Below are 112,421 nucleotides of genomic sequence, written 5' to 3'. Positions count from 1 at the left end.
CGTGTGGCTGGTTTTCGACGGTGTCCGGAAACGGAGGATGGTGCCAAAGGGGTGGAAGGGTCAAGAGTTCTTCACAGGTCTTTACCAGTGACACACCGTCAACGGTCGAGTTGGCGCAGCACCGCCCGCGGCCGGTTGGTGATGATGGCGTCGACGCCCAGCTCGACGCAGAGGTCGACGTCCTCCGGCTCGTTCACGGTCCACACGTGCACCTGGTGGCCGGCCCGCTTGAGCCGCTCGATGTACGCCGGCTGGTTGCGGACGATACGGATGGAGGGCCCGGCGATCCGGACACCCGCCGGGAGCCGTCCGTCGCGCAGCCGCGGCGAGACGAACTGCAGCAGATAGACCGTCGGCAGGGTCGGCGACGCGGCACGCACGCGATGCAGCGATCGCGCCGAGAAACTCATCACGCGCACCGGGGAGTCGTCGGCCGACGCGGGGGCGTCCAGGCCGAACCGCTTGAGGAGCATCAGCAGCCGCTCCTCCACCTGTCCGGCCCAGCGCGTCGGATGCTTGGTCTCGATGGCCAGCTCCACGCGCCGCCCCGCGTCCGCGACCAGCTCCAGCAGCCGCTCCAGGGTGAGCACGGAAGTGTGCTCGGGGCCCTCGGGGAGGTACTCCCAGTCGGGCTCCTCGTCGCGGGTGCGGAAGAACTCGCGCGTCCTGCGGGAGCCGAAGTCCAGGGTGGCGAGCTCGGCGAGCTCCAGCGCCGAGACCGCGCCGCGGCCGTTGGAGGTGCGGTTGACGCGGCGGTCGTGGACACAGACGAGATGCCCGTCGGCCGTCAGGCGCACATCGCATTCGAGGGCGTCCGCACCGTCCTCGATCGCCTTCTTGTACGCGGCCAGGGTGTGTTCCGGGGCCTCCTCGGAGGCTCCGCGGTGGGCGACGACCTTGATCGTGTGCTGCCGTGCGTGGGTCACCGCGTCATGGTGCCACCGCAAGGGGGTAGTCGTGCGTTCGGAGGAGCAGAGATTGCGTCCCTTTTGCGCGTCATGACCTATATAAAGAATGGCCGCGGACCCACAGGCACCGCTTATGGTGCCCTGACGGCTCATGGGAAAAGCTGACGGCATACAAAAGGACATGCACAGCTGCAGCGCGCGGACCGTCGACAACGAGAACGGGCGTGACCGAGTGCGACCGAGAAGAACAGCCGTGGATCGAGGAGAGAAGCTGTGAGCACCGAGAACGAGGGCACCGCGGTACCCCCGGCCCCGTCTGCACCCCCCGTGCCGGTGGACGCTCCCGCTCCCTCGGCACCTGCCACCCCCGAGGGGAGCGAGCGTACGGCCCCGCTCCCGCCGGTGCCCCCGAGCGCCCCCGGCGCTCCGGGACAGCACCCGGTGCACGCGGGCCACGCCCCCGCGTACGCCTCGGCGGAGTCCGGCGGTGCCCAGCAGGGCTCCGGGGGATCGGCTCCGGACAGCTCCTGGCCGCCCCCGCCGCCCGCGACTCCGTCGTACTCGGGCTGGGGCTCCACGTACGAGCCGCAGCCCTCGCCGAAGCGCAAGTCCGGCCGCGGCGGGCTCGTCGCCGCGATCCTGGTGGCCGCGCTGGTCGCCGGCGGCCTGGGCGGCGGCCTCGGCTACACGCTGGCCAAGAACAACGACGACACCTCCGGCTCCACCACCGTCTCCGCCTCCACCAGCGGCGGCGCGGTCAAGCGGGACGCCGGCACGGTCGCGGGCGTGGCCGCCCGGGCGCTGCCCAGCACGGTCACCATCGAGGCCGAGTCCAACAGCGGCGAGGGCGGCACCGGAACCGGCTTCGTCTTCGACACGCAGGGCCACATCGTCACCAACAATCACGTCGTCGCGGACGCCCTCGACGGCGGCAAGCTGACGGCGACCTTCCCGAACGGCAAGAAGTACAACGCCGAGGTGGTCGGCCACGCGCAGGGCTACGACGTGGCGGTCATCAAGCTCAAGAACCCCCCGTCGGACCTCAAGCCCCTGACGCTGGGCGACTCCGACAAGGTGGCCGTCGGCGACTCCACGATCGCCATCGGCGCGCCCTTCGGCCTGTCCAACACGGTGACCACCGGCATCATCAGCGCCAAGAACCGTCCCGTCGCCTCCAGTGACGGCACCGGCTCCAACGCCTCCTACATGAGCGCCCTGCAGACGGACGCCTCGATCAACCCGGGCAACTCCGGCGGACCGCTCCTGGACGCCCAGGGCAACGTCATCGGCATCAACTCGGCCATCCAGTCCACCGGCAGCGGGGGCCTCGGCGGCTCCAGCCAGTCCGGCTCGATCGGCCTCGGCTTCGCCATCCCGATCAACCAGGCCAAGTACGTCGCCCAGCAGCTGATCAAGACCGGCAAGCCGGTGTACGCCAAGATCGGTGCCTCCGTCTCCCTGGAGGACTCCACCAACGGCGCGAAGATCACCGAGTCGGGCACCGGCGGCTCCTCCTCGGTTGAGTCCGGCGGCCCCGCAGCCAAGGCCGGCCTCAAGCCGGGCGACGTCATCACCAAGCTGGACGACCGGGTGATCGACTCCGGCCCCACCCTGATCGGCGAGATCTGGACCCACAAGCCCGGCGACACGGTCACGGTCACCTACGAGCGGGGCGGCAAGTCCCACACGGTCCAGCTCACCCTGGGCGCCCGCACGGGCGACAGCTGACCCACCGACCCACGCGCGCGTACCTCCCCGGGTTCGCGACGTCTGCCCCACGCGCGCGCGTGCCAACCCGTTACTCTTGTCCCCGCGCCGCCGATCACGAGCGGCGCGGGGAGGCGTGCCCGAGCGGCCGAAGGGAACGGTCTTGAAAACCGTCGTGGCAGCGATGTCACCGTGGGTTCAAATCCCACCGCCTCCGCGCAGGTCATAGATGTTGCAGGTCAGAAGGGGTGCCGCTCTCCGGAGCGACACCCCTTCTGGGACACCCACGACTACCGCGGCTACACGAACCAGGGCGCCTACCTCGAGTTCCGCACGCCCGGCGTCAGCTACTACGAGTCTCTGGGTTACGTCACCACGAACTCCACCGGGGTCGCCACCGCGAAGGTCACCGCAACCGCCGACCGCTACTGGCGCTATGAGTTCAGAGGAACCATGACAACCAGTGCCGTCAAGGCGACGGGTGACTTCGTGGACGTTCGTTAAGCGTGTCAAGCGGGACACCGTCCCTCAGATGAGAACGGCACCCCGTGCAAGCCTTGCCTCAGCTGCCCCTCGATGCGAACGGGTGGTCAGCACCGGTCGGTGGGGTTGCTGTACTTCGCTGCTGTCGCGAGCGGGTTCTGCTGTCCAGCGTCCGGCCGCCGTTTTCCCTAGGCGGCGAGCAGGGCAGCGAAAAGCAAAGCCGTCATCGCAGAGAAGACCCGAGGCTTCCTCCAACCAGGCCCGAAGCCTGGCGGTTGAGCTCCCAGGCGCACACGAGACCGCCACCTGGGCCAAGCGCGCTTCTCAGCAGGAAGACGGCAGCCTGCATGGGAAGCCCCCAGGAGCGTTCCAAGCGTTCGGGAAGGCTATCCATGGCAACGGTTCCGCGAGTGGCCTGCCCCAGTCATCCCGCGATGCCGCACGACCAACTCGGTCGGCGGAGTCTCAGGTGCTCCTGACGAACTGCTCCAACGGATAAGCCTGCTGGGCGGATCCGCATTGGCCCGGCTACAGGTACTGAGGTCATCAGGCAGGGAGCCTGTGCTGCTCGTGTGACGCATGCGCACGCAACGCCGCTGTACTACTGAGCAGTCGTACAGGACAGCCTCGCTGCCGTGGAGTCCATGGCAGCCCTGGAAGGGATATCAAGAGTGGCACCTCAGGCAGCACGTCACCGGCGTTCGGCAAAGAGCCGCCTCATTGGCGCAGCCGCCGTGGCGACCGTGGCCGGAATCGCGCTCACGGCGACGCTCGTACTGAACGCCGACGCCGCGTGGACGTCCGCGTGGAATGTCACCGCGTCCGGCTGGTCCGGTCAGGACGACCCCCAGGTCTCCATCGACCGCTCCGGCGATGCGCTCCTCGCCTGGGCGGCCATGGACAATGCCAACAGCTCCTACTTCCGCGTACAGACCCGGGTGAAGTACGCAAACGGCACTCTGGGCGCGACCCGCACCCTGTCCCCGGACGGCCGCGCCGTCAGCTGGGTGCAGGCCGACTCCGATGACACCGGCGACTCGGCGGTGGTGTGGCAGCAGGACAGCACCGTCGTCGGCCGCCGGGTCGCGTCCTCCGGCAGCCTCGTCGGCTCGCTGCAGATGCTCTCCACCCCCGGGTCGCCCGCAACCACGCCCTCGGTCGCCGTGACGCCCGGCGGCAGCTCGATGGTGGCGTGGACGGAGATCCGCGACGGCAGCTGGTACGCGGTGGCCCGTCGGCTGAAGCTCGACGGCACGCTCGGCGCGGTGCACACACTCGGCTCGGGCTCGGCGGAGCCGCCGGCCATCGGCGTGGACCGCAATGGTCAGTTCGTGGTCGCCTGGGTACGCGGCTCCGAGGTCGTGGCCAAGCGGATGACCGCGACCTCGATCTCCGCGGCGAAGGTGCTCACCACGCCGATCGCGGCATACGGCGGCTTCGGCATGGTTCGGGTCGGCGTGGACCGGGACGGCGACGCGGTGATCAGCTACCACTCCGGCGGCGGCGACCGCTCGCAGGTCTGGGCCTCGCGCTGGAGCCACACCGGCACGCTGTCGAACCCGCTGCGTATCTCGACATCCACGGAGAACGTGGACTTCCACCACACCCTCGGGACGGACCTGGACGGCGACTCGATGATCGTGTGGGTACGTAACAACGCCGGCAAGCGCGAGCTGTACGGCCGCAAACTCTCTGCCGGCGGCACCCTCGGCGCCATCACGTCGCTGGGCGCCGGCGACCGCCCCGACCTCGCCCTGGACGACGACGGCGACGGCATGCTGGTGTCGCAGACCACCACGGCCATCTCAACTCCGCCGTACAGCGTCACGAAGGCCACCGCCCGGCTGATCAGCCGCTCCGGCACCTTCGGCAGCGCGAAGACGCTCACGACGGACGGCCGCGTGCCACAGGTCGCAGCGCGTCCGACGGCCGTGTTCACGACCACGTGGCAGCAAGAGTCGTACCCGTACACGATCAAGGCGATCACTGGTCCTTGACCTGTCTTGGTCGACGGTGCCGACGGCGGAGTCCGAACCATCCTTGTGCGCCCTGCCGCTGACCCTGCGTCCCCTGCCGACCGGCAGCCCTTCACCGAGAAGGGCTCGATGCTCAAATCCCACCGCCTCCGCAGGTGAACGGCCTCTGACCAGGTAAGGCGGTCAGAGGCCGTTGTGCTGCGCGTTGCCGCCCGCGCCCGCGACTCCCCGCGGTTTCCCGCACGATCGGGCACGGGTGGGGCACGGACCTCTTCGTCTCGAGGCAACTCAGGCGGTGTGAGCTCGTGACAAGATCGCAGGATGCTGCGACTCACCGATTTCATTATCGACTGCCCGGACACGATGAAGCTGGCAGCTTTCTACTCCGAGGTGACGAGCCGTCCGATCAAGGAAGGCAGCTCCGAGGACTGGGCCGGCATCCAGTTCGGCGAGATCGAGCTGGCATTCATCCGGGTGGACGACTACCGCGCTCCGCAGTGGCCCGACAGCGAGCACCCCAAGCAGTTCCACCTCGACTTCGAAGTGGACGAGATCGAGTCCGAGCAGCGCCGCGTCCTCGACCTCGGCGCGACGCTGAGGCAGGACTTCGTCGGCCCGAACGGCTACGGCTGGCAGGTCTACACCGACCCGATCGGCCACCCCTTCTGCCTGTGCCGCAACAAGGGCGTCATTTGGACTGATCAGGGCCCGATCTGGCCCAAGCGGGACTAATTAGCTGACGCCACGGAATGGCAGGCGAGTTGTTCGTCTCCGTTGCCCGCCCGCCGCGGAACGCGGCACACGCGGAGCTCCTGGCTCTGGAGCATGTGTTGTCGACCGCCGACAACATCGTCGATGATCCGCCGATGCCCTTCCCCGAGTACGCGGAGAGCTTGCCGCTGCGGACGCACTGGTCGTTGTGGTGGGCCTGACCCGCCGACGCCAAGTCAGCAGTGACAACGGCCCCCGACCGGAGTTTCCGATCGGGGGCCGTTTTTGTGTCCGGCTAGGGTCGATCGTGGTCGCGCAAGGTCGGCACGGTACGGTCCACCGCACCCGCGTTGTAGGTCACTCGGTCGTTGTGCGCCTGTTCCCGCCGCGCCTGCTCGATGAGGAGCCCGTCGACGTTCTGCGTTCCGCTGTTCCCTCGTCTCAAGAGCACGAAGATCAACGCCGCTGCCCCGGCCACGAGAAGGCCGAACAAGACGCCAAGCTCGATCATGCGGATTCCCCCGGTCTGTGCGCCGACGCTGGTGGACGTCCAGGCTAGTGATCGAACTGACGGCGGCACAGATCACGCCCTTGAACCTCGGCGAACGCCGGTGGCTCAGCTGTCGGGGTCGTGCATGATCTCGCGTACCTCCTGTGCGCACCGGCACGCCTCGGCGATCTTCGCGGCCCACCTCAGCGCGTCCTCGCGCGTCGGGACCTCGATGATCGAGCAGCCGCCGACGACCGCCTTGGTCTCGGGGAACGGCCCGTCCGTGACCGTGCCGTCGGTGGCCACGATGCTCGCCCGCTGACGCTCGATTCCGGCACCGAAGATCCGGACGCCTGCCTCCTTGGCCTCCTTGACCACCCGGTGGGACGCCTCGGCGACCGCCGGGAAGTCCTCCTCGGGGAAGTCCATCGATCCGTCGTCGAACGAGATCAGATACCGCGCCATCGTGGTCCCTCCTTGTACGGCGACCCCCTGGCCGCCTCGTCGCTGCTCTCGGTAAGACGGATTCCACGCCGGCCTCTCATCGGTGGGGTCAGGGGGTTGGCGGCGTGGTGGTATTGATTTGGGCATGACTGACGAACGGGCGACGGCCGGGCGAGCGGGATCGCCGTGGGCGCGTCGCGGGATGCGGTTCGGGCTGGGGCTGGTCCCCCTGGGCGGGGCCGCCGCGGGGTCACATCTCTGGCTGGACGAGTCATGGGCCAAGGCCGCTGCGCTCGCCGTGTCCCTGGCCTGCTTCGGAGTGGCCGCACAGGAGATCGCCGAACGCAGGCGGGCGAGGAGTCGGCCGATGCCGTGAGCGAGCGGCGGGAACGGTTCCGCCGTCCCCGCTGTCTTGCAGGGCATGACAACCGAGCATCCGCGTCTCGCCGTTCTGACCTGCGCCCTCGCGCTCGTACCGGCTCTGCTCGTGACAGCGTGCAGTTCGGGTGCCGCTCCTGAGGGCTCCGGGTCCGCGCCCGGGCGTTCGAAGTCCACGGCCGCCCAGGGGGAGCAGCGGTTCGCGGCGGCGGCCCGGGCGGGCCTCGCCGGGATCTCGGGTGGCGCCCCGCTGGTGTCCGGGCTGGACCGAGCGTCGGAGGGGGCACAGGACGAGCTCGGCCTGCCCAAGGGCAACGGTTATCGCGTCACCGTGGCGTGCGCGGGCCGGGGCACCGTCGAGGTCGGCTTCGTGCCGGCCCGCACGGCGCCCGTCGCGCGGGTTTCCTGCGACGGCGTCCCGGTCTCCGTGCGCTTCGCGCTGAAGGCCGCCGGGACCAGGATCGACGTACGGGGTGGCCGAGGCGCCACCGGGATGATCGCCTGGCGCGTCGACAAGGTGCGTCTGAGCTCGTAGTCCCGGGCCTGTTTCGCCTCGGCCTCGGCCTCGCGTTCGCGCGGGTGCGTCAGAGCTCGTAGTCCCGGGCCAGCCCCGCCCAGTCCAGTTCTCGCAGTTCCGTCGCCGCCTCGCACTCGTACGGGACCTGGGTCGTCGGCTGGAACCAGACGACCGTGAGTCCCGAGCGGTACAGGACCGGGTCGTGCGCGGGGTCGAGGGGGCCGGAGCGGAAGTACCCGACGCAGGCCACCGGCGGCAGGATCTCCACCGGGCCGAAGGCGCCCGCGTACTGGTCGGGGTACTCGCGCGGAGGCGTGACGAAGTGCATCGGGCCGTTGGGGAAGGCACGTTCGGCGGTGTGCAGCAGTCCCTTGATGCGGATGTCGTTGACCGGCTTGCAGGGGTAGCCCTCGAGCAGGCCGCCGTACGTCGACGACATCCGCAGCTCGGTGAGGTCGACGGAGTGGCCGGAAGCGAGGATCACGCGGGTCAGCGACATGGTCCGCACTGTAGGGCGGTGGTGCATCGAGGTCCTTGTGTTTTTCGTGCCGCCCAGAAGTCCGGACGAGGTGTTTCCCTGCCGTCCGAGAGGTCCGGACGAGGTGTTTCCGGGCTGCCCGGAGAAGCGGACGAGGTGTTTCCGGGCCGGCCCAGAGGTGCGGACGAGCCGTCGTGTCAGGCCCGATGCCCCGTCATCCGGGCCGCCGACGCGATCGTCGCGCGGGCCTCGCGTTCGGACAGGCCGGTGTCGAGCGCCGCGTCGACCAGGGGGGCGACGAGGGCGGGGCCGATGCCGTTCTCGTAGGCGCGGCAGGCGGCCCAGAACAGGCGGGTGTTGCGCTGGCCCTCGTGGGCGGCGAGGACGAACTGCACCAGGCCCTGCCCGTGGTCGCCGGCCGAGGGGTGGGTGGAGGGATGGGTGGGGCGCGGAGGCGGCAGGAGCAGCCGTAGCAGGGCCGGCGGGCAGGCGGCCGGGGCGAGGTGGGCGGTGCCGGGAGCGGCCGTGTAGAGGCCGTGGTCGGTGCGCGAGCCGGGGCCGACGAGGTAGCCACCGGCGCCTCGGATGTCGATGCCGGGGGCCAGGCGGCCGGCGGAGTTGGGGACGGCGGTGTCGGGCGGTCCGGTCAGCCAGAGGTGGCGGCCACCGCTGGGGGTGAGCACGACGACGGTGTCGGGGATCGTGAAGAGGTGGCGCAGGGCCAGTTCGCGCAGGGCCGCCGAGGAATCGGTGCCGCATTTGGTGTCGAGGTCGATGCCGATCAGGTGGTGGGGCGGCAGGCCGCAGGCGATGCCGTAGCCCGTCGCCCAGGGGGCCGCGGCGAACAGTTCGCGGATGCGCGCCGGGTCGGCCGAGGCGTCGTACACGCCGTGGCCGAGGCGGCCGCACTCGCCGTGGCAGGGCGTGGGGGCGGGGTCGTCGCGGTGGGGGGAGCGCAGGGCCGGAAGTTTCGTGCGGGACAGGGGGATGACGGCCAGTCCGCGCTCGGCGGCTGACAGGGCGTGTGCGAGGGCCAGCGTCGTGGCCTGCCGGTCGGTGGTGGCCATGCCTCCATGTTCGTACGTACGTTCGAAAAAGGGAAGGGAGTCGGGCTCGACGCGCCGAAGGCCGGCGGATTGGCCGGAAAACTGCCGTAACGCTTCATCCCTTATGTGCCATGGGTCGGAAGTGCCCGTACTACGCCGACCTGCGCCTTCGAAGTGGCGAAAGGGGTTTATCGACTTGTTGTAGCACTTGAGTGGGAATCGGTGCTTCCGGGGTGGTTCGTCGGGGATTCGGTGGGCAAGTCTGGTCTCGCGACGTCGTGCACAACCGCCGGGGCGGTCGGCCAACTCCCCTGGCAGTAGCCGTACTTGACGTACCTGACGTACTTCCGGCAAGGAAGCCGGGTTCTGGAGGAAGAAATGGCAAGCATCCGTACCGCCCGCGTCATCGCCGCCGTCTCCGCCCTGCCGCTGGCAGCCGCTCTGTTCGCGGGCGTCGCGGCGGCGGACAACGGCGCCTTCGCGGACGACGGATCGAACGCGGGCGTGGCGAGCGCCGTCGGCAGTGGCGTCGGCCACGACAACAACGGCAACTCGTCCACCACGCAGCAGAACGCGGTCGGCTCCGGAGCCTCGAACCAGAGCAACACCGCGCAGGTCAACGGCTCCGCGTTCACGGGCATTGAGCAGGGGAACGAGGACGTCGCCATCCGCTTCGGCCATTTGTGGTGAGCCTCCGGCTCTGACCGGGGGAGGGTCCGGGGAGGGTCCGGGGAGGGATCGGGCTGGGCTGGGGAGGGGCTGGGGACCGCCCGGGGAGGGGAAGGGGAGGGTCCAGGGAAGGGAAGGGGAGGGTCCGGGGGAAGGCCCCGGGAGGGGTCGGGGGAAGGTCCGGTGGTGTGCTCTGTGGGAGGGGGTGACATGTCTGCGCGGCGGTGCTTCGGCGCCGCCGCGCAGGCGTTCCGTATGCGGGGAAGCGACCTTGACACCGCATCAGATCTGACGGACAGTCAGAAACCTCTCTGGCAGCGAGGGGGCGACAGTGGGCGAGGACGAGCTGGGCGCACGGCTGAAGGCCTACGAGGGACGGGCCGCCACCGTCGCCGGTAAGGGCAAGGACCCCGTCAACCTGCCCATGATCCGGCACTGGTGCGAGGCGATGGGCGACACGAACCCCGCGTACACGGGTCCGGACGCCGTGGCACCGCCCACCATGCTCCAGGCCTGGATCATGGGCGGCCTCTCCGGTCACGGCGGCCACTCCCAGGCGTACGACGAGCTCAGCGCGCTGCTCGACGAGGCCGGCTGCACCTCGATCGTCGCCACCGACTGCGAGCAGGAGTACCTGCGGCCGCTGCGCCCCGGCGACGAGGTCACCTTCGACTCGGTGATCGAGTCGGTGTCGGACCGGAAGACGACCAAGCTGGGCACGGGGTACTTCGTCACGACGCGCACGAACGTCCGCGTGGGCCGCGACCTCGTCGGCACCCACCGCTTCCGGGTCCTGAAGTACGCCCCCGCGCCGCGCCCCCGCAAGCCGCCGCCCCGCCCCCGCCCGGTCGTCAACCGCGACAACGCCGGCTTCTGGGAAGGAGTCGCCGAACACCGCCTGCTCATCCAGCGCTGCACCGGCTGCGGCACGCTCCGCTTCCCCTGGCTGCCCGGCTGCAACCACTGCGGCTGCCCGGACTGGGACACGGTCGAGGCGAGCGGCGAGGGGACGGTCTACTCCTACGTGGTCATGCACCACCCGTCCTTCCCGGCCTTCGATCCCCCATACGCCGTCGCCCTCGTCGAACTCGCCGAAGGCGTCCGCATGATCAGCAACGTCGTCGGACCGCCCTGCGACAAGGTGCGCACGGGCCTGCCGGTCCGGCTCGAATTCCACTCCTACGACGAGGAATTGACACTGCCCGTCTTCCGCGCCCTGGAGGAGACCGTATGAGGCAGGAGACCGTATGAGGCAGGAGACCGCCCTGCGGGCCGGTGAGAAGCTCCCGCCGCTGGCAATCCCCATCACCCGCACCCTGATCGTGGCCGGCGCCATCGCCTCCCGCGACTACCAGGACGTGCACCACGACGCCGAACTGGCCCGGCGCAAGGGCTCCCCCGACATCTTCATGAACATCCTGACCACCAACGGCCTGGTCGGCCGCTACATCACCGACCACTTCGGCCCGAGGGCCGTGCTCCGCCGGGTCGCCATCCGGCTCGGCGCGCCCAACCACCCCGGCGACACCATGGTGCTGACGGGGACGGTCGAACACGTCGACGGCGACACGGTGACGGTCCGGGTGGTCGGCGCGAACGGCATCGGCGACCATGTCACGGGCACGGTGATGGTGACCGTGCCGCCCGGGGCGCCCTCCGGAGGTGCCGGATGAGCGCGCGCACCCGCGACACCCTCGGCGGCCGCGCGGCGATCGTCGGCATCGGCGCCACGGAGTTCTCCAAGGACTCGGGCCGCAGTGAGCTGCGGCTGGCCGTGGAGGCCGTGCGGGCCGCGCTCGACGACGCCGGGCTGAGCCCCGCCGACGTCGACGGCATGGTCACCTTCACGATGGACACCAACCCGGAGATCACCGTCGCCCAGGCGGCCGGGATCGGCGAGCTGTCCTTCTTCTCCCGCGTCCACTACGGCGGCGGGGCGGCCTGCGCGACGGTCCAGCAGGCGGCGCTCGCCGTCGCCGCCGGCGTGGCCGAGGTGGTCGTCTGCTACCGGGCGTTCAATGAGCGCTCGGGCCGCAGGTTCGGCTCTGGAGTCCAGCACCGCGAACCCTCTGCGGAGGGCGTGGCGCTCGGCTGGGCGCTGCCGTTCGGGCTGCTCACCCCGGCGTCCTGGGTGGCGATGGCGGCCCAGCGCTATCTGCACGTGCACGGGCTGACGCCGGAGGCGTTCGGGCAGGTGGCCGTGGTCGACCGGAAGTACGCGGCGACGAACCCGGCGGCGTACTTCCACGGCCGTCCGATCACCCTCGCCGACCACGCCGCCTCGCGCTGGATCGTCGAGCCGCTCAGACTCCTGGACTGCTGTCAGGAGACCGACGGCGGTCAGGCGGTCGTCGTCACGTCCGTGGAGCGCGCCCGCGACCTGCCGAACCGGCCCGCGGTCATCGCGGCGGCCGCCCAGGGCGCGGGGCGCGGCCAGGAGCAGATGACGAGCTTCTACCGCGACGACCTGACCGGCCTGCCGGAGATGGGCGTGGTCGCGCGGCAGCTGTGGCGCACCTCCGGGCTGACGCCGGCCGATGTGGACGTGGCGATCCTGTACGACCACTTCACGCCGTTCGTCCTGATGCAGCTGGAGGAGTTCGGGTTCTGCGGGAGGGGTGAGGCGGCCGATTTCGTCGCCCGGGAGGTGTTGCCGATCAACACGCACGGGGGACAGCTCGGGGAGGCCTACCTCCACGGGATGAACGGCATAGCGGAGGGCGTACGGCAGCTGCGCGGGACGGCCGTGAACCGGGTGCCGGACGCGGGAAGGGTGCTGGTCACCGCGGGTACCGGCGTTCCGACGTCCGGCCTGGTCCTGACCGCGGACGGCTGAGTTCCGCACCGCTCCCGCGGCCAACCCGCAGGGGTCATCCCGCAGTGGCCCTCATCCGCTCGTCCACCTTCAGGAGGTGCAGCCGGCCCCACCCCTACAACCTGAGGCGGACCCGGCTTCGGGACCTGCGGCCGATGAGCGCACGGTGCACCCGCTCATAGCGTGGAGCCATGACCACACCCGTCTGCACCAGCGCTTCGACCGCCGCCGGCCCGGCGACGCAGACTCTGCCGTACCCGTCGTTCTCGTCGTACGTCAGGGCCCGGCAGCCGGTGCTGCTGCGCACCGCCCGGTCGCTCACCGCGAACCCGAGCGACGCGGAGGACCTGCTGCAGACCGCGCTCACCAAGACGTACGTCGCCTGGGAGCGGATCGAGGACCACCGGGCGCTGGACGGCTACGTGCGCCGGGCCCTGGTGAACACGCGCACCTCGCAGTGGCGCAAGCGCAAGGTCGACGAGTTCGTGTGCGAGGAGCTGCCCGAGCCGGAGCCGGTGCCCGGCGGCGACGACCCGGCCGAGCAGCAGGCGCTGCACGACGCGATGTGGCGGGCGATCATGAGGCTTCCCGACCGGCAGCGGGCGATGGTCGTCCTCAGGTACTACGAGGACCTCAGCGAGGTCCAGACGGCCGAGGTGCTCGGGGTGTCCGTGGGGACCGTGAAGTCGGCGGTCTCGCGCGCGCTCGGCAAGCTCCGCGAGGATCCCGAGCTGGGCCTGGTGCGGTAGCGCGGTTCCCGCGATCGGGTCGGTTTCCGCCACCGTGACCTGATCGATCACCGGCAGCTAGTGACATACCGCTCGGTATGTGCGCAGAATCAGCGCGAGCCCCTACTACCGCGTAGGCAATGTCGCCCCGGGAGGACGCCGTGCTGAGCACCATGCAGGACGTACCGCTGCTGATCTCGAGGATCCTGACCCACGGGTCACGGGTCCACGGCACCTCACAGGTGATCACCTGGACCGGGGAGGGCGAACCGCACCGCCGCTCCTTCGCCGAAATCGGAGAGCGCGCGGCGCAGCTGGCGCACGCCCTGCGCGACGAGCTCGGAGTGGCGGGCGACGACCGTGTGGCGACCCTCATGTGGAACAACGCAGAGCACGTCGAGGCGTACTTCGCGATCCCCTCCATGGGCGCGGTCCTGCACACTCTGAACCTCCGGCTGCCGCCCGAGCAGCTGGTCTGGATCGTCAACCACGCGGCCGACAAGGTCGTCGTCGTCAACGGTTCGCTGCTGCCGCTGCTCGCGCCGCTGCTGGACAAGCTGCCGACGCTCGAGCACATCGTGGTCTCCGGTCCCGGCGACCGGTCCGTGCTCGCCGGTGCGCACGCCCGGGTGCACGAGTACGAGGAGCTTCTCGCGGACCGGCCGCGGACCTACGACTGGCCGGAGCTCGACGAACGCACGGCCGCCTCCATGTGCTACACCTCCGGCACCACGGGCGACCCCAAGGGCGTGGTCTACAGCCACCGGTCCATCTACCTGCACTCGATGCAGGTCAACATGACCCAATCCATGGGGCTGACCGACCAGGACACCTCATTGGTCGTGGTCCCGCAGTTCCACGTCAACGCCTGGGGTCTGCCGCACGCGACGTTCATGACCGGCGTCAACATGCTGATGCCGGACCGCTTCCTGCAGCCCGCGCCCCTCGCCGAGATGATCGAGGGCGAGAAGCCGACCCACGCGGCCGCCGTCCCCACCATCTGGCAGGGGCTGCTCGCCGAACTGACCGCCAAGCCGCGGGACGTGTCCTCCCTCGTCCAGGTCACCATCGGTGGCTCGGCCTGCCCGCCTTCCCTCATGAAGGCCTTCGACGAGCTGGGCATGCGGGTCTGCCACGCCTGGGGCATGACGGAGACCTCCCCGCTGGGCACGGTCGCCCGCCCGCCGGCCCACGCGGTCGGCACCGAGGGGGAGTTCGCCTACCGCCTCACCCAGGGCCGCTTCCCCGCCTCCGTCGAGGCCCGCCTCACCGGCCCCGGCGGCGAACGCCTTCCCTGGGACGGCGAGTCGGCCGGTGAGCTGGAGGTGCGCGGCCCCTGGATCGCCGGCGCCTACTACAACGGCCTGGACGCCGAAGCCCTGCGCCCCGCCGACAAGTTCAGCGAGGACGGCTGGCTGAAGACCGGCGACGTCGGCACCATCTCCGCCGACGGCTTCCTCACCCTCACCGACCGCGCCAAGGACGTCATCAAGTCCGGCGGCGAGTGGATCTCCTCGGTCGAGCTGGAGAACGCGCTGATGTCCCACCCGGACGTCACCGAGGCCGCCGTGGTCGCCGTACCGGACGAGAAGTGGGGCGAACGCCCGCTCGCCACAGTCGTGTTGAAGGAGGGCTCCACCGCCGACTTCGAGACCCTGCGCGCCTTCCTCGCGTCCGACGCCTGCAAGATCGCCAAGTGGCAGCTCCCGGAGCGCTGGTCGATCGTCGAGGCGGTGCCGAAGACGAGCGTGGGCAAGTTCGACAAGAAGGTGCTGCGCAGGCGGTACGCCGAGGGAGACCTGGACGTCACCCGGCTCTGACGCACGGACGCGCCGGGCGGGCTCCCGAGGAGCCCCGCCCGGCGCGCACCGGCGGTGCCGGTCGCCGTCGACCGACCGCCGCGACCGCCGCCGTCATCGTCGTACGGCCGTCGTGGTCACCGTCGTACGGCCGTCGTGCTCCAGCCCAGCAGCAGCCACACCCCCGCCACCGCGCACACCCCGCCCCAGCCCCAGTGGCTGAAGGCGAGGCCCGCGAGGGCCGAGGCGCTGGCGCCGCCCGCGAAGCCCGCGACCACGTAGGCGCTGTTGGCGGTGGCCGGGGTCGAGGTCGTCGTCAGGGCCAGGGTCTGGTTGGCGACGTGGGAGGCGACCAGGGCCGCGTGGATGGCGATCGCCGCCGCGAACAGGGCCACGAGCACCTGCCCGCCCAGCCAGAAGAGGGGGACGGAGACGGCCGCGAGGAGATACGCGGACCGTACGACCCTGGCGGCGCCGAAACGGTCCACCAGTCCGCCCGCCAGGGGCGCCACCACGCTGGCCGCGAGTCCGAAGAGGCCGAACAGGCCGGCGGTGGCGGTGGAGTAGCCGTAGGAACCGCCCGTCAGCAGCAGGGCGAGCGAGGTCCACAGCGCGCTCCAGGCGCCGTACATCCCCGCCTGCCGCACGCAGGCGCGCCACAGGTCGGGCGAGCGGCGGACCACCGAGGGCATGGCCAGCAGTCCGGCGAACAGCGAGCCCTGACGGTTGCGGTTCTCCGTGGGCAGGACGGCCGCGGTGGCCAGGCCCAGCACGGCCGTCAGCACCGCCGCGCCGACGAACACCGTCCGCCAGCCGAAGGTCTGCCCGACAAGCCCGCCGAGCACCCGGGCCGCGACGATTCCGGTGAACAGGCCCGCGATGACGGCCGCGACATGGCGGGCGCGCCGGTCGGCGGGAGCGCGCTGAGCGACGAGCGGGACCAGGAGCTGCGGGACCACGGTGGCCGCGGAGGCGACCAGGACGGCCGCGGCGAGCGCGGTGGTTCCCGCGGCCGTGGCGCCGGCGATCAGGGCCGCCGTGGTGACGACCGACAGGACGGCCACCAGGCGGCGCCGGCTGACGCTGTCGCCGAGCGGCGCGAAGAAGAGCAGGCCGGCCGCGTAGCCGAACTGCGCGACCGAGGCGATCCAGGCCACCGCGGACGGGGTCGAGCCGAAGTCGCGGGCGATGAGCGGGAGCAGCGGGGCCGCGAGGTAGATGTTGGCGGCCGTGACGGCGGTGCACAGCGCGATGAGGGGGAGCAGCAGGCGGCCGGCCAGGCCGTCGGCGGGGCGGCGAGGGGCTGTGGCGCGGGCTCGGGTGGCGGTTGTTGTGGACGACATGGGCGGAGGGACTCCTTCGAGCCAGCTCTAGCAACTAACTGGTTGGTTGGAATGGAGAACAGTCTGGGACGCCGTTCGATTCCCTGTCAACCAAACGGTTGGTTACTTGCCCGCTACCCTGTCCTCATGGCAGCAGTGAGGGACCCCGAGGCCACCAGGGCCCGGATCTTCGAGGCGGCGGTCGCCGAGTTCGCCCGGCACGGCATCGCGGGCGCCCGCATCGACCGCATCGCGGCCGAGGCCAAGGCCAACAAGCAGTTGATCTACGCCTACTTCGGCAACAAGGCCGAGCTGTTCACACAAGTGCTGGGCAAGGTCATGCTCGACCTGGCCGTCGCCGTCCCCGTCGACCCGGACGACGTCGAGGCCTGGATCGACCGCCTGATGGACTACCACGAGGAGCACCCCGAGGTGCTGCGCCTGCTCTTCTGGGAGGGCCTGGAGTACGGCGCCACCGCCGAGCTCCCCGACGAGGCCGAACGCCAGGAGCACTACCGCCGCAAGGTCGCCGTCCTGGAGGACGGCCAGGCGCGCGGTGTCGTCACCGACGCCATCCCGCCCCGCGACCTGCTGTTCCTGCTGATCGCCGTGGCCAACTGGGCCGCGGTCGTCCCGCAGATGAGGCGCATCCTCGTCGGCGCCGAGGCGACCGACCGCGACCGCCTGCGCGCCTCCGTGCGGGAGGCGGCACGACGGCTGGTGGCGAAGTGACCGCCGCCAGGCGCTAGTTGGTGCCGATTCGGGCCAGCAGGTCCACGATCCTGGCCTGCACCTCGTCACTGGTCGACCGCTCGGCGAGGAAGAGGACGGTCTCCCCCGACGCCAGCCTGGGCAGGTCGGCCTGGTCGACGGCGGCGGTGTAGACGACGAGCGGGGTGCGGTTGAGCTGGCCGTTCGCGCGCAGCCAGTCGATGATCCCGGCCTGTCGGCGGTGCACCTGCATCAGGTCCATCACGACCAGGTTGGGCCTGAGCTGCCCCGCCAGCGTCACCGCGTCCGCGTCACTCGCGGCCCGCGCCACCTGCATCCCGCGCCGCTCCAGCGTCGCGGTCAGGGCGAGCGCGATCTCGGCGTGCTCCTCGATGAGCAGCACCCGCGGCGGATGCTGCTCGCTGTCCCGGGGCGCGAGCGCCTTCAGCAGTACGGCGGGGTCGGCGCCGTAGGCCGCCTCGCGCGTCGCCTGCCCGAGCCCCGCGGTCACCATGACCGGCACCTCGGCGGCGACGGCCGCCTGCCGCAGCGACTGCAGCGCCGTCCGCGTGATCGGCCCGGTCAGCGGGTCCACGAACAGCGCGGCCGGGAAGGCGGCGATCTGCGCGTCGACCTCCTCGCGCGAGTGCACGATGACGGGCCGGTAGCCGCGGTCGCTGAGCGCCTGCTGGGTCGTCACGTCCGGCGCGGGCCACACCAGCAGCCGGCGCGGGTTGTCCAGCGGCTCCGGCGGCAGCTCGTCGTCCAGCGGCTGCGGCCGCGGCGGGTCGGCGACCTCGACGGCCCCGCCCGGCCCGTCCAGCGGCTCAGGTCCTTCGGCGGCGTTCTCGTCCGGCGCCCCTATGGCGTACGACCGTCCGGTGCCCTCGGTCGCCTGCGCGAGCCGGGACTGCCCGGCCAGGGAGGGCTGCGGCTGGGGCGCGGACTGTGGCTGCGCGGCGGCCTGCTCGCCCGCTGCGGCGTCGGGCCGCGTCCCCAGCTTGCGGCGCCGGCCGGAACCCCCGGGGCTGTGCGGCGCGGGAGTCGCCGTCGGCTGCTGGACCTGCGCGGCCTGCCGCGTGAACGGCACCCCTTGCCCCAGGGTCCGCACGCTGATCGCCCGCCCCTGCGTCGAGTTGGGGTCGACGGGGACGGCCGCGTCGGCGGACAGCGGCTGAGCGACACCGCGCCCTCCGGGCGCCGCCTGTCCCGCGCCGGTCGCCGTGGTTGTGGGCTCGGTGGGGGGCTGGAGGCCGGGGGGTGGAGTGGGCGTCGCGGGCTGCCCGGGCTGTGGGGGTACGGGGGTGGCGGCGCCGTGGGGTGGCACGGGCGCGGCGGGGGCGGCGCCGGGGGGTGCCTCGGCCGGCAGGGGCTGGCCGGGGATCGGGGTGCCGGGGGGCGTGGAGACGTTGGGGGGCAGGGGGGTGCCCGGAGGCACGGGTGTGGCCTGGGTGCCCGGTGCCGGGTGGGGCGGGGCGACGGCCTGGGCGGGCGCGGGCCGGCCCGGCTGCCCGGGCGCGAGCGGGGTCGCCGCGTTCGCCGCGTTCGCCGCAGGGTTCGGGATGGGGGCGCCCGGCGTCTGAGCGGCGTTCGCCGCCGGGACGGGAGCCGGCTGGCCGGGGAGCGCCTGGGCGGGCTGCCCGGGGTGTGCCTGCGCCGGCTGTCCGGGAAGGGCCTGGGCGGCGTCGGGCTGGCCGGGGGCCACCGGTACGCCGTGTGCGGGTACTGGCCGGCCGGGAACACCCTGCACCGGGATCGGCTGGCCCGGCGCCATCTGCACGCCGCCCGGCAGAGCGCCCTGCGCGGGCACGGCCACGGGCTGCTGGGCCACGGCCTGCTGGACCTGCGGCTGCTGCCCGGGCACAACGGCTTGTCCCGAAGGCACGGGCTGTCCCGGCGGAACCGGCTGCATCGGCTGACCCGGCATCGGCACGCCGGCCGCCGGGCCGCCTTGCTCGGCGGCGGCCTCCTGCGCCGGCACTCCCTGCGCGGGCTGTGCCACGGCACGGCGACGGCGGCCCGTCGGAGCGTTTGTGGGGTGCGGCTGGGGCGGGGTGTGGTCGCCGGACTGGTCGTGCGGTACGGCGTCGTGCCGGCCGTCGTCGATCAGGGCGTCACCCGCGACGTCCGGACCGCCCTGACCGCCCTGACCGCTCTGGCCGGGAAGCTGCGGCTGCGGACCGGGAACCTGAGGCTGGGCCTGTCCGGGTACCTGGGTCTGTCCGGGGATCTGGGGCTGGGCCTGTCCGGGTACCTGGGTCTGTCCGGGGATCTGGGGCTGCCCCGGCGCCGGCGCGGCAGCCACCGCACCGTCGGGCGTCCGGTCCGCCTCCGCCGGGGGCAGGGCGAACACCGTGCGGGGGCCGGCCTCCTGCGCGGCGGCACGCTCGTTCGCGGCGGCCAGGGCACGTCGGCGGCGCCCGGTCGGCTGGGCGTTCTCGGCGGCAACGGGCTCGCCGGACTGGTCACCCGGAACCGGTTCACCAGTCGGCGCGGGAGCCGCGGGCAGCGCCGCGGGCAGCGCCGCGGGCAGCGCCTGTTGTGCCCCGCCGCCGTGTCGTGCGCGGCGCCCGCCCGGCGCGGGCACGCCCTGCGGCGGAACGGTGCCGCCCAGGCCCGTACCGACGGCGGCGGTTCCCGCGGCGTGCTCGGCGGCCATGACGACGGCACCCTCGCTGACGCCGTCACCGGCGGTCTCGGCCGGCCGCCCGCGCCGCCGCCCGGTGCCGCCGGACACCTCGAGGGCACCCGAGGCCGCGGCGGCGGCCGACTCCTCGACAGCCCGCCGCCTGCGCCGCCCGGTGGGCACACCGGCCTCCGCGTCGGCGGTGGCGGCCTCCCCGCTCTCGCCCGTGACCTCGCTGTCCAGGAAGGCGTCGACGGAGGAGCGCCGGGCCCGCCGCCGTCCGCCGCCGGAGGTGTCGTCCGCGACGGGCGCCTCGACGGGGGCCTCGGCCACCACGGCCCCGGCCCCACCCCCGATGGGCACCTCCAGCACGAAGGCGCTGCCGCTCATCCCCGGCACTTCGTGGGTCTGCAGCACACCGCCGTGGGCGCGCACGATCCCCCGCACGATCGGCTCGTGCACCGGGTCTCCCCCGGCGTACGGCCCGCGCACCTCGATCCGTACGACCTCGCCGCGCTGAGCCGCGGCGACGACGACGGTGTTGTCCATGTAGCCGCCCGCGGAGACGGGCGCGTTGCCGGTCGCGTCGACTCCGGCGACGTCGGCGACGAGGTGCGCGAGGGCGCCCGCGAGCCGCTGCGGGTCGACCTCGGCCTCGATGGGCGGCGCGTGCACGGCGAACTGCACGCGTCCGGGCCCGATCAGCTCGACGGCACCGTCGACACCGGCCGCGACGACGGCGTCGAGCATGACCTTCGTACGGGTGATCTGCTCACTGCCGGCGTCGAGGCGCTGGTATCCGAGGACGCTGTCGATCAGCGTCGTGATCCGTGAGTACCCGGCGGACAGGTGGTGCAGCACCTGGTTGGCCTCGGGCCACAGCTGCCCGGCGTCGTCGGCGGCGAGCGCGGCCAGCTCCCGCCGCAGCTCGTCCAGGGGCCCCCGCAGCGAGCGCCCCAGCAGCGTCAGCAGCTGCTCGTGCCGCCCGGCGAGAGCCTCGTACCGGTCCTTCTCCCGCTCGCCGAGCGAGGCGTACCGCTCCTCGCCGGCTGCGAGCTCCTCCTCGTGCTGCTCCTGCAGGTCCTCGAGTTCGTCGAGGTGCTTCTGCCGCAGGGCGGTGAGCTCCGAGGCGTGCTCCTCCTCGATCCGCTCCAGTTCCTCGGCGTGCCGCTTCTCCAGCGCGGCCTTCTCGTCCGCGAGGGCGTCGTAGGGCCGCCGGTCGGTGAAGGTCATCACGGCGCCGACGAGCTGGTCGCCGTCGCGCACGGGCGCGGTGGTGAGGTCGACGGCGACGGGGTCCCCGTTCTTGGCGAACAGCACCTGCCCGCGCACCCGGTGCTTGCGCCCGGAGCGCAGGGTGTCGGCGAGCGGGGACTCGTCGTACGGGAAGGGGGACCCGTCGGCACGCGAGTGCAGGACGAGGGTGTGCAGCTCCTTGCCGCCGAGATCGCTCGCCCGGTAACCCAGTATCTGGGCGGCGGCCGGGTTGACGAGCACGATCCGCCCGTCGGTGTCCGTGCCCACGACCCCCTCGGCCGCGGCCCGCAGGATCATCTCGGTCTGCCGCTGCGACCGGGCCAGCTCGGCCTCGGTGTCCACGGTGCCGGTCAGGTCGCGCACGACGAGCATCAGCAGCTCGTCGCCGCTGTAGCCGTAACCGTCGTACGCCTGCTGTCCGTTCTCCAGGTTGGCGCTGGTCACCTCGACGGGGAACTCGCTGCCGTCGGTCCGCCGGGCGATCATCCGGGTCGGCTTGGTCCGCCCGCGCGGGTCCATGTGATCGGGCCGTCGCATGGACCCGGGGATGAGCTTGGAGTCGAACTGCGGCAGCAGGTCCAGCAGCCCCCGGCCCACCAGAGCCGTCCCCGGCGCCTCGAAGGCCTCCAGGGCGATGGTGTTGGCGTTGACGACGGTCCCGTTGGCGTTGACCAGCACCAACGCATCGGGAAGCGCGTCGAGTATGGCTGCGAGGCGAGCAGCGCCTCGGGATGGCCTGCTGCTCACGAGACGCTTCCTCCCTGTTACCGCACCTTGCCGACCGCTCGGGCCATCTTGCCAACCGGCCCGCGGCGTGTCACGCGGGGGAGTCTACGGGCACCGGTTGCGCCCGCGGCGCCGGATGAGAGGGAGGTCGCACGAGGAAGTGAAGCAGAACATGTGACCGTATCTTCCGGTCCCCGGCGTGGCCTGGGCGACTTTACGGAGCCGTGGTTTCCGCCAAGCGACGAACGCCGCGGCCGCCGCGGCCGGCGGAGAAACGTCCCCTTACGGACGGCCTTGTGGCCGCAGGTCCGGCAGCAGCGGCACCATCCGGTCCCAGCGGGCGATCTCGCACCCGTCGTCGCGGCTGTACGTCGCGTTGACGGGCCGCCCCGCCCAGACGCCGGTGACGTGCGCGGTCGCGGGGCCGCCGTACTGCATGGTGCAGATGCTGCCCTGGGGTACGGGGGCGAAGGTCTCCCTGCCCCACCGGCTGCCGCGATCGAGGGCCGCACAGGCGCCCGCCGCGTCGGGGTGGTCCCCGGCGTCGGGGTGGCAGTACAGCTGGAAGGTCCCGTCCCTGCCGCCGCCCGCGTGCCGCACCGTGACGGTGAGGTGGTCGGCGTCGGCGTGGGCGACGGCTGGGGTGAGGGAGGAGGCGGCGCCGAGTGCGCCGAGGGCGAGCACGAGCCGGGCGAGGGGCCGGCGGCGGGTACGGACGATGACCTGGGACATGACCTGACTAACGCGGTTCGGCGCACGACGTTGCGCTCCCCGCCGCCCGCGCCGCCGCGCGCCGGGCAACCCCTTTGCCCTGCGACCCGACTGCCTAGTACCGTGGAGGCCGATTGGTGACAGCACGCTCGACTGTGTCATCATCTGCACGCACCACTCGCGCTCGCGCGGGCGGCTGTGCTGGAGGCGTCGCCTAGTCCGGTCTATGGCGCCGCACTGCTAATGCGGTTTGGGCCTTAAAGCCCATCGAGGGTTCAAATCCCTCCGCCTCCGCCCTGATCACCAGTGATCACCGAAGCCCCGGTCCGACGGACCGGGGCTTCGTCGTTCCCGGCCCCGCCCCAGACCCCCACTTGGGCCTGTTTCCGCAGCTCACAAGGGGTACGGCAAACGGATTTCACATGGCGGCGGCAGTCATGTAATGTTCTTCCTGTCGCCGCGAGCGGGCCGAAAGGACCGGGACCGGCGAAAAAACAAAACAAGCACTCGTAGCTTAACGGATAGAGCATCTGACTACGGATCAGAAGGTTGCAGGTTCGAATCCTGCCGAGTGCACACAGGTGAGAGGCCCCGCAGAGATGCGGGGCCTCTTGCGTTTCTGCGCAGTCACGAAGCCCGCCGTTCAGTCCGGCGTATGTCGTGGTGCGCCAGGGGCCACACAACCCGCAGTACCCAGTACCGAGTTCGAGTCCCCCTGAGTGCATGCAGGTCGCAGCCCCTTCGGGATCATCCCGGAGAGGCATTCGTCGTTTCGTCGGCCAGCCATGTTCGCCAGACGTGGCGGGTGTTGGGGGTTTCGGGGTGGTCGAGGAGCCAGAGGACATAACCGGCGTGCAGTCGTGCCCACGGGTTGTCCGAGTGGTGGGCCCTGGCGAGTCTGTCGCGCAGGTCGTCTCCGTCCACGGCCCGGGCCACCCGCACGTACTCACGGTCCTTGCATCGGTAGGCGCGCTGGACGGCGAGATCGGGACGAGGTCGACGAGTCTGGTGCCGACCGCTTCGTCGTGGTCGTCGGCCGCCAGGTCCCGTATGAGGCCCTCCTTCGTCCCCCATGCCTTGGCGTGCTGTGTCCACTCCTGTGGATACCGGGCCTCCCACTCCAGGAAATGCAGCGCGAAGGGCAGCCCCACCCATGTGCTGATCCCCTCGAAGAACGGCCTTTTCCACAGTGCTTCCGGCAGGCAACGACTCAAGGCATCGTCGTGGGCCGCGCGTGCGGTCAGGAGCGCCGGCTCCCGATCCTGCTCCTCGTGTCCCAGACCCGCGGTCAGACGCCGGGTCTCGTTGAGGTGGACACGTGTCCTTCGGACCGTGGCGCGGGCGTCGTCCAGCCGGACGAGAGCGGCGGCACGGTCGACGGCATCGGGTGCCGTCAGGCCGTAGGCCCATCCCAGACGCTCGGCCCACGCGTGGCCGTCGTCGGCGTCCTGGCCCGCCACCTTCGTCATGTGCGGGATCATCCCCTGATCGGTGGCCCGAGTCGATCTCAATACCGTTGGCCGGTCGGCGGTCGGTTCTGTAGTTTGCGGCCATGACCGACAACCGAAGGGGCGATGCCGCGTAGGCGCCCGTCCGCCCTGCGGGGCGACCTGCCCGTCCGCCGTCAGCGGCCGCGCCGGTACCCGTCCATCGACCGTCTTTCGGGATCCTGCGTGGCCGACCTGCGCCGGCTGGAGCGGACCCGCTTCTGGCCCGAGGCCACCGAAGAGGCCTTCTGGCACTGGAACGCCCTCGCCCATGGCCCGCTGAGGCAGCTCGTGGACCCGCTCGCCGGTCCCGACTGCGGCATCCCCGAGTGCGGGTGCCACGGCGCAGGCTTCCGCGCACAACTCGAAGCCGTGCTGCACGCACTGCCCAAGAAGAGCGCACGTGAGTTGCGCGTCCTCGTGCGGGCCCTCGACGAGGGGATCCTCTCGAGGGCCACGGTCATTCCGGCCGACAGCCTGGACGTGCCCTGGTGGCTGGGCCTGCCCTAGGACCAGTGCCGCTCGGCCGGCGTGCCGTCCGGGGCGTGCGCATCCCGTACGCGGAAGCCGTGCAGCCTGATGCGGCTCGCGTCGACGTCGTCGGGCTCGGGCTTGCCTTCCATGACGAACCCGCACAGTGCGCGCAGCGCGTCCTCGCCGAGTTCCAGTGGATGGAAGGGGAGCGGGTACGGCTCCTCGTCCTCGTCGGGCCAGGGGACGACGTCGGCGGGACACTCCCCGGCCCAGTACGGCCGCTCGAAGGGGAGCGGTTCGCCGATGTTCTCGATGATCCCGCTGTCCGGGGACACGCTCAGCGAGCGCAGCAGCCGGCCGTCCTCCCACACGGCGAACGCCAGCCAGTCGACGACACTGTGCATCGCGTGCAGACGAGCCGACGGCCGGCGCTCGCCGCTACCAGGTGCTCCGGGAACCGGGACGGGAGTCGATCATCACTCGCTGGTCGCCGACGACATCGACGCCCGGCCAGCAGGCGGCATACGCCGTGCCCTTGGGCGGATACACGCCGTCCCCGAGTTCCGCGTCCCCGCGCGGTTCGAAGTCGCAGCCGGGATACAGGCGCCGCATCAGACCGGACGTCCGTGCCGGGTCCGCCGCTCCCACCCGTCGCAGCAGGCCCGGCACGTCTCCGTCGGCGCACACGAGCAACCCCGTCTTGGCTCCCACAGTCTCTCCCCAAAGCCCTGTCCTCGATGGCGGTCGCACGCTAGCGGCCCCCACTGACAAAGGCCGGCCACGTCCGGGACGGTGATACTCGGGGGATGGCTGCCGTGCCCCCCGTCTCCGAGCCGCGACGCCGGCTGCTCGCCGATGTGCGCGATGGCGTCCTCGCCGCGGGCACTCCGTACCGTCTCGCGCTCGCGGGCGATCACGCCCTCCACGCGCACGGCCTGATCCGGTGCCCCGGCCGGGAACTGGAAGTCGCCACGGAGCACGCCGAGGACATGGGGCGGATCGTGACCGTGCTTCGGGCGGGACTGTGGGAGCGGGGTGGCAGGCCCGGGTGTGGGGGACGGGTCCGCTGTCCGCGCGGCTGGTCGTCACCGAACCGGAGAGCGGGGAGGAGTGCGAAGTGGGCGTGGCCAAGGAGGTTCTGTGGCGGGCGCCGGTGCGGACCGGGCACGGCCTCGCCCTGTCCCTTGAGGATGCCGTCGGCATCAAGGTCCGGGCGCTGGCCGAGCGTGGCCTGGTCGGGGATCTGGTCGGCGTCCGGGCCGCCGCGCACTGGTGGAGCCTTCCCGAGCTCGAGGAACTCGGGCGCCGTCACGCCCGTGACACCTTCGACCTCACCGACCTCCACATGCGCCTCACCGGCACGGACTGGGTCGACGACACCGACTTCGCCGTCCACGGCCTCGACACGGCCGCGATCGAAGAGCTGCGCCGGTGGGCCCAGGGGTGGGCGGACGAGATCGGAGAGCAGTTGTGCGAGGCGGGAGCGCCGGAAGAGGAGTGACGCCCTGGTGGCGGGTCGGGGCCGCTCAAGCCTTGGTGTCCGCCAGGCGGTGGAAGGCACGCGTGGTGCGCGGGTGGGCGAGCTCGTCCAGGACGTGGCGCCACTCGGGGTCCTGGGCGTCGGGGTGGGCCTGGTCCCAGGCGATGAGAAGCGGGATGAGCTCGCTCTCGGGCACCTCCTGGGCCGTACGGACCTCGTGGGGTACCGGCTCGCCGTGCTGCTGCGGCTTCATGAAGGGTCTCCGTCCTCGAAGGTTTCCGTCCTCGTTCTACGATGCCGCCGACCGTCGGCCCCCACCATGGGGTCCCCTACCGGAGCGGGGGTGCGGCCAGCCGCACCCCTGTGCGGGCCGTTCCCCCCCATGGTGCCTCAGCGGAAGGAGGAGGAAGCCGGTGAGTAGGAGGCGTTACGTCGCCAGAGGGGTGCCCGGTGGCTACCGGATCTGGGACAACCGCGGACGCCGCTGGTGGGGCGACCTCTACGAACTCTGCCCCGACGACCTGCTCGCCGAGCTCAACGGCGAGGCGAACAGCGAGCGCATCACGGCCCTGCTGAAGCGGTACCGGGCCCTGAAGCGCTGAGCGCGGGCGGTACGCGCGGGCCGCGCGTGCTCGTCGGTTCGGGTCGCGTTGTCAGTGGGGGCTTCTACTCTCGTGAGTGATGGCACAGGCGTGGAAGTGCACGGGGCTGCGGTGGTCGGCGGGCGGTCCTGTGCTGGTGTGGGACGGCGGGCGGCGCAGTGCGCTGACCTGGGGGAAACGGGTGGCCTTCGGGGTTGCGGACGGGGGTGTGCGGACGTGTGTGGGAGCGCGGGGGCATGGGTGTCCGGTGCGGGCGGTCGTGCCCGGGCGGAGTACGGGGGCGCGGTGCGAGGAGTGTGCGCGGCTGGACCGGGCGCACTCCGTGGCCGCCGACACGATCGCGGACGACCCGCGGCCGTACCGCGTATATCTGGCCTGGTTCGGTCCCGGCATGGTCAAGGTCGGGATCACCGCCGAGGAGCGGGGCAGCGCGCGGCTGCTTGAGCAGGGGGCGGTCTGCTTCAGCTGGCTGGGGCTCGGTCCGCTGATGGCCGCGCGGCGCAGTGAGGAGTTGCTGCGGGCCGCGCTGCGGGTGCCGGACCGGATTCCGTACGCCGAGAAGCGTGCCGTGCGGTCCCGGCTGCCCGCGTCGGCGGCCGAGCGGGCGGCCGAGGTGGAGGCGTTGCACGCGCGGGCCGTGGGGCTGGCCGGGTGGCCCGAGTCGCTGGAGCGGCAGCCCTGCCGAGTCGTCGACCACGTCGGGGTGTTCGGGCTGGACGGGCTGCCGGGTGCCGTCGGAGAGGTGAGTGAACTGGTCGGCGGCGGGTGGGTGAGCGGGGAGCTGGTCGCCGCCGCCGGGCCGGATCTGCACCTCGACACGGCGCGGGGGGTGGTGGTGCTGGACACCCGGCTGATGACGGGGTGGGAGATCGTGCCGGCCGGGGAGGAGCGCGGGCTGACCGTTCCGGTGAGGGAGTCCAGGGAGGCGGCCGGGGTTCAGGACGGGCTGTTCTGAGGGGCCCTTTTCCGTAGGGAGGTGGACGCGGTCGTGGTGCGAGGGTGATCGTTGGGGGGTTCGCCGTGCGTGGCCGACGGCGGGCGCGGTCACGGTTTCGAGAGGGCGCATGACTGGGACACCGACGCGGACGGACACCGAGCCCGAGCAGGTCCGGCGGTTCTGGCGGCGGCTCGGGCTGCCGGGGATCGTCGACGTCCACACGCACTTCATGCCGGAGCAGGTGCTGCGGAAGGTCTGGGGTTACTTCGACTCGCTCGGGCCGTTGACCGGCGGGCTGGAGTGGCCGATCACGTACCGGAAGGAGGAAGAGGAACGGGTCGCGCTCATCAGGGAGTTCGGGGCACGCGCCTTCACGGCCATGCTCTACCCGCACAAGCCGGGCATGGCGCGCTGGCTCAACAGCTGGGCCGTCGACTTCGCCGGGCGAACACCGGACTGTCTGCACACCTCGACCCTCTTCCCGGAAGCGGGCGTCGAGGAGTACGTCCGCGAGGCGCTCGAAGCCGGGGCGCGGGTGTTCAAAGCGCACGTGCAGGTGGGGGCGTACGACCCGGCGAGCGAACTCCTCGACGGCGCTTGGGGGTTGCTCGCGGAGGCGGGTACGCCCGTGGTGATCCACTGCGGGTCAGGGCCGGCACCCGGCAAGTACACCGGACCCGAGCCGATCGCGCGCGTGCTGGCCCGGCATCCCGGTCTGCGGCTGGTGATCGCGCACATGGGCATGCCGGAGTACGAGGACTTCCTCGGCCTGGCCGAGCGGTACGGGCAGGTGCGGCTGGACACGACGATGGCGTTCACGGACTTCGCCGAGGGGCTGGCGCCGTTCCCGCGGCGGGCACTTCCCCGGTTGGCGGACCTCGGCGACCGCGTCCTGCTCGGGACCGACTTCCCCAACATCCCGTACCCGTACATCGAGCAGCTGCGGGCCCTGGAGCGGCTGGGGTTGGGTGACGGGTGGCTGAGGGCCGTGTGCCATGACAACGGGGCCCGGCTGTTCGGGTTGTGACAGCGCCGGGGGGCGTCCCTCAGGCCGTGCACAGCAAGCCTTTACACGCCGATGACCAGGGTGTGGCCGATGATGGGGCCGCTCCCCCCGTCACTGCGGGGAAAGAGCTTCCCAGGGGTTCCCTGAGAGGTGCCTGTGCGTTTCTTAGGGAAATCACAGGTTGTCGAAAGGGCTCTCTCAGAGGATCCCGACAGTGTGTCCACCATGACCACGACCTCGCCCCAGGGGCGCACCGAACTGCTGAGGCCGGACGGGAGCCCCGTCCGGGTGCTTGTGGTGGACGACGAACTGTCGATCACCGAGCTGCTGTCCATGGCCCTTCGCTACGAGGGATGGCAGATACGGAGTGCGGGGGATGGCACGGGTGCCGTCCAGACCGCGCGGGAGTTCCGGCCCGACGCCGTCGTTCTCGACATGATGCTTCCGGACATGGACGGGCTGACCGTCCTCGGCCGGCTGCGGCGCGAGCTGCCGGATGTGCCGGTGCTGTTCCTGACCGCCAAGGACGCGGTCGAGGACCGTATCGCCGGGCTCACCGCCGGTGGCGACGACTACGTCACCAAGCCGTTCAGCCTGGAGGAGGTCGTCGCCCGGCTGCGCGGGCTCATCCGCCGCTCGGGTGCGGCCGACCGCCGCTCGGACTCCGTGCTGGTCGTCGGTGACCTGACGCTGGACGAGGACAGCCACGAGGTGTCGCGGGCCGGCGACTCCATCCACCTCACCGCGACCGAGTTCGAGCTGCTGCGGTTCCTGATGCGCAATCCCCGGCGGGTGCTCAGCAAGGCGCAGATCCTCGACCGGGTCTGGTCGTACGACTTCGGCGGGCAGGCCAACGTGGTCGAGCTCTACATCTCGTACCTGCGACGGAAGATCGACGCGGGCCGGGAGCCGATGATCCACACCCGGCGTGGGGCCGGTTACCTGATCAAGCCCGCCGCGTCATGAGCGGGCGACGACGACCGCGTGCGCAGAAGCGACGTGCCGGCAAGCCGCGCACCCTGCGGGCGCGGCTCGTCGTCGCGTCCGTCGTGCTGATCGCGGTGGTGTGCGCGGTGATCGGCACGGTGACGACGCTGGCGCTGCGGTCGCATCTGTACGGCCAGCTGGATCAGGAGCTGGTCCAGGTCGCCGGGCGGGCGAAGGGCTTCGGTGGGCCGCTCGGCGGCACGGGCGCCGACAAGAACAGCTCGGCCCCCGACAAGAACGGTGCGTTCCCCGGCACGGGCAGTTCGCCCCTCGGCGGGAAGACTCCGACCACCGGCGACCAGACCCTCGACCTGAGTGATTTCGTCAAGCACGGCCCCCAGCCGGCGGGCACGGTCGTCGCCTCGGTCAAGAAGGGGCACATCACCGACGCCAAGTACGGCAAGCGGTCCAGCACCAGCACCGACCTCAGCGGGATGGTCGCCAACTCCCTGAGTGCTGCGGGCCGCAGCTCGCTGGAAACGGTCTCGAAGGACGGCAAGATCCACACCGTCGAGATCAGCGGGCTGGGCACCTATCGCGTCCAGTACGTCACCGGTGACCGGGGCAGCTACTACGTCGCCGTCCCCACCAAGGTGCCCGACAGCACCATCAACACCCTCATCCTCGTGGAAGTCAGCGTCACCGTCGCCGGCCTCGGCGCTGCCGTCATCGCCGGATACGTGCTCGTCGGTGTCGCCACCCGCCCCCTGCGCCGGGTCGCCGTGACCGCGACGCGGGTGTCCGAACTGCCCCTGCACACCGGCGAGGTGAACCTCAGCGAGCGGGTGCCGGAGTCGGAGACCGACCCGCACACCGAGGTCGGCCAGGTGGGCGCGGCCCTCAACCGGATGCTGGACCACGTCCACGGCGCCCTGCACGCACGCCAGCAGAGCGAGATGCGGGTACGGCAGTTCGTCGCCGACGCCAGCCACGAGCTCAGGACGCCTCTCGCCTCCATCCGGGGATACGCGGAGCTGACCCGGCGCGGCCGGGAGCAGATCGGGCCCGACACCCGGCACTCCCTCGGCCGTATCGAGTCCGAGGCGGGCCGGATGACGCTGCTCGTCGAGGATCTCCTCCTCCTCGCCCGGCTCGACGCGGGCAGACCGCTCCAGTTCGAGCACACCGACCTCATCCCGCTGGTCGTCGACACCGTCAGCGACTCCCGCGCGGCCGGCATGGACCACAACTGGCGCCTGGACCTGCCCGACGAGCCGGCCCTGGTGTCGGCGGACGCGGCACGCATCCAGCAGGTGCTGGTCAACCTGCTCGGCAACGCCCGTAAGCACACCCCCGCGGGGACGACCATCACCGCGCGCGTGCAGCGGCGCGGGCCGTGGATGTGCGTGGACGTCGAGGACAACGGGCAGGGAATCTCCCCCGAGTTGCTGCCGCACGTCTTCGAGAGGTTCGCGCGAGGCGACTCGGCGCGTTCCCGCGCCACGGGTTCCACCGGGCTCGGGCTCGCCATCGTCCAGGCCGTCGCGACCGCGCACGGCGGTGCCGTGACCGTGGACAGTGCTCCCGGACGGACCGTGTTCACCGTGCATTTGCCGGCTCTTGCCCCGGCGGCCCCCCGCCCGGCCCCCGAAACGAACTGGCAATCGCACTCACAGGCGCAGCACAGTGCCGGCACATGGGTGCAACAGGGCACTTGACCACAGTCGTTTCCATGCGAAGCGACTCTTCTCCCGGCACCCTGCCGGCGCGGGAGCACCTCCCGGCCGGCGACGCCGGTACGCCTGTCCTGGACGTAGTGATCCCCGTCTACAACGAGGAGAAGGACCTCCAGCCGTGTGTGCTCAGACTGCACGAGCACCTCAAGCGCACGTTCCCGTACGCCTTCCGCATCACGATCGCGGACAACGCGTCCACGGACACCACCCCGCTGGTGGCGGCGCGGCTGGAGGCGGAGATTCCCGAGGTCCTCAACTTCCGCCTGGAGCAGAAGGGACGGGGCCGGGCCCTGCGGACGGTGTGGTCCGCCTCGGACGCGCCGATCCTCGCCTACATGGACGTGGACCTGTCCACCGACCTCAACGCCCTGCTCCCGCTGGTGGCCCCGCTGATCTCGGGCCACTCCGACCTGGCGATCGGATCGAGGCTCGCCCGCTCCTCCCGGGTGGTACGCGGCCCCAAGCGGGAGTTCATCAGCCGCACGTACAACCTGATCCTGCGCGGCTCGCTGCAGGCCCGCTTCTCGGACGCGCAGTGCGGGTTCAAGGCGATCCGGCGCGATGTCGCGCAGGCGCTGCTGCCGCTGGTGGAGGACACCGGCTGGTTCTTCGACACCGAGATGCTGGTGCTCGCCGAGCGCGCGGGTCTGCGCATCCACGAGGTCCCCGTCGACTGGGTCGACGACCCCGACTCCACCGTGCACATCGTGAAGACGGCGACCGACGACCTCAAGGGCGTGTGGCGGGTGGGCAAGGCCCTGGCCACGGGCGCCCTGCCGCTGGACCGGCTGGCCAGGCCCTTCGGGGACGACCCGCGCGACCGTGACGTCGAGGACGTGCCGAAGGGGCTGGCCCGCCAGCTCGTCGGGTTCTGTGTCATCGGCGGTCTGTCGACCCTCTTCTACCTGCTGCTCTACAGCGGCTTCCGGACCTTCTCCGGCTCTCAGGTCGCCAACGCGCTCGCGCTGCTGGTCTCCGCTGTCGCGAACACGGCGGCCAACCGGCGCCTGACCTTCGGGGTGCGCGGCCGGGGCGGCGCCGTCCGCCACCAGGCGCAGGGGCTCGTCGTCTTCGGTATCGGCCTCGCCCTGACCAGTGGCTCGCTCGCCGCCCTGAACGCGGCGAGCAGCGACCCGGCGCACTCGACCGAACTGGCGGTGCTGATCGCGGCCAACCTCGCCGCAACCGTGCTGCGCTTCCTGCTCTTCCGCGCCTGGGTGTTCTCCGACCGGCGCGAGGACCGCGCGTCCACCGTGGTGGCCTCGCACACGCCGGAGCAGGGCGCGTCCTCACCGACGTACGCGACGGTCCCGTACCCGCAGAGTCGGCGGCAGCCGTACCAGCCGCTGCCGCAGCGTCCGATCGCGCCGCCGAACCCCTACCAGACCACCCGCTTCCGCGCCGGTGAAGTCGCGGACCGCAGATGGGAGGACGCCACCATGCATCTGCAGCCGGTGCGTCCGACCGACACCGATCCGAGGGACTGACGATGACCATCCATGACCACCGGCCGACCCACCGGGAAGGCAACCCCGGTCCCTCCTCCTGGGAGCCGGAAGCGACGACGGCCGTGCAGGAGACGCCGTCGGCCGTGCGGCAGCCCGTGACACCGCCGGCCGTCCCAGCCCCCGGGGCCGGCGAGCCGAAGCAGCCCTTCGTCCGCGGACTGTGGCGGGGCCGCCCCGAGGATCCTCGCTGGGCCCGTCCGGCCTTCTGGGGCCTGCTCCTCGCCACCGGCCTGCTCTACCTCTACAACCTGAGCGCCTCCGGCTGGGCCAACTCCTTCTACTCCGCGGCCGTCCAGGCCGGCAGCAAGTCCTGGAAGGCCTTCTTCTTCGGGTCGCTGGACGCGAGCAACGCCATCACCGTCGACAAGCCCCCGGCCTCCCTGTGGCCCATGGAGCTGTCGGTGCGGATCTTCGGTCTGAACTCCTGGGCGATCCTGGTCCCCGAGGTCCTGATGGGCGTCGGCGCGGTCGCCGTCGTGTACGCGGCCGTACGCCGCCGGTTCAGCCCCGGGGCCGGTCTGATCGCGGGCGCGGTGCTCGCGCTCACTCCCGTCGCGGCGCTGATGTTCCGGTTCAACAACCCGGACGCCATGCTGGCGCTGCTGATGGCGCTCGCCTGCTACTTCGTGGTCCGCGGTGTCGAGGACGGCCGGACGAAGTGGCTGCTGTGGGCCGGTGTCGCGATCGGCTTCGCGTTCCTCGCCAAGACCCTGCAGGCCTTCCTGATCCTGCCGCCGCTGGCGATCGTGTACGCGGTCTGCGCGCCGGTGTCGCTGAAGAAGCGCTTCGGTCAACTGGCCGCCGCCACGGCAGCGTTGGTGGTCTCGGGCGGCTGGTGGGTGGCGATCGTCGAACTGTGGCCGGCGGCCTCCCGCCCGTACATCGGCGGTTCGCAGAACAACAGCTTCCTGGAGCTGACCTTCGGCTACAACGGACTCGGCCGCCTCAGCGGCGACGAGACCGGCAGCGTCGGCGGCGGTGGCGGAGGCGGCGGCACCGGCATGTGGGGCGCCACCGGCTGGAACCGCATGTTCAACTCCGAGGTCGGCGGCCAGATCTCCTGGCTGCTCCCGGCCGCGCTGATCCTGCTGGCCGGCGGTCTGGTGGCGACGCGGAAACTGAAGCGGACCTCCGTGTCCCGGGCCTCGTTCCTGGTCTGGGGCGGTTCGCTGCTGATGACCACGATCGTCTTCAGTTACATGGCGGGCATCTTCCATCAGTACTACACCGTGGCCCTCGCCCCCTACATGGCGGCCGTGATCGGCATGGGCGCCGGGATCCTGTGGGAGAAGCGGAGGGAGATGTGGGCCTCGCTCACCCTCGCGGGCGCGGTCGTGGCGAGCGCGGTCTGGAGCTACGTCCTGCTCAACCGCACCTCCACCTACCTCCCCTGGCTGAAGTACCTGATCCTCGTCGGCGGTCTGACCGCCGCGCTCGGCCTGATCTTCGCGGGCCGCGTCAGCCGCCGACTCGCCCTCGGGGCGGCGGCCGTGGGCCTGGTGGCCTCGCTGGCCGGCCCGACGGCGTACACCCTCAGCACCCTGCAGACGGGCCACACCGGTTCCATCGTGACGGCCGGCCCGGCCGGCGCGAGCATGATGGGCGGCGGCCCCGGCGGCGGTGGCGGCATGCGGGGCGGCTTCGGCGGCGGTGGCATGCCGGGCCAGCAGAACCAGCAGAACCAGCAGGGCCAACAGGGCCAGCAAGGTCAACAGGGTCAGCAGAACGGGAACGGCTTCCCCGGTGGCGGAATGCCGGGCCAGAACCAGCAGAACGGCAACGGCTTCCCGGGCGGCGGCCGGACGGTCGGCGGCGGCGGCATGGGCGGCGGCGGTGGCGTCGGCGGCCTGCTGAACGGCGCGAGCGTCTCCGCGCAGGCCAAGAAGCTGCTGGAGACCGACTCCTCGAAGTACACCTGGGTCGCGGCGGCCATCGGGGCCCAGAACGCGGCGAGTTACCAGCTCTCCACCGGTGACCCGGTAATGGCGATCGGCGGCTTCAACGGCACCGACCCGTCCCCGACGCCGGCCCAGTTCCAGAAGTACGTGAAGGAAGGGAAGATCCACTACTTCATCTCGTCGGGCACCGGCGGCGGCATGGGCGGCAGCAGCAGCGGTACGTCCTCGCAGATCACCTCCTGGGTCGAGAAAACCTTCAAGAAGGTGACGGTGGGTTCGGCCACCTTCTACGACCTGACGCAGAAGGCGAGCAGCTGACCCGAGCGGCTGACCAAAACATCGCTGTACACCGTATAGCTACGGCTATACGGTGTACAGCATGTCCGTTTCCCAGGGTGCCCAGGGCCACCCCCAGCGCTGGCTGATCCTCGGCGTCATCTGTCTCGCGCAGCTGACCGTGCTGCTCGACAACACCGTCCTGAACGTGGCCATCCCCTCCCTGACCCGGGAACTGGGCGCGGAGACCTCCGACATCCAGTGGATGATCAACGCGTACTCGCTCGTCCAGTCCGGCCTGCTGCTCACGGCAGGCAGCGCGGCGGACCGCTACGGCCGCAAGAAGATGCTGATCGTCGGCCTGGTCCTGTTCGGCATCGGCTCGCTGGCCGCCGGCCTGGCGGACGGCACCGGCCCGCTGATCGCGGCGCGGGCGGGCATGGGCGTGGGCGGCGCGCTGCTGCTGACCACCACTCTCGCCGTCGCCATGCAGATCTTCACGCCCGAGGAGCAGCCCAGGGCGATCGGCATCTGGGCGGCGGTCAACGCGCTGGGCTTCGCGGCGGGGCCGCTGCTCGGCGGTTTCCTGCTCGACCACTTCTGGTGGGGAGCGATCTTCCTGGTCAACCTGCCGGTGGTGGCGCTCGGCCTGGTGGCCGTCATGGTCCTGGTACCGGAGTCCAGGAACCCCCGGGGCGACCGCCCCGACCTGGTCGGCGCGCTGCTCTCCACGATCGGCACGGCCTCGCTGGTGTTCGCGATCATCTCCGGTCCCGGGCACGGGTGGACGTCCGGCCGGGTGCTGTCGACGGCGGCCGTCGCGGTCCTGTTCCTGGGCGCGTTCGCGTCCTGGGAGAGCCGGATCCCGCATCCCATGCTCGACCCGCACTTCTTCCGCGACCGCCGGTTCACCGGGGCGGTCACCGGAGCGGTGCTGATCACCTTCGGCATGGGCGGGGCGCTCTTCCTGCTCACCCAGCATCTGCAACTCGTCCTCGGATACGGCCCCCTCGAAGCGGGCCTGCGTACGGCGCCGCTCGCGCTCACCGTCGTCGCGCTCAACTTCTCGGGACTGTCGGCGAAGTGCGCGGGCAGGCTCGGCACGCCGGTGTCCATCGCGTCGGGGATGGTGCTGATGGCGGGCGGCCTGGTCGCCATCGCCGTACTGGACGGCGGGGGTTACGCCGGGACCCTGGCGGGGCTGCTGCTGATCGGTGCGGGCTGCGCGATCGCCAACCCCGCCATGGCGCACGCGATCATGAGCTCGATCCCGCCGGAGAAGGCGGGGGTGGGGGCCGGGATCAACGGGACGCTGGCGGAGTTCGGGAACGGGCTGGGGGTCGCGGTCCTCGGGGCCGTGCTCGGTTCCTCCGCAGGGCTGGCGGAAGGGCTGCGGACCGGGCAGTTGGTGGGGGCCGTGGCCGTACTGCTTGGCGGGTTCGTGGCGGCGGCGTTGCTGCGGCGGGCTCAGCGGGCAGACTCGGAGATGGTTGTCGCCCACTGACGCGGGTGACAGGGCCGTCGTGCGGCTGCCGGTTGTGTGGGGATGATCGCGCAGTTCCCCGCACGCCCGAAGGCCGGCCGCCGCCTAGCATCATGATCAGTGGGGTCGGACAGGGCTAGGAAGGTGCGCCATGGTGAAGGCGGCTGAGCGTGCGGCGCGGACCAGCGTCTGGCTGGAGGGCAAGGTGCGCCGGGGCGGTCGCGGCGGCCAGCCGTCCGGCCTGGACCGCGACCGCATCACCGAGGCCACCGTCCGTCTCCTGGACGCCGAGGGGCTGGCCAAGTTCTCGATGCGCCGGCTGGCCGCGGAGCTGAACGTCACCGCGATGTCCGTCTACTGGTATGTGGACACCAAGGACGACCTCCTCGAACTCGCCCTCGACGCGGCCTTCGGCGAGCTGATCCTGCCCGACCCGGAGGCCGCGGAGGACTGGCGGGACCAACTGCGCACGCTGGCAACGGAGTACCGCGCGCTCCTGGTCCGCCACCCCTGGCTGTCCCCGCTGGCCGGAACGTTCCTGAACATCGGCCCGAACTCCCTCGCCTTCTCGCGGGTCGTCCAGCAGGTGATCCGCAAGACGGGCCTGCCCGTCCCGGGCCTCACGGGCGCGATCTCCGCCGTCTTCCAGTTCGTGTACGGCTTCGGCACCATCGAGGGCCACTTCATCGCCCGCTGCGCCACCGCCGGCATGACCCAGGACGAGTACTTCCGGCACGCGATGAGCGCGGTGACGCGCTCCCCGGAGGCCGCCGAGATCGTCAAGGAGAACGAGGAGATCATGGCGGCCCGCGGCGGTGACACGGTGGAGGAGATGAGGGACCGCGACTTCACCTTCGCCCTGGACCTGCTGGTGGCGGGAATCGAGGCGATGGTGGAACGCGCCGGGTCCTAGAGGAATGTGGCCCTAGGCGTCCGGCGAGGCCAGTCGGGCCGGGAAGCCGCCGGTCGCGACCGGGCCCCACCGCTCCGGGGTGACCCGGATGATCGACTTGCCCTGCTTCAGCATGGCCTCCCGGTACTCGTCCCAGTCCGGGTGCTCGCCGGCGATGTTGCGGTAGTACTCCACCAGGGGCTCCACGGACTCCGGCGCGTCGATGACCTCGGCGGTGCCGTCGACCTGGACCCAAGGCCCGTTCCAGTCGTCGCTCAGCACGACGAGGCTGACCCGCTCGTCCCGCTTGGCGTTGCGCGTCTTGGCCCGCTCGGGGTACGTCGAGACGACGATCCTCCCCGAGTCGTCCACACCACAGGTCAACGGCGAGGCCTGCGGGCTGCCGTCGGCCCGCCGCGTCAGCAGGATCGCGCGATGCCGGGGCCGTACGAAGTCCAGCAACTCGTCGCGGGAGACGGACGTGTTCGTAGCGATGTTCGGTGCCATGCCGCCAGCCTAGGCGTCCGGCTCGCGCTCAGCCTGTCCCCCGCGTGCCTACCCTTGCGGGAGCGACTCCCCCTGTACCGCCTGGACGTCCAGTTCCACCTTCAGTGTCGCACCGATCGCCGCGATCCCCGCCTGGACGACCTGGTTGTAGTTCATGGCGAAGTCCTCGCGCCGCAGCTCGGTCGTGGCGCGGAAGGCGGCCCGCGTGCCGCCCCACGGGTCGGCGCCCGTGCCCAGGTAGGCCAGGTCCAGGTCGACCGGCCGGACGACTCCGTGGAGCGTCAGTTCCCCGTGCACCGTCCACCGGTCCGAACCGGCCGCCATCAGACCCGTGGACCGGTAGGTGATCTCCGGGAACCGCTCCACGTTCAGGAAGTCGGGTGAGCGCAGGTGGTCGTCGCGCATGCCGTTGCCCGTGTCGATGGACGCGGCCCGGATCACGGCCTCCACGCTCGACTTCTCCACCTCGTCCGGGGCGATCTCGAGCCGCGCCGAGAAGTCGGTGAAGCGTCCGCGGACGCTGGAGATGCCCAGGTGCTGGGCGACCGCGGCCACGGACGAGTGCGCCGGGTCCACGGTCCACGGTCCGGGCGGCGGCAGCTCGGTGCCGCCCTGCCGTGCCAGCGTCACCGGGCCCAGCTCGGCCCGGCCGCTCGCGGTGACGATCGCCGTGGAGGCGGTGGGCGCGTACCCGACGGCGGTGACGATCACGACGTACGGCCCGGGGGCCAGCGTCGTCGTGTCCCGCACGGCCCCCTCGGCGTCCGCCTCGGCGCGCAGCACCTGCGTGCCGGTCATGTCGGTCACCGTGACGACCGCGTGCGACACGGCCCATCCGTCCCGTGTCCGGATCCTCGCGCTTAGTCCCATCCCGTTTTCTCCCTGCGGTGCAAAGTGGTCTCAAAGAAACCGGCCCGTGGCACCGGCCGCGCACCTCCGCTCGGAGTACGCACACCGTCAGCCACGGGCCGGGGTTGTCGAACTATTCGGCCGGGTGGGCCAGTTCGATGTCGTGGTCGTCGACGCCACGGCCGTTCACGGTGAGCGCGGTGGCGACCGGCGGGTAGCCCGTCGCGATGACCGTGTACTCGCCGCTGTTCAGGTCGGTGAAGGCGTACGCCCCGTCCGACCCGGTGGTGGCGGTGCCGACCACGTTGCCGGCCGCGTCCACGAGGGTGACCCGTGCGTCGGCCAGCGGTCCGTGCGGCGCCCGGACGACGCCCTGGAGCTGGGCCCCGGAGTCCAGGTCGATCTCGATCCGGGTGACCCCGGTGCCGCCGACCTCGACGGGCAGCGCGCGCGGCCGGAACCCGGCGGCGTTCACCGCGACGGTCACGGCACCAGGCACCAGCTCCGCGAAGGAGAACTCGCCCTGCTCACCGGTGTTGCCGGTGGCCAGCAGATCCCCGCGCACATCGGTCACGATGACCATCGCGTCCTTGACGGGCAGCGCGCCGTCGGCGGCCCGCACCACACCGCTCAGCCCGCTGGTGCCGCTGAGCAGGACGTCGTACGAGACCGGCTCGCCGTTCACCACGACGGTGGAGGCCTGCGGCTGGAACCCGTCGGCGGAGGCGATCAGGACGTAGGAGCCGACGCTCGGCGCATCGACCGCGTAGGAACCGTCGGCCTGCGTCACCGACCGGCCCAGCTGTCGCCCGGCCAGCGAGATCAGGGTGACGGCGGCCTGCGGGACGGGCGCGCTCTCGTTGCCGCGCACGAAGCCGCGCACCGGGATGCCGCCGGAGCCGGCCGGCTCCTCGGGGCGGGCGATGGTCGCCACGGCGGCGAGCCGCCGCGTGCCGTCGTCGGTGGCCTCCGGGTCGGAGGCCACGGCCCAGCTCGGGACGTGCTCGGCGGCAGGGGTCTGGGCGGGAGCCTCGGCGGTGGCCGGGGCGGCCTCCGCGTCGGCCGGGGTCTCCGTCCCGCTCGCCGCCTGCGCCAGGGCGCCCTTGGTCCGCAGCGGGACCTCCTTGATGAACAGGGTGATGAAGAACGCGATGGCCGCGAGGGCGCCGGCGATCATGAAGACGTCGGCGATGCCGTGCCCGTAGGCGCTCTCCATGAGGGTGCGGATGGGCGCCGGCAGCTTGTCCATGTCCGGAATGGTGTCCGTGGACGAGCTGGAGCCGGCCAGCGCGGCCCGGTACTGCGGGTCGAGAGCGGCGACGCCGTCCTTGACGTAGTGGGTGATCCGGTGGGCCATGACCGCGCCGAGGGCGGAGACGCCGACCGCGCCGCCGAGGGAACGGAAGAAGGTGACCGTGGAGCTGGCCGAGCCGAGGTCGCTCGGGTCGACCTGGTTCTGCGTGCACAGCACCAGGTTCTGCATCATCATGCCGATGCCTAGACCCAGCAGTGCCATGAAGATCGACATCTTCCAGTAGGCCGTGTCGTACCGGATGGTGCCGAGCAGGCCCAGTCCGGCGGTCACCAGGACGCCACCGCTGACCAGCCAGGCCTTCCAGCGGCCGGTGCGGGTGATGAACTGCCCGGAGACGGTCGAGGAGACGAACAGTCCGCCGATCATCGGGATGGTCAGCACGCCGGACATCGTCGGGGACTTGTCGCGGGCCAGCTGGAAGTACTGGCTGAAGAACACCGTGCCCGCGAACATCGCGATGCCGACGAACATCGAGGCCAGGGACGCCAGCGTGATGGTGCGGTTGCGGAACAGGCGCAGCGGGATGATCGGCTCGCTCGCCCTGGACTCGATCAGCACGAAGAGCGCGCCGAGCAGGATCGAACCGCCGACCATGCTGTACGTCTGCCACGACAGCCAGTCGTACTTGTCACCGGCGAAGGTGACCCAGACCAGCAGCAGCGAGACGGCGGCGGCGATGGCGGTGGCGCCGCCCCAGTCGACCTTGACCTCCCGCTTGACCACGGGCAGGTGCAGGGTCTTCTGCAGGACGATCAACGCGATGACGGCGAAGGGGACGCCGACGTAGAAGCACCAGCGCCAGCCCAGCCACGAGGTGTCGGTGATGACGCCGCCGAGCAGCGGGCCGCCGACGGTGGCGACGGCGAAGGTGGCGCCGAGGTAGCCGGAGTAACGGCCGCGCTCACGCGGCGAGATCATCGCGGCCATGACGATCTGGGCGAGGGCCGACAGACCGCCGACGCCGATGCCCTGGACGACACGGCAGGCGATCAGCATGCCGGAGTTCTGCGACAGGCCGGCCGCCATGGAGCCCAGGACGTAGATGACCAGGGCTATCTGGACGAGGGCCTTCTTGCTGTAGAGGTCGGCGAGCTTGCCCCACAGGGGAGTGGCCGCGGTCATCGACAGCAGGGCGGCGGTGACGACCCAGGTGTAGGCGGACTGGCCGCCGCCGAGGTCGCTGATGATGTGCGGCAGGGCGTTGGAGACGATCGTCGACGACAGGATCGCCACGAACATGCCGAGCAGCAGACCGGAGAGCGCCTCCATGATCTGCCGGTGCGTCATCGGGCCGTGCTCGGCGGAGCCTCCCCCGTGCTTGGCATGAGCCCGCACACCGGCTGGTGTGGTCGTTGCCATGGGCTTCCTTTTCTTACGTGTTCGCGGGTGTACGGGTGGTCGCTTCTAGTTCGAGTGCGGGCGGCGGCAGCCGGGGCGGCACGGCGACGCGGCTGTCGTCGAAGCTGGCGCGCAGCCGCGCCATGAGCCGCGTGAGCTGGGCGACCTCCTCGTCGCTCCAGTCGCTCAGGCAGTCGGCCAGCAGCTGTGTGGTCCGCTCGGAGAGCAGCTCCAGCTGGGCCCGGCCCTTCGGCGTCAGGTGCACGATCCGGGACCGCTTGTCCGTCGGGTCGGGGGAGCGGTCGATCCAGCCGCGCTCGGCGAGGTGGGCGACATGGCGGCTGGTGACCGACATGTCCACGGCGAGCAGCTCGGCGAGCCTGCTCATGCGCATGTCGCCGAAGCGGCCCAGCAGGGTCAGCACGGCGGCGCTGCCGCTCGGGCAGTCGGACGGCAAGATGCGCCCGAGCTCCCGCTTCACGGCGCCGAACGCGCTGAACTGACGCATCAGCTCCTCGTACTGCGCCCGCTCGGCCATGACACCTCCCGCATTCGTTGCTTAGGGCAACCATAAGAGTTGTTGGTTGCTGAAGGCAAACATATTGGGTGCCGAGCGGCATAAAAACTTGGCAAAGGCAAGTATTACGAACGTAAACGCGCAGGTGGGGCTCGTCCTTCCGGGGCCCGGCCCCCCACTTGGGCCACAACCGCGGATTCGCTAGGGTCTCGGGCTATGGCAAACCCCCAGAACCCCCAGGGCAACTACGACCCCGCCGGCAGCACCCAGATGTTCCGCGCGTTCGTGGACGAGGGGCCGCAGGGCCGACAGCAGCAGGCCGCCGCCCCGGCGGGCCCCCGCATCGGGCTCATCGTCGGCATCGTCGTCGCCGTGGCGGTCGTGGCCGCCGTGGCCTGGCTCGCCCTCATGTAAGCGGTACGACAGCTCACTTCCACCGGACGGTGACGTCCCGCGTCTCGATGTGCATGCCCAGCGGCACGCGCCAGGCGTCGACGCACACCGTCCAGGTCTTCTCCCGGCGTGCCCCGGCCCCGATCGGCGCCGGCAGCGCCACGTCCGAGGTGACGGTCCCCCAGTCGAGGCCGAGCGCGCCGATGACGTGCGTCCCGAAGGTCACCGTGCCCGAACGCACGGCGGTGCCGCCGGAGTTGGCAAAGGTCAGGGTCACGTCCTCGCACCAGCGTTTGTCGGTGGCCGCTCGGCTCGGATCGGACCAGGTCAGCACGGCGGGGCCCGCAGGACGCGAAGTCGCCCCGGGAGAGGGCGGAGCGGCGGTCGTACGGCCCGGGTCGGCCGTGTCCCGCGACGGACTGCCGCCCGCCCCGGACGCCGTGGCCGTGGTCATGGTCGTGGCGCCGGGCGAAGTCGCCTTCGCGGCAGGGGCCTTGCGGTCGGCGGTCGGCGGTGCCCCGCTCTCCCGGCGCGGTCCGTCCAGCGGGACCAGCGTCACACTCCCCGTCGGCGCCATCGCCGTGGCCGAGGGCGTGCCGCCCACCGCTCCGGTCGCGACGTAACCCCCGCTTCCGCCGCCGGCCCCGCACGCGGCCAGTGCCGCGCCGAGGCAGACGACGGCCGCCGACGCGCCGATCAGGGCGCCTCGACGGCCGGATGTCCACGTCGACCCAGGAGTCCCACGAAGCATCGCGCCATGGTGGCTGACGCTCCGTCAAAGAGGAACCCCCGCGGGAGGATCAGTCCGAGATGAGGCCCTCGCGCAGCTGGGCCAGCGTCCGGGTCAGCAGCCGGGAGACGTGCATCTGGGAGATGCCGACCTCCTCGCCGATCTGCGACTGGGTCATGTTCGCGAAGAAACGGAGCATGATGATCTGCCGCTCACGGGGCGGAAGTTTGGCCAGCAGCGGCTTGAGCGACTCGCGGTACTCGACGCCCTCCAGCGCGCTGTCCTCGTAGCCGAGCCGGTCGGCCAGCGAGCCCTCGCCGCCGTCGTCCTCCGGGGCCGGCGAGTCCAGCGAGGACGCGGTGTAGGCGTTGCCCACCGCCAGGCCGTCGACCACGTCCTCCTCGGACACGCCCAGCACGGCGGCCAGTTCGGGCACGGTCGGGGAGCGGTCCAGCTTCTGCGAGAGCTCGTCGCTGGCCTTGGTGAGGGCCAGGCGCAGCTCCTGCAGACGGCGCGGGACGCGCACCGACCACGAGGTGTCGCGGAAGAACCGCTTGATCTCGCCGACGACCGTCGGCATCGCGAAAGTCGGGAACTCCACGCCCCGTTCGCAGTCGAAGCGGTCGATCGCCTTGATCAGGCCGATGGTGCCGACCTGGACGATGTCCTCCATCGGCTCGTTGCGGGAGCGGAAGCGGGCCGCCGCGTACCGCACGAGCGGGAGGTTGAGCTCGATGAGCGTGTCCCGGACGTAGGCGCGCTCGGGGCTGTTCTCGTCCAGGGCGGCGAGCCGCAGGAACAGGGAGCGGGACAGGGTGCGGGTGTCGATGGACTCGGACGAGGCCGGGAGAGCCGGAGCCGGCAGGGCCTCCAGAACCGGGACGTCGTCGAGCACGGCGTCGGGCGCGGACTCGCTCTTCGTGAGCGTGAGCACCTTCGAGCTGCCCTGTTCTGCGGACATGCCACCCCCTCTGGGTCGCGGGACGGTCGCGGCCGACCCCCGCCTCGTGGCGAGGAGTTCAGCCTTCACCTGAATACCGGAGCCGAAGCCACGGCAAACGCTCTGCAGGAAGAATGTCACATGTCGGCAACACGCTGTAGTGACATGTCGACAGAACAGATGCGAATCGGCCCTGGAAAGAGGGGGTCTGAGCGTTTTTCTGCGCAGAACTGTCGGGAAGAGCGCCGATGAGCGATTCGCTCGCGCCGGTTACGGCTCGATCCTGCATGCGAACTGCGATGATCCGCCGTGTTCTCGCGTGTGCTCCCGTGCGCCTCTTATGCCTCGATCCGATTCGCGGAACGCAGCCGCTGGAAACTACGCGCGAGTAGCCGCGAGACGTGCATCTGAGAGACGCCGAGTTCCGCGCTGATCTGTGACTGGGTGAGATTGCTGTAGTAGCGCAGCAGAAGGATTCGCTGTTCGCGTTCCGGGAGCTGGACGAGGAGATGGCGGACCAGGTCGCGGTGCTCCACGCCGTCCAGCGCCGGGTCCTCGTAGCCGAGCCGGTCCAGCAGTCCCGGCAGCCCGTCGCCCTCCTGGGCGGCCTCCAGCGAGGTCGCGTGGTAGGAGCGGCCGGCCTCGATGCAGGACAGCACCTCGTCCTCGGAGATCCGCAGCCGCTCGGCGATCTCCGCGGTGGTCGGGGTGCGCCCGAAGGAGGTCGTCAGGTCCTCGGTGGCGCTGCTGACCTGCACCCACAGCTCGTGCAGCCGGCGCGGTACGTGGACCGTCCGTACGTTGTCCCGGAAGTACCGCTTGATCTCGCCGATGACCGTCGGCATCGCGAAGGTCGGGAACTGCACGCCGCGGTCCGGGTCGAAGCGGTCGATGGCGTTGATGAGCCCGATGGTGCCGACCTGGACCACGTCCTCCATCGGCTCGTTGCGGGAGCGGAAGCGGGCGGCCGCGTAGCGCACGAGCGGGAGGTTGGCCTCGATCAGCGCCCCGCGCACCCGGTTGTGCTCGGGCGTGCCCGGGCTGAGTTCCTTGAGCTCGGCGAAGAGCACCTGGGTGAGGGCCCGGGTGTCGGCGCCGCGGCTGCGCTGCGGAGCGGCCGGCGCTACTTCCGTGACCTCCTGGGGAGGCGCAGTACTGGCCGACACGGTCAACGCCACCTCTTCAAACGGTCTTCATCGGTCAACTCATCCATCAAAAGCGGTCATAGCATCACAAGACATGTGCACTGTGTGCAAGCACCGCATAACTCCGTGTTATCCCGTGTTGACGCGCGGAAGCCCCCCGCCGTACCGGCGGAGGGCTCCGTATGAGGGTGGCTCGCTGGGCCTACCGGCTCAGTACTCGTAGTCGGCGATCACCCAGGTGGCGAACTCCCTCCACAGGGCCGTGCCGGCCTGGTGGTCGGGGTGCTCCACGTAGCGGCGCAGCGCGTCCGGGTCGTCGAAGCCGGAGTTGATGGCGAAGTCGTAGGCGATGGGCCGGTCGCTGAGGTTCCAGCCCAGCTCCCAGAAGCGGATCTCGGGGATCTTCCCCTCCAGCGAGCGGAAGGCCTCGACGCCCGCCACGACGCGCGGGTCGTCGCGCTCGACGCCCTCGTCGAGCTTGAAGAGGACGAGGTGGCGGATCATGTGCGCTCCTGAGTCGTGCCGATCGGTCACTTGGCGCCGTCGGCGAGCCAGGTGAAGAAGTCACCGATGGCCTTGGCGGCGTCCGAGATGCCCTCGAACGCTATCTGGACGTAGTCGGCGGCCTTGGCCGGGTCCGTGATGATCACGTAGAGCGCGAAGACCACGAGCACATAGACGGCGATCTTCTTCGCGTTCACCGCCATCGCGGCCTCCCCTGTGACTGATGTGCTGCTAGGGACCCCTGTTGCCGCCGGTGAGTGTAACTTCACACGGACTTTAAGGACCAACGGCCCGCATGCCCGGGGCCTTTGCCGGATCCGCGCGGCCCCCGCGAGGAGCAGGATGGAATCGAGCCCGAAGGATCTGGCAGGAATCCCGGGCTCGGGACCGAACCCCACTGCGGGGTGCGCACCGCCGCTCTCCCCCGTCGGCGCAGCGCACTTGAGGGTCCGGTCCCCGCCGGGGGAGACGGCTCATCCCTCGAAGCCGTCTCCCCCGTCCTGCGATCGGCCTCCGGACGCACAAAGGGCCCCGTCTTTCGACGGGGCCCTTCTCAAGCGGTAGCGGAGGGATTTGAACCCTCGGTGACTTGCGCCACACTCGCTTTCGAGGCGAGCTCCTTCGGCCGCTCGGACACGCTACCGAGGGAGACCTTACAGCACAGTGGCCCGTGCTTTGAAATCGATATTCGGGGGCTCTCAGCGGGCCCGGAAGAAGTCGGTGAGCAGCCTGGCGCACTCCTCGCCGAGCACGCCCTCGATCACCTCGGGGCGGTGGTTGAGCCGGCGGTCGCGGACGACGTCCCAGACGGAACCGGCCGCGCCGGCCTTCTCGTCACGGGCGCCGTAGACGACCCGGTCCACGCGGGACTGCACGATCGCGCCCGCGCACATCGTGCACGGCTCCAGGGTGACGACGAGCGTGCAGCCGGACAGCCGCCACTGGCCGAGGCCGGCGGCGGCCCGCCGGATCGCCAGGACCTCGGCGTGCGCGGTCGGGTCCGCCGTGGCCTCGCGTTCGTTGTGCCCGCCGCCGATCACCGTCGTGCCGTCCGGGCCCAGCACGACCGCGCCCACGGGGACGTCGGCGCCGGCCCGCCCGGCCTCGTCCAGGGCGAGCCGCATCGCGGCCCGCCAACGGTCACGTACGGGGTCGGTCGCCGTCAGCGGACGGTCTCCAGGACCTCCGAGGCTCCCAGGGCCTCGGCGATGGTGGTCAGGGCGTCCTCGTCCAGGGAGCGCAGCTCCTTGGCGCCGACGCCGAGGTCGTCGAGGATCTCGACGTCGCCGACGGGGCTGTGCGGCACCGCCTCGGCGGACCCGCTCACCTCGTCTGCGTCGTCGTCCTCGTCCTCGCCGTCCTCGGTCCCGTCGAGATCGAGGGCGTCGAGGTCGGGGCCGTCGTCGCCGGGCTCCCTCCCGAGCAGTTCGTCGGTGAGCAGGATCTCGCCGTAACTGCTGCGGGCAGCGGCGGCGGCGTCCGAGACGTAGATACGGGGGTCGTCCTCGCCGTCGATGCGGACGACGCCGAACCAGGCGTCCTCCTGCTCGATCAGCACGAGCACCGTGTCGTCCTCGGCCGCGGCTTCGCGGGCGAGGTCGGCCAGATCCGACAGCGTCTCCACATTGTCGAGGAGTTCTGTGTCGCTCGCTTCCCACCCGTCTTCGGTGCGCGCGAGCAGTGCGGCGAAGTACACCGTGACTCTCCCACTGGTCATAGGTGTGCCGGTTGGGGGTCCCCCCGGCGGAGGTTCGGGCGGGGAGAGCTCGGCTCCGAGCCCCGCCCACTCGGAATCGTGGCAGAAACAAGACGCTCAGGGGACGTCTTCGGCTCCCTGTGTCCGCTCGTTTTGATCGACCACCAGCGGGATCGTACGCGGCAATCGTGAGGCGCATGCACCCGGTTGCCCCACTCGGCTCCGGCGACGGCCCCCGGTCACCAGCGGAACGTCCGCATGCGCATGGCGTGCCGCAAGCGGGCGGCCTTGGCGCGCCGGGGCTGCACCCGGTCCCGGAGCTCGCGGGCCTCGGCGAGCTCGCGCAGGAACCGGGCCCTGCGCCGCCTGCGCTCGGTGTCGGTCTCCTGCTGTGACGTGTCCGCTCGGGACTCAGGCTCAGGCATTGGTTCACCACCCCGTTTACGTCCCTCCCACTTTCCCTCCGATGGGCGGTTTGATGCCAGAGCGAGCGTTCCCCGGGCGCGGTTACTGTTAGGCCATGCGTCTCCACGTCGTCGACCACCCCCTGGTCGCCCACAAGCTCACCACCCTGCGCGACCAGCGCACCGACTCCGCGACCTTCCGCCGTCTCGCCGACGAGCTGGTCACCCTGCTCGCCTACGAGGCCACGCGCGACGTGCGCACCGAGGCGATCGACATCCAGACGCCGGTCGCCCGGACCACCGGCGTCAAGCTCTCCCGTCCGCGTCCGCTGGTCGTCCCCATCCTGCGGGCGGGCCTCGGCATGCTGGACGGCATGGTCCGGCTGCTGCCGACCGCCGAGGTGGGCTTCCTGGGGATGATCCGCAACGAGGAGACCCTGCAGGCCTCGACGTACGCCTCGCGGATGCCGGAAGACCTCTCCGGACGCCAGGTCTACGTCCTCGACCCGATGCTGGCGACGGGCGGGACGCTGGTCGCGGCCATCCAGGAGCTGATCAAGCGCGGTGCCGACGACGTGACCGCGGTCGTGCTGCTGGCGGCCCCCGAGGGCGTCGAGCTCATGGAGCGGGAGCTGGCTGGCACGCCGGTGACGGTGGTGACGGCGGCGATCGACGACCACCTGAACGAGCACGGCTACATCGTGCCGGGCCTGGGCGACGCGGGAGACCGCCTCTATGGCGCCGCCGAATAGCGGCTGCCCGCAACGCAGTCAGGGGTGCGGGGAACTGCGCGACCGGCCACGTCAGGCCGGTGGCCGCCGCACCACCGCACCACCGCACCCCTACGGCGCGTAGGCGTCTCAGCAGTTCTTCTTCGAAGACGTGGGCGCCGGCACCGGCTTGCCCAGCGCGGCCAGCGCCTTGGCCGCGTCCGCCTGCTTCGTGAGCGACGTGAATCCCGTGCCGATGATCAGATCGACGTCGGCTCCCTTGCGGGAGGCGTCCGTGCGGCGCTCGGCGCCGGCCAGCTGGGTCCCCAGCACGGGCAGCGAGGTGTTCAGGGACGACGCCGGGCCCAGCAGTATCCCGGTGCCCTTGACCTTCTTGTCGAACTCCTTGGCCGCGTTGCCCACGTCGCCGATCTTGAAGCCGCGCTTCTTGAGCTCGTCCGCGGTGTCCTTGGCCAGCCCGCCGCGCGGGGTGGCGTTGTAGACGTTCACGGTGATCTGTGCGGGCTTCGGCACCTTCGCGGCGGCCGCGGCGGACGCGCTTGCGCTCACCCGCGTGGAGCAGTCCGCCTTGGGGCCGGCCGCCGAGGCCTTCTTGCCGCCGCCGGTGAAGACGTCGACGAGCTGGAGCGTGCCCCAGCCGAGCACGCCGAGCGTGACGACGGAGGCCGTGGCGGCGAGCACGAGCCTGCCGCGCCTCCGGCGAGGGCGCATCCGGGGGTACTTGTCTCCCTTGATCCGGTACTTACCACCCATGCCGGGGGGAGTCAGCATGCTCATGAGCGCAGCGTAGTGCGCCTGAGCGGCGATGCCTACTAGATGATCATTCGACGCCGCGCAGGTGAACCCGAAAGGGCCAAGCCTTTACCGACCGTCCTCGATCCCGGGCGTGTCAGTCCAGTTCCAGCACGCGCGCGTGCAGCACCTGGCGCTGCTGCAGCGCCGCCCGCACCGCGCGGTGCAGGCCGTCCTCCAGGTAGAGGTCGCCCTGCCACTTGACGACGTGGGCGAACAGGTCGCCGTAGAAGGTCGAGTCCTCGGCCAGGAGCGTTTCCAGGTCGAGCTGTCCCTTGGTCGTCACGAGCTGATCGAGGCGGACCGGGCGCGGCGCGACGTCCGCCCACTGCCGGGTGCTTTCCCGGCCGTGGTCGGGGTACGGCCGGCCGTTTCCGATGCGCTTGAAGATCACACGGAAAGCCTACCGGTCAAGACCTTCCGGGCGCAGCCATGGAGACGGAGTGCGACGCTGGAAAAGATGCCGCAAAACGGGCCGAACCGGGAACAGAGGGTCTGACATGAGCGATCGAGAGACCATGCCACCGGCAACCGCCTCCGAGGCTCCGGGAAGCGCCCGCGCCTTGCCGCGAGAGGCTCTGGAGATCGCCTCCGGGTACGCCTTCACCGGCCCGGCCCTGGATCTGGGCGCCCTGATGTGGGGCGGGGAGTGCCTGCCGGACGCGCAGATCCGCATCCCGCTGACCGTGCTCAACCGCCACGGCCTGGTCGCGGGCGCCACCGGCACCGGAAAGACCAAGACGCTCCAGCTGGTCGCCGAGCAGCTGTCGGCGCAGGGCGTCCCGGTCTTCCTCGCCGACATCAAGGGCGACCTGTCCGGGATCTCGGCCGCCGGGCAGCCGAACGACAAGGTCGGGGCGCGGGCCGCGGAGGTCCACCAGGAGTGGACGCCCACCGGCTTCCCCGCCGAGTTCTACGCCCTGGGCGGGATCGGGCACGGCATCCCGGTCCGGGCCACGGTCACCAGCTTCGGCCCGGTGCTGCTCGCCAAGGTGCTCCAGCTCAACCAGACCCAGGAGCAGTCCCTCGGCCTGATCTTCCACTACGCCGACCACAAGGGCCTGGACCTGGTCGACCTGAAGGACCTGCGCGCGGTCGTCGCCTTCCTCACCTCCGACGAGGGCAGGGCGGAGCTCAAGGGCATCGGCGGACTGTCGGCCGCCACGGCCGGCGTCATCCTGCGTTCGCTGACCGCCTTCGAGGCGCAGGGGATGGCCGACTTCTTCGGGGAGCCGGAGTTCGACACCGGCGAGTTCCTGCGCACCGCGGCCGACGGGCGGGGCATCGTCTCCGTCCTCGAACTGGCCGCCGTACAGGACCGTCCGCAGCTGTTCTCGACCTTCCTGATGTGGCTGCTCGCCGACCTCTTCCACGACCTGCCGGAGGTCGGGGACGTGGAGAAGCCGGGCCTGGTGTTCTTCTTCGACGAGGCGCACCTGCTCTTCGACGACGCCTCCAAGGCGTTCCTCGACGCGATCACGCAGACCGTCCGGCTGATTCGCTCGAAAGGAGTCGGCGTCTTCTTCGTCACCCAGACCCCGAAGGACGTACCGTCCGACGTCCTAGCCCAGCTCGGCAACCGTGTCCAGCACGCCCTGCGGGCGTTCACGCCGGACGACCACAAGGCCCTCAAGGCGACGGTGAAGACCTTCCCGAACAGTGCCTACGACCTGGAGGAGCTGCTCACGGGCCTGGGGACCGGCGAGGCCGTGGTCACCGTGCTCGGCGAGAAGGGCGCCCCGACGCCGGTGGCCGCCACCCGGCTGCGCGCGCCCGAGTCGCTGATGGGACCGGTCGAGGGCCCCGACCTGGACGCCGCGGTGCGTTCCTCGCCGCTGTACGGGCGTTACGCACAGGCTGTGGACAGGGAATCGGCGTACGAGAAGCTGACCTCGGACCGGCCCGCCGGGGCCAAGGGGCCCGACGAGATGAAGGACGCCGCCAGGGCGCCGATGGCGAAGCCGCGGCCGGGCGTGGTCGAACAGGTCGTCGGCAGCGGCATGTTCAAGTCCCTGGCCCGGTCGGTCGGTACGCAGATCGGCCGCGAGATCACCCGCTCGCTCTTCGGCACGGCACGGCGGAGGCGGTAGCCCGCCTCCGCCGACCGGTCAGCGGCCCCGTTCCTCCTGGGGCCGCTTCGGCTGCGGTTTCCGCGCGTCCGGCTTCGGCGCGCTGCGGGCGGCCTCGGCGCGCAGCAGGGCGCGGAGGATCGCGTACGGGTCGTTGGGCATGACTGACTTCCTCGCGTCGTGACTGACCTTGCGTGGGGGCGGGGTCTGTCAGCAGCGCAGGACCACGGTGCGCAGGAGAAGCGGGGCGCGCGCCGGGAGGCTCCCGGAGGGCGCCGCGGGCCCGTCGGGTGCCGGGGGCGACAGCGGCGCCGGCCGCGGGGGCACGGCCGGGCGCTGGACCGAGCGGAGGAGGGGAGGCAGCGCCGCCGCCTCCATGACGTCGTACTCGACGCTCACGGCCTGCGGCTCCGCGGACGGCACCGGGCAGGCCTCCTGGGGGACCAGGAGCGCGAGCAGCAGCACGAGGGCCCGCAGCCAGGAGCGGCAGCGCGGGCGGCTTCGTGCGGTGGTCACGGGGATCCTCTCCCCCCGACCCGCCCGCTGTTCAGCACGCCGGGTGCCGGATACGCCCGTTCGGAGCACAAGGCGCGGCCGGAGCGTGCGCGGCACCTGTCGGGCGCGGCCCGGGATGCGGATACGATCCCGGCGACGAAGGCGAGGGCGCCGAGGAAGATCTGCCGGCCGCTGGCCGGCATCTCGTTGTCGGAGGCCCCGGCCAGGGTCTGGGGATCCCGCGGATGAGCCGGCCGATGCCGATCCACAGGGCGAGCAGCAGGATCGACCGCAGGGCCGGCCCCCGTCGCGTCGACTTCCCTCCCGGATCCCGCTGGGCTCGGCCGCGACGCACCGTCTCCTGCGGCCGACCTGATCCAAGCGGCAGGCCCTACCCCTGCTTCTTGGCCGCCTTCGCCGCCGCCTTCATCTCCTGCTTGTGTGCGCGGACCCTGGCCAGGGAATCCGGGCCGGTGATGTCGGCGACCGAGCGGAAGGACTCCGCCTCGCCGTAGGATCCGGCGGCCTCCTGCCACCCCTCGGGCCGCACGCCCAGCTGCTTGCCGAGCAGCGCCAGGAAGATCTGCGCCTTCTGCCTGCCGAAGCCGGGCAGCTCCTGCAGGCGGCGCAGCAGCTCGCGGCCGTCGGGGACGCCCTTCCAGACGAGCTCGGCGTTGCCGTCGTAGTGCTCGACGAGGTACTGGCACAGCTGCTGGATCCGCTTGGCCATGGAGCCCGGGTAACGGTGCACGGCCGGCTTCTCGGAGAGCAGCGCGACGAACGCCTCCGGGTCCTGCGCGGCGATCTCGTGCGCGTCCAGGTCGTCGGCGCCGAGCCGGTCGGCGATGGTGCGGGGTCCCTTGAACGCCCACTCCATCGGGACCTGCTGGTCCAGCAGCATGCCGACCAGCGCGGCGAGCGGGGAGCGCCCGAGGAGTTCGTCGGCCTCGGGGTCCTGGGCGAGGTGAAGGGTGACGTCCATGACCCCGATCATGCCTCCGTGGCGGTCAGAGCTCCACGTGAGTGCCCGCGAGCGCCGCCCCGAAGTAGCCCTTGACGCCGTGGACGGTGATGCCCGCGCTCTTGCCGCAGATGTTGACCGAACCGCTCAGGACGGGGCCGGCGGAGGAACCGCGGGCGATCCACACGCAGCCGTCGCTGTTCTCGGTGGGCGCTCCCACGACGGTTTCCAGCTTGCCGTCCTTGTTCAGGTCCGTGAGGTGGACGGCCGTGCCGAACCAGTCGCCGGTCTCGGCGGTCCCGGGCACACCGGCCGTGTCCTGGGTGTAGCCGGCCGCCCCGGCGGTGGTCAGGCCGGAGGCGGAACCGCGCAGCAGGACCGCGGTGCCGGCCGCCGCGTGGGTGCCGACGCCCTCGCCGGGGGAGCCGACCAGGACGTCGGCGTACTTGTCGCCGTCGACGTCCCCGATGCTGATCGACTGGCCGAACATGTCGCCGTCCTCGGCGGTGCCGGGCACGCCCGCGGTGTCCTGCTGGAAGACCTTCGGCTTCTGGTCCGCGGTGATGCCCTGCGCGCTGCCGTACAGGACCTGGATCTCGCCGCCGCGGTGCGCCCAGCCGACCGGGCCGCCGGACATGGAGTCGTCGGTGGAGACGCCGGTGACGAGGTCGCCGTAGCCGTCGCCGTTGATGTCGCCGACGACGCCCGCGTGGCCGTCGGCGTAGGGGAGTTCGGTGTGGACCGAGGTCGGGTTGGGCTCTCCGGGCTTTCCGCCGTGCTGGAGGTAGACAGGGCCGCGCAGGTCGCCGTCGGTGGGCCCGGGCAGCCAGAACTGCTCGGCCTTCCCGTCGCCGTCGACGTCGCCCATCACGACGCCGCGGGTCTCGCCGTAGAACGTGTCCCGGACGGTCTGGGCGGCCTTCCCGGTGCGCGTGAAGGGGCCGGTGTACGTGGCACCCTCGCAGTCCGAGCCGACGCTCAGCTCGGGTGCGCCGTCGCCGTTCATGTCGCCCGTGGCCAGGGACAGTCCGAAGCGGCAGTACGACCTGCCCTCCCCGTAGCCGGAGGGGACCGGGATGCTGCTGCCGCCCGCGAGCCCGTTCGGCCCGCCCCAGACGACGGTCACCGAGCCGCGCGAGTAGTCGCTGCCGACGGTCTCGTGGGGCGCGCCGACGATCAGGTCGGCGTATCCGTCGCGGTCCAGGTCGGCGCTGGTGACGGTGGCGCCGAAGTTGTCGGCGTCCTCCGGGCTGCCGGGGACACCGGTCGTCGCCTGGTTGACCACGGTCCGCCGGGTGCTGCTCACCGACGACGCCGAGCCGTACAGCACGACGACCGAACCGGCCTCGTCCACGCTGCCGTTGGACGCGTTGGGTGCCCCGACCGCCAGGTCCCGGTACCCGTCGCCGTTGAAGTCGTCCTGCACGGCCGCCGTGTTGGCGCCCTTGTAGGGGGCCGTGGCGGACGCCGTGACCGGGGTGAGCGTGACGGCGGCGGACGCGGTGAGCACGGTCGCCACCAGGGCTGCTCTGCGCAACGGGACTCCTCGACTGAGTCTGGCCAGGGCTCTGCCCGGGCAACGGACGTCCCACTGGACACACAAGGCACACGAATGGTTGTACGGCCGGCGAGGACGACCCAACTCGCTCTTCCGGAGGGGGAGTAGCGTGCGGCAGGTGAGCCAGCCGAAGCCGGCGACGCCGGTGACCCCGGAAGCCCTGATCGCGCACTACGCACTGGAGCCCATCCCCCGCGAGGGCGGCCTGTTCCGCGCCACCTGGGCGGGGCCCGAACGGGCCGACGGACGACCCGAGGGCACGGCGATCGTCGCCCTGCTGACCCCCGGCGACCACTCCGCCCTGCACCGCCTGCCGACCGACGAGATCTGGCACTTCTACCTCGGCGACCCGCTCGAACTGCTGCTCCTCGCGCCCGACGGCACCTCGTCCACGGCCGTCCTCGGCCCGGACGTCCTGGGCGGCCAGCACCCCCAGCTGACCGTGCCCGCCGGCACCTGGATGGGCGGCCGGACGCTGGGCGCGTGGACGTTCTTCGGCTGCACGATGGCCCCCGGCTTCACCTACGAGGGGTACGAGCACGGCGACGCGGGCCGACTGACGGCGCGGTATCCCGACCGGGCGGCCCAGATCCTGGAACTGTCCCGCCCATGAGCCTCCTCGAAGGACAGGTCGCCCTGGTCACCGGCGCGGGCGGCGGCATCGGCCGCGGCATCGCGCTGAGGTTCGCCGAGGAGGGGGCCGCGGTCGCCGTCCACTGCCGTACGGCCGTGGAGGCGGCGCGTGAGGTGGCCGACCGGATCGGGCGGTCGGGCGGTCGGGCCGTCGTGGTGCGGGGCGACCTCACCGACGAGGACGTGTGCCGCCGGGTGGTGGGCGAGGCGGCCGAGTGGGGCGGCCGGCTGGACGCCCTGGTCAACAACGCGGGGGTGCAGCCCGTCCAGGAGCTGCCCGGGATGACGGCGGGCGAGTGGCGTGCGGTCGTGGACGCCAACCTGTCGAGTGTCTTCGCGTGCACGCAGGCCGCGGCGGAGGTCATGCGGGCGGGCGGTGGCGGTTCGGTCACCCACATCGCGTCCATCGAGGGACGGCAGCCGGCCCCCGCGCACGCCCACTACAGCGCCTCCAAGGCGGCCGTCGTCATGCACGCGCGGTCGGCGGCCCTGGAGTACGGGGCGTACGGCATCCGCGTCAACACCGTCTCGCCCGGGCTGATCGACCGGGAGGGGCTGGCCGAGGCCTGGCCCGAGGGGGTGGCGCGCTGGCGGGCGGCGGTACCGCTCGGGCGGCTGGGACGGCCGGAGGACGTGGGGGACGCCTGCGTGTTCCTCGCCTCACGGCTGGCGTCCTGGGTCACGGGACACGACCTGGTGACGGACGGCGGGGTGTCGGCGCGGCCGACGTGGTGAGGGTGCTGAGCACACGGCGGTTTCCGTCCGTACGTAACCGGAAGGCGGCGAGTCCGACGACGGAGAGACGACGTGAGGTGTGAGGGTGCGCGCGGCGGACGGCGGCTGCGGGGAACCGGCGGGCGCACGGGAGCGCGGGGAACGCTGCTGCTGGGCGCCCTGCTGGTACTGCTGGTCCTCGGCGGAGCCGGCCCGGCGTCGGCCCACGCGGCCCTGAAGTCCACCGACCCCGAGGACGGAAGCGTCCTGAAGTCGGCGCCCCGCCGGATCACGCTGACCTTCACCGAGTCCGTCGGCCTGCTCGACGACTCCTTCCGCGTCCTGGACCCCCACAACAAGCGCGTCCCCACGGGGCGGGCCGAGCACGGGCCCGGCGGCTCGGACACCGCCCGCGTGACGCTCCCCGCCGACCTCGCGCGCGGTACGTACGTGGTGGCCTGGCGGGCGGTGTCGGCGGACAGCCACCCGGTGTCGGGCGCGTTCACCTTCTCGGTCGGCAAACCCTCGGCGACGGTCGCCAGGGTGGACTCCGGCCCGGTCGAGAACCCGGCCACCGCCGGCCTGTACAACATCGCCCGCTATCTCGCCTACCTGGCCGCGGCCCTGCTCGTCGGCACCGCGGCCTTCGTCGTCCTGTGCCGCCCGGCGGACCCCGCCCCCCTGCGCAAACCCCTGGTGACGGGCTGGTGGACCCTGCTGGGCACCAGCCTGTTCCTGCTGGCCCTCCGCGCCCCGTACGAGGCCGGGGCGGGCCCGGCGGCGGCCTTCGACGCCGGGGCGCTCACCCGGACCCTGATGGGCCGGCCGGGGCTGGCGCTGCTGGTCCGGCTGGCGCTGCTGCTGATCGTCGCCGGTGTCTTCGTGTCACTCCGCAAACGTCCGGCGTGGTCGTGGCTGTCGGCGGCGAGGGGCGGGGACGGTGCGCCCGGGGCAAGGGCTCCGCACCCGGCTTCCGAGGCCACCCCGGGCCCGTCGGAGGCCCAGGAGGCGCCGCACGAGACCGACGGGGGTCCACCGGCCGCCGAGGACGCGGGACCGGCCGACGCGCAGAACGGCCCGTACGAGGGCGAACGGCGTCCCTCCGTCCTGGCGGACGCCCGGCGGGCGAACGCCGGGCCTGAGGCCGCTCGCGGGGCCACGTCGCGCCCCGTTCCGAGCTCCGCCCGCCTGCCCCTCGCCGCGCTCACCACCATGCCCCTCGCCGCCCTCACCGTCCTGGCCGTCGCGCTCGCGCTGACCTGGGCCGCCGCCGAGCACGCCTCGGCCGGCATCCAGGTGCCCCTGGCCATGGCGTCCTCGGTGCTGCATCTGCTGGCCATGGCCGTCTGGCTGGGCGGCCTCACGGCGCTGCTGGTCCTGCTGCACCGCACCGAGCTCGCTCCGGCCGCGGTGGCCCGCTTCTCCCGTCTCGCCCCGGCCTGTGTGACCGTCCTGGTGGTCACCGGCGTCTACCAGTCCTGGCGCGGCCTCGGCTCCCTGAACGCGCTCACGGGGACGACGTACGGTCGTCTGCTGCTCGCCAAACTGGCCGCCGTCGTGCTGCTGCTGGCCCTGGCGTGGCTCTCCCGGCAGTGGACGGCGCGGCTCGTCAGGGAGCCGGCCGGGGCGGTCGTACGGGAACGGGTGCCGGAGCCGGTCGGCGGCGGTCCGTCGCTGCCCGCGTCGGACGACCTCGCCGAAGGCCGCCTCCCGGCGCAACCGTCCGCCGGGGACCCGTCGGCGCGGCCCCCCGCCGGTCCGGCGGAGTCCGCCGCCCACCGCCGGGGACTGCGCCGCTCCGTCCTCGCCGAAGTCACCGTGGGCGTGGTCGTGCTGGTGGTCACCACGGTGCTCACCGGCACCCTGCCGGGCCGGGCCGCCGCGGAGGCGCAGCAGGCGCCGGCGACGGCCGGCGGGCTGCCGGCCACGTCCGTGATCATGATCCCGTTCGATGTCGGCACCCCCGGCGGCCAGGGCAAGGTGCAGATCACCCTCGACCCCGCACGGGTCGGCGACAACTCCGTGCAGGCGGTCGTCTTCGGTCCCGACGGCGGCATCTCCACCGTCCCCGAACTGCGGCTCTCCCTCACGCTCCCCGCCCAGAGGATCGGCCCGGTCGACGCGCGGCTGAAGAACCTCGGCGGCTACTGGGGGACGAACTCCCTGACCCTCCCCATCGCCGGAACCTGGACCCTGAAGGCCACGGTCAGGACCTCCGACATCGACCAGGTCACCGTCTCCAGGACCGTGCGGATCCTCGGCTGATCCCTGTCGGACCCTCGTCGGACTCCGGTCGGACCCCGGTGCAAAACCGGCAATTACCCCCATCTCGCGGCGACTCTGTCCGACCACCCGGACGAGATCGATCAAAAACGTGTCGGTCACGTTTCCACAAAGCTCTTGGGCAGCTATTGACCCATGAGCGGACATGACGCTGTTATTACCGCCACGATGTTCGGTCGAGTTGATTTCTGGTCGGTTTCGACTTGTTTCGACATGGCGCAGTTGTGGCCGAACCCTGCCTTCAGGAGCCGTACATGGACCTCTCCCCCTCGGGTCTCTCTCTTCCCTCCACCAGCCGGCGCAGTGTGCTGCGCGGCGTGGGCGGTGCCGCGCTGCTCGCGGGTGCCGGTATTCCGCTGCTGAGCGCGTGTGGCAGCAGCAGCAGCGGGTCGGATTCCAAGACCGTCAGCGTCGGTTCCAACGACTCGGATGCGGTGCCGAAGAAGGCGTACGCGGCCGTCTACGACGCCTTCAAGAAGCAGTCGGGCATCACGGTCGACGTCAACACCAAGGACCACAACACCTTCCAGGAGCAGATCAACTCCTACCTCCAGGGCACGCCGGACGACGTGTTCAAGTGGTTCGCGGGCTACCGGATGCAGTTCTTCGCCAAGAAGGGCCTCGCCTCCCCGATCGACGACGTGTGGGACAAGATCGGGGGCAACTTCCCCGACGCCATGAAGAAGCTCAGCAAGGGCGAGGACGGCAAGTACTACTTCGTGCCGATGACCACGTACCCGTGGGCGATCTTCTACCGCAAGAGCGTCTTCCAGGCGAAGGGCTACCAGGTCCCCACCACGTGGGACGAGTTGGTCGCCCTGTGCAAGAAGATGAAGAAGGACGGCCTGGTCCCGATCGCCTTCGGTGACAAGGACGCCTGGCCGGCGATGGGCACCTTCGACCAGATCAACTTCCGCCTGAACGGCTACGACTTCCACGTCGAGCTGATGGCGGGCAAGGCCGCCTGGACCGACGCCAAGGTCAAGGCCGTCTTCGACCACTGGGCCGAGCTGCTGCCCTACCACCAGGACGGCTTCATGGGCCGCACCTGGCAGGACGCCGCCCAGACCCTGGTGTCGAAGAAGGCCGGCATGTACCTGCTTGGCACCTTCGTGGCCCAGCAGTTCACCAACAAGGCCGACCTCGACGACCTGGACTTCTTCGCCTTCCCGGAGATCAACTCCGCCCACGGGCAGGACACCGTGGAGGCACCCACCGACGGCTTCATGGTCTCCAAGGCGCCCAAGAACAAGGCGGGCATGCTCAAGCTGATGGAGTACCTGGGCACCCCGGGCGCGGAGGAGCTCTACCTCAAGGGCGACCCGAGCGTGGTGGCCGCCTCCAACAAGGCCTCCACCGCCTCCTACTCGCCGCTGCAGAAGAAGGCGTTCGAGATGATCTCCAACGCCAAGAGCCTGACGCAGTTCATGGACCGCGACTCCCGGCCGGACTTCACCTCCACGGTGATGCAGCCCTCGCTGCAGAAGTTCCTGCAGAACCCCAAGGGCGTCGACAGCCTGCTGGCCTCGATCGAACGCCAGAAGAAGACGATCTTCGCGTCCTGATGAGCGCCGACATCACCACCACGAGCCCGGAGACGGCCCCCCAGCCGTCTCCGGGCCCCGCGCCTGTCGACAAGCGGGTCCCGCGGGGCCACAAGCGCCTGCTGACCCGCCGCGACCGCGTCACGCTCGCCTTCATGGCGGGCGTGCCGACGGTCCTCCACGTGGCCCTGGTCTGGGTCACCGCCATCGCGTCGATCTTCCTGGCCTTCACCAGCTGGGACGGCATCGGCTTCGACTCCATCAAATGGGTGGGCCTCGACAACTTCAAACAACTCTTCAGCGACAACCCGCAGTTCTGGCCCGCGGTCGAGCACAACATCATCTGGTTCGTCGTGCTCATCCTCATCCCCACGCCGATGGGCCTGTTCCTGGCCGTCCAGCTGGACAAGAAGATCCGCTTCTCCCGGGTCTACCAGACCGCCTACTTCCTGCCGGTCGTGGTCTCCCTCGCGGTCACCGGCTTCGTGTGGCAGCTGGTCTACAACCCCGACACCGGCCTGATCAACAGCCTCATCGGGGCCAACAAGCCCGGCCACTACATCGACTGGATCGGCGACCCGCACCTGAACCTGTGGGCCGTGCTGGTCGCCGCGTCCTGGCGGCACACCGGCTACATGATGATCCTCTACCTCGCCGGCCTGAAGGGCGTCGACCCCTCCCTGCGCGAGGCCTCCTCCCTTGACGGGGCGAACGAGTGGCAGACGTTCAAGAACGTCATCTTCCCCACGCTGCGCCCCACCAACACCGTCGTCCTGGTGGTCACGATCATCGAGGCGCTGCGCGCCTTCGACCTGGTCTTCGTCTTCAACAAGGGCGCCCAGGGCACCGAGTTGCTGTCGATCCTGATCACCAACAACATCATCGGCGAGTCCAGCCGCATCGGTTACGGCTCCGCGATCGCCGTCGTCCTGCTGGTGATCTCCCTCGCGGTCATCATCCCCTACCTGATCGCGACCTTCCGGAAGGAGCGGCGCGCATGAGCACGGCTGTCGTCACCAAACAGCGCACCCCCGTCCGCCCGGCCCGGATCCTGCTGCACGTCTTCCTCGTCACCACCTCGCTGGCCTGGCTCGCCCCCCTGGTGTGGGCGATCTTCGCCGCGCTGCGGCCGTATTCGGAGACCAGCGACAAGGGCTATGTGTCCTGGCCGGACAAGCTGACGTTCGACAACTTCAAGAACGCCTTCGAGCAGTCGGACATGCTGCACTACTTCGGCAACACGCTGATCATCGCGGTGCCGGCCGTGCTGCTGACCCTGCTGCTGTCGTCGATGGTCGCGTTCTACGTCAGCCGATTCGACTTCCGCCTCAACATCGCGCTGCTGCTGGTCTTCACCGCCGGCAACCTGCTGCCCCAGCAGGTCATCATCACCCCGCTGTACCGGATGTACCTGCTCATCGACCTGCCCGGCGTCACGGCCAGCGGCAAGCTGTACGACTCCGCGCTCGGCCTGGTGCTGATCCATGTCGCGTTCCAGTCCGGGTTCTGCGCCTTCGTGCTGTCCAACTACATGCGGATGCTGCCGCACGAGCTGACCGAGGCCGCCCTGGTGGACGGCGCGTCGGTGTGGCGCCAGTACTGGCAGATCGTGCTCCCGCTGTGCAAGCCGGCCATGGCCGCCCTGGCGACGTTGCTGTCCATCTGGATCTACAACGACTTCTTCTGGGCCATCGTGCTGATCTCCACCGGCGAGAACATGCCGATCACCAGCGCGTTGAACAACCTCTCCGGGCAGTACTTCACCGACCCCAACCTCGTCGCCGCCGGCGCCCTGCTCACCGCGATCCCCACCCTGATCGTGTACTTCGTCCTGCAACGGCAGTTCGTCAGCGGCCTCACCCTGGGCGCCAACAAGGGCTGACGCCCCCTTTGTGAAAGAGACCCCCGTGCACCACCCCTTCACCCCCGTCGCCTCTCTCCCCGTGGACCCGCTCAACGCCCGGGTCCACGAGGAGGGTTGGCAGTCCTGGAGCCCCAGCGGGGCCTACGCCCCCGGTGACCGGCCGTACCGCCCGACCAACGACAACTGGGCGACCGTCTGTTACCGCCCCGGCGTCACCGTCCCGGAGGGCGGCTTCCAGGGCGAGGGGCTGCTGGCGCTCGACCCCGGCGACGGCTCACCGACCCGGCTGTGGGCGGCCGTCGACCCCACCGGCGAGGTCCCGTCCATCCGCCTGACGGTGACGGACGGCCTCGCGGAGGTCGTCGCCGACGGCCCGGTGAAGGAGTGGACGGGCACCGGCATCCAGGACGTGCTGGGCGGTTGGGCCGACAGCCTCGGCCTGGAGCCGCCGCGGCCGGCCCCCACCGTCTGGTGCTCCTGGTACGAGTACTTCACGAACGTCACCGAGGACGACATCCACGAGAACCTCCGTGCGATGGACACCCTCGACCTGCCCATCGACGTGGTCCAGATCGACGACGGCTACCAGAAGGCCCTCGGCGACTGGCTCACCCTCTCCGGCCGCTTCCGCTCCCGCGAGGGCATCGCGGACGCCATCCGGGCGCGCGGCCGCCGGGCCGGCATCTGGACGGCCCCCTTCCTGGTGGACCCGGCGAGCGACCTGGCCACCGAGCACCCCGACTGGCTGGTCCGCTCCGCCGACGGCGGCTTCACGCACGCCGGCCGCAACTGGGGCCACGACCTGCGGGTGCTGGACACCACCCACCCCGAGGCCGCGGCGTACCTGGCGGACGTCTTCCGCACGCTGCGCTCCGAGGGCTACGACTACTTCAAGGTCGACTTCCTCTACGCGGGCGCGCTGGACGGCGTGCGGCACGAGGACGTCGACGCCCTGACCGCGTACCGCGACGGCATCCGCCTGATCCGCGAGGCGATCGGCGCCGACGCCTACCTGCTGGGCTGCGGGGCGCCGATCCTGCCCTCCATCGGCCTGTTCGACGCGATGCGGGTCAGCCCCGACACGGCCCCGCACCGCCGCCCCGAGGCCGACGACTACAGCCAGCCCGGCCAGGACCCGGCCGAGTTCACCGGCGTGGGCCGCCAGTGGCAGCACGGCCGGCTGTGGACCAACGACCCCGACTGCCTGATGGCCCGCCCCGCCGTGGAGACCCGCGAGCGCTGGGCGGCCCACGTGGAGGCGACCGGCGGCCTGATGGCCTCCAGCGACCGGCTGCTCTCCCTGGACGAGTGGGGCGTCAGCACCACGCGCCGACTGCTCTCCGGAGGTGCCCGATGACCCGCGCCCTGAACGTCCCGGGCATCGCCTACGGCGGCGACTACAACCCCGAGCAGTGGCCCGAGGAGGTCTGGGCCGAGGACATGCGGCTGATGGCCGAGGCCGGGGTCACCATGGTCAGCGTCAACATCTTCTCCTGGGCGCTGCTGGAACCCTCCGAGGGCACCTACGACTTCTCCCGCCTCGACCGCGTCCTCGACCTGCTGCACGCCCACGGCATCGCCGCCGACCTCGCGACCCCGACCGCGGCCCCGCCCGCCTGGTTCTTCGTCGCCCACCCGGACGCCCTGCCGGTGGACGGGGACGGCCGCAGGCTGTCGTACGGCAGCCGCCAGACGTTCTGCCCGAGCAGCCCGGCCTACCGGGAGGCGGCCCTGCGCATGGTCGGCGAGCTGGCCCGGCGGTACGCGGACCACCCGGCGGTCGTGATGTGGCACGTCCACAACGAGTACGGCTGCCACAACGCCGAGTGCTTCTGCGACACCAGCGCGGAGGCGTTCCGCGCCTGGCTCCAGGACCGCTACGCGAGCCTGGACGCCCTCAACAACGCCTGGGGCACCACCTTCTGGAGCCAGTGGTACTACGACTGGGACCAGATCCTGCCCCCGCGCGCGACCGGCGCGGTCCCCAACCCCACCCACCGGCTGGACTGGCGCCGCTTCTGCAGCGACGCCCTGCTCTCGCTGTACGAGGCGGAGCGCGACGTCCTGCGCGAGGCGGCCCCGGACACCCCGGCCACCACCAACTTCATGGTGATGTACAACTTCGACGCCCTCGACTACTGGCGCTGGGCACCGGAGCTGGACATCGTCTCCAACGACCACTACCTCCAGTCCGCCGACCCCGAGTCCGAGATCGACATCGCGCTCAGCGGCGACCTGGTCCGCTCCCTGGCCGGCGGCCCCTGGCTGCTGATGGAGCACTCCACGGGCGCGGTCAACTGGCAGCCCGTCAACCGGGCCAAGACGGCGGGGGAGTTGCGCCGCAACGCCCTCGCCCACGTCGCCCGCGGCGCCGACGGCATCGCCTACTTCCAGTGGCGGGCCGCCAAGGCGGGCGCCGAGCAGTGGCACTCGGCGATGCTCCCGCACGCCGGCACCGACAGCCAGATCTGGCGGGACGTCGTGCAGCTCGGCGCGGACCTGCGGGCGCTCGCGGAGGTGCGCGGCAGCACCACGCCGGCCGAGGTGGCCGTGGTCTGGGACTGGAACGCCCGCTGGGCCATGGAACTGCCCTCGCAGCCGAGCGGCGAACTGCACTACCAGGACCTGGTGCGGGACTGGTACGAGCCGCTGTGGCGCGCGGGCGTGGCCGTGGACTTCGTACGCCCGGACGCCGACCTGTCGCCGTACCGGCTCGTGCTGGCCCCCAGCCTCTACCTCGTCGACGACGAGGGCGCGGCCAACCTCACCGCGTTCGCGGAGCGCGGCGGCACCCTCGCCGTCGGCTTCCACAGCGGCATGGTCGACGCGAACTGCCATGTACGGCTGGGCGGTTACCCGGGAGCGTTCCGCGAGGCACTCGGCGTGCGGACCGACGAGCTGTTCCCGCTGCTGCCCGGGCAGACGGTGGCCCTGAGCGACGGCGGCACCGGCACCCTGTGGTCGGAGCGGGTACGGCTGGAGGGCGCGGAGGCGGTGACGTCGTACACGACGGGCCCGCTGGCCGGAGTCCCGGCGGTGACCCGCAACGCGCACGGCACCGGCAGCGCCTGGTACCTGTCCACGCGGCCCGACCCGGCGACCCTGGCGGACCTGCTGGACCGCGTCCGCGCGGAGGCGGGTGTGACGGCCGTCCGCACGGCTCCCGCCGGAGTCGAGGCGGTGCTGCGGCGCGGGCCGGAGGCCGACTACCTGTTCCTGATCAACCACGGCACGGCGGACGCGACGGTCCCCGTCGCGCCGGGAGCGGTCGAACTGCTCACCGGCAAGCCCGTGGGCGACACCGTCGCCGTACCGGCCGGCGAGGTCGCGGTGGTGCGGGAGCCGCACCGGCGCTGACACGGGTGGCAGCCCGGCGTGGGGGGTACCCGGTACCCCCTGCCGCCGGGAGGCCGCCATGCCCGAACTGCCGGACGTCGAGGGATTCCGGAAGGTGCTGGAGTCCTGCGCCGAGGGCAGGACGATCCGGCGCGTCCAGGTACGGGACGCAGGCGTGCTGCACGGGGTGAGCGCGCGCGGCCTGCGCGACGCGCTGGAGGGCCGCCGGTTCACCAAGCCGGAACGGCACGGCAAGTGGCTGCTCGCGCACACCGGCGGCCCCACCGTGCTGCTCCACTTCGGCATGACCGGCCTGCTGGTGTGCGCCCGCCCGGACGACGACCCGGACCCTCACGACCGGGTCCTGTTCACGCTGCCCCGCGACCGCGAGCTGCGCTACCGGGACCAGCGCAAGCTCCGGGGCCTGTGGCTGGCGCACGACGACGCGGAGACGGCCCGGCTGCTGGCGGGACTGGGCCCGGACGCGCTGACGGTGGACCGCGGGGCGTTCGAGGCGGCGCTGGCCTCCCGCCGCGGAAGCGTCAAGACGGCGCTGACCGACCAGTCCGTCCTGGCGGGCCTGGGCAACCTGCTGGCCGACGAGATCCTGTGGCGGGCCGGCCTGCGCCCCACGGCTTCTGTGAGCGACCTCACCGAGGCCGACCGCCGCCACCTCCACACCCAGATGCGCCGCACCCTGCGCGCCGCCGTCCCGACCGGCCGCGTCCCGCCCCGCACCTCCTGGCTCACCGGCCACCGCGACGCCCCCGACCCCCACTGCCCGCGCTGCGGCACCCCGCTGCGGCGCACGCGCGTGGGAGGCCGGGGCACGGTGTGGTGCCCCCGGTGCCAGCCGGGCGGTACGTGAGGAACGACGGCCCTTGGGGCCGGGCGAAACGCCAGAGGCCCGGACCGCTGACGCGGTCCGGGCCTCTGGGCCGGCGGAGGATACGAGATTCGAACTCGTGAGGGGTTGCCCCCAACACGCTTTCCAAGCGTGCGCCCTAGGCCTCTAGGCGAATCCTCCGCCGGAAACATTACATGACCGAGAGGAGTGCTCGCGAACTCGTTCCCACCCCCTCGGATCAGGTAGCCTGTGCGCAGCCCCTCACGCGGCGCTATCTGACTGAACTCCCCCAGGGCCGGAAGGCAGCAAGGGTAGGTCGGCTCTGGCGGGTGCGTGGGGGGCGCTTGCGTTCCCGAGCGGGTCGGCTTGTCAGTGGGCGCCTATAACCTCGTAGGCGTGTCGTCTCTCGCGCTGTACCGCCGCTATCGCCCGGAGTCGTTCGCCGAGGTCATCGGGCAGGAGCATGTCACCGACCCGTTGCAGCAGGCGCTGCGCAACAACCGGGTCAATCACGCGTACCTGTTCAGCGGTCCGCGCGGCTGCGGCAAGACGACGAGCGCCCGCATCCTGGCGCGCTGTCTGAACTGCGAGCAGGGCCCCACGCCCACCCCGTGCGGCGAGTGCCAGTCCTGCCGCGACCTGGCGCGCAACGGCCCCGGCTCCATCGACGTCATCGAGATCGACGCGGCCTCGCACGGTGGTGTGGACGACGCCCGTGAACTGCGCGAGAAGGCCTTCTTCGGCCCCGCCGCCAGTCGCTACAAGATCTACATCATCGACGAGGCGCACATGGTCACGTCGGCGGGCTTCAACGCGCTGCTGAAGGTCGTCGAGGAGCCCCCGGAGCACCTCAAGTTCATCTTCGCCACGACCGAGCCCGAGAAGGTCATCGGGACGATCCGCTCCCGAACCCATCACTATCCGTTCCGGCTGGTGCCGCCGGGGACCCTGCGCGACTACCTCGGTGAGGTGTGCGGCAAGGAGGACATCCCCGTCGAGGACGGCGTCCTGCCGCTCGTCGTCCGGGCCGGTCAGGGCTCCGTGCGTGACTCCATGTCGGTCATGGACCAGCTGCTCGCCGGAGCGCGGGAGGATGGTGTGACATACGCCATGGCCACCTCCCTCCTCGGCTACACGGACGGCTCGCTCCTCGACTCCGTCGTCGAGGCCTTCGCCACCGGTGACGGCGCCGCCGCCTTCGAGGTCGTGGACCGTGTCATCGAGGGCGGCAACGACCCGCGCCGCTTCGTCGCCGACCTGCTGGAGCGGCTGCGCGACCTGGTCATCCTCGCTGCCGTGCCGGACGCCGCCGAGAAGGGCCTCATCGACGCCCCCGTCGACGTCATCGAGCGGATGCAGGCACAGGCGAGCACATTCGGCGCCGCCGAGCTCAGCCGCGCCGCCGACCTGGTCAACGAGGGCCTGACCGAGATGCGCGGCGCCAACTCGCCCCGCCTCCAGCTGGAGCTGATCTGCGCGCGCGTGCTGCTGCCAGCCGCGTACGGGGACGAGCGGGCGGTGATGGCCCGCCTCGACCGCCTGGAGCGGGGCGTGAACTTCTCGGCCGGCGGCGCACTGCCCACGGCGGGCTACGCCCCGGGCCCCGAGGCGCACGCGGGAGCGGCGCCGGGCGGCCAGGGCGGCCCAGGGGGTCCCGGCGGCCCCGCAGGCCCTGGAACGCCCGTAGGCGCCCCCGTGCAGCCCGGTGGGGGCCCCGCCGCGGCCCGTGCGGCGGTACGGGCTTCGGGCGCGCCCGGCGCCGCGGGGCCGGGCCCTGGAGCGGGAGCGGGTGCTCCCGGGCAGGCGGGCCCCGCCGTGCCGTCCCCCGCGGCGCCCCAGCCTCAGCAGGCACCGGAGCCGGCGCCTCAGCCCCAGTCCTCGCCGCCGCCCATGCCGGCTGCGGCCGCTCCGGCTCCTGCCGCCGCCTCCGCCCCCGGCGCCTGGCCCACCGCCGCCTCCGCGGGCGGCGGCCGCCGGCCCGGTGGCTGGCCCACGGCGGCCCCGGCGGGCGGCGGTGCCGGACAGCCCCCGGCGGCCACGCCCGGCGCCCAGGCGCCGGCTCCGGCCGCGGCCCCCGCGCCCGACCCGGCGGCCCAGGGCTACGCCCCGCCGAGCGGCGGGCTCGACCCCCGCATGCTCTGGCCGAACATCCTCGAAGCGGTCAAGAACCGCCGCCGCTTCACCTGGATCCTGCTCAGCCAGAACGCCCAGGTGGCCGGCTTCGACGGCACCACCCTGCAACTCGGCTTCGTCAACGCCGGCGCCCGCGACAACTTCGTCAGCAGCGGCAGCGAGGACGTCCTGAAGGCCGCGCTGGCCGAGCAGTTCAACGTCCAGTGGAAGATCGAGCCGGTCGTCGACCCGAGCGGCGGCTCCGGCCCGCCGCCGTCGGGCGGCCCCACCGGGCCCTCCGGCTTCGGCGGCGGCTACGGCGCGGGCGGCGGCGGTGGCCCCGCCGGCGCCGGCCCGGTTGCCTACGGCGGCGGTGGGGCGGGCGGCTACGGCGGTACCGCCACCGCCCAGCGCCCGGCGCCCGCCCAGTCCGCGCCGACCGCCCCTTCCGCGTCCTTCTCACCGGGCCCGGGCCCGAGTCCGTCCCCGGCGGCCCGGCCCACCGCTCCGGAGCCCCCGCCCCCGGTCTCCATCGAGGACGACATCCCCGAGGACGACGACCCCGACCTCAACGAGTCGGCCCTGTCCGGCCGCGAGCTGATCGTGCGGGAGCTGGGGGCGACGGTGGTCGAGGAGTTCACGAACGAGTAGCGGCCGGCGGCGAATCCCACCGCGGCCGGGCCCGACTTGGAGGAAAGTACAGCTCGCCAAGGCCCGGCCCCTCGGAACCCCGCACAAAAACCCCGTTAGGCTGACCCCCGTGAAGGTCCTCGTCATCGGTAGCGGCGCCCGCGAACACGCCCTGTGCCACTCCCTCTCCCACGATCCCGACGTCACCGCCCTGCACTGCGCCCCCGGCAACGCCGGCATCGCCGAGGTGGCCGAGCTGCACGAGGTCGACGCCCTCGACGGCAAAGCGGTGTCCGCCCTGGCCGAACGGCTCGGCGCCGACCTCGTGGTGGTGGGCCCGGAGGCCCCGCTCGTCGCCGGGGTCGCCGACGCCGTGCGCGAGGCGGGCATCCCGGTCTTCGGCCCCTCCCAGGAGGCCGCGCAGATCGAGGGCTCCAAGGCCTTCGCGAAGGACGTGATGGCGGGGGCCGGCGTCCCCACGGCCCGCTCCTACGTCTGCACGGCCCCGGACGAGGTCGACGCCGCCCTCGACGCCTTCGGCGCTCCGTACGTCGTCAAGGACGACGGCCTCGCCGCCGGCAAGGGCGTCGTCGTCACCTCCGACCTCGACGCGGCCCGCGCCCACGCCAACTCCTGCGAGCGCGTCGTCATCGAGGAGTACCTGGACGGCCCCGAGGTCTCCCTCTTCGCCGTCACCGACGGGCAGACGGTCCTCCCGCTCCAGCCCGCCCAGGACTTCAAGCGCGCCCTCGACGGCGACGAGGGCCCCAACACCGGCGGCATGGGCGCGTACTCCCCGCTCCCGTGGGCCGACCCGAAGCTGGTCGAGGAAGTGCTGCAGACGGTCCTGCAGCCGACCGTCGACGAGATGCGCCGCCGCGGCACCCCCTTCTCCGGCCTCCTCTACGCGGGCCTGGCGATCACCTCCCGCGGCGTCCGGGTCATCGAGTTCAACGCCCGCTTCGGCGACCCGGAGACCCAGGTGGTCCTGGCCCGCCTGAAGACGCCGCTGGCCGGCGTCCTGCTGGCCGCGGCGAACGGCACCCTCGCCGACCTGGAACCCCTGCGCTGGAGCGACGACGCCGCGGTCACCGTGGTCGTCGCCTCGCACAACTACCCCGGCACCCCGCGCACCGGCGACCCGATCACCGGCCTCGACGAGGTGGCCGCCGAGGACGCCCCGCACGCGTACGTCCTGCACGCCGGCACCAGGCGCGACGGCGACGCGGTCGTCAGCGCCGGCGGCCGGGTCCTGTCCGTCACGGCGACCGGCAAGGACCTCGCCAAGGCCCGCGAGCGCGCGTACAGGGCGGTCTCCCGCATCCACCTGGACGGCTCCCAGCACCGCACCGACATCGCGGCCGGGGCGGCGGGCACCTGACGCCCGTATGCCCGTGTGCCCGGGTGAACCCCGCCGGCCCCGCGTCCGTCTTCGGATGCGGGGCCTGCGTCGTTCTGCCACCGGCGTTCATCGAATCTGAGTCAAGAACAGGGGCCTGATCGTCGCTATCCGTCATCCACCTCTGACCAAAGCCATTCCATCGAGTGACCGCTCCCCCATCCGGCTGACGGGGGCCGAGGGCCCAACTAGGGTGCGGCGCAAGCTTTCCGGCACTTGGCCCACCGGCATTGCGATGTCGGTGTCGGGTGCCACAGTGGGGGAGTGACCAAAGCCAGGACAGCAGGGCATTCAGGACAGCTGGCGAGGGGGTGAGATCCGGTGGTGACCGGTACCGGCATGGGTGTGGAAGCGGGCGCGCAGGCCGCGCGCTCGAGGGCTCTCGCCGTGCTGCGCATCCGCAGCCGCGCGCTGGCCGTGGCGCTGCTGCCCGCTGCGGTCGCCGTGATCCTGCTCGCCGGCGACTCCACGGGCCATCTCGTGGGCCCGTTCTGGCACGCCGTCCGCTGGGCGGTGACCCCCGTCGCCGTCCTCGTGCTGCTCGCCGCCGCAGTCATCGCCCTGGTCGTCGCCCGGGCCCGCCCCGCCGTGACCCCGACCGTCCCCGTCTCCGAGGACTCGGCGCCGGACCTGTACCGGATGGTGCGGGACCTCGCCGACCGCCTGGACGTGCCGGCCCCCTCCGCGATAGCGCTCACCCCGGACTGCGACAGCTGGCTGGAGGACCGCACCCATCCCTCCCACGGCCCGCCCGAGCACGAGAACCGCGACGAGATAGCCGGGGCGCGCACCGCGCACCGCCGGGCGGCCACGGCCCCCGTCCTGGTCATCGGCTCGCCGTTCCTGTGGTGGATGCGGGTCGGCGAACTGCGCGCGGTCCTCGCCCCGGTGGTCGCCGGTACCGGCCCCTCCGCCCACCCCGACATAGCAGCCGCCCGCCGCTTCGTGCGCGGGCTGGACGCCGCGGTGGCCGTCGCCTCCACACCCAACCGCTGCCCGCTGACCCGAGGTGTCTGCGCCGGACTCGGCGCGGTCGCCCGGCTGCTGCTCCGCAGCTGCCGGGAGCACGCGGCGCTGATGGAGCGCGGCGTTGCGGCCGCGGCGGCGGAGCGCGCACAGGCCGTCGACTACGGCCTGCGCATCGTCGCCCAGGAACAGGTGGGCCTGGCCTATGCGGGCTGGGACCGCCTCCTGACCCGCGTGGCGCTGCCCGCGTGGCGGATGGGCCGCTGGCCGTCCCGGCTGGACGCGGGGGTGGTGGCGGCCTTGACGGAGCTGTCCCGCCGTGACCGCCTGGCCGAGGGGTTCGCCTCCCGTCTGGGTGAGCGGCCGGCCTGCGACCTGCTGGAGGAGCCCGGCGCGGTCGACGAGGCCGTCTCCCTTCTCGCCGCCCGGCTCTTCCACGGCGGCCCCGCGGAGACCGGCCCGGACTGGTCCCCGGTGGACTGGCAGGAGTACCCGGAGGAGGTCGTGGACCGCAAGTGGCGCACGGACGCGGCCCGCCTGCACCGGGTGCTGGACACCCTCGGCGTCACCCGCTCCACGAACCCCGCGGCCCCGGCCCCGGACGGCCCCACCCTGACCAGGGTCCTGGCCCACCTGTCGACACCCCCGGTCCCGGTCCCCATCCCGTCGGAGAGCGGGGGAACCGCGCCCAGATCTCCCGTGCCCCCCGAGGGTGAGGACGATGCCGAGGTCGAGAACGAACGCGCGGCCGCCCTCGCCGCGGCCCTCACCGCCCAGCTCGCCCGGGAAGAGGCCGCCCCCGCTCCCCGGCCCACCGCCGCCGACCTCGCGCCCTGGGACGACACGGCACTGCCCCTCTTCCCGCTCCAGCCGCCCCGCACGGCCCGCGAACTGCTCACCGACCACGTGACCGCGATGGTCTGCTGCGCCGCGATGGACACCGCCGGCGCGACCCCGGGCCTGGACTGGCTGGACGGCCCCACCCTCCTCATCGACGGCGACCGGGCCGCCGACCTCACCCCCCGGGTCCTCAGCCTCGTGGAGGACGGCGACCCCGCCCCCCTGCGGGCCTGGCTGCGGGAGTCCGGCATACGCCCGGAGAAACCCGTGCGGCTCGTCTGACCCCGCCCTCCCCGCCGTACCGGAACGGGCTGTTCCACTTTCGGCCAATTCGCAACGAACTGTGACCACCTGCGTGCGTAATGTGATGTGCTGGGACCGATCGGGCACATGGCAAGGGCTTGCGGCACAGGACACGCGACCACGGGGGCACGAGGGAGGGGAGCGATCATGGAACGGAAGCGATCGGAGCAGATCCGCCGCTGGGAGTCCGGAGCGCTGGCACACGCCGTCACCGATCCCTTCGGCCAGGGCCCCGTCCCCTGGCTGCGCGGAAACGTCACCTACTTCGACGACACCGGGCAGGTCGTCCCCTGGTACGTGGACGGCCAGGCCCACCCCCCGACGCCCGGCACCCATCGGGTCCCGGGCCCCCGGAGCGCCGGCGGCCCACGCTCCGCCGACGACGTGCACCGCCAGATCAAGGGCTTCATCTCCACCGGCGCGGTCGCCCCGGGCCAGGCCGTCGACTTCCACATCACGGTCGACCCGCCGCAGGAGTTCGCCGTGGACATCTACCGCATCGGCCACTACGGCGGCGACGGCGCGGCCAAGATCACCACCAGCCCCCGTCTCTCCGGCATAGTGCAGCCCCCGCCGCTCACCGCCGACCGCACAGTCTCCTGCCACCACTGGTGGCTGTCGTGGCGGCTGCAGATCCCGAGCCACTGGAGCATCGGGGCGTACGTGGCCGTCCTGACCACCCTCGACGGCTACCGCTCCCACATCCCCTTCACGGTCCGCGACGACCACCCCGCCGACCTGCTCCTCCTCCTGCCCGACGTGACCTGGCAGGCGTACAACCTCTACCCGGAGGACGGCCACACCGGCGCCAGCCTGTACCACGCCTGGGACGAGCAGGGCCGTCTCCTCGGCGAGTCCGACGCGGCCACGACCGTCTCCTTCGACCGCCCCTACGCCGGCGCCGGCCTCCCCCTTCACGTGGGCCACGCCTACGACTTCATCCGCTTCGCCGAGCGCTACGGCTACGACCTCGCCTATGCCGACGCCCGCGACCTGCATGCGGGCCATGTCGACCCCACCCGCTACCGGGGCCTGGTCTTCCCCGGGCACGACGAGTACTGGTCGGCGAACATGCGCCGCACCGTCGAGATCGCCCGCGAGAACGGCACGTCCCTGGTCTTCCTGTCCGCCAACACCATGTACTGGCAGGTGGAGCTCGGGCCGTCCCCGTCCGGGGTGCCCGACCGCCTGCTGACCTGCCGAAAACGCAAGGGCCCCGGCAAACCCGTCCTGTGGCGGGAGATCGACCGCCCCGAGCAGCAGGTGGTCGGCATCCAGTACGCGGGCCGGGTCCCCGAACCCCATCCCCTGATCGTCCGCAACGCCGACCACTGGCTGTGGGAGGCGACCGGCGCGCACGAGGGCGACCCGATCCAGGGCCTGGTCGCGGGCGAGGCCGACCGCTACTTCCCGCGCACCCCGCTGCCCGACCACGAGGACCGCATCCTGCTGGCGCACTCCCCGTACACCGAATCCGAGGGCGTCCTGCGCCACCAGGAGACCTCGCTCTACCGCGCCCCCTCCGGCGCCCTGGTGTTCGCGTCCGGGACCTTCGCCTGGTCGCCCGCCCTGGACCGTCCGGGCCACGTCGACCAGCGGGTCCAGCGCGCCACCGCCAATCTCCTGGACCGCATCTGCAAACGTGACTGAGCTCACGTACGCCCACGTCACCGCCCCTCCAGAGCACACCCCACCCCCTGGGCGATCCCCGGCATACGGGAGAATCGAGCCATAGGACAGAACTACGGGGAGGAACCGTGTCCGGATTCGTAGAAAAGCCCGAGCCGCTTCAGGTTCCGGGCCTGGTTCACCTCCACACCGGCAAGGTGCGCGAGCTCTACCAGAACGAGGCCGGTGACCTCGTGATGGTCGCCAGTGACCGCATCTCCGCCTTCGACTGGGTGCTGCCGACGGAAATCACCGACAAGGGCCGGGTGCTGACCCAGCTGTCCCTGTGGTGGTTCGACCAGATCGCCGATCTGATCCCCAACCACGTGCTGAGCACCGAACTGCCGGCCGGCGCCCCCGCCGACTGGGCCGGCCGGACGCTCGTGTGCAAGTCGCTGCGGATGGTCCCGGTGGAGGCGGTCGCCCGCGGCTACCTGACCGGCTCGGGTCTGCTGGAGTACAACGACTCCCGCACGGTCTGCGGCCTCGCCCTCCCCGAGGGCCTGGTCGACGGCAGCGAGCTGCCCGCCCCGATCTTCACCCCGGCCACCAAGGCCGAGGTCGGCGAGCACGACGAGAACGTCTCGTACGAGGAGGTCGCCCGCCGCGTCGGCGCCGACACCGCGGCCCAGCTGCGCCAGGCCACCCTCGCCGTCTACGGTCGCGGCCGGGACATCGCCCGCGACCGCGGCATCATCCTCGCGGACACCAAGTTCGAGTTCGGCTTCGACGGCGACAACCTGGTCCTCGCCGACGAGATCCTCACCCCGGACTCCTCCCGGTTCTGGCCGGCCGACCAGTGGCAGCCGGGGCGCGCGCAGCCGTCGTACGACAAGCAGTTCGTGCGGGACTGGCTGACCTCGCCGGAGTCCGGCTGGGACCGCAGGAGCGAGCAGCCTCCGCCGCCGCTGCCGCAGCAGGTCGTGGACGCGACGCGGGCGAAGTACATCGAGGCCTACGAGCGTCTGACGGGCACCAGCTGGAGCTGACCCCATGACGAAGGCCCCGGTCGACTCGACCGGGGCCTTCGCAGTGGAGCGGACGACGAGGCTCGAACTCGCGACCTCAACCTTGGCAAGGTTGCGCTCTACCAACTGAGCTACGTCCGCAGTGCGCCGTGGCGCGACGCCAACTATACCCAACCTCGCTCCCGTGCGAGTCGCACGGCCGCGTGCCGGTTCTCCGCACCGAGCTTCGAGACCGCCGACGAGAGATAGTTCCGCACGGTCCCCTGCGACAGCGCGGCTCGCTCGGCGATCTCCGCGACGGGCGCCCCGTCGGCGGCCAGTTCCAGCACCTCGGCCTCCCGCGTGGTCAGCGGGGAGTCCCCGGCGGCGATGGCGTCGGCGGCCAACTCGGGGTCGACGTAGCGCTGTCCGGAGTGCACGGTCCGGATGATCTCGGCGAGGCGCTGGGCGCTCACCGTCTTGGGGACGAACCCGCGCACCCCCGCAGCGAGGGCCCGCTTGAGATGCCCGGGCCGCCCGTGACCGGTCACGATCAGCACCCGGCAGCCGGGCAGTTCGGTCCGCAGGGATGTGGCGACCTTCACACCGTCGGCGCCCGGCATCTGAAGGTCCAGCACGGCCACGTCCGGTTCGTGCGCCCTCGCCATCGCCAGCGCCTCCGGCCCGCTCGCCGCCTCGGCGACGACCACGAGGTCGTCCTCCAGCCCGAGCAGCGCGACCAGCGCACCCCGGATCAGATGCTCGTCGTCGGCCAGCAGCAGCCGCACGGGACCGGTCATGCCGTGACCTCGCTCACCTGCACGGGCACTTCGGCCACCACCCGGAACAGGTCTCCTGCGACCCGGCCGGCCTCCAGGGTCCCGCCCACCGCCGACAGCCGCTCCCGCAGCCCCGCCAGCCCCGAGCCGCCCGCGCCCGCGGGAGCCGAGGCCCCGTCGTTCTCCACGGTCAGCACCACACGTCCTTCCTCCACCGTCAGGACGACCGCGCACCGTCTGGTGTCGCCGTGCCGCAGCACGTTCGTCGTCGCCTCGCGCACGACCCAGCCGAGCGCGGACTGCACCTCGGGAGCCAGCTCGGCGGCCGCTCCGCGCACCTCGCACTCGATCCCGGCAGCACTCAACACCCCTTGCGCGCCCGCGAGTTCGATCCCCAGGTCGGCCTTCCGGTATCCCCGGACGACCTCCCGCACCTCCCGCTGCGACTCCTGGGCGATCCGCTGCACCTCGATCATCTGCTCGACCGCCTCGGGCCGTCCGCGCCGCGCCAACTGCACGGCCAGTTCGCTCTTGAGCGCAATGACGGCCAGGTTCCGTCCCACCACGTCGTGCAGGTCGCGCCCGAACCGCAGCCGCTCCTCGGCGACGGCGAGCCGGGCCTCGACCTCGCGGGCCCGCTCGGCCTCCCACAGCACGGACAGGGTCCAGGCACCGCAGCGGCAGGCGAGCAGCGAGAAGAGCGCGCCGAAGACGGTCATGACCCCGATCATGAGAATCCCGGCGGGCTCGTGGTCGAACGCGCCGAAGGCGGCCATCAGCACGACGGCGAGCACGGCGGACCGGCGCACGAACACCCCGATGGGCGCCACCAGTCCGTACAGCAGCCCGAAGGGCAGCAGCGCGGCGCCGGCGAAGAGCCGGACGGCCACCGGGTCGGCGCCGTCCAGCGACGCCAGCACCAGCGTCAGGGCCAGCGCCAGGGAGAGCAGCACGGCGGCGGGGCGCAGCGCGTGGGGCGCAAGGGCGGCCCGGCCCAGGTAGTGGTCGAGCACGGGCCGGGTGCGCCGGTTGGCCTCGACGCACTGCAGGGCGCCGACGAGGAGCAGCAGGCAGCCGACGGCCAGTGGCGCGGGCCGCCGTGCCAGCGCGCCCACCAGGGGCAGCCCGAGCCAGGAGACGGAGAAGAGCCAGGTCGTGACGTACCAGGTGATCACGCTCTGCAGCTCGACCCGCTCGGCCTTGCTCCGCTCCCGCCAGTGGCGCCGCTGCCATCCCCGTATCCGCCCGAGCACCGCTCCCCCGTCCGTCAACGCCGGGGCTCCCACCGGAACCACCGCCGTACAGCAAACACCGCGGCCACGAGCCAGGCCAGTGCGACCGCCGCGGAGGCCAGTGCTTCGGCGGCGCTCAGCCGTCCGGTGAACCCGCCGCTCACCAGCCGGATCACGGGGGACAGCGGCAGCAGCGCGCACACGGAGGCGAGCCGGTCGGGCAGCGCCTGGACCGGGACCGTGATGCCCGAACCCATCATCGAGACCAGCACCAACGGCAAAGCGGTGATCTGGGCGCTCTCCGCGGTCCGGGTGAAGGAGGCGGTGAGCGCGGCCAGCGCGGCGCACAGCATCAGACCCACGAGGAGGCCGAGCACGGTCAGATACGGCGCCCGCGGTGCCCCCGCGTCGAGGAACAGCACGCAGCCGAGCGTCAGCACCAGCGACTGGGCCAGGCCGAGGCATGCGGCGGGCAGGGCGGTGCCGAGGAGGATCTCGGTGTCGCCGAGTTCGCCGGTCCGCAGGCGTTTGAGGACGAGTTCCTCACGGCGGGCGACGAAGGCGCTCACCAGGCCGGTGTAGACGGAGAACAGGAACGAGAAGCCGATCGCCGCCGTCAGCATCACCGTGCCGGCGTTCAGCCCGGTCCCCTTGAGATCCATCTGGTCCAGCACGGGCCGGACGCTGAACGGCAGCGCGAGCGGCGCCAGCAGAGCCGTGGTCACCGCACTGCGGTTGCGTCCCAGCAGGGTCAGTTCCGCCCGCGCCAGGGCGCGCAGCCGTCGCCCGGCCGGAGCGAGGGCGAGCGCGCTCACGCCGTCACCTCCCGCTCCCGGGCGATCCCGAGGAACGCCTCCTCCAGCGAGGCCGACCGCACGTCGAGCCCCGGCAGCTCCACCCGCTCCCGCTGGGCCCACACCAGCAGCGCGGTGGCCGCCCGCTGCAGCTCCCGGGTCCGCAGCCGTACGACCCCGCCCTCCAGTTCGTGCCCGCACACGCCCAGCTCGCCGAGCGGCGGCAGGTCACCCAGGAAGTAGCCGTCGGGCAGCCGGAAGGAGATGCGGCCGGGCTGCGCGGCCGTCACCTCGGCGGGCGTGCCGCTCGTCGCGATGCGCCCCTCGTGGAGGATGGCCAGCCGGTCGGCGAGACCCTCGGCCTCCTCCAGGTAGTGCGTGGTCAGCAGCACCGTCGTGCCCGTCTCGCGCAGTGCCCGTACCAACTCCCAGGTGTCCCGGCGCCCTTCGGCGTCCAGGCCGGTCGTCGGCTCGTCCAGGAACAGGACCTCGGGCCGGCCGAGCAGCGCGAGCGCCAGATCCAGGCGCCGCCGCTCACCCCCGGACAACTGCTTGACGCGTACGCCGGTCCGCCCCGCGAGCCCGACCAGCTCCAGCGCCTCGGCCTCCGGCCGCGCCCCGCTCACGCACCCTGCCCACATCCGCGCGGTCTCGGCGACGGTCAGCTCGGACGGGAACCCGCCCTCCTGCAGCATCACGCCCGTGCGGGGCCGTACGGCGGCCCGTTCCCGGTGCGGGTCGTGCCCGAGCACCCGCACCCGGCCGCCGGCCGGCCGCGCGAGCCCCTCCAGCAGTTCCACCGTCGACGTCTTGCCCGCGCCGTTGGTGCCGAGCAGCGCGAAGATCTCGCCGCGGTCCACGGAAAAGGTGATTCCGCGCACCGCCTCGAACCCGCCCCCGTACACACGCCGCAGGTCAGTGACCTCAATCACGTGTTCGTTCGTGTCCATGTCCCCAGCGTCCCGGCGCCGGGGGCCGGTCAGCAGTGCGCGCTGTCATTGCTCGGCGTGACAAATGTCAGACGGAGACGGCCTTGTGGGGACGCGGACATGAAAAAGCCCCTCGGCCGAAGCCGGGGGGCTTGTTTCCAGAGCGGACGACGAGGCTCGAACTCGCGACCTCAACCTTGGCAAGGTTGCGCTCTACCAACTGAGCTACGTCCGCATTGCCTCCGACCGGCTCCCACCGATCGGCACGAGCACCAGCCTACCTGATCCACAACAGTGGTCCGGACCGGCGGTGCAGAGCGGGTGACAGGAATTGCACACTGCGCCTTCCCCCTGGAAGGGGGATGTTCTGCTACTGAACTACACCCGCATGTACTCCGTGAGGTGGGCCTTTCGGCCTTGCCCCTCGGCGTGCTCCAGACTCTAGCCGACCCGGAGGGGTGCAGCGCAAGTCGGTTCTCCCGAGGGGCGGCTGACCGGCCGTCGGTCGGGGGCCGGTCCCTGCGCTACTGGGCCTCGCCGAACGCCTCGTAGACCTTCTTGGGGATGCGCCCGCGGGCCGGGACGTCCATCTTGTTGGCCTGCGCCCAGGCGCGGACGGCGGCGGGGTCGGGGGCGACCTCGGTCTGCCGGTAGGCCTTGCCCGACTTCGACCGCTTGCGGCCGGCCTCCACGTAGGGCTCGAGCGCCTTACGCAGTTTCTCGGCATTGGCTTGATTCAGGTCGATCTCGTACGACTTGCCGTCGAGTCCGAAGGCGATCGTTTCCGCCGCTTCCGAGCCGTCGATGTCGTCAAAGAGAGTGACCACGACCTTCTGCGCCACGAATATCGGTCCCTTCATTCGGCACGTGCCAAATTATTTGTACAGTGCCCGGCAAAGCATTGTGAAGCCCGACTAAATCCTTTGGCGTGTCCGAGCGCAATAGGTACCGGGCGCGGATCCGGGAAATTTTGGTGAACAGGACGCCGAGAGGCCGATCGTGACCGTGGTCACGTAGATTCCTACAAGTCGACGCGCGTAGAAATTTTGTGCCGGTAGTCTGAAGAAGCCTGTCGGAGACACCTTCAGGAACCTGCTCAGCACCACACCATCGGGAGTGCCAGTGGCACGCGTCGTAGTCGACGTCATGCTCAAGCCGGAGATCCTCGACCCCCAGGGCCAGGCGGTCCAGCGCGCACTGCCGCGACTGGGTTTCGAAGGCATCTCCGATGTACGTCAGGGAAAGCGATTCGAACTGGAAGTTGACGGCCCGGTCGACGAGGCCGCGCTCGCCCGCATCCACGATCTCGCCGAATCCTTCCTGGCCAACACCGTGATCGAGAACTTCACCGTGCGGGTCGAGGAAGTCGCGGAGGCCGTGAAGTGACCGCTCGTATTGGCGTCGTCACTTTCCCGGGCAGCCTGGACGACCGGGACACCCAGCGCGCGATCCGCCTCGCGGGCTCCGAACCGGTCGCCCTCTGGCACAAGGACAAGGACCTCCACCAGGTGGACGCGGTGGTCCTCCCCGGTGGTTTCTCCTACGGCGACTATCTGCGGGCCGGCGCCATCTCCCGCTTCTCGCCCGTGATGGAGACGGTCATCGAGCAGGCGAAGGCCGGGCTGCCGGTCCTCGGCATCTGCAACGGCTTCCAGATCCTCACCGAGGCCCACCTCCTGCCGGGTGGCATGCTCGGCAACGACCACCTGCACTTCATCTGCCGCGACCAGAAGCTGCGGGTGGAGAACGCGGAGACGGCCTGGACCGTGGACTACGAGGCGGGCCAGGAGATCCACATCCCGCTGAAGAACATGGACGGCCGGTACGTCGCCGACGAGTACACCCTCGACAAGCTCGAGGCCGAGGGCCGCGTCGCCTTCCGGTACGTGGACTTCAATCCGAACGGCTCGCTCCGCGACATCGCGGGCATCACCAACGAGGCCGGGAACGTCGTCGGCCTGATGCCGCACCCCGAGCACGCCACCGAGCCGCTGATCGGCACGGGCCGCACCGACGGCCTCCCCTTCTTCACCTCGATCCTCAAGAAGCTGGTCAACGCATGAGCAGGACGCCTCTGGACACGGTCGAGAACGCGGCCGCGACCCCCGACGTCGAGCTGCCCTGGGCCGAACTCGGCCTGAAGAAGGACGAGTACGAGCGGGTCGTCGAGATCCTCGGCCGCCGGCCCACCGGTGCCGAGCTCGCCATGTACTCCGTCATGTGGTCCGAGCACTGCTCGTACAAGAGCAGCAAGGTCCACCTGCGCCAGTTCGGCGAGAAGGCCCCGCAGTCCGACGCGCTGCTCGTCGGCATCGGCGAGAACGCCGGCGTCGTCGACGTCGGCCAGGGCTACGCGGTCACCTTCAAGGTCGAGTCGCACAACCACCCGTCGTACGTCGAGCCCTACCAGGGCGCGGCCACCGGTGTCGGCGGCATCGTCCGCGACATCATCGCGATGGGCGCCCGTCCGGTCGCGGTCGTGGACCCGCTGCGTTTCGGCGCGGCCGACCACCCCGACACCAAGCGCGTGCTGCCGGGTGTCGTCGCGGGCATCGGCGGCTACGGCAACTGCCTGGGCCTGCCCAACATCGGCGGCGAGGTCGTCTTCGACGCCTGCTACCAGGGCAACCCGCTGGTCAACGCCGGTGCCATCGGTGTGATGCGGCACGAGGACATCCACCTCGCGAAGGCGTCCGGCGCCGGCAACAAGGTCATCCTCTACGGGGCCCGGACCGGCGGCGACGGCATCGGCGGCGCCTCGATCCTGGCCTCCGAGACCTTCGACGACGCCAAGCCGTCCAAGCGCCCCGCCGTCCAGGTCGGCGACCCCTTCCAGGAGAAGCTCCTCATCGAGTGCACCCTGGAGGCCTTCAAGGAGAAGCTGGTCGTCGGCATCCAGGACCTCGGCGCCGCCGGTCTGTCCTGCGCCACCTCCGAGCTGGCCTCCAACGGCTCCGGCGGCATGCGGGTCACCCTGGACGACGTACCGCTGCGCGACTCCACGCTCTCGCCCGAGGAGATCCTCATGAGCGAGTCGCAGGAGCGCATGTGCGCGGTCGTGGAGCCGGAGAAGGTCGAGCGGTTCCTGGAGATCTGCGAGAAGTGGGACGTCATCGCCACCGTCATCGGTGAGGTGACCGACGGCGACCGCCTGGAGATCTACTGGCACGGCGGCAAGATCGTCGACGTCGACCCGCGCACCGTCGCCCACGACGGCCCGGTCTACGAGCGCCCCTACGCCCGCCCGTCCTGGCAGGACGCGCTGCAGGCCGACGACGCCGGCAAGCTGCCTCGGCCGACGACGTCCGAGGAGCTGAAGGACCAGGTCCTGAAGCTGGTGGCCTCTCCCAACCAGGCCTCGAAGAAGTGGATCACCTCGCAGTACGACCACTTCGTGCAGGGCAACACGGTGCTGGCCCAGCCGGAGGACTCCGGCATGATCCGCATCGACGAGGAGTCCGGCCTCGGCGTCGCCATCGCGACCGACGGCAATGGCCGGTACGCCAAGCTCGACCCGTACACCGGCGCCCAGCTGGCGCTGGCGGAGGCGTACCGCAACGTCGCCACCACCGGCGCCAAGCCGCTCGCCGTCTCCGACTGCCTGAACTTCGGCTCGCCCGAGGACCCGGCCGTGATGTGGCAGTTCGCCGAGGCCATCCGTGGTCTCGCCGACGGCTGCCTGCAGCTCGGTACCCCGGTGACCGGCGGCAACGTCTCGCTCTACAACCAGACGGGCGAGGCCGCCATCCACCCGACCCCGGTCGTCGCGGTCCTCGGTGTGATCGACGACGTGGCCCGGCGCACCCCGGTCGCCTTCCAGGAGGAGGGCCAGCTGCTGTACCTCCTCGGCGACACCCGTGAGGAGTTCGGCGGATCGGCCTGGTCGCAGGTCGTCCACGACCACCTCGGCGGTCTGCCGCCCAAGGTCGACCTGGAGCGGGAGCGGCTGCTCGGCGAGATCCTGATCTCCGCCAGCCGCGACGGCATGATCGACTCGGCGCACGACCTGTCCGACGGCGGTCTGATCCAGGCGGTCGTGGAGTCGGCGCTGCTCGGCGGCAAGGGCGCGCGTCTGGTCGTACCGGACGGCCTGGACGCGTTCACCTTCCTCTTCTCCGAGTCGGCGGGACGCGCGGTCGTCGCCGTGCCGCGCTCCGAGGAGCTCCGCTTCAACGACATGTGCGGCGCCCGCGGTCTGCCCGTGACCCGCATCGGTGTCGTCGACGGCGAGTCGGTGGAGCTCCAGGGCGAGTTCGAGCTCTCCCTGGAGGAGCTGCGCCGGGCGCACGAGGAGACCATCCCCGCGCTGCTGAAGTAGCCGCCCGTACGACGCCGAAGGCCCCGTCCGTGACGAACGGACGGGGCCTTCGGCGTGACCGGCCAGCTTCCCGGCCGCTCTAGGCTGACCCCATGTCACCGGCCAGGAAACGCGCCCGTACGTACGACTCCGCCAAGGTCCGCAAGGCCGTGGCGGCACAGTTCGACCACGTCCGCGAAGCCGTCCGCACGCTCGGCCCCGAGCAGCTAGCCCTGCCCACCCGGCTCGGCGACTGGTCCGTGCGGGAACTGGTCGCGCACGTCGGCATGTGTGTCGACGTCGTCCCCCGTCTCGTCGACCGGCCCGAGCCGGCCACGGCGGAGATCACCGTGCTGGACTGGGTGTTCGGCACCGCCGCGAACGCCTCGCTGCTGTCCGAGGCCGCCCATGAGATCGCCGGGCGCGACTCCGACGCGGACGCCTCCCTGACCGCCGTCGCCGAGCGCCTGGCCGGCCCGCTCGCCGGGACGCCCGACGGCCGCGTCCTCGCCTTCCGCACCGGCGCCATCACCCTCGCCGACCTGCTGGTCACCCGCACCGTGGAACTCGTCGTCCACACCGACGACCTGAACGCCGCGGTGCCGGGGCTCCAGGTGCCCTGCGACCGGCAGGCGCTCGCCGCCTGCACCCGGCTGCTCGCGGACGCCCTCGCCGCGAAGGCGCCCGGCGGTTCCACCGAGGTGCGCGTACCGCCGTACGCCGTGGTGCAGTGCGTCGAGGGGCCCCGGCACACCCGCGGCACCCCGCCGAGCGTCGTCGAGACCGACCCGCTGACCTGGATCCGGCTGGCTACGGGGCGGCTGGCCTGGAAGGACGCGCTGGAGGACGCCAAGGTCAGCGCGAGCGGGGAGCGGGCGGACCTCGGCGGGCTGCTGCCCGTGATGAGCTGAGCCGGAACCGGGTGCCGGTCCCACCCGTCCCATCCCCATGGACAAACAGCGACTCACCCTCGCCGTCCTGACAGTCGTGCCGCTCGTGGTGGCGTGCGGCAGCGAGAAGGCGGACGGCGGCAGCGGCTCGGTTGCCGTCGAGCGGCCCGTCACCGGCCTCGACTGGCGCGTGAAGGACATCACCGTGAACGGCACGACCACCGCCGCGCACGGCAGCCCGTACCTCGCCTTCGACGCCAAGACCCACAAGGCGGCCGGCCGGCTGGGCTGCAACCACGTCAACGCCGCGGCGACCGTACGCGCCGGACACATCACGCTCGGGCGACCGATGACCACCCGAATGATGTGCGACGCCTCACTCATGCAGACCGAACGGGCCCTGCTGGGCCTGTTCGAGCACACGGTCCGCTACCGGGTCGATCACGACACCCTCACGCTGACCAGCGCAAACGGCATGACGGTCCGGGCCGTCGCCCGGCAGTGATCCACTACTGACGAGTAACCCCAATTCGGACCAGTGGTCGATCTCGCCTACACTCGGTGGCGTGCCACGTGGTGACGGTCGACTCAATCATGATCTGCTCCCCGGTGAGAAAGGCCCCCAGGACGCCTGCGGCGTCTTCGGAGTCTGGGCTCCGGGCGAAGAGGTCGCCAAGCTCACTTACTTCGGGCTCTACGCCCTCCAGCATCGGGGCCAGGAATCCGCGGGTATCGCGGTCAGCAACGGCTCCCAGATCCTCGTCTTCAAGGACATGGGCCTGGTCTCCCAGGTCTTCGACGAGACCTCTCTCGGTTCGCTCCAGGGTCACATCGCGGTCGGACACGCCCGCTACTCGACCACCGGCGCCTCCGTGTGGGAGAACGCCCAGCCGACGTTCCGCGCCACCGCGCACGGCTCGATCGCGCTCGGCCACAACGGCAACCTGGTCAACACGGCGCAGCTCGCCGAGATGGTCGCCGACCTGCCGAAGAAGGAGGGCGGCCGCGCCCCGCGCGTGGCGGCCACCAACGACACCGACCTGCTGACGGCGCTGCTCGCCGCCCAGGAGGACGCGGACGGCAAGCCGCTGACCATCGAGGAGGCGGCCCACACGGTGCTGCCCAAGGTGCGCGGCGCCTTCTCCCTCGTCTTCATGGACGAGCACACCCTCTACGCCGCCCGCGACCCGCAGGGCATCCGCCCGCTGGTCCTCGGCCGCCTGGAGCGCGGCTGGGTGGTCGCCTCCGAGTCCGCCGCCCTCGACATCTGCGGCGCCAGCTACGTCCGTGAGATCGAGCCGGGCGAGTTCGTCGCCATCGACGAGAACGGCCTGCGCACCTCTCGATTCGCGGAAGCGAAGCCCAAGGGCTGTGTCTTCGAGTACGTGTACCTGGCCCGCCCGGACACCGACATCGCCGGCCGGAACGTGTACCTCTCCCGCGTGGAGATGGGCCGCAGGCTGGCGAAGGAGGCCCCGGTCGAGGCCGATCTGGTCATAGCGACCCCGGAGTCCGGAACGCCCGCGGCCATCGGCTACGCGGAGGCCTCCGGCATTCCCTTCGGTGCCGGCCTGGTCAAGAACGCCTATGTCGGCCGGACCTTCATCCAGCCCTCGCAGACCATCCGGCAGCTCGGCATCCGCCTGAAGCTGAACCCGCTGAAGGAAGTCATCAAGGGCAAGCGCCTGGTCGTCGTCGACGACTCGATCGTGCGCGGCAACACCCAGCGCGCCCTGGTGCGGATGCTCCGCGAGGCGGGCGCGGCCGAGGTCCACATCCGGATCTCCTCGCCGCCCGTGAAGTGGCCCTGCTTCTTCGGCATCGACTTCGCCACGCGCGCGGAGCTCATCGCCAACGGCATGACGATCGAGGAGATCGGCACCTCGCTGGGCGCCGACTCCCTGGCGTACATCTCCATCGACGGCATGATCGAGGCGACGACGATCGCCAAGCCGAACCTGTGCCGCGCCTGCTTCGACGGCGAGTACCCCATGGAACTCCCCGACCCCGAGCTGCTCGGCAAGCAGCTCCTGGAGACCGAGCTGGCCGCAGGGCCCGCCGCCACGGCCGCGGCCGACGCCATCCGTCGCCCGTAGACCGCCCGAAACACCTGCCGTACGACACGAAAGTTCTCTACTGCCATGTCTGAGACAACTGGTGCCAGCTACGCAGCCGCGGGCGTCGACATCGAAGCGGGCGACCGCGCCGTGGAGCTCATGAAGGAGTGGGTGAAGAAGACGCAGCGCCCCGAGGTCCTCGGCGGCCTCGGCGGCTTCGCCGGCCTCTTCGACGCCTCCGCCCTGAAGAACTACGAGCGCCCGCTGCTCGCCTCCGCCACCGACGGCGTGGGCACGAAGGTCGACATCGCCCGTCAGCTGGGCGTGTACGACACCATCGGCCACGACCTGGTCGCGATGGTCATGGACGACATCGTGGTGTGCGGTGCCGAGCCGCTGTTCATGACCGACTACATCTGCGTGGGCAAGGTCCACCCCGAGCGGGTCGCCGCGATCGTCAAGGGCATCGCGGAGGGCTGTGTGCTGGCCGGGTGCGCCCTGGTGGGCGGCGAGACGGCCGAACACCCGGGTCTGCTCGGCGAGGACGACTTCGACGTCGCCGGAGCCGGTACGGGCGTCGTGGAGGCCGACCGGCTGCTGGGCGCGGATCGCATCCGTACGGGCGACACGGTCATCGCCATGGCCGCCTCCGGGCTTCACTCGAACGGGTACTCGCTCGTCCGGCACGTCCTGCTGAACCAGGCGGGCCTGTCCCTGGAGGCGCGGGTCGAGGAACTCGGCCGCACCCTCGGCGAGGAACTGCTGGAGCCGACCAGGATCTACTCCCTGGACTGCCTGGCCCTGACGCGCACCACGGACGTGCACGCGTTCAGCCACGTCACCGGTGGCGGGCTCGCCGCCAACCTGGCCCGGGTGATCCCGGACGGCCTGCACGCGATCGTGGACCGCTCCACCTGGACCCCGGCCCCGATCTTCGACCTGGTCGGAAAGACGGGGCAGGTCGAGCGGCTGGAGCTGGAGAAGACGCTCAACATGGGCGTCGGCATGATCGCGATCGTGCCCGAGGAGTCCACGGACGTGGCGCTGGCCACACTGGCGGACCGGGGTGTCGAGGCGTGGGTCGCGGGCGAGATCACCGAGCGGGGCGAGCACACCACCGGTGCCGCCCTCGTCGGGGACTACGCCGGCTGATCCGAGGCGGGCAGCACAGAACCCGGTCGGTGACCGAGGTCACCGACCGGGTAGGTGCTCAATGCAACGTCAAGCGCCGCGACGCTGTTGTGAAGGGTTTCCGCCCTCGTCCTCGTCGTCGTCGTCCTCATAGAGGTCGGCATAACGTGAGTACAGGTCGTCGTCGTCCTGCCCATCGTCCTCGAAATGGTCACCGTTGGGTGACTGATTCGATGTCGACGATGCGCCCAGCTCCTCGGCCAGGCGTGAGAGGTCAGTCCCGCCGCTGTTGTACTTCAGCTGGCGGGCGACCTTCGTCTGCTTGGCCTTGGCCCGGCCGCGCCCCATGGCTCGACCCCCTCAACGACGGGGCTCGACGGCCCCAGAGTCTGACACGCGTTCATGATCTGGAACGGACTCTCCGTGGAGAGGCCGGTCCGTAGGGCTTCCACGGTACCTGAGCCCACGCCCATACGGTACGTCGCCCGCAGGGGCAGCGTGTGCCCAGGACCCTCGAGGCGCCCTGTCCTCGCTGGTCAATCGCGATTTTAACCACTTCTCGGCGGCCGACCCGCCGACGAACGTGAGAGTTCTCTCTAAGTGCCCGCCGACGGGTACCGGCCAAACGTCAGAGCGCCCGCTTCGTGGTGGCCTCGTGCATCCGCTGTTCCGCGATCCGGTCGGCCGCGGCGGCCGGCGGAATCCCGTCCGTCTTCGCACGAGCGAATATGGCGAGCGTGGTGTCGAAGATCTTCGCCGCCTTCGCCCTGCACCGCTCGAAGTCGAAGCCGTGCAGCTCGTCGGCGACCTGGATGACACCGCCGGCGTTCACCACGTAGTCCGGCGCGTAGAGGATCGCGCGGTCGGCGAGGTCCTTCTCCACGCCCGGATGGGCGAGCTGGTTGTTGGCCGCCCCGCAGACCACCTTGGCGGTGAGCGCCGGCACGGTGTCGTCGTTCAGGGCTCCGCCGAGCGCGCACGGGGCGTAGATGTCCAGGTCCTGGACCCGGATCAGGGTGGCGGTGTCGGCGACGGCCGTCACGCCCTCCGGATGGGCCGCCAGGATCCGCCCCACGGCCTCTTCGCGGACGTCCGTGATCACGACCTCGGCGCCCTCGTCGCGCAGGTGCCGCACCAGGTGGTGGCCGACCTTGCCGACGCCCGCGATGCCGACCTTGCGGCCGCGCAGCGAGGGGTCGCCCCACAGGTGCTGGGCGCTGGCCCGCATGCCCTGGTAGACGCCGTAGGCGGTCAGCACGGAGGAGTCGCCGGCGCCGCCGTTCTCGGGCGAGCGGCCCGTGGTCCAGCGGCACTCGCGGGCGACGACGTCCATGTCGGCGACATAGGTGCCGACGTCGCAGGCGGTGACGTACCGGCCGCCGAGGGAGGCGACCATCCGCCCGTAGGCGAGCAGCAGCTCCTCGGTCTTGTCGCGCTCCGGATCGCCGATGATCACGGCCTTGCCGCCGCCGTGGTCGAGACCGGCCATGGCGTTCTTGTACGACATCCCGCGCGCGAGGTTCAGCGCGTCGGCGACGGCCTCCGCCTCGGTGGCGTAGGGGTAGAAACGCGTGCCGCCGAGGGCCGGGCCCAGGGCGGTGGAGTGGATGGCGATGACGGCCTTCAGACCGCTGGCACGGTCCTGGCAGAGCACGACTTGCTCATGTCCGCCCTGGTCCGAGTGGAACAGGGTGTGCAGTACATCAGCAGGTGCGCCGGTCACGTCGGTCACTGTGGTGACTCCTGAGGTAAAGAGCGGCGGGTGGACTGGGCTCCCGTACGGGTGGCGGGGCCTGTGAGGACGAGGGTAGAGCCTGCGGGGACCGCCATCGGGGCAGTGGTGGGGATCACTCACCCCACGGGAGGGCCCGTGCGACGATTTGCATGGATTTCCCGTGGATTCGTGGCGGGTTCCGCAGGTTTTCCCGGTGGTGGGCGGGGGAGGGAGCAGGCGTGCCCAAGGTGTCCTCGGTGATCGTCCCGTACGCGACGTATCTGCGCGTCTACGAACCGCTGGCCGCCTTCCCCGAGCCCGAGCGCGGCCACTGGGCCCGCTACGCCAGCCGCCCCGACCGACCCTCGTACCAGGACGAACTGCGCCGCTCCCTCGCCGACCTGCTGCCCACCCCGCCCGTCCCGGTGCCGGTGCACGAGAGCAGCGACGCGTTCGTGCTGGAGGTGGACGGCGTGGTGTGCGTGTGCCCGTGGCGCACCCGGCTGCGCGGCTGGCAGGCGCTGCAGGAGCTGGCCGGGGAACTGCCCGCACCGGTCCTGGACGCGGTGCTGCCGGAGGTCGTACGACGGCAGGCGACCCAGGACTACGAGCGCTGGCTGGTGCGCAACCCGGACGCGCGGCCCTGGATCCGCACGGGGACCTGGCAGGTGCCGCTGCACTGGTTCGTGCTGGTCGCCGACGAGGAGCGGCGCTTCGACAAGGGCTCCGGCGACATCCCGCCGATGCTGCGCTACCGCACGCCGATGGTGCAGGCCCGGCGGCGCGTGGCGCGGGCCCTGCGGGCGCTGAAGGAGGCCTTCGACGAGGGGCCGCTCATCGACGGTCTGCTGGACGTGGGGCGCTGGCTGGAGGAGTTCCACCCCCGCTCGCTGGTGGAACTGGACTACGGAGGCCTGGTGCACACCCTGCCGGCCGGCGAGCTGGAGGACGACCACTCGGCGGCCGACGTGGCCGAGGGCATCGAGGCGCTGCGTCGCGGGGACGGGGCGGCCGCGGGGGAGGCGTACGCGCGGCTGGTGGAGCGTTGGCGGTCCGTCAGGGACCGGCGGTCGGCGAACTAGCGCCGCCTTAGGTAACGAACTGGCGTTTGACGAATCGCCCGTTTTGGGGTTTCGTCCTCGCACCGAGGTTACTGAGGTGTCGTCAACATCGGACGTACGGCCCGATCCGGGCTTATGTGTCGAGCGTGACGGACCGCACGTTCCCGGCCCTTGCGTCGCTTGCCCCTCCTCATGCCAAAATAGGACAAGGAGTCCGGGGAGGACTCCGTCCGCATTGCACGCTTTGGGGGGTCTGGTGACTCCTGATCGTCCTGTGACTGATCGTCACAGTGGCGTGACTGTCCGCTATGGCATGGTCCATCGGGTTCCGTCGCTGATGAACACCTGGAGGGCAATTCCATCGGTTTGGCCGACGCGGCTGGACAGATGGTGTAGTTGTAGTGCCGAGGACAAGCCGTTCGTCCTATAACCGACTCGACCCGCGTCCACCATTTCGGGCAACGCGGGTCAAGGTGCAGAATTTAGAGGAAAGAACCGAGAAGGTTCGGTTCTCCCGAGGAGGCCGCTCATGACCGCTCGCACCCCTGATGCCGAGCCGCTGCTGACCCCGGCTGAGGTCGCCACCATGTTCCGCGTCGACCCCAAGACGGTCACGCGGTGGGCGAAGGCCGGAAAGCTCACTTCGATCCGTACGCTCGGCGGGCACCGCCGCTACCGCGAGGCGGAGGTCCGTGCTCTGCTCGCGGGCATCCCCCAGCAGCGCAGCGAGGCCTGACAACTCCATAACAGGGCAAACCGGCAGGTCCCCAAACTGCGCCGAGTTGCCCGAACCCTAGCTCCAAGCGACGCGGGTTCTGCCCCAACAGGACCCACGCCCAAGCCCATCGGGACTTTTCGAGCAAGCAACAGGGTGCGTCGTCGATCGCGCTGGACTCCGCCGGGTCCAGCGCGATCTTTTTTGTGCGCGCGGTCCGATCTCCCGGCCGGCCCTGTGAGCGGGCTTGTCGGAGTCTGGGGAGGGCTGTCGGATCTCCTGTGGGCGGCCTCGGGGGGACCCGCCCAGGGTGGTGCAATTGCACATATTAAATTGACCTGTTGTAGGTGAGGTGTAAGTACCTCGGTTTCAGAAACTCATGCGGTGACACCCGTCACACGGCGCGCCGCTTGTTGCTGCCGCCGCGAGTGCGCTAAAGGAGGCGGACGCTCCAGCGTCCCCCGGGCGTACGGGTGTTGGGCGAAGCACGCGCTCACGCACCGGCGGGAGTCTCTTCCCCGGCCACCGCGTCCGGCGCTTCCGCGGCCCTCGGCGCGGAGTCCATCGCCAGCCGCTGCAGGTGGTGGCAGATCGGGCAGTGACGGGTCAGATGGCGGTACGACGAGGCGGCCGACAGATGCGCACGGAGCAGGGCTCGCGTCTCATGCCTCACCGAAGCCGCCATACGCCACCTCCAGGACCCACGGGGAAAGGGCCCTGGTTTCTGGGTACCGACGGATGAAGACGCCGTCAAGACGGCGTGGGGCGCCGGGGGGTCTGTGTGAACACGGAACCGAAAGTGCAAAAGAGCCCGGATCCGAAGATCCGGGCTACAGGGTGGCGAGTTGGCGGGGCATGAAGAAGGGCCCGCAACCCCCGTAGGGTGCGGGCCCTTCCTTCTTCACTGCGGTCCTGACGGGATTTGAACCCGCGGCCTCCACCTTGACAGGGTGGCGAGCACTCCAAACTGCTCCACAGGACCAGGTTTCGCGGCGCTATTCGTGCGTTGCGCTGCGAGAAGAGACTGTACAGGAGGGTGAGCCCCCTGGTCGAACTCACCCTCCGTACGTAGCCGATTACGGTGCGGCCGCGTCGATCGCCTTCACGATCCGCTTGTCCGAGATCGGGTACGCCGTGCCCAACGCGTGCGCGAAATAGCTGACCCGGAGCTCCTCCAGCATCCAGCGGATGTCGGTGACGGAGGACGGCACCGGGCGGCCCTGGGGCAGCTGCTCCAGAAGCCAGGCGTACTCGTCCCGCATCTCGTGGACCTTCTCCATGCGCGTGGTGTCGCGCTGGACGTTGGTCGGCATCTGCTGGAGGCGGCGGTCCGCGGCGACCAGATACCGCATCAGATCGGGAAGGCGGCGCAGACCGGCCTCGGTGACGAAGCCGGGCTTCACGAGGGCGTCCAGCTGGGCGCGTACGTCCTGCAGGTTCGGCAGCAGGACCGGACTGCGGACGGCCTTCAGACGGCGCTCACAGGCCTGCCAGGCGGCCAGCACCTGCTGCACCTGGCCCACGGTGCGGACCGTGGTGTCCACGATCTCGGCGCGGACCTTCTCGTACAGCTTCCGGTACGACTCCTCGTCCCACACCGGCCCCCCGAAGTCCCGGATCAGCTTGTCGGCCGCGGCCATCGCGCAGTCGTCGAAGAGGGCCTGGATGGAGCCGTGCGGATTGGCGGACAGGGCGAGCTTCTGGGCGTTCGTCAGCTTCTCGGACGCGAACTTCGCCGGGTTCACCGGGATGTTGCGCAGGATGAGGCGGCGCGTGCCCTTCCACATCGCCTCCGCCTGCTCCGCCTCCGTGTCGAAGAGGCGTACGGAGACGGTGTCGCCGTCGTCGACCAGCGCCGGGAACGCCTTCACCGGCTGCCCGGCGCGGCGCGTCTCGAAGACGCGGGTGAGGGAGCCGATCGTCCAGTCGGTCAGGCCGGAGCGTTCCAGCGACTCCCCGCCGGTACGCTCCGCCGTCGCCGCGGCCGCCTGGGACAGGGCCTGGCGTGCCTTGGGCCGCAGTCGCAGCCGCAGCACCTCCAGGTCCTTGTCCTCGGCCAGTTTGCGACGCCGTTCGTCCACGATCCGGAAGGTGACGCGCAGATGGTCCGGCACCCTCGACCAGTCGAAGTCCTCGGCGGTGAAGGGGACACCGACCATGCGCCTCAGCTCGCGCGCCATGGTCGTCGTCAGCGGCTCCTGGAGGGGTACGGCCGCGTCCAGGAACCTCTTGGCGAAGTTCGGGGCCGGCACGTAGTGGCGGCGGATCGGCTTCGGCAGGGAGCGGATCAGCTCCGTCACCAACTCCTCCCTCAGGCCCGGGATCTGCCAGTCGAATCCCTCGTCCTCGACCTGGTTGAGGACATGCAGCGGGATGTGGACCGTCACACCGTCCGCGTCCGCGCCCGGCTCGAACTGGTACGTCACCCGGAACTTCAGGCCGCCCTGCCGCCAGGAGTCCGGGTAGTCGGCCTTGGTGACCGCCTCCGCCGACTCCCGGATGAGCATCTCGCGCTCGAAGTCCAGGTACTCCGGCTGCTCGTGCCGCTTGCGCTTCCACCAGGAGTCGAAGTGGGCGCCGGAGACCACGTGTTCGGGCACCCGGGCGTCGTAGAAGTCGAAGAGCGTCTCGTCGTCGACGACGATGTCCCGGCGCCGGGCGCGGTGTTCGAGCTCCTCCACCTCGCTCAGCAGCCTGCGGTTGTCGGCGAAGAACTTGTGGTGGGTGCGCCAGTCGCCCTCGACGAGAGCGTTGCGGATGAACAGCTCGCGGGAGGCCTCGGGGTCGATACGGCCGTAGTTCACCTTGCGCTGGGCGATGATCGGGACGCCGTAGAGCGTGACCTTCTCGTACGCCATGACGGCCGCCTGGTCCTTCTCCCAGTGCGGTTCGCTGTAGGTGCGCTTGAGGAGGTGGCCGGCGAGGGGTTCGACCCACTCGGGCTCGATCTTCGCGTTGACGCGGGCCCACAGGCGCGAGGTCTCCACCAGTTCCGCCGACATCACGAACCGCGGCGGCTTCTTGAACAGCGCCGAACCGGGGAAGATCGCGAACTTGGCGTTGCGGGCGCCCAGGTACTCGTTCTTCGCGCCGTCCTTGACGTCCTTCATGCCGATGTGCGAGAGCAGACCGGCCAGCAGCGAGACGTGGACGCGGTCGCCGGGGGCGTCGTCCTCGTTGAGGTGGATGCCCATCTGCTTGGCGACGGTGCGCAGTTGGGAGTAGATGTCCTGCCATTCGCGGATGCGCAGGAAGTTCAGATACTCCTGCTTGCACATCCGGCGGAAGGAGCTGGAGCCCCGCTCCTTCTGCTGTTCGCGGATGTACCGCCAGAGGTTGAGGTAGGCCAGGAAGTCGCTGGTCTCGTCCTTGAAGCGGGCGTGCTGCTGGTCGGCCTGCGCCTGCTTGTCCGCGGGCCGTTCGCGCGGGTCCTGGATGGACAGCGCCGCGGCTATGACCATGACCTCGCGGACACAGCCGTTCTTGTCGGCCTCCAGGACCATCCGTGCCAGCCGGGGGTCGACGGGCAGCTGGGCGAGCTTGCGGCCGGTCTGCGTCAGCCGCTTGCGCGGGTCCTTCTCGGCCGCGTCGAGCGCCCCCAGCTCCTGCAGCAGCTGCACACCGTCGCGGATGTTGCGGTGGTCCGGCGGATCGATGAAGGGGAACTTCTCGATGTCGCCGAGGCCGGCCGCGGTCATCTGCAGGATGACGGAGGCGAGGTTCGTACGGAGGATCTCCGCGTCCGTGAACTCCGGGCGGGCGAGGAAGTCGTCCTCGGAGTACAGCCGGATGCAGATGCCGTCGCTGGTACGACCGCAGCGCCCCTTGCGCTGGTTGGCGCTGGCCTGGCTGATCGGTTCGATGGGCAGCCGCTGCACCTTGGTGCGGTGGCTGTAGCGGCTGATCCGGGCGAAGCCCGGGTCGATGACGTACTTGATGCCGGGGACCGTCAGGGACGTCTCGGCGACGTTGGTCGCCAGAACGATCCTGCGCCCGGTGTGCTGCTGGAAGACGCGGTGCTGCTCGGCGTGCGAGAGCCGGGCGTAGAGCGGCAGAACCTCGGTGAAGCGGTACTGCTTCTTCGTGAGCGCGTCCGCCGTGTCCCGGATCTCCCGCTCACCGGAGAGGAATACCAGGATGTCGCCCTTCCCCTCGCCCATCAGCTCCTCGACGGCGTCCGTGATCGCGGTGATCTGGTCCCGGTCGGCGTCCTCGGAGTCCTCCTCCAGCAGAGGGCGGTAGCGCACCTCCACCGGATAAGTCCGCCCGCTGACCTCGATGATCGGAGCGTCGCCGAAGTGCCGGGAGAAACGCTCGGGGTCGATGGTCGCCGAGGTGATGACGACCTTCAGGTCGGGCCGCTTGGGCAGCAGCTGGGCGAGATACCCGAGCAGGAAGTCGATGTTGAGGGACCGCTCGTGGGCCTCGTCGATGATGATCGTGTCGTAGGCGCGCAGCTCGCGGTCGGTCTGGATCTCGGCGAGCAGGATGCCGTCCGTCATCAGCTTGATGAAGGTGGCGTCCGGGTTGACCTGGTCGGTGAAGCGGACCTTCCAGCCGACGGCCTCGCCGAGGGGGGTGTCCATCTCCTCCGCCACCCGCTCCGCGACCGTGCGCGCGGCGATACGACGGGGCTGGGTGTGGCCGATCATGCCGCGCACGCCCCGGCCCAGTTCCAGGCAGATCTTCGGGATCTGGGTCGTCTTGCCGGACCCGGTCTCACCGGCCACGATGACGACCTGGTGGTCGCGGATGGCCTCCGCGATGACGTCCTTCTTCTGGCTGACCGGCAGCTGCTCGGGGTAGGTGATCGCGGGCACGCGACCTCGCCGCCCGCGGATGCGCTCCTCGGCCCGGGCGACCTCCGCCTCGATCTCGCCGAGCACGGCGGCACGGGCCTCCGGCTTACGGATCTTGCGCGCGCCTTCGAGCCTGCGCCCGAGCCGGTGCGCGTCGCGCAGGGACAGCTCGGTCAGGCGGGAGGCGAGGGTGCCGAGGGCCGGGGCATCGGGGGCAGGGTGCGTAGACATACGCGATCCAGGATCTCATCCCCGGGAAATCCGTGGCGAACGATTTGTACCGGGGTGGGTGGCCGGGCATACAACGAGGCCCCGATCCGAGGATCGGGGCCTTGGTTGTGGCTGGGGCCGGGGTCGAACCGGCGACCTATCGCTTTTCAGGCGATCGCTCGTACCAACTGAGCTACCCAGCCATCAAGGCCTCTTGCGAGGCCTTGGCGGTCCTGACGGGATTTGAACCCGCGGCCTCCACCTTGACAGGGTGGCGAGCACTCCAAACTGCTCCACAGGACCTTGCTGTTGTGCGAACCAGTGAACCTAGTGTCGCACACCGTTTTGCGTGCCCCCAACGGGATTCGAACCCGTGCTACCGCCTTGAAAGGGCGGCGTCCTAGGCCGCTAGACGATGAGGGCTATCGGCCCGCCTGGGCGCCTTGCGGCGCGTCGGGGACGTGAGAAGCATATGGGATGCCGGGACCTATCGCCAAAACGGTTTACGAGCCCGAGGGAGAGGGCGAGGGGGTGCCGGGCGTGGACGAGCCGGACGGGGAGGGGGTCGCTCCGGGCCGGTTCTCCTTGGGCAGGTGCCGGGTGACCTCGGCCGTCGTCTCGCCCAGACCGCCCAGTTTGATCGAGTCCCAGGCCTGCAGGCGGCGGGTGTCGCGGTCGAAGTAGAGGACCGAGGCCTCGATGGGCGCGGGGTATTTGTGCTCGAGGGCGCGCAGGCCGCTGCCGCCGGTGGAGCCCTCCATCCGCAGCCGGGTGCCGTACTTCAGGATCTCGTCGCCCTCGTGGTGCAGATGGCCGCAGAGGACCAGCGGGACCGTGCCGTCGACCTCGCGGGCGGCGGAGGGCTCGTGGATCATCGCGACGTCGACCGGGGTGCCGGCCGCCTTCTGGTCGTCGAGGGCCGAGGCCAGCTGCGCCCCCGCCAGTTCCTCCGACTGGGCGGCACCCGTCACCGTGGAGCGGTCGGGGGTGAACTGCGGGTCGCCCAGGCCCGCGAAACGCAGTCCGGCGACCGTCTCGGCGCGGCCCTCGTCGAGGACGTGGACGTTCTTCATGCGCTCCAGGTAGCGCTGGGTGACATGGGAGTCGTGGTTGCCGCGGACCCAGACGTACGGCGCTCCCAGGTTCGCGATCGGGTCCAGGAAGCCGTTCTCGGCCGCCGTGCCGTGGTCCATGGTGTCGCCGGTGTCGACGATGACGTTCACCCTGTACTGCCGCACGAGCGACGCGATGATCTTCCAGCTCGCCGGGTTGAGGTGGATGTCCGAGACGTGCAGGACCCGGATGGTGGTCGGGTCCGGCTGGTAGGCGGGGAGGGTGGAGGTGACGTCGTACAGCTTGGTCACGTTCGTCACCAGGCGGGCCAGCTCCTTCTGGTAGACGTCGAACTCGGTGACGATGTTGCGGGCGTTGCCGACGAGCGAGGGGGCCGAGGAGAGCAGGCCCGAGTACTTCGGTTCGAGGACCGAGTCCGGGTTCCAGGTGGCGTACGCGGACGCGCCGGAGGCCATCAGCAGGGCGAGGGCGGTGCCGCCGGCGGCGAGGGCCCGGCGGGGGCGGCGGTAGACGGCGAGGCCCAGGGCCGAGGCGCCGGCGACCACCGCGACGCAGGAGCGCAGGGCCAGGTCGAGGGTGCCGTGTTCGACGTCGTGGACGACCTCGTCCTGGAGGCCGGAGAGCCGTTCGGGATGGTCGACCAGGGCCTGGGCGCGGGCCGCGTCGAGCTGGTCGACGTTGACGTCGAGGCGGACGGGCGCGTGGTGGGTGTTGAGTTCGAGGGCGCCGAGCGGCGAGACGTTGATCTTCGTGCCGCCGGACAGGGACGGCCGCAGGGTCATCGTCGTGTTCATCGGCCCGACCGGCACCCGGACGTTGCCGACGATCAGCAGTCCCAGCCAGGCGCCCAGCAGCACGACGGCGACGAGTCCGAGGGCGCGGACCCAGGGGCGCGGCTGCTGGACCAGTTCGAGGGACGGGGTCGGGCGACGGGTGCGGCGCTGGCGGCGGTTCAGGATGTGCGGGGACTTCCGTATGCGGTTCACGACGGTCACGGCAACGGCGGGGACGCGGGCCATTGGTCCCGTATGCCCAAGTCCGGGCGTCGATATGCGGGCCCGCGTGAGGAGTTCGCGGACGCGCGGCTCAGCCCCAGCCCAGTTCGTGCAGGCGCGCGTCGTCGATCCCGAAGTGGTGCGCGATCTCGTGGATCACGGTCACGGCGACCTCGTGGACCACGTCCTCCCGTGTCTCGCAGTGGCGCAGGGTCGGGCCCATGTAGATCGAGATGCGGTCGGGCAGGACCCCCGCGTACCACTCGCCGCGGTCGGTGAGCGGGGTTCCCTCGTACAGGCCCAGGAGCTCGGGGTCGTCGGCTGGAGGTTCGTCCTCGACGAACACGGCGACGTTGTCCATGACCCGGGTCAGTTCGGACGGGATCCGGTCCAGGGCCTGGCTGACGAGTTCCTCGAACGATTCGCGTGTCATCTCCAGCACAGGCCCATTGTCGGGGACGGGGCGCCCGTGGCGGAGCTTGGGGGCTCAGGCGGGCAGGTTCAGTTGCCAGGAGACGCCGAAGCGGTCGTTGACCCAGGTGAACTTCCGGCTGAAGCCGTAGTCGCCCGGCGGCATGAGCTCGCCGCCCCCTTCGGAGAGGGCCGCGTGCAGCCGGTCGAGCTCGGCCTCGTCCTCGCACTGCACGAACAGGGAGGCCGCGGGCGTGAAGGTGAACTCGTGGTGGGCGGGGCTGTCGATGCACATGAACTGCGTGCCGGCGAGGGAGAAGGTGGCGTGCTGCACGCTTCCCTCCTTGCCGGGGCCGTCGGCGCCGTAGCGGGTGAGGCCGACGATCTCGGCGTCGTCGAAGAGCGAGACGTAGAAGTTCATCGCGTTCTCCGCGTCGCCCTCGAACATCAGGAACGTGGTGATCTTCCGTGCGGCCGCGATCTGCATGAGACGTTCTCCTTGGGCGCCGTTTTCGGACGGTCGGTGCGCGGCCACGGTAGCGCCGTGCCGGGCGGGGCGCGTGTCCTCCCGTGGGCGGCGGGAGTTGGGCATGTTGACGTCTTTCCCGCCTGAGAGGTGGCTTCCCGTGCGCCCCATGTACGTACCCGTCCGTCTGGCCGCCACCGTCATGGCCGTCGCCACCGCCGCCGGCTGCATGAGCGTGGGTGAGGACGCGGGGGGCGACGGCGCGAGGCCCTCGCACTCGGCGGGGCCGCACGGCGGCGAGGCACCCGACGGGGGCACGGCGATCTCCGGCGGCGGATGGGGGCTGGGAGCGGCGGCCGACGGCAAGCACCCGGGCAGGAAGGGCAAGGGCAAGCACGGTGGGAAGTCCGACTCCCCCTCGGCCTCGCCGTCCGCCGGTGCGACCGCCTCCGCGCCCGCGCGGGGCGGGGCGGGCAGGACCGACCGGCCCGGCGCTCCCACGCCGACGCGGGCGACGCCCACCCCCACGCACACCGACCCGCAGCCGCCCACGCCGACCGAGCAGCCGACGTCCTCCGCCCCCGAACCCCCGCCGTCGGCCGAGCCGTCCTCGTCGGCGCACCCGGACCCGGGGCCACAGCTGGCGCAGCGGGAGCCCGCGCCGACGGCGGGGGCACCGGTGTAGAGCGCGCGGCGGGGCGGGAGTGTGATGTCGCCTACGTCCGTGGGGTTCGGTTTGCCCTGGGGGCTGGTGGGTGCGTATGGTGGTAGATCGTTTGATCCCATTGCCCGGCGCCATTGCAGAGAGCGCCGTGTGGCGCGTTCTCTCCCTTGCCGTGGCTGACCGCATAGAGGCGGTCGTATTGCGAATCACGGAGTTGACGGGCGCGTGCCGACGAGACTCCGGAAGGTTTCGCATACGCATGTCCATTTCCAGTACTGATCACGTCGTCGTGCCCGAGAACGAGGGCACCGAGGACGCCGTCGAGGTCACCTTCTCGGACCTCGGCCTCCCCGAGGGCGTCGTGCGCAAGCTCGCCCAGAACGGCGTGACCACCCCCTTCCCGATCCAGGCCGCGACCATCCCGGACGCCCTGGCCGGCAAGGACATCCTCGGCCGTGGCCGCACCGGCTCCGGCAAGACCCTCTCCTTCGGTCTGCCGACCATGGCGCGTCTCGCCGGTGGCCGCACCGAGAAGCACAAGCCGCGCGCCGTCATCCTCACCCCGACCCGTGAGCTCGCGATGCAGGTCGCGGACGCCCTCCAGCCCTACGGCGACGTCCTCGGCCTCAAGATGAAGGTCGTCTGCGGCGGTACGTCGATGGGCAACCAGATCTACGCCCTGGAGCGCGGCGTCGACATCCTCGTCGCCACCCCGGGCCGGCTGCGAGACATCATCAACCGCGGCGCCTGCTCCCTGGAGAACGTCGAGGTCGCCGTCCTCGACGAGGCCGACCAGATGTCGGACCTGGGCTTCCTGCCCGAGGTCACCGAACTGCTCGACCAGATCCCGGCCGGCGGCCAGCGGATGCTGTTCTCGGCCACGATGGAGAACGAGATCTCCACCCTGGTCAAGCGCTACCTGAGCGAGCCGGTCACGCACGAGGTCGACAGCGCCCAGGGCAACGTCACGACCATGTCGCACCACATCCTGATCGTGAAGCCCAAGGACAAGGCGCCGGTCACCGCGGCCATCGCCTCCCGCAAGGGCCGCACCATCATCTTCGTCCGCACCCAGCTGGGCGCGGACCGCATCGCCGAGCAGCTGCGCGAGGCGGGCGTGAAGGCCGACGCGCTGCACGGCGGCATGACCCAGGGCGCGCGCACCCGCACGCTGGCCGACTTCAAGGACGGTTACGTCAACGCGCTCGTCGCCACCGACGTCGCCGCCCGCGGCATCCACGTCGACGGCATCGACCTCGTCCTGAACGTGGACCCGGCCGGCGACCACAAGGACTACCTGCACCGCGCCGGGCGTACCGCTCGTGCCGGCCGCACCGGTACGGTCGTGTCCCTGTCGCTGCCGCACCAGCGCCGCCAGATCTTCCGCCTGATGGAGGACGCGGGCGTCGACGCCGGGCGTCACATCATCAACTCCGGGACGGCCTTCGAGCCCGAGGTCGCCGAGATCACCGGCGCCCGTTCGATGACCGAGGTCCAGTCCGAGTCCGCGGCCAACGCGGCTCAGCTGGCGGAGCGCGAGGTCGCCCACCTCACCAAGCAGCTGGAGCGGGCGCAGCGGCGCGCGACCGAGCTGCGCGAGGAGGCCGACCGGCTCGTCGCCCGGGTCGCCCGCGAGCGCGGAGAGGACCCCGAGACGGCGGTGGCCGAGGCGCAGGCGGCGGTCACCGAGGCCGCCGGGACCGTGACCGAGGCGTCCGTGCCGGAGCAGCCGGTCGCGCAGGACGTCGAGCGCGCGGAGCCGGCCCCGTCGTACGAGCGTCGTGAGCGCCGGGACAACGACCGCGGTGACCGTGGCGGCTTCCGCCGTGACGACCGTGGTGGTCGTTCCTTCGAGCGTCGTGACGACCGTGGTGGCCGCTCCTTCGAGCGCCGGGACAACGACCGCGGTGACCGTGGCGGCTTCCGCCGTGACGAGCGTCGTGACGACCGTGGTGGGCGTTCCTTCGAGCGCCGTGACGACCGCCCGGCCGGCCGCTCCTTCGAGCGCCGGGACAACGACCGCGGTGACCGTGGCGGCTTCCGCCGTGACGAGCGTCGTGACGACCGTGGTGGTCGTTCCTTCGAGCGTCGTGACGACCGCCCGGCCGGCCGCTCCTTCGAGCGCCGGGACAACGAGCGCGGCGGCTTCCGCCGTGACGACCGTCCGGCCGGCCGTTCCTTCGAGCGCCGGGACGACCGCGGCGGTCACCGTGGCAGCGACCGTCCGTTCAACCGCGACCGCCGTGACGACCGCCCGGGCTTCCGCTCCGGCGGCCACGACCGCCCCTACGGTCGCCGTGACGACCACCGTGGCACCGGTTCCTTCGGGCGCCGGGATGACAAGCCGCGCTGGAAGCGCAACGGCTGACACCGAGTGAGCTGAACGAGGGCCCGTACGACTTCGGTCGTACGGGCCCTCCCGCGTTCGCAGGGCGCTTACCGGCCACGGAAAACTTTTGGCCAAAGCACCTATCTTGTGACGCATGTCACGCCTCTGCCGAGGGAATCGCTGGGGGCATGACAGATGACGCCATAGCGAGCGGGCAGTCGGGCCTTTCCGACGAAGAGCGGCTTGCCCAGCTCGGCTACACGCAGGTCCTTGCCCGCCGGATGTCGGCGTTCAGCAACTACGCGGTCTCCTTCACGATCATCTCGGTCCTGTCGGGCTGCCTGACCCTCTACGCCTTCGGCATGAACACGGGTGGTCCGGCGGTGATCACCTGGGGTTGGGTGGCCGTGGGCCTGATGACGCTGTTCGTGGGGCTGTCGATGGCCGAGATCTGTTCGGCCTACCCGACCTCGGCCGGCCTGTACTTCTGGGCGCACCGGCTCGCGCCACCGCGCACCGCCGCCGCCTGGGCGTGGTTCACGGGCTGGTTCAACGTGCTGGGCCAGGTGGCGGTGACGGCCGGCATCGACTTCGGTGCCGCCTCCTTCCTCGGCGCGTACCTGAACCTGCAGTTCGGCTTCGAGGTGACGAAGGGGCGGACGGTCCTGCTGTTCGCCGCGATCCTGCTGCTGCACGGCCTGCTGAACACCTTCGGCGTGAAGATCGTCGCCCTGCTCAACGACATCAGCGTGTGGTGGCACGTGCTGGGCGTCGGCGTGATCGTCGGCGCGCTGGCCTTCGTACCCGACCATCACCAGTCGGCTTCCTTCGTGTTCGGGAAGTTCGTCAACAACACGGGCTGGGGCAGCGGGGTGTACGTCGTGTTGCTGGGCCTGCTGATGGCCCAGTACACCTTCACCGGCTACGACGCCTCCGCCCATATGACGGAGGAGACCCACGACGCGTCCACCGCGGGCCCGAAGGGCATCGTGCAGTCGATCTGGACGTCGTGGATCGCGGGCTTCGTCCTGCTCCTCGGCTTCACCTTCGCCATCCAGTCCTACGACAAGGAGCTCGGGTCCGCGACGGGTGCGCCGCCGGCCCAGATCCTGCTGGACGCGCTGGGGGCGACGGCCGGGAAGCTGCTGCTCCTGGTCGTGATCGGGGCGCAGCTGTTCTGCGGGATGGCGTCCGTGACCGCCAACAGCCGTATGATCTACGCCTTTTCGCGCGACGGCGCGCTTCCCTTCTCCCGTGTCTGGCACACCGTCAGCCCGCGCACCCGGACGCCCGTAGCGGCCGTGTGGCTGGCGGCGGTGGGGGCGCTGGTGCTGGGGCTGCCGTACCTGATCAATGTCACGGCGTACGCGGCGGTGACGTCGATCGCGGTCATCGGCCTCTACATCGCCTACGTCATCCCGACGCTGCTGCGGGTGCGCAAGGGGGACGCCTTCGAGCGGGGACCGTGGCACCTGGGCCGCTGGTCGACGCTGATCGGCTGGGTGTCGGTGGTGTGGGTCGGTGTCATCACGGTCCTGTTCATGCTGCCCCAGGTCTCCCCGGTCACCTCGGAGACCTTCAACTACGCGCCCGTCGCCGTCCTGGTGGTCCTCGGCTTCGCGGCCGCGTGGTGGGCGGCGTCGGCCCGGCACTGGTTCCTCAACCCGTCCCACGCCCGCACACAGGCCCGTGAGGCGGCGCGCGCGGGCAGCGCGGGCGGTGCGCAAAAGGTGGATCCGTAACACTCCCGGCGTCCCCGCGCGCCACGGCACGGCCGTGTCCCCGATACCCGATCGGAGACACGGCCGTGTCCGGCTATGCTCGGGGAGGCAACATCGCCGAGGGCCCTTAGCTCAATTGGCAGAGCAGTGGACTTTTAATCCATTGGTTGTGGGTTCGAGTCCCACAGGGCCTACGCAGAAGCCCCAGGTCGGAAAGATCACGACCTGGGGCTTTCGTGTGCTGTACGGGTCAGCCGGGGGTCATCCCGCGGCCGCCGTGACGTCCCCGGCGTAGACCAGGGCGACCCGGTGGTTGTACTGGATGGTGTACATCGACTTGGCGCCGGTGACGACCGTGCCGCTGGACGGGAAGAAGTCCTGCGTGGCGGACGGCGGCTCGGTCGCCACGTAGGCCTGGCCTGCGGGGATCGTGTACATGCTCAGCGGGGCCTGCGTCGAGGGGGACAGGCCCGAGGGGTACTCGGCGGCGTCCGGGTAGCCGGAGCCGTACACCGCGACCGGTGAGGTGCCGGCCGCGCCGATCACCTGAACGCCGTGGGCGGGCGCGGTGTTGCAGCCGTGCGGGTTGTAGAACCACACCTTCGCGCCGCTGTACCAGATCGCGGTCCAGTCGCCGTCCTGGCCCGCGACCACGAACTGCTGGCCGGCCGCCGCGGTGCTGCCCCAGTCGTTGATCCGGTCGGTGCCGGCCGTGCCCGGGTGGACGGCCTGGTCGCCGAAGAGGGGCGCCGAGTCGTCGGGCGCGGTGCGCAGGTAGACGAAGTTCGACGGCTGCGGGGTCTCCGTGCAGGCGGTGGTGGCGCCGGTCGGGTCGTCGGCGGGGCAGATCTGGACGGTCTGCAGGTTGTCCTCGAACCGGGGCGCGATGGTGACCACCGAGCCGACCGGGCCGACGCCGTGCGCGCGGGTGTGGACGCCGAGCAGGTTCATGAAGTGGTTCCAGTCCCAGGACGGGCCCGGGTCCCAGTGCATGCCGGAGACGAGGGACGACTTCGGCCCGGCGACGTTGTCGTGGCCGATGACGTGCTCGCGGTCCAGCGGGATGTCGTACCGGGCGGCGAGGTACTCGACCAGTTCGGCCGTGGCCTCGTACTGGGCCTCGGTGTACCAGGTCGCGCCGTGCGCGGCGTAGCCCTCGTGCTCGATGCCGATCGAGTGCATGTTGGTCGTGTAGTTGCCCGCGTGGAAGGCGAGGTCCTTCGTGGGCACCATCTGCGTCACCGCGCCGTCGGCGGAGCGCATCACGTAGTGCGCGGCGGCGCCGCCCGCCGCCTGGGCGGTCCTGATGGCGGCGTCGTAGGAGCTCTCGGTGTCGTGGATGACGATGGTGTCGATCCTGATGCCGTTCGCGGGGCGGTTCGAGACCTGGCCGTTGGAGGCCGCCGCCGGGACGAAGGCGCAGTCCAGGGTGGGCGGGCACTCGACGTCCGTGACGGCCGCCGACTTCAGGTGCAGGGCGGCCAGTTGGCCGGTCGCGGGGCGGACACCGCTGTCGGCCGCCAGGCTCATGCGCCGGCCGTCGGAGGTGGTGCGGGCGGCGCCCTTTCGTATGGAGGCGAAGACGCGGTCGGCGAAGGCCGCGGCGCCCTGGCGCTGCGAGGACTGGCTGTAACGGGCCACGGCCCCGTACCAGTTGCCGGGGTCGGTGGACGCGCTGCCGGTCGTCTTCCTCTGGTAGTCGGCGAGCAGGGCCGCGCCGCCGCGGATGTTGGCGGCCGGGTCGGTGCGCAGGCTCTCGGCGGACAGGCCCGTCAGTTTCGCGGCGGCCCGAAGCGTGTGCAGTGCGGGGTCGGCGGCCATGTACGCCAGATCGCCGCGTCCGGCGGCTCCCGCGGGGCCCGCGGCCAGCATGGCGGGGGTGACGTCCGTCAGGTGCATCGGGCCGTAGCCGCCGTCCGTGCTGTGCTGCCCGGGGCGGGTGTCCCAGGCGGACTCCTGGTACGACACGGCCAGCAGCACCTGGCGCGGCACGTGGTACGCGTCGGCGGCGGCGGTGAAGGCCCGCTCCAGCGAGGGTGCCGGGCGGCCGGAGGCGTCGGCTGCCGCCGCCGTCACCGGCACGGTCGTCGCGCCCGCGGCGGCCAGTGCGGCGACAGCGGCGAGCAGGGCCGGACGGTGGAGGCGGGACGCGTGCCCGCGTCTGTCACTGTGTGTGGTCATCAAGGGATCCCGGACCTGTGTCGACTCGGATGGCTGCGGAGAACGCGCACGTGACGGGGCGTCGATTCGCCGACCCGGCCGGCCGGTGGGCCCACGGGCCGGCGGCGGACGGCCCTTCTCCGGGAGGAGAGTATGTCAACTCCCGCAATCGGCTGGGAATTTGGGCGCGAGAAGTCCCAATGCGGGCGTGGAAGAAGGTTGGTGAAACCCGCGGTCGGCGGCTGACCGGCCGCGATGGTTCGGGCGTGGACGGTTCGTCGGCACGATCGCCGGGGGCGGCGCCTGGCTGCTGCCCGGGACCGTGCTGCTCCGGCGGCGGATCGCCGACGCCAAGCGGGCCATGACGGCCGGCTGGACCGGGCAGAGGAGCCCGACGGCGTACCGGCCGCTCACCGGGAAGCTGCGCGAGCGCATCCGCACGGCACTCCGCGAACCCGGCACCTCCACCGACCTGCGCTGGACGGTCGCCGACTGCTTCTACGGCGCCCTGGCCGGTAGGTGGAGGTGGAGGGGCGGGCGCAGGACGGGCCGCGGGCCCCGGCCGCCGTCGGGGTACCGCCTACTTCGTGGTCGCCGGGGCCCCCACCAACACGGCGAAGCGCGGCGGCTCGGCCCGCGTCACGGTCCGGCTCGTCCGGCTGAAGCGGGGCTGCGGGCGCGGGTCGCCGACGAGGGCCGGGGCGGCGCCGGCGAAACCCGCGGCTCGGGCCTGCTGGGCATACGACGCCCGGTTACGGCCCTGGACGGCCGGCGCGTCCTCAGCCCGCGCTGAGTTCCGTCAGTTCGCCCAGGGGGAGCGTGTGCTGGGTCTGGAGGACCTTCGCGCGCAGGTAGCGGACGTTGTGGGCGGTGGTGAAGACGCCGGTCGGGACCCGGTCGTGGACCGTGATGCCCAGGTCGCGCAACTGCCCTGCCTTGTCGGGGTTGTTGGACAGCAGGTCCAGTTCGGTGACGCCGAGCGAGCGCAGCATCTGGGCGGCGGCCGTGTAGTCGCGGGCGTCCTCGGGCAGGCCCAGGGCGGCGTTCGCCTCGTAGGTGTCGAGGCCCTGGTCCTGCAGGGCGTACGCGTCGAGCTTGTTGTAGAGGCCGATGCCACGGCCCTCCTGGCGGAGGTAGAGCAGGACGCCGCCACGGGCCGCGATGCGCTCCACCGCCTCCCGCAGCTGCGGACCGCAGTCGCAGCGGGCGGAGCCGAAGACGTCGCCGGTCAGGCACTCGGAGTGCAGGCGGACCAGCGGGACGGTGCCGGGGACGGGGTCGCCGAGGACGACGGCGACGTGTTCCTGGCCGTCGACCAGGCCGTGGAAGGTGACGAGTTCGGCGTCGACGCTGTAGCCGTCGTCGAAGCGCAGCGGTACCCGGACGCGGGAGCGCGGCGTGGCGGCGGGGAAGTCGGGCATGGGGGTTCTCCTGTGTCCGGGTGCAGGACCGTGCGGAGTGCTGCTTCAGATTTGAAGCAGATCCACGGCTGGAACCCTACCCGTGCTTTAAATTTGAAGCAACAGATTTGCGACCCGGCTCACGCGGGGAAGTTCACGAGAGTGTCCTCACGACGAGCCCGAGCCCGAGCACGGCGACGACCGCCGCCGCCACGGCACCTCGTCGGAGGTCGGCCGCGGCGTCTCCGCGCCCTCCAGCGCGCGCACGATCGCGGAGCTGATCTCCTCCAGCCGCTCCACCTGCTCCTCGGAGAGATGGTCGAACACCGCCGCCCGTACGGTCTCCACATGCCCCGGCGCCGTGCGCTCCAGAACCGCCATCCCCTCGTCGGTGAGGGCCGCGAAGCTGCTCCGCTTGTCCCACTGGCAGTCCTCGCGCCGGATCAGCCCGTCCTTCTCCAGTCGCGTCACGGCGTATGTCAGCCTGCTGCGCGTGATCTTCGACTTCTCGGCGAGATCGGTCATCCGCAGCTTGCGTTCCGGCGCCTCGGAGAGGTTGGCCAGGATGGAGTAGTAGAGATGGGGCATGCCGGCGTCCTGCTGGAGCTGGCGGTCGATCGCGTCCTCCAGGAGGTGCGTCGCCGCGATGTACGCGCGCCAGGCGCGCTGCTCCTTGCCGGTGAGCCAGCGAGTCGTCATACGACCAGTGTAGGTTTGTTTCAAACTTTAACCAAGAGTCCCCTTTGCCAAGCATCCTCTTTGCCAAGCGCCCCCTTACCCAGCATCCCCGGCCTCCGAGAGCGAGCACGCCCGATGCCGTACCCCCACGTCCTGCTGTCCGCCGCCGTCTCCCTCGACGGCTACCTCGACGACACCGGCCCCGAGCGGCTGCTGCTCTCGTCCCCGGCAGACTTCGACCGGGTGGACGAGGTACGGGCGTCCGTGGACGCCATCCTGGTCGGCGCCGGCACGATCCGCGCCGACAACCCGCGCCTGCTGGTCAACTCACCCGAGCGGCGCGCCGCCCGCACGGCCGAGGGGAAGCCGGAGTACCCCCTCAAGGTCACCGTCAGCGGCTCCGGTGACCTCGACCCGACGGCGAAGTTCTGGCACACCGGCGGCGAGAAGGTGCTCTACACGACCGACGAGGGCGCACACCGGGCCGTCGCCCTCGGCCTCGCCGACGTCGTCGTCCCCCTGGGCCCCGGCCTCGACTGGCGCCGCCTCCTGGAGCACCTGCACGACGTACGAGGCGTCGAGCGCCTGATGGTCGAGGGCGGCGGCACCATCCACACGCAGCTGCTGCTCCAGGGGCTCGCGGACGAGCTGCAGCTGGTGCTGGCCCCGGTGTTCGTCGGCGACGAGAAGGCGCCCCGGCTCTTCGGGCCGGGCGGCTACCAGGGCGGCCGGCTCAGACTGGTGGAGAGCCGCCGTATCGAGGACGTGGTGCTGATGCGCTACGAGCCCACCGCACCCGGCACGGGCCCGGTCCCGTCCGCCGCCGACCACCACTGGCTGCGGCTGGCCTGCGCGCTGGCGGCCCAGTGCCCGCCCTCACGGACGGCCTTCAGCGTCGGGGCGCTCGTCGTCTCCGCCGACGGCACGGAACTCGCCCGCGGCCATTCGCGCGAGGCCGGCGACCCCACGGTGCACGCCGAGGAGGCGGCGCTCGCGAAGATCGATCCGGCCGATCCGCGGCTGGCGGACGCGACCGTCTACAGCAGCCTGGAGCCCTGCGCGCGGCGCGCGTCCCGGCCGAAGCCGTGTTCCCGGCTGATCCTGGAGGCCGGGGTACGGCGGGTGGTGACCGCCTGGCGCGAGCCGGACACCTTCGTCGAGGAGGCCGACGGGAACGGACTGCTGGCGGCGGCCGGGGTGGACGTCGTCCTGCTGGAGGAGCACGAGGCAGCGGCCAAGGCGCCGAACACCCATCTGCTGGGCGGCTGAGAACCCCAGGCGAAGGGGCCGGATCGAAACCCTGGTGCTGGGCGTCCCGCGGATGGCGTACACTGGAGTCACAACGACGCGGGGTGGAGCAGCTCGGTAGCTCGCTGGGCTCATAACCCAGAGGTCGCAGGTTCAAATCCTGTCCCCGCTACTGAAGGCCGAGGGCCGGAATCCGGAAACGGGTTCCGGCCCTCGGTGTTTCCCCCCATCGCCCTCACGGCTCGCCCGCCGTCCCCGCCCCGCTCTACTCGCGCGGGGGCACGATCCTCGCCAGTGGATCCGCGGCGAGTCTGGAGGGCCGTCTCTTCGCCGATCCCGCCGGGCTGATCGCCACCCTCGCCCGGGAGGTGCACCGGCACACCGGGGACGGCGCGACGGACGACATGGCGATGCTCGCCGTACGACGTCACGCCAGGTGATGGGATGGCCGCCCTCCGCATAACAACTGACGGACCGTCAGTGGTCGTGAAGATCCTGAGAAGGGGTCAACTCGCCCGTTTTTCGCCGGTCATGGACCTGTACGTCCAGCCCGGAAACGTTAATGATCAAGCCGAACTGCTTGGAATCCACACCCCGGGTCTATTAACGTACGATAACGCAGCGCGGTCGTCCCAGCCGTCACAAGAGGCGGCTCCGTGCTCACGCGCCGAATCCCGCAAGGGAACCGGGGAACCACCACCCTGGGGTGAATCGCGCGGATGCCACCGTGGACCCACGGCCGGTATACGCGCGTAGGAGACCTTCCTGCTCCGAACCCGTCAGCTAACCCGGTAGGCGAGAAGGAAGGAAAGGAGCACGCCCACGTGGCGTCCAACCCGCCTGCCCCGGCAGCGCCGTTCGTGCCGAGCACCGAGCCCTTCGGCTTCGCCCCCCGCACCGACGAGGGCCAGTGGGAGGAGTGGAATCCCACCGCGGAGTCCGTACGCCCGGTACGGGGCAAGCACCGCGTGGCCAAGCAGCGCGGCGGCGGGCTGGCCCGCAGCTCCACGGTTCTCGGCGTCGGCGTCATAGCCGCCGTCGGTGCGGGCGGCATGGCCAGCGCCAACACCGGCAAGCCCCCGGTCTCCATCTCGATGCCCGACCTGGCCTCCGTGAGCCATGTGTTCGGCGATGACGAGGCCCCGAAGGGTTCCGCCACGGCGCTCAGCAGCGTCGGCGTGACCACCGAGGACACCGCGCAGGGCGCCAGGGACGCGGGCGAGGCGCTGCGCGACCGGATCATGGCCCAGGCCGAGGCACAGCAGGTCCAGGTCGACAGCAAGGCCCAGGCGGTCACCGAGGCGTCCTTCGCCAAGCAGGTCGACGCCGCCGCGGCCAAGGCGGAGCAGGACGCCGCCGCCAAGGCCGCCGACGCCAAGCAGAAGGCCGAGGCCGAGGCCAAGAAGAAGGAAGAGCAGGCGCGGCTGGCCGAGCTGGCCAAGCAGTTCAAACTGCCGGTCGGGTCGTACACGATCACCGGCACCTTCGGCCAGGCCGGCTCCATGTGGTCCTCCGGCTACCACACGGGTCTCGACTTCGCCGCCCCCACGGGCACGCTCATCAAGGCCATCCACAGCGGCACCATCACCGAGGCCGGCTGGGCCGGATCGTACGGCTACCGCACGATCCTCACCCTCGACGACGGCACCGAGCTGTGGTTCTGCCACCAGTCGTCGATCAGCGTCAAGGTCGGCCAGAAGGTCGCCACCGGTGACGTCATCGGCCGCGTCGGCGCCACCGGCAACGTGACCGGCCCGCACCTGCACCTCGAGGTCCACCCGGACGGCCAGGCCACCGGGATCGACCCGATGACGTGGCTGCGCGGCAAGGGCCTCAACCCCTGACGGTCCGCACGTCCCCGGAACGGCTGCCTCCGATTGTTTACGGGAAGTTTGCGGCCGTTCCGGAAGACCGCTCTGCGGGGTCTTCGTTGACGTAGGACATGACTTCTCTTCGCAAGCTCGGCAACTCCGGCCTCGAGGTCTTCCCGCTCTCCCTCGGCGGCAACGTCTTCGGCTGGACGGCCGACGAGGCCACCTCCTTCGCCGTCCTGGACGCCTACACGGCGGTGGGCGGCAACTTCGTCGACACCGCCGACTCCTACTCCGCCTGGGTCGAGGGCAACAGCGGCGGCGAGTCCGAGACGATCATCGGCAGGTGGATGGCGGCGCGCGGCAACCGCGACGACGTCGTGGTCGCGACGAAGGTCAGCCAGCACCCCGAGTTCCCGGGCCTGTCGGCCGCCAACATCAAGGCCGCCGCGGAGGCCTCGCTGCGCCGCCTCGGCACCGACCGCATCGACCTCTACTACACCCACTTCGACAAGACGGAGACGCCCGTCGAGGAGATCATCGGCGCGCTGGACGAGCTGGTGCGGGCGGGCAAGGTGCGGGCGATCGCCGCGTCCAACATCTCCGCCGAGCGCCTCGCCGAGTCCCTGGAGTTCTCCGACCGAGAGGGCCTGGCCAAGTACGTCGCCCTCCAGCCGCACTACAACCTGGTCTCCCGCGACACCTACGAGGGTCCCCTGCGGGACCTCGCCTCCCGCCAGGGCCTGGCCACCGTCCCGTACTACGCCCTGGCCTCCGGCTTCCTCACCGGCAAGTACCGGCCCGGTACGACGGTCGAGGGCGCGCGGGCCGCGGGCGCCGGAAAGCACCTGCGGACCGAGCGCGGCCGGAAGGTGCTGGCGGCCCTGGACGAGGTCGCCGAGGCGCACGGCGCACCCGTCGCCACGGTCGCCCTGGCCTGGCTCGCGGCCCAACCGACGGTGGCCGCCCCGATCGCCTCGGCCCGCACCCCGGAACAGCTCCCGGCCCTGCTGGACGTGGCGAACCTGACCCTGACGGACGCGGAGATCACCCGCCTGACGGAGGCATCGGCCTGACCGGGCCGCCGGGGCGGGCCGGCGGTGCCGTGTCCTTCGCGCCTTCTACGACTGGTACGGGTTGTACGCGGGATACGGCCCTGCCGGGTACCCGGGGTGGCCGTACGCGCCGTACGTCCCGGGCATCGGCCACGGCGGTGCCATCACCGGCACCGGCGGGGCCGTCGCCCGCGCCGCGTACCCCAGCGCCGGTCCCGCGATCTCCCGCCGGTTCCACAGCTCGGCCAGCAACTCCCGCTCCCGTACGGAGAAGTCGGCGCCCGCCCGCCCCCGGCGCCCCCGGTGCCGCAGGAACGCCAGCGACGTGGCGTACGCCTCGTACTGCAGGACCGTCCGCGCGGCCGGCTTGCCGAAGTGGTGGGCGGCGTAGTCGCGGGCCAGCCGCCGCGCCCGCATCGAGCCCAGCGCGAACGGCTCGGCCGGCGTCAGCCAGCCCGCGGCGGCGTACGCGGGCAGTTCCTCGCGGACGGTGCGCAGCTCACGCTGCCGCGTCCAGATGACCAGCCAGGTCAGCAGTCCGAACGCGGGCACCATGAAGACGGCGTACACGGCGAAGAACCCGAACTCGCCGAACGTGGACGAGCCGTTCCACATGGCGTGCATGCCCATCGCGAGCAGCAGGCCGCACAGCGGGACCAGGACGCGCCGGGCGTGCTGCCGGTCGGCCGCCGTCGCGGCGAGGCCGAAGCCGATGCCGGTCAGGACGGTGAAGAGGGGGTGCGCGAACGGCGACATGATGACGCGTACGAAGAACGTCGCCGCCGTCACGGAGGCGATGCCCCGGTCGCCGGTGAGCTGGTCGGTGCCGAAGGCGGTGCCCAGGTAGAGGATGTTCTCGGTGAACGCGAAGCCGGTCGCGGTGATGCCGGCTATCACCACCCCGTCGACGATGCCCGTGAAGTCCCGTCTGCGGAAGAGGAAGACGAGCAGGACGGCGGCGGCCTTGGCGGACTCCTCGACGACCGGCGCTATCACGGTCGCGCCGAGGGTGTCGGCGCTCGACGGGTCCGCGGTCGCCGTCGCTATCCATCTGGTCGCGAAACTGTTGGCGACGATCGCTATCAGCGCCGCCGCGCAAGCCCCCCAGGCGAAGGAGAACAGCAGGTTCCGCCAGGGGCCGGGGGCGACCCGGTCGAGCCACCGGAAGGCGGCTATGAGCAGCGGTACGGGCAGTACGGCGAGGCCCAGCCCGACCAGGAATCCCTCGGTGCCGGTCTGTTGGCGCACCAGGGCGAGGATGACGAGCCCGGAGAGCGCGAGCAGCGTGCTGAGCGCCCCGTAGCGCACCCCCCTGCGCTGCCACCAGTGCGCGTGCCCGAGCGCCCTGCCCGCCGGACCACCGGGGTGCGGCGGCTGCGGCGGGTATGTCGGGTACGGGGGAAAGGTGGCCACGGCATTGACCCTAACGAGCGAAGGCGCCGCCCGCGATGGCGTATCGCGTTGACCGCGGGAGCCTCAGGCGTCTGTGGGGAGCTGGTTGTGGTGCTGTACGCGACGGAAGAGCAGGTCGTTCACGACATGTCCCTTGTCCAGTCCCTGGCC

At 71.2% G+C, this 112,421-nt stretch carries 104 protein-coding genes, 14 tRNA genes, 1 other RNA gene, 1 pseudogene and 1 riboswitch (1 of these 121 cut by a window edge); of the genes and pseudogenes, 64 read left to right on the top strand and 56 right to left on the bottom strand.

Annotation, left to right across the window (positions count from 1 at the left end; translation table 11 throughout):
• Window positions 1–98 precede the first annotated feature (98 nt).
• Window positions 99–926 carry a glycerophosphodiester phosphodiesterase gene (locus FBY22_RS40460; RefSeq protein ID WP_142153453.1) on the bottom strand — a complete coding sequence of 276 codons (828 nt, stop codon included), beginning with the start codon at window positions 924–926 and terminating at the stop codon, window positions 99–101.
• A 255-nt stretch (window positions 927–1,181) separates the two neighbouring features.
• Between FBY22_RS40460 and FBY22_RS40455 the strand changes: the two genes are divergently transcribed.
• The 6 genes from FBY22_RS40455 to FBY22_RS40430 all read left to right on the top strand — a co-directional run bounded on the left by FBY22_RS40455 (window position 1,182) and on the right by FBY22_RS40430 (window position 6,006).
• The gene (locus FBY22_RS40455) at window positions 1,182–2,636 is read left to right on the top strand and encodes a S1C family serine protease (RefSeq protein WP_142153451.1); all 1,455 of its coding nucleotides are present in this window, start codon (window positions 1,182–1,184) and stop codon (window positions 2,634–2,636) included.
• Window positions 2,637–2,745: 109 nt separating this feature from the next.
• Window positions 2,746–2,832 (top strand) — tRNA-Ser (locus tag FBY22_RS40450).
• Complete coding sequence (locus FBY22_RS40445; RefSeq protein WP_142153449.1) at window positions 2,808–3,119, top strand: hypothetical protein; 312 nt, start codon at window positions 2,808–2,810, stop codon at window positions 3,117–3,119. Before FBY22_RS40450 ends, FBY22_RS40445 begins: the two co-directional genes overlap by 25 nt.
• Window positions 3,120–3,841: 722 nt before the next feature.
• The gene (locus tag FBY22_RS40440) at window positions 3,842–5,095 is read left to right on the top strand and encodes a hypothetical protein (protein ID WP_260845375.1); all 1,254 of its coding nucleotides are present in this window, start codon (window positions 3,842–3,844) and stop codon (window positions 5,093–5,095) included.
• A gap of 300 nt (window positions 5,096–5,395) precedes the next feature.
• Window positions 5,396–5,806: a VOC family protein gene (locus FBY22_RS40435; RefSeq protein WP_142153447.1), complete on the top strand. Its 411-nt coding sequence runs from the start codon at window positions 5,396–5,398 to the stop codon at window positions 5,804–5,806.
• Between the two features lie 17 nt (window positions 5,807–5,823).
• A complete protein-coding gene (locus FBY22_RS40430) occupies window positions 5,824–6,006 on the top strand; it encodes a DUF4253 domain-containing protein (RefSeq protein WP_260845374.1) in 183 nt (60 codons plus the stop codon).
• A 74-nt stretch (window positions 6,007–6,080) separates the two neighbouring features.
• On the opposite strand, the gene FBY22_RS40425 is transcribed toward FBY22_RS40430, so the two are convergent.
• Together FBY22_RS40425 and FBY22_RS40420 are read right to left on the bottom strand one after the other, a co-directional pair.
• Entirely contained in the window at window positions 6,081–6,296 is a 216-nt protein-coding gene (locus FBY22_RS40425) for a hypothetical protein (RefSeq protein ID WP_142153445.1), read from the bottom strand.
• A 105-nt stretch (window positions 6,297–6,401) separates the two neighbouring features.
• Complete coding sequence (locus FBY22_RS40420) at window positions 6,402–6,740, bottom strand: YciI family protein (protein ID WP_142153443.1); 339 nt, start codon at window positions 6,738–6,740, stop codon at window positions 6,402–6,404.
• A gap of 124 nt (window positions 6,741–6,864) precedes the next feature.
• Between FBY22_RS40420 and FBY22_RS40415 the strand changes: the two genes are divergently transcribed.
• Window positions 6,865–7,095 (top strand): hypothetical protein, encoded by a 231-nt coding sequence (locus FBY22_RS40415; protein ID WP_142153441.1) that lies wholly within the window; start codon window positions 6,865–6,867, stop codon window positions 7,093–7,095.
• Between the two features lie 45 nt (window positions 7,096–7,140).
• Window positions 7,141–7,632: a hypothetical protein gene (locus tag FBY22_RS40410; RefSeq protein WP_142153440.1), complete on the top strand. Its 492-nt coding sequence runs from the start codon at window positions 7,141–7,143 to the stop codon at window positions 7,630–7,632.
• Window positions 7,633–7,681: 49 nt separating this feature from the next.
• Here the strand turns inward: FBY22_RS40410 and FBY22_RS40405 are convergent, their stop codons facing one another.
• Both FBY22_RS40405 and FBY22_RS40400 read right to left on the bottom strand, forming a co-directional pair.
• Complete coding sequence (locus FBY22_RS40405) at window positions 7,682–8,113, bottom strand: hypothetical protein (RefSeq protein WP_260845373.1); 432 nt, start codon at window positions 8,111–8,113, stop codon at window positions 7,682–7,684.
• A 176-nt stretch (window positions 8,114–8,289) separates the two neighbouring features.
• Window positions 8,290–9,159 (bottom strand): bifunctional DNA primase/polymerase, encoded by an 870-nt coding sequence (locus tag FBY22_RS40400; RefSeq protein WP_142153436.1) that lies wholly within the window; start codon window positions 9,157–9,159, stop codon window positions 8,290–8,292.
• Window positions 9,160–9,516: 357 nt separating this feature from the next.
• Between FBY22_RS40400 and FBY22_RS40395 the strand changes: the two genes are divergently transcribed.
• The 6 genes from FBY22_RS40395 (at window position 9,517) to FBY22_RS40370 (ending at window position 15,170) form a co-directional block, all read left to right on the top strand.
• Window positions 9,517–9,828: a hypothetical protein gene (locus tag FBY22_RS40395; protein WP_142153434.1), complete on the top strand. Its 312-nt coding sequence runs from the start codon at window positions 9,517–9,519 to the stop codon at window positions 9,826–9,828.
• Between the two features lie 310 nt (window positions 9,829–10,138).
• Window positions 10,139–11,041, top strand: a complete 903-nt coding sequence (locus FBY22_RS40390; protein WP_142153432.1) for a bifunctional MaoC family dehydratase N-terminal/OB-fold nucleic acid binding domain-containing protein — start codon at window positions 10,139–10,141, stop codon at window positions 11,039–11,041.
• Between the two features lie 13 nt (window positions 11,042–11,054).
• Window positions 11,055–11,480: a MaoC family dehydratase gene (locus tag FBY22_RS40385; RefSeq protein WP_142153430.1), complete on the top strand. Its 426-nt coding sequence runs from the start codon at window positions 11,055–11,057 to the stop codon at window positions 11,478–11,480.
• A complete protein-coding gene (locus FBY22_RS40380) occupies window positions 11,477–12,643 on the top strand; it encodes a lipid-transfer protein (protein ID WP_142153428.1) in 1,167 nt (388 codons plus the stop codon). Before FBY22_RS40385 ends, FBY22_RS40380 begins: the two co-directional genes overlap by 4 nt.
• 170 nt (window positions 12,644–12,813) lie before the next feature.
• The gene (locus FBY22_RS40375) at window positions 12,814–13,371 is read left to right on the top strand and encodes a SigE family RNA polymerase sigma factor (RefSeq protein ID WP_142153426.1); all 558 of its coding nucleotides are present in this window, start codon (window positions 12,814–12,816) and stop codon (window positions 13,369–13,371) included.
• Window positions 13,372–13,490: 119 nt separating this feature from the next.
• Window positions 13,491–15,170, top strand: coding sequence for a long-chain fatty acid--CoA ligase (locus FBY22_RS40370; protein ID WP_174267421.1), 1,680 nt, complete (start codon window positions 13,491–13,493; stop codon window positions 15,168–15,170).
• 116 nt (window positions 15,171–15,286) lie between these two features.
• Here FBY22_RS40370 and FBY22_RS40365 read toward each other — a convergent pair whose 3' ends face one another.
• Window positions 15,287–16,492, bottom strand: coding sequence for an MFS transporter (locus tag FBY22_RS40365; protein ID WP_142153424.1), 1,206 nt, complete (start codon window positions 16,490–16,492; stop codon window positions 15,287–15,289).
• A 126-nt stretch (window positions 16,493–16,618) separates the two neighbouring features.
• Between FBY22_RS40365 and FBY22_RS40360 the strand changes: the two genes are divergently transcribed.
• Window positions 16,619–17,203, top strand: coding sequence for a TetR family transcriptional regulator (locus tag FBY22_RS40360; protein ID WP_142153423.1), 585 nt, complete (start codon window positions 16,619–16,621; stop codon window positions 17,201–17,203).
• A 13-nt stretch (window positions 17,204–17,216) separates the two neighbouring features.
• On the opposite strand, the gene FBY22_RS40355 is transcribed toward FBY22_RS40360, so the two are convergent.
• Together FBY22_RS40355 and FBY22_RS40350 are read right to left on the bottom strand one after the other, a co-directional pair.
• Window positions 17,217–21,812, bottom strand: coding sequence for a PAS domain-containing protein (locus tag FBY22_RS40355; protein WP_142153421.1), 4,596 nt, complete (start codon window positions 21,810–21,812; stop codon window positions 17,217–17,219).
• A 261-nt stretch (window positions 21,813–22,073) separates the two neighbouring features.
• Window positions 22,074–22,523: an SSI family serine proteinase inhibitor gene (locus FBY22_RS40350; RefSeq protein WP_174267420.1), complete on the bottom strand. Its 450-nt coding sequence runs from the start codon at window positions 22,521–22,523 to the stop codon at window positions 22,074–22,076.
• A 182-nt stretch (window positions 22,524–22,705) separates the two neighbouring features.
• On the opposite strand from FBY22_RS40350, the gene FBY22_RS40345 reads away from it, so the two are divergent.
• A tRNA-Ser gene (locus tag FBY22_RS40345) sits at window positions 22,706–22,796 on the top strand.
• A gap of 209 nt (window positions 22,797–23,005) precedes the next feature.
• Window positions 23,006–23,078: transfer RNA gene (locus tag FBY22_RS40340), tRNA-Arg, on the top strand.
• Window positions 23,079–23,249: 171 nt separating this feature from the next.
• Here the strand turns inward: FBY22_RS40340 and FBY22_RS45605 are convergent.
• Entirely contained in the window at window positions 23,250–23,444 is a 195-nt protein-coding gene (locus FBY22_RS45605) for a hypothetical protein (RefSeq protein WP_260845372.1), read from the bottom strand.
• A gap of 632 nt (window positions 23,445–24,076) precedes the next feature.
• Here FBY22_RS45605 and FBY22_RS40330 point away from each other — a divergent pair.
• Window positions 24,077–24,499, top strand: coding sequence for a hypothetical protein (locus FBY22_RS40330; protein ID WP_142153417.1), 423 nt, complete (start codon window positions 24,077–24,079; stop codon window positions 24,497–24,499).
• Here FBY22_RS40330 and FBY22_RS46150 read toward each other — a convergent pair.
• Both FBY22_RS46150 and FBY22_RS46145 read right to left on the bottom strand, forming a co-directional pair.
• Complete coding sequence (locus FBY22_RS46150) at window positions 24,496–24,867, bottom strand: DUF6928 family protein (RefSeq protein WP_399212772.1); 372 nt, start codon at window positions 24,865–24,867, stop codon at window positions 24,496–24,498. The genes FBY22_RS40330 and FBY22_RS46150 overlap by 4 nt on opposite strands.
• Window positions 24,868–24,901: 34 nt before the next feature.
• Window positions 24,902–25,174: a DUF6928 family protein gene (locus tag FBY22_RS46145; protein ID WP_399212770.1), complete on the bottom strand. Its 273-nt coding sequence runs from the start codon at window positions 25,172–25,174 to the stop codon at window positions 24,902–24,904.
• Between the two features lie 95 nt (window positions 25,175–25,269).
• On the opposite strand from FBY22_RS46145, the pseudogene FBY22_RS40320 reads away from it, so the two are divergent.
• Window positions 25,270–25,964: pseudogene (locus FBY22_RS40320) on the top strand (hypothetical protein).
• A gap of 25 nt (window positions 25,965–25,989) precedes the next feature.
• Here FBY22_RS40320 and FBY22_RS40315 read toward each other — a convergent pair.
• On the bottom strand, window positions 25,990–26,196 hold the full coding sequence (locus FBY22_RS40315; protein WP_142153415.1) for a hypothetical protein: 207 nt from the start codon (window positions 26,194–26,196) through the stop codon (window positions 25,990–25,992).
• A gap of 160 nt (window positions 26,197–26,356) precedes the next feature.
• Here FBY22_RS40315 and FBY22_RS40310 point away from each other — a divergent pair, with 160 nt between their 5' ends.
• The 9 genes from FBY22_RS40310 to FBY22_RS40270 all read left to right on the top strand — a co-directional run bounded on the left by FBY22_RS40310 (window position 26,357) and on the right by FBY22_RS40270 (window position 37,229).
• Window positions 26,357–26,545, top strand: a complete 189-nt coding sequence (locus tag FBY22_RS40310) for a hypothetical protein (RefSeq protein ID WP_142153413.1) — start codon at window positions 26,357–26,359, stop codon at window positions 26,543–26,545.
• A 79-nt stretch (window positions 26,546–26,624) separates the two neighbouring features.
• Window positions 26,625–27,500, top strand: coding sequence for a DUF2797 domain-containing protein (locus FBY22_RS40305; protein ID WP_142153411.1), 876 nt, complete (start codon window positions 26,625–26,627; stop codon window positions 27,498–27,500).
• Window positions 27,501–27,609: 109 nt separating this feature from the next.
• Complete coding sequence (locus FBY22_RS40300) at window positions 27,610–28,509, top strand: amidohydrolase family protein (protein ID WP_142153409.1); 900 nt, start codon at window positions 27,610–27,612, stop codon at window positions 28,507–28,509.
• Between the two features lie 204 nt (window positions 28,510–28,713).
• Entirely contained in the window at window positions 28,714–29,454 is a 741-nt protein-coding gene (locus tag FBY22_RS40295; RefSeq protein ID WP_260845371.1) for a response regulator transcription factor, read from the top strand.
• Window positions 29,451–31,133, top strand: coding sequence for a HAMP domain-containing sensor histidine kinase (locus FBY22_RS40290; protein ID WP_142153405.1), 1,683 nt, complete (start codon window positions 29,451–29,453; stop codon window positions 31,131–31,133). The genes FBY22_RS40295 and FBY22_RS40290 overlap by 4 nt, the downstream gene beginning before the upstream one ends.
• A gap of 14 nt (window positions 31,134–31,147) precedes the next feature.
• Complete coding sequence (locus FBY22_RS40285) at window positions 31,148–32,638, top strand: bifunctional glycosyltransferase family 2/GtrA family protein (protein ID WP_142153403.1); 1,491 nt, start codon at window positions 31,148–31,150, stop codon at window positions 32,636–32,638.
• A gap of 2 nt (window positions 32,639–32,640) precedes the next feature.
• Window positions 32,641–34,875, top strand: coding sequence for a glycosyltransferase family 39 protein (locus tag FBY22_RS40280; RefSeq protein ID WP_142153401.1), 2,235 nt, complete (start codon window positions 32,641–32,643; stop codon window positions 34,873–34,875).
• A gap of 61 nt (window positions 34,876–34,936) precedes the next feature.
• Entirely contained in the window at window positions 34,937–36,337 is a 1,401-nt protein-coding gene (locus tag FBY22_RS40275; protein ID WP_142153399.1) for an MFS transporter, read from the top strand.
• Between the two features lie 130 nt (window positions 36,338–36,467).
• Window positions 36,468–37,229, top strand: a complete 762-nt coding sequence (locus tag FBY22_RS40270) for a TetR/AcrR family transcriptional regulator (RefSeq protein ID WP_142153397.1) — start codon at window positions 36,468–36,470, stop codon at window positions 37,227–37,229.
• 12 nt (window positions 37,230–37,241) lie between these two features.
• Here the strand turns inward: FBY22_RS40270 and FBY22_RS40265 are convergent, their stop codons facing one another.
• The 4 genes from FBY22_RS40265 to FBY22_RS40250 form a co-directional block, all read right to left on the bottom strand.
• Window positions 37,242–37,715: a PPOX class F420-dependent oxidoreductase gene (locus FBY22_RS40265; protein WP_142153395.1), complete on the bottom strand. Its 474-nt coding sequence runs from the start codon at window positions 37,713–37,715 to the stop codon at window positions 37,242–37,244.
• Window positions 37,716–37,763: 48 nt separating this feature from the next.
• A complete protein-coding gene (locus FBY22_RS40260; protein WP_142153393.1) occupies window positions 37,764–38,585 on the bottom strand; it encodes a YceI family protein in 822 nt (273 codons plus the stop codon).
• A gap of 112 nt (window positions 38,586–38,697) precedes the next feature.
• Window positions 38,698–41,238 carry an MFS transporter gene (locus FBY22_RS40255; protein WP_142153391.1) on the bottom strand — a complete coding sequence of 847 codons (2,541 nt, stop codon included), beginning with the start codon at window positions 41,236–41,238 and terminating at the stop codon, window positions 38,698–38,700.
• 13 nt (window positions 41,239–41,251) lie between these two features.
• Window positions 41,252–41,755, bottom strand: a complete 504-nt coding sequence (locus FBY22_RS40250; protein WP_142153389.1) for a MarR family winged helix-turn-helix transcriptional regulator — start codon at window positions 41,753–41,755, stop codon at window positions 41,252–41,254.
• A 195-nt stretch (window positions 41,756–41,950) separates the two neighbouring features.
• Here FBY22_RS40250 and FBY22_RS40245 point away from each other — a divergent pair, with 195 nt between their 5' ends.
• Entirely contained in the window at window positions 41,951–42,148 is a 198-nt protein-coding gene (locus FBY22_RS40245; protein WP_142153387.1) for a hypothetical protein, read from the top strand.
• 13 nt (window positions 42,149–42,161) lie between these two features.
• Here the strand turns inward: FBY22_RS40245 and FBY22_RS40240 are convergent, their stop codons facing one another.
• From FBY22_RS40240 to FBY22_RS40205, 9 genes are all read right to left on the bottom strand, one after another.
• Window positions 42,162–42,878, bottom strand: a complete 717-nt coding sequence (locus FBY22_RS40240; protein WP_142153385.1) for a hypothetical protein — start codon at window positions 42,876–42,878, stop codon at window positions 42,162–42,164.
• A 49-nt stretch (window positions 42,879–42,927) separates the two neighbouring features.
• The gene (locus tag FBY22_RS40235) at window positions 42,928–43,818 is read right to left on the bottom strand and encodes an RNA polymerase sigma factor SigF (RefSeq protein ID WP_058924409.1); all 891 of its coding nucleotides are present in this window, start codon (window positions 43,816–43,818) and stop codon (window positions 42,928–42,930) included.
• Between the two features lie 317 nt (window positions 43,819–44,135).
• Window positions 44,136–44,975, bottom strand: a complete 840-nt coding sequence (locus tag FBY22_RS40230) for an RNA polymerase sigma factor SigF (RefSeq protein ID WP_142153383.1) — start codon at window positions 44,973–44,975, stop codon at window positions 44,136–44,138.
• 177 nt (window positions 44,976–45,152) lie between these two features.
• Entirely contained in the window at window positions 45,153–45,446 is a 294-nt protein-coding gene (locus FBY22_RS40225; RefSeq protein ID WP_142153381.1) for a Dabb family protein, read from the bottom strand.
• A 26-nt stretch (window positions 45,447–45,472) separates the two neighbouring features.
• Window positions 45,473–45,649 carry a hypothetical protein gene (locus FBY22_RS44375; RefSeq protein ID WP_174267419.1) on the bottom strand — a complete coding sequence of 59 codons (177 nt, stop codon included), beginning with the start codon at window positions 45,647–45,649 and terminating at the stop codon, window positions 45,473–45,475.
• A gap of 355 nt (window positions 45,650–46,004) precedes the next feature.
• A tRNA-Ser gene (locus tag FBY22_RS40220) sits at window positions 46,005–46,089 on the bottom strand.
• Between the two features lie 55 nt (window positions 46,090–46,144).
• Window positions 46,145–46,570, bottom strand: a complete 426-nt coding sequence (tadA, locus tag FBY22_RS40215) for a tRNA adenosine(34) deaminase TadA (protein ID WP_142153379.1) — start codon at window positions 46,568–46,570, stop codon at window positions 46,145–46,147.
• A 38-nt stretch (window positions 46,571–46,608) separates the two neighbouring features.
• Entirely contained in the window at window positions 46,609–47,142 is a 534-nt protein-coding gene (locus FBY22_RS40210; RefSeq protein WP_142154632.1) for a hypothetical protein, read from the bottom strand.
• Window positions 47,143–47,381: 239 nt separating this feature from the next.
• The gene (locus FBY22_RS40205) at window positions 47,382–47,567 is read right to left on the bottom strand and encodes a hypothetical protein (RefSeq protein ID WP_142153377.1); all 186 of its coding nucleotides are present in this window, start codon (window positions 47,565–47,567) and stop codon (window positions 47,382–47,384) included.
• 95 nt (window positions 47,568–47,662) lie between these two features.
• On the opposite strand from FBY22_RS40205, the gene upp reads away from it, so the two are divergent.
• Window positions 47,663–48,298, top strand: a complete 636-nt coding sequence (gene upp, locus FBY22_RS40200) for a uracil phosphoribosyltransferase (protein WP_142153375.1) — start codon at window positions 47,663–47,665, stop codon at window positions 48,296–48,298.
• Between the two features lie 108 nt (window positions 48,299–48,406).
• On the opposite strand, the gene FBY22_RS40195 is transcribed toward upp, so the two are convergent.
• Entirely contained in the window at window positions 48,407–49,054 is a 648-nt protein-coding gene (locus FBY22_RS40195; RefSeq protein WP_260845370.1) for a LytR C-terminal domain-containing protein, read from the bottom strand.
• A gap of 112 nt (window positions 49,055–49,166) precedes the next feature.
• Complete coding sequence (locus FBY22_RS40190; protein ID WP_003999914.1) at window positions 49,167–49,463, bottom strand: type II toxin-antitoxin system VapB family antitoxin; 297 nt, start codon at window positions 49,461–49,463, stop codon at window positions 49,167–49,169.
• A gap of 106 nt (window positions 49,464–49,569) precedes the next feature.
• On the opposite strand from FBY22_RS40190, the gene FBY22_RS40185 reads away from it, so the two are divergent.
• Entirely contained in the window at window positions 49,570–51,159 is a 1,590-nt protein-coding gene (locus FBY22_RS40185) for a helicase HerA-like domain-containing protein (RefSeq protein ID WP_142153373.1), read from the top strand.
• Window positions 51,160–51,177: 18 nt separating this feature from the next.
• On the opposite strand, the gene FBY22_RS45600 is transcribed toward FBY22_RS40185, so the two are convergent.
• From FBY22_RS45600 to FBY22_RS40170, 4 genes are all read right to left on the bottom strand, one after another.
• Entirely contained in the window at window positions 51,178–51,300 is a 123-nt protein-coding gene (locus FBY22_RS45600) for a hypothetical protein (protein ID WP_260845369.1), read from the bottom strand.
• A gap of 48 nt (window positions 51,301–51,348) precedes the next feature.
• Complete coding sequence (locus tag FBY22_RS40180) at window positions 51,349–51,654, bottom strand: hypothetical protein (protein ID WP_142153371.1); 306 nt, start codon at window positions 51,652–51,654, stop codon at window positions 51,349–51,351.
• 370 nt (window positions 51,655–52,024) lie between these two features.
• The gene (locus tag FBY22_RS40175; RefSeq protein WP_142153370.1) at window positions 52,025–52,615 is read right to left on the bottom strand and encodes an HhH-GPD-type base excision DNA repair protein; all 591 of its coding nucleotides are present in this window, start codon (window positions 52,613–52,615) and stop codon (window positions 52,025–52,027) included.
• Between the two features lie 25 nt (window positions 52,616–52,640).
• On the bottom strand, window positions 52,641–54,131 hold the full coding sequence (locus tag FBY22_RS40170) for an FG-GAP-like repeat-containing protein (protein ID WP_142153368.1): 1,491 nt from the start codon (window positions 54,129–54,131) through the stop codon (window positions 52,641–52,643).
• Between the two features lie 166 nt (window positions 54,132–54,297).
• Between FBY22_RS40170 and FBY22_RS40165 the strand changes: the two genes are divergently transcribed.
• From FBY22_RS40165 to FBY22_RS40125, 9 genes are all read left to right on the top strand, one after another.
• A complete protein-coding gene (locus tag FBY22_RS40165; RefSeq protein ID WP_142154627.1) occupies window positions 54,298–54,765 on the top strand; it encodes a cupin domain-containing protein in 468 nt (155 codons plus the stop codon).
• On the top strand, window positions 54,762–55,520 hold the full coding sequence (locus tag FBY22_RS40160; protein WP_142153366.1) for an SDR family NAD(P)-dependent oxidoreductase: 759 nt from the start codon (window positions 54,762–54,764) through the stop codon (window positions 55,518–55,520). The genes FBY22_RS40165 and FBY22_RS40160 overlap by 4 nt, the downstream gene beginning before the upstream one ends.
• 144 nt (window positions 55,521–55,664) lie before the next feature.
• Window positions 55,665–57,764, top strand: coding sequence for a copper resistance protein CopC (locus FBY22_RS40155; RefSeq protein WP_142154625.1), 2,100 nt, complete (start codon window positions 55,665–55,667; stop codon window positions 57,762–57,764).
• A 272-nt stretch (window positions 57,765–58,036) separates the two neighbouring features.
• On the top strand, window positions 58,037–59,347 hold the full coding sequence (locus FBY22_RS40150) for an ABC transporter substrate-binding protein (RefSeq protein WP_142153364.1): 1,311 nt from the start codon (window positions 58,037–58,039) through the stop codon (window positions 59,345–59,347).
• Window positions 59,347–60,327 (top strand): carbohydrate ABC transporter permease, encoded by a 981-nt coding sequence (locus FBY22_RS40145; RefSeq protein ID WP_142153362.1) that lies wholly within the window; start codon window positions 59,347–59,349, stop codon window positions 60,325–60,327. The genes FBY22_RS40150 and FBY22_RS40145 overlap by 1 nt, the downstream gene beginning before the upstream one ends.
• On the top strand, window positions 60,324–61,208 hold the full coding sequence (locus FBY22_RS40140) for a carbohydrate ABC transporter permease (RefSeq protein ID WP_142153360.1): 885 nt from the start codon (window positions 60,324–60,326) through the stop codon (window positions 61,206–61,208). The genes FBY22_RS40145 and FBY22_RS40140 overlap by 4 nt, the downstream gene beginning before the upstream one ends.
• Before the next feature lie 25 nt (window positions 61,209–61,233).
• Window positions 61,234–62,547, top strand: coding sequence for a glycoside hydrolase family 36 protein (locus FBY22_RS40135; RefSeq protein WP_142154623.1), 1,314 nt, complete (start codon window positions 61,234–61,236; stop codon window positions 62,545–62,547).
• Window positions 62,544–64,547: a beta-galactosidase gene (locus tag FBY22_RS40130; protein ID WP_142153358.1), complete on the top strand. Its 2,004-nt coding sequence runs from the start codon at window positions 62,544–62,546 to the stop codon at window positions 64,545–64,547. The genes FBY22_RS40135 and FBY22_RS40130 overlap by 4 nt, the downstream gene beginning before the upstream one ends.
• Before the next feature lie 58 nt (window positions 64,548–64,605).
• Window positions 64,606–65,394 (top strand): Fpg/Nei family DNA glycosylase, encoded by a 789-nt coding sequence (locus FBY22_RS40125; protein WP_142153356.1) that lies wholly within the window; start codon window positions 64,606–64,608, stop codon window positions 65,392–65,394.
• Window positions 65,395–65,468: 74 nt separating this feature from the next.
• Here FBY22_RS40125 and FBY22_RS40120 read toward each other — a convergent pair.
• Window positions 65,469–65,553: transfer RNA gene (locus FBY22_RS40120), tRNA-Ser, on the bottom strand.
• A gap of 72 nt (window positions 65,554–65,625) precedes the next feature.
• Here FBY22_RS40120 and ffs point away from each other — a divergent pair.
• From ffs to FBY22_RS40090, 6 genes are all read left to right on the top strand, one after another.
• Window positions 65,626–65,724, top strand: an RNA gene (ffs, locus tag FBY22_RS40115) — signal recognition particle sRNA small type.
• A 45-nt stretch (window positions 65,725–65,769) separates the two neighbouring features.
• Entirely contained in the window at window positions 65,770–68,136 is a 2,367-nt protein-coding gene (locus tag FBY22_RS40110) for a DNA polymerase III subunit gamma and tau (RefSeq protein WP_142153354.1), read from the top strand.
• Between the two features lie 109 nt (window positions 68,137–68,245).
• Window positions 68,246–69,496: a phosphoribosylamine--glycine ligase gene (gene purD, locus FBY22_RS40105; protein WP_142153352.1), complete on the top strand. Its 1,251-nt coding sequence runs from the start codon at window positions 68,246–68,248 to the stop codon at window positions 69,494–69,496.
• Between the two features lie 357 nt (window positions 69,497–69,853).
• Window positions 69,854–71,602: a hypothetical protein gene (locus FBY22_RS40100; RefSeq protein WP_174267454.1), complete on the top strand. Its 1,749-nt coding sequence runs from the start codon at window positions 69,854–69,856 to the stop codon at window positions 71,600–71,602.
• 168 nt (window positions 71,603–71,770) lie between these two features.
• Window positions 71,771–73,273 (top strand): N,N-dimethylformamidase beta subunit family domain-containing protein, encoded by a 1,503-nt coding sequence (locus tag FBY22_RS40095; protein WP_142153350.1) that lies wholly within the window; start codon window positions 71,771–71,773, stop codon window positions 73,271–73,273.
• Window positions 73,274–73,380: 107 nt separating this feature from the next.
• Window positions 73,381–74,280, top strand: coding sequence for a phosphoribosylaminoimidazolesuccinocarboxamide synthase (locus FBY22_RS40090; protein WP_142153348.1), 900 nt, complete (start codon window positions 73,381–73,383; stop codon window positions 74,278–74,280).
• A gap of 44 nt (window positions 74,281–74,324) precedes the next feature.
• Here the strand turns inward: FBY22_RS40090 and FBY22_RS40085 are convergent.
• The 8 genes from FBY22_RS40085 to FBY22_RS40050 form a co-directional block, all read right to left on the bottom strand.
• Window positions 74,325–74,400, bottom strand: a tRNA-Gly gene (locus FBY22_RS40085).
• Between the two features lie 23 nt (window positions 74,401–74,423).
• Window positions 74,424–75,038: a response regulator transcription factor gene (locus FBY22_RS40080; RefSeq protein ID WP_142153346.1), complete on the bottom strand. Its 615-nt coding sequence runs from the start codon at window positions 75,036–75,038 to the stop codon at window positions 74,424–74,426.
• Window positions 75,035–76,288 carry a sensor histidine kinase gene (locus FBY22_RS40075; RefSeq protein ID WP_260845368.1) on the bottom strand — a complete coding sequence of 418 codons (1,254 nt, stop codon included), beginning with the start codon at window positions 76,286–76,288 and terminating at the stop codon, window positions 75,035–75,037. The genes FBY22_RS40080 and FBY22_RS40075 overlap by 4 nt, the downstream gene beginning before the upstream one ends.
• Window positions 76,285–77,064, bottom strand: coding sequence for an ABC transporter permease (locus FBY22_RS40070; protein ID WP_142153344.1), 780 nt, complete (start codon window positions 77,062–77,064; stop codon window positions 76,285–76,287). Before FBY22_RS40070 ends, FBY22_RS40075 begins: the two co-directional genes overlap by 4 nt.
• Complete coding sequence (locus FBY22_RS40065; protein ID WP_142153342.1) at window positions 77,061–77,993, bottom strand: ABC transporter ATP-binding protein; 933 nt, start codon at window positions 77,991–77,993, stop codon at window positions 77,061–77,063. The genes FBY22_RS40070 and FBY22_RS40065 overlap by 4 nt, the downstream gene beginning before the upstream one ends.
• 141 nt (window positions 77,994–78,134) lie before the next feature.
• Window positions 78,135–78,207 (bottom strand) — tRNA-Gly (locus FBY22_RS40060).
• 81 nt (window positions 78,208–78,288) lie between these two features.
• Window positions 78,289–78,360 (bottom strand) — tRNA-Gly (locus FBY22_RS40055).
• 136 nt (window positions 78,361–78,496) lie between these two features.
• Window positions 78,497–78,814, bottom strand: coding sequence for an Lsr2 family protein (locus FBY22_RS40050; protein WP_058924446.1), 318 nt, complete (start codon window positions 78,812–78,814; stop codon window positions 78,497–78,499).
• A gap of 280 nt (window positions 78,815–79,094) precedes the next feature.
• Here FBY22_RS40050 and purS point away from each other — a divergent pair, with 280 nt between their 5' ends.
• The 7 genes from purS to purM all read left to right on the top strand — a co-directional run bounded on the left by purS (window position 79,095) and on the right by purM (window position 86,368).
• Window positions 79,095–79,358, top strand: coding sequence for a phosphoribosylformylglycinamidine synthase subunit PurS (purS, locus tag FBY22_RS40045; protein WP_067445574.1), 264 nt, complete (start codon window positions 79,095–79,097; stop codon window positions 79,356–79,358).
• The gene (purQ, locus tag FBY22_RS40040; protein ID WP_142153340.1) at window positions 79,355–80,035 is read left to right on the top strand and encodes a phosphoribosylformylglycinamidine synthase subunit PurQ; all 681 of its coding nucleotides are present in this window, start codon (window positions 79,355–79,357) and stop codon (window positions 80,033–80,035) included. The genes purS and purQ overlap by 4 nt, the downstream gene beginning before the upstream one ends.
• On the top strand, window positions 80,032–82,290 hold the full coding sequence (gene purL, locus FBY22_RS40035) for a phosphoribosylformylglycinamidine synthase subunit PurL (RefSeq protein WP_142153338.1): 2,259 nt from the start codon (window positions 80,032–80,034) through the stop codon (window positions 82,288–82,290). Before purQ ends, purL begins: the two co-directional genes overlap by 4 nt.
• A 92-nt stretch (window positions 82,291–82,382) precedes the next feature.
• Window positions 82,383–83,180, top strand: coding sequence for a maleylpyruvate isomerase family mycothiol-dependent enzyme (locus FBY22_RS40030; RefSeq protein WP_142153336.1), 798 nt, complete (start codon window positions 82,383–82,385; stop codon window positions 83,178–83,180).
• A gap of 37 nt (window positions 83,181–83,217) precedes the next feature.
• Complete coding sequence (locus FBY22_RS40025) at window positions 83,218–83,664, top strand: META domain-containing protein (protein ID WP_142153334.1); 447 nt, start codon at window positions 83,218–83,220, stop codon at window positions 83,662–83,664.
• A gap of 61 nt (window positions 83,665–83,725) precedes the next feature.
• Entirely contained in the window at window positions 83,726–85,255 is a 1,530-nt protein-coding gene (purF, locus tag FBY22_RS40020) for an amidophosphoribosyltransferase (protein ID WP_142153332.1), read from the top strand.
• A gap of 45 nt (window positions 85,256–85,300) precedes the next feature.
• Complete coding sequence (gene purM / locus FBY22_RS40015) at window positions 85,301–86,368, top strand: phosphoribosylformylglycinamidine cyclo-ligase (RefSeq protein ID WP_142153330.1); 1,068 nt, start codon at window positions 85,301–85,303, stop codon at window positions 86,366–86,368.
• A 69-nt stretch (window positions 86,369–86,437) separates the two neighbouring features.
• Here the strand turns inward: purM and FBY22_RS40010 are convergent, their stop codons facing one another.
• Entirely contained in the window at window positions 86,438–86,695 is a 258-nt protein-coding gene (locus tag FBY22_RS40010; RefSeq protein ID WP_058924454.1) for a DUF3073 domain-containing protein, read from the bottom strand.
• 280 nt (window positions 86,696–86,975) lie between these two features.
• On the bottom strand, window positions 86,976–88,079 hold the full coding sequence (locus FBY22_RS40005) for a Glu/Leu/Phe/Val dehydrogenase dimerization domain-containing protein (protein ID WP_142153328.1): 1,104 nt from the start codon (window positions 88,077–88,079) through the stop codon (window positions 86,976–86,978).
• 221 nt (window positions 88,080–88,300) lie between these two features.
• Here FBY22_RS40005 and FBY22_RS40000 point away from each other — a divergent pair, with 221 nt between their 5' ends.
• Window positions 88,301–89,143 (top strand): hypothetical protein, encoded by an 843-nt coding sequence (locus FBY22_RS40000; RefSeq protein ID WP_142153326.1) that lies wholly within the window; start codon window positions 88,301–88,303, stop codon window positions 89,141–89,143.
• Between the two features lie 508 nt (window positions 89,144–89,651).
• A complete protein-coding gene (gene bldC, locus FBY22_RS39995; protein WP_003949541.1) occupies window positions 89,652–89,858 on the top strand; it encodes a developmental transcriptional regulator BldC in 207 nt (68 codons plus the stop codon).
• A gap of 472 nt (window positions 89,859–90,330) precedes the next feature.
• On the opposite strand, the gene FBY22_RS39990 is transcribed toward bldC, so the two are convergent.
• From FBY22_RS39990 to FBY22_RS39950, 9 genes are all read right to left on the bottom strand, one after another.
• Window positions 90,331–90,522, bottom strand: a complete 192-nt coding sequence (locus FBY22_RS39990) for a DUF6274 family protein (RefSeq protein ID WP_142153324.1) — start codon at window positions 90,520–90,522, stop codon at window positions 90,331–90,333.
• Window positions 90,523–90,744: 222 nt separating this feature from the next.
• Window positions 90,745–90,819: transfer RNA gene (locus tag FBY22_RS39985), tRNA-Asp, on the bottom strand.
• Between the two features lie 94 nt (window positions 90,820–90,913).
• Complete coding sequence (hrpA, locus tag FBY22_RS39980) at window positions 90,914–94,867, bottom strand: ATP-dependent RNA helicase HrpA (RefSeq protein ID WP_142153322.1); 3,954 nt, start codon at window positions 94,865–94,867, stop codon at window positions 90,914–90,916.
• A gap of 108 nt (window positions 94,868–94,975) precedes the next feature.
• Window positions 94,976–95,049, bottom strand: a tRNA-Phe gene (locus FBY22_RS39975).
• 22 nt (window positions 95,050–95,071) lie between these two features.
• Window positions 95,072–95,149 (bottom strand) — tRNA-Asp (locus FBY22_RS39970).
• A 47-nt stretch (window positions 95,150–95,196) separates the two neighbouring features.
• Window positions 95,197–95,269, bottom strand: a tRNA-Glu gene (locus FBY22_RS39965).
• Window positions 95,270–95,349: 80 nt separating this feature from the next.
• Entirely contained in the window at window positions 95,350–96,939 is a 1,590-nt protein-coding gene (locus FBY22_RS39960) for a metallophosphoesterase (protein WP_174267418.1), read from the bottom strand.
• Between the two features lie 67 nt (window positions 96,940–97,006).
• Window positions 97,007–97,357 carry a metallopeptidase family protein gene (locus tag FBY22_RS39955; protein ID WP_142153318.1) on the bottom strand — a complete coding sequence of 117 codons (351 nt, stop codon included), beginning with the start codon at window positions 97,355–97,357 and terminating at the stop codon, window positions 97,007–97,009.
• Between the two features lie 45 nt (window positions 97,358–97,402).
• Window positions 97,403–97,813 (bottom strand): VOC family protein, encoded by a 411-nt coding sequence (locus FBY22_RS39950; RefSeq protein ID WP_142153316.1) that lies wholly within the window; start codon window positions 97,811–97,813, stop codon window positions 97,403–97,405.
• Between the two features lie 139 nt (window positions 97,814–97,952).
• Here FBY22_RS39950 and FBY22_RS39945 point away from each other — a divergent pair, with 139 nt between their 5' ends.
• The 4 genes from FBY22_RS39945 (at window position 97,953) to FBY22_RS39930 (ending at window position 102,700) form a co-directional block, all read left to right on the top strand.
• Window positions 97,953–98,477 carry a hypothetical protein gene (locus FBY22_RS39945; protein ID WP_142153314.1) on the top strand — a complete coding sequence of 175 codons (525 nt, stop codon included), beginning with the start codon at window positions 97,953–97,955 and terminating at the stop codon, window positions 98,475–98,477.
• A gap of 238 nt (window positions 98,478–98,715) precedes the next feature.
• Window positions 98,716–100,824: a DEAD/DEAH box helicase gene (locus FBY22_RS39940; RefSeq protein ID WP_142153312.1), complete on the top strand. Its 2,109-nt coding sequence runs from the start codon at window positions 98,716–98,718 to the stop codon at window positions 100,822–100,824.
• Window positions 100,825–100,973: 149 nt separating this feature from the next.
• Window positions 100,974–102,527, top strand: coding sequence for an amino acid permease (locus FBY22_RS39935; RefSeq protein WP_142153310.1), 1,554 nt, complete (start codon window positions 100,974–100,976; stop codon window positions 102,525–102,527).
• Window positions 102,528–102,627: 100 nt separating this feature from the next.
• A tRNA-Lys gene (locus FBY22_RS39930) sits at window positions 102,628–102,700 on the top strand.
• Window positions 102,701–102,767: 67 nt separating this feature from the next.
• On the opposite strand, the gene FBY22_RS39925 is transcribed toward FBY22_RS39930, so the two are convergent.
• Window positions 102,768–104,687: an N-acetylmuramoyl-L-alanine amidase gene (locus FBY22_RS39925; protein WP_142153308.1), complete on the bottom strand. Its 1,920-nt coding sequence runs from the start codon at window positions 104,685–104,687 to the stop codon at window positions 102,768–102,770.
• 265 nt (window positions 104,688–104,952) lie between these two features.
• Here FBY22_RS39925 and FBY22_RS39920 point away from each other — a divergent pair, with 265 nt between their 5' ends.
• Window positions 104,953–105,459, top strand: a complete 507-nt coding sequence (locus FBY22_RS39920; RefSeq protein WP_142153306.1) for a sensor domain-containing protein — start codon at window positions 104,953–104,955, stop codon at window positions 105,457–105,459.
• Here FBY22_RS39920 and ribA read toward each other — a convergent pair.
• Both ribA and FBY22_RS39910 read right to left on the bottom strand, forming a co-directional pair.
• A complete protein-coding gene (gene ribA, locus FBY22_RS39915; protein WP_142153305.1) occupies window positions 105,446–106,087 on the bottom strand; it encodes a GTP cyclohydrolase II in 642 nt (213 codons plus the stop codon). The genes FBY22_RS39920 and ribA overlap by 14 nt on opposite strands.
• A gap of 147 nt (window positions 106,088–106,234) precedes the next feature.
• Window positions 106,235–106,765, bottom strand: coding sequence for a MarR family winged helix-turn-helix transcriptional regulator (locus FBY22_RS39910; RefSeq protein ID WP_142153303.1), 531 nt, complete (start codon window positions 106,763–106,765; stop codon window positions 106,235–106,237).
• Window positions 106,766–106,879: 114 nt separating this feature from the next.
• Between FBY22_RS39910 and FBY22_RS39905 the strand changes: the two genes are divergently transcribed.
• From FBY22_RS39905 to FBY22_RS39890, 4 genes are all read left to right on the top strand, one after another.
• On the top strand, window positions 106,880–108,013 hold the full coding sequence (locus FBY22_RS39905) for a dihydrofolate reductase family protein (protein ID WP_142153301.1): 1,134 nt from the start codon (window positions 106,880–106,882) through the stop codon (window positions 108,011–108,013).
• A gap of 77 nt (window positions 108,014–108,090) precedes the next feature.
• A tRNA-Met gene (locus FBY22_RS39900) sits at window positions 108,091–108,164 on the top strand.
• A gap of 483 nt (window positions 108,165–108,647) precedes the next feature.
• Window positions 108,648–108,805: riboswitch (cyclic di-AMP (ydaO/yuaA leader) on the top strand.
• A gap of 11 nt (window positions 108,806–108,816) precedes the next feature.
• On the top strand, window positions 108,817–109,836 hold the full coding sequence (locus tag FBY22_RS39895; protein WP_142153298.1) for a M23 family metallopeptidase: 1,020 nt from the start codon (window positions 108,817–108,819) through the stop codon (window positions 109,834–109,836).
• A gap of 98 nt (window positions 109,837–109,934) precedes the next feature.
• Complete coding sequence (locus FBY22_RS39890) at window positions 109,935–110,879, top strand: aldo/keto reductase (RefSeq protein WP_142153296.1); 945 nt, start codon at window positions 109,935–109,937, stop codon at window positions 110,877–110,879.
• Between the two features lie 45 nt (window positions 110,880–110,924).
• Here the strand turns inward: FBY22_RS39890 and FBY22_RS39885 are convergent, their stop codons facing one another.
• Window positions 110,925–112,271, bottom strand: a complete 1,347-nt coding sequence (locus FBY22_RS39885) for a PrsW family intramembrane metalloprotease (RefSeq protein WP_142153294.1) — start codon at window positions 112,269–112,271, stop codon at window positions 110,925–110,927.
• Window positions 112,272–112,334: 63 nt separating this feature from the next.
• Window positions 112,335–112,421, bottom strand: the final stretch of a protein-coding gene (gene trmB, locus FBY22_RS39880) for a tRNA (guanosine(46)-N7)-methyltransferase TrmB (protein ID WP_142153292.1). Its footprint extends 786 nt past the window's final position; 87 of the gene's 873 nt are visible here — the last part of the coding sequence; its start codon lies off the right edge, out of view — the gene reads right to left on this strand; the stop codon is at window positions 112,335–112,337.

The organism is Streptomyces sp. SLBN-31, assembly GCF_006715395.1.
Classification (GTDB): Bacteria; Actinomycetota; Actinomycetes; order Streptomycetales; family Streptomycetaceae; genus Streptomyces.
This window is presented reverse-complemented; position numbering and strand designations above follow the sequence as displayed.

Bases quoted from the DNA above. Each gene is read 5' to 3' on its own strand.
- FBY22_RS40160 (WP_142153366.1), top strand. From the start codon at position 54,762: ATGAGCCTCCTCGAAGGACAGGTCGCCCTGGTCACCGGCGCGGGCGGC.
- purL (WP_142153338.1), top strand. From the start codon at position 80,032: ATGAGCAGGACGCCTCTGGACACGGTCGAGAACGCGGCCGCGACCCCC.
- FBY22_RS40430 (WP_260845374.1), top strand. From the start codon at position 5,824: ATGGCAGGCGAGTTGTTCGTCTCCGTTGCCCGCCCGCCGCGGAACGCG.
- FBY22_RS40255 (WP_142153391.1), bottom strand. From the start codon at position 41,238: ATGGCAACGACCACACCAGCCGGTGTGCGGGCTCATGCCAAGCACGGG.
- FBY22_RS39935 (WP_142153310.1), top strand. From the start codon at position 100,974: ATGACAGATGACGCCATAGCGAGCGGGCAGTCGGGCCTTTCCGACGAA.
- FBY22_RS40010 (WP_058924454.1), bottom strand. From the start codon at position 86,695: ATGGGGCGCGGCCGGGCCAAGGCCAAGCAGACGAAGGTCGCCCGCCAG.
- FBY22_RS40150 (WP_142153364.1), top strand. From the start codon at position 58,037: ATGGACCTCTCCCCCTCGGGTCTCTCTCTTCCCTCCACCAGCCGGCGC.
- FBY22_RS40435 (WP_142153447.1), top strand. From the start codon at position 5,396: ATGCTGCGACTCACCGATTTCATTATCGACTGCCCGGACACGATGAAG.
- FBY22_RS44375 (WP_174267419.1), bottom strand. From the start codon at position 45,649: ATGGCGGTGAACGCGAAGAAGATCGCCGTCTATGTGCTCGTGGTCTTC.
- FBY22_RS40365 (WP_142153424.1), bottom strand. From the start codon at position 16,492: ATGTCGTCCACAACAACCGCCACCCGAGCCCGCGCCACAGCCCCTCGC.
- FBY22_RS40280 (WP_142153401.1), top strand. From the start codon at position 32,641: ATGACCATCCATGACCACCGGCCGACCCACCGGGAAGGCAACCCCGGT.
- FBY22_RS40145 (WP_142153362.1), top strand. From the start codon at position 59,347: ATGAGCGCCGACATCACCACCACGAGCCCGGAGACGGCCCCCCAGCCG.
- FBY22_RS40235 (WP_058924409.1), bottom strand. From the start codon at position 43,818: ATGTCCGCAGAACAGGGCAGCTCGAAGGTGCTCACGCTCACGAAGAGC.
- FBY22_RS39950 (WP_142153316.1), bottom strand. From the start codon at position 97,813: ATGCAGATCGCGGCCGCACGGAAGATCACCACGTTCCTGATGTTCGAG.
- FBY22_RS40080 (WP_142153346.1), bottom strand. From the start codon at position 75,038: ATGACCGGTCCCGTGCGGCTGCTGCTGGCCGACGACGAGCATCTGATC.
- FBY22_RS40100 (WP_174267454.1), top strand. From the start codon at position 69,854: ATGGGTGTGGAAGCGGGCGCGCAGGCCGCGCGCTCGAGGGCTCTCGCC.
- FBY22_RS40125 (WP_142153356.1), top strand. From the start codon at position 64,606: ATGCCCGAACTGCCGGACGTCGAGGGATTCCGGAAGGTGCTGGAGTCC.
- FBY22_RS40395 (WP_142153434.1), top strand. From the start codon at position 9,517: ATGGCAAGCATCCGTACCGCCCGCGTCATCGCCGCCGTCTCCGCCCTG.
- FBY22_RS39925 (WP_142153308.1), bottom strand. From the start codon at position 104,687: ATGACCACACACAGTGACAGACGCGGGCACGCGTCCCGCCTCCACCGT.
- FBY22_RS40025 (WP_142153334.1), top strand. From the start codon at position 83,218: ATGGACAAACAGCGACTCACCCTCGCCGTCCTGACAGTCGTGCCGCTC.
- FBY22_RS40260 (WP_142153393.1), bottom strand. From the start codon at position 38,585: ATGGGACTAAGCGCGAGGATCCGGACACGGGACGGATGGGCCGTGTCG.
- FBY22_RS40095 (WP_142153350.1), top strand. From the start codon at position 71,771: ATGGAACGGAAGCGATCGGAGCAGATCCGCCGCTGGGAGTCCGGAGCG.
- FBY22_RS40270 (WP_142153397.1), top strand. From the start codon at position 36,468: ATGGTGAAGGCGGCTGAGCGTGCGGCGCGGACCAGCGTCTGGCTGGAG.
- FBY22_RS40370 (WP_174267421.1), top strand. From the start codon at position 13,491: ATGTCGCCCCGGGAGGACGCCGTGCTGAGCACCATGCAGGACGTACCG.
- FBY22_RS40130 (WP_142153358.1), top strand. From the start codon at position 62,544: ATGACCCGCGCCCTGAACGTCCCGGGCATCGCCTACGGCGGCGACTAC.
- FBY22_RS40140 (WP_142153360.1), top strand. From the start codon at position 60,324: ATGAGCACGGCTGTCGTCACCAAACAGCGCACCCCCGTCCGCCCGGCC.
- FBY22_RS40380 (WP_142153428.1), top strand. From the start codon at position 11,477: ATGAGCGCGCGCACCCGCGACACCCTCGGCGGCCGCGCGGCGATCGTC.
- FBY22_RS40410 (WP_142153440.1), top strand. From the start codon at position 7,141: ATGACAACCGAGCATCCGCGTCTCGCCGTTCTGACCTGCGCCCTCGCG.
- bldC (WP_003949541.1), top strand. From the start codon at position 89,652: ATGACCGCTCGCACCCCTGATGCCGAGCCGCTGCTGACCCCGGCTGAG.
- FBY22_RS40250 (WP_142153389.1), bottom strand. From the start codon at position 41,755: ATGGCCGAGCGGGCGCAGTACGAGGAGCTGATGCGTCAGTTCAGCGCG.
- FBY22_RS39905 (WP_142153301.1), top strand. From the start codon at position 106,880: ATGCCGTACCCCCACGTCCTGCTGTCCGCCGCCGTCTCCCTCGACGGC.
- FBY22_RS40185 (WP_142153373.1), top strand. From the start codon at position 49,570: ATGAGCGATCGAGAGACCATGCCACCGGCAACCGCCTCCGAGGCTCCG.
- FBY22_RS46150 (WP_399212772.1), bottom strand. From the start codon at position 24,867: ATGCACAGTGTCGTCGACTGGCTGGCGTTCGCCGTGTGGGAGGACGGC.
- FBY22_RS40265 (WP_142153395.1), bottom strand. From the start codon at position 37,715: ATGGCACCGAACATCGCTACGAACACGTCCGTCTCCCGCGACGAGTTG.
- FBY22_RS40385 (WP_142153430.1), top strand. From the start codon at position 11,055: ATGAGGCAGGAGACCGCCCTGCGGGCCGGTGAGAAGCTCCCGCCGCTG.
- FBY22_RS40195 (WP_260845370.1), bottom strand. From the start codon at position 49,054: ATGAGCATGCTGACTCCCCCCGGCATGGGTGGTAAGTACCGGATCAAG.
- FBY22_RS40400 (WP_142153436.1), bottom strand. From the start codon at position 9,159: ATGGCCACCACCGACCGGCAGGCCACGACGCTGGCCCTCGCACACGCC.
- FBY22_RS40350 (WP_174267420.1), bottom strand. From the start codon at position 22,523: ATGTCCCAGGTCATCGTCCGTACCCGCCGCCGGCCCCTCGCCCGGCTC.
- FBY22_RS40405 (WP_260845373.1), bottom strand. From the start codon at position 8,113: ATGTCGCTGACCCGCGTGATCCTCGCTTCCGGCCACTCCGTCGACCTC.
- FBY22_RS39940 (WP_142153312.1), top strand. From the start codon at position 98,716: ATGTCCATTTCCAGTACTGATCACGTCGTCGTGCCCGAGAACGAGGGC.
- FBY22_RS40240 (WP_142153385.1), bottom strand. From the start codon at position 42,878: ATGCTTCGTGGGACTCCTGGGTCGACGTGGACATCCGGCCGTCGAGGC.
- FBY22_RS40305 (WP_142153411.1), top strand. From the start codon at position 26,625: ATGGCACAGGCGTGGAAGTGCACGGGGCTGCGGTGGTCGGCGGGCGGT.
- purM (WP_142153330.1), top strand. From the start codon at position 85,301: ATGTCTGAGACAACTGGTGCCAGCTACGCAGCCGCGGGCGTCGACATC.
- FBY22_RS40290 (WP_142153405.1), top strand. From the start codon at position 29,451: ATGAGCGGGCGACGACGACCGCGTGCGCAGAAGCGACGTGCCGGCAAG.
- FBY22_RS39990 (WP_142153324.1), bottom strand. From the start codon at position 90,522: ATGGCGGCTTCGGTGAGGCATGAGACGCGAGCCCTGCTCCGTGCGCAT.
- FBY22_RS39890 (WP_142153296.1), top strand. From the start codon at position 109,935: ATGACTTCTCTTCGCAAGCTCGGCAACTCCGGCCTCGAGGTCTTCCCG.
- FBY22_RS40225 (WP_142153381.1), bottom strand. From the start codon at position 45,446: ATGATCCGCCACCTCGTCCTCTTCAAGCTCGACGAGGGCGTCGAGCGC.
- FBY22_RS45600 (WP_260845369.1), bottom strand. From the start codon at position 51,300: ATGCCCAACGACCCGTACGCGATCCTCCGCGCCCTGCTGCGCGCCGAG.
- FBY22_RS40175 (WP_142153370.1), bottom strand. From the start codon at position 52,615: ATGGACGTCACCCTTCACCTCGCCCAGGACCCCGAGGCCGACGAACTC.
- FBY22_RS40375 (WP_142153426.1), top strand. From the start codon at position 12,814: ATGACCACACCCGTCTGCACCAGCGCTTCGACCGCCGCCGGCCCGGCG.
- FBY22_RS40030 (WP_142153336.1), top strand. From the start codon at position 82,383: ATGTCACCGGCCAGGAAACGCGCCCGTACGTACGACTCCGCCAAGGTC.
- FBY22_RS40275 (WP_142153399.1), top strand. From the start codon at position 34,937: ATGTCCGTTTCCCAGGGTGCCCAGGGCCACCCCCAGCGCTGGCTGATC.
- FBY22_RS40415 (WP_142153441.1), top strand. From the start codon at position 6,865: ATGACTGACGAACGGGCGACGGCCGGGCGAGCGGGATCGCCGTGGGCG.
- FBY22_RS40420 (WP_142153443.1), bottom strand. From the start codon at position 6,740: ATGGCGCGGTATCTGATCTCGTTCGACGACGGATCGATGGACTTCCCC.
- FBY22_RS40065 (WP_142153342.1), bottom strand. From the start codon at position 77,993: ATGGACACGAACGAACACGTGATTGAGGTCACTGACCTGCGGCGTGTG.
- FBY22_RS40315 (WP_142153415.1), bottom strand. From the start codon at position 26,196: ATGAAGCCGCAGCAGCACGGCGAGCCGGTACCCCACGAGGTCCGTACG.
- FBY22_RS40205 (WP_142153377.1), bottom strand. From the start codon at position 47,567: ATGCCTGAGCCTGAGTCCCGAGCGGACACGTCACAGCAGGAGACCGAC.
- FBY22_RS40425 (WP_142153445.1), bottom strand. From the start codon at position 6,296: ATGATCGAGCTTGGCGTCTTGTTCGGCCTTCTCGTGGCCGGGGCAGCG.
- FBY22_RS40245 (WP_142153387.1), top strand. From the start codon at position 41,951: ATGGCAAACCCCCAGAACCCCCAGGGCAACTACGACCCCGCCGGCAGC.
- FBY22_RS39910 (WP_142153303.1), bottom strand. From the start codon at position 106,765: ATGACGACTCGCTGGCTCACCGGCAAGGAGCAGCGCGCCTGGCGCGCG.
- tadA (WP_142153379.1), bottom strand. From the start codon at position 46,570: ATGCGGCTCGCCCTGGACGAGGCCGGGCGGGCCGGCGCCGACGTCCCC.
- FBY22_RS40330 (WP_142153417.1), top strand. From the start codon at position 24,077: ATGCCGCGTAGGCGCCCGTCCGCCCTGCGGGGCGACCTGCCCGTCCGC.
- hrpA (WP_142153322.1), bottom strand. From the start codon at position 94,867: ATGTCTACGCACCCTGCCCCCGATGCCCCGGCCCTCGGCACCCTCGCC.
- FBY22_RS40300 (WP_142153409.1), top strand. From the start codon at position 27,610: ATGACTGGGACACCGACGCGGACGGACACCGAGCCCGAGCAGGTCCGG.
- ribA (WP_142153305.1), bottom strand. From the start codon at position 106,087: ATGCCCGACTTCCCCGCCGCCACGCCGCGCTCCCGCGTCCGGGTACCG.
- upp (WP_142153375.1), top strand. From the start codon at position 47,663: ATGCGTCTCCACGTCGTCGACCACCCCCTGGTCGCCCACAAGCTCACC.
- FBY22_RS39960 (WP_174267418.1), bottom strand. From the start codon at position 96,939: ATGGCCCGCGTCCCCGCCGTTGCCGTGACCGTCGTGAACCGCATACGG.
- FBY22_RS40360 (WP_142153423.1), top strand. From the start codon at position 16,619: ATGGCAGCAGTGAGGGACCCCGAGGCCACCAGGGCCCGGATCTTCGAG.
- FBY22_RS40295 (WP_260845371.1), top strand. From the start codon at position 28,714: ATGACCACGACCTCGCCCCAGGGGCGCACCGAACTGCTGAGGCCGGAC.
- FBY22_RS40285 (WP_142153403.1), top strand. From the start codon at position 31,148: ATGCGAAGCGACTCTTCTCCCGGCACCCTGCCGGCGCGGGAGCACCTC.